Below are 112,736 nucleotides of genomic sequence, written 5' to 3'. Positions count from 1 at the left end.
GATGCTCGCGAAGACGCCCGGCACGCGGTCGTGCATGCCGCGGCGCGACAGCTCCGCGCCGCTGTGCGCCAGCGACGAGATCGGCGCCAGCGAGTTGTTCAGCTCATGGCTGATCACGCGGATCACCCGCTTCCAGCTCGCCACCTCCTGCCGCGACAGCTCCTTCGTCATGCGGCGCAGCAGCCGCAGCCGATGCGGCTGCCCCTGCAGCCGGAAGTCGCGCATCGACAGGTGATAACGCTCCTCCTGCCCGTCCTGCATGACGCTGAAGAGCCCGTCCTGCGCTCCGGCGAAGGCCAGGCGCAGGTCCTCCGGCGCGTCCGCGAGCAGGTCCTCCAGCCCGCGACCGGCCAGGCTGCGGCCCTGGTCCATCAACTGCCGCGCGGCGATGTTGGCGTAGGCGATGCGCTCGTTGGCATCGGTCAGCAGCAGCGCCACCGGCGTGTTCTGCACCACCGTGTCCAGCAGCAGTTCGCGTTGCGCGAGGTGGCGGCGCTGTTCGCGCAGCGCCAGTCCCAACTCGCTGTGCAGGCGCGTGAGCGTCGACAGCTCGGCCAGTCCGCCGGGCGGCTCGGCGGCGATGCCGCTGCCGAATTCGCCGTCGCGGTAGCTGAGCACCGTGCTCTCCAGCGCGCGCAGCAGCCGCGTGAGCGGCATCAGCAGCAGGCTCGCCAGCCCCCACACGATGGGCAGCATCAGCAGGAAGGTCAGCCCGACGGCGGCGGCGCTCCAGGTGCCGGGCGCCTCGTGACCCATCGATTGCAGCAGCTGCGGTAGCGGCCACAGCGTCAGGGTGAGATGGATCAGGACCGCCGCGACGGCCGCGGCGATGAGGCAGAGCGCCAGCCGCATGTGCAGCGAGCGGTGCCAGCCCGCCCGCCGGGACGCCGTGCGCTGCGACGCCTCGTTCATCCGACGTCCAGCCCGTAGCGCTCCATGCGGCGGTACAGCGCCTGGCGCGACAACCCCAGCGACTGCGCCGCCCGGCTGATCACGCCCGAGGCCGAAGCCAGCGCGGCGATCACGGCCTCGCGGCTGGGCTCGTCGAGGTTGCGCGCGGCCAGCGATCCGCCCGGCGGCGGAGCGGCCGGCAGCGCCAGGTCCTGCTCGCCGATCACGCGGCCCGGCGCCAGCAGCGCGGCGCGCTCGATGGCGTTCTTCAGTTCGCGGACGTTGCCCGGCCAGGGATGCGCCATCAGCGCCTCGCGAGCGCCGTCGCTCAGCGTGGCGCGACCGGCCAGGAAATGCTCCGCCAGCGGCAGGATGTCGGGCACGCGCTCAGCCAGTCCCGGCAGCGCGACCTCGATCACGTTGAGCCGGTAATAGAGGTCTTCCCGGAAGGTGCCGGCCCGCACCATCGCACGCAGGTCCGCGTTGGTCGCGGAGATCACGCGCACCGTCGTCTGCCGTGACCGGCTGGAGCCCAGGCGCTCGAAGCGCCCCGTCTCCAGCACGCGCAGCAGCTTCACCTGGCCGGCCAGCGGCAGGTTGCCGATCTCGTCGAGGAAGAGCGTGCCGCCGTCGGCGGTCTCGAAGCGGCCCTCCCGCGCGCGCGCCGCGCCGGTGAAGGCGCCGCTCTCGGCGCCGAAGAGTTCGGCCTCGATCAGCTCGCCCGGCAGTGCGCCGCAGTTGATCGCGACGAAAGGACCGCCGGCCACCGCCGAGTTGGCGTGCACGATGGCCGCGACGCGTTCCTTGCCGCTGCCGTTCGGGCCGGTGACCAGCACCGGCGCCGCCGAACGCGCCACCTGGCACGCGAGTTCCAGGCAACGCAGCAGCGCCGGCGATTCGACGACCAGGCCGTCGAGCTGGTATTGGCGGCGCAGGTCCTCGAAGCGCTGGCGCAGCTCCTGCCGGGTCTCGCGCAGCGCGCGGCCGTTCTCGGCCAGCTCCAGCAGGTTCTCGACCGTGGCCAGCAGCTTGGTATCGTCCCAGGGCTTGGCGAGGTAGTCCGCCGCGCCGGCCTTCACCAGCGCCACGGCCTGCTCCAGCTGCGTCCAGGCGGTCAGCAGGATGATGGGCAGGTCGGGGTGGCGCGCGCGCAGCTGCTGGAAGAGTTCGCGGCCTTCTTCGCCGGAGGTGGTGTCGGCGCTGAAGTTCATGTCCTGGATCACCAGGTCGACGCGGCGCTGCGACAGCAGCGCCAGGCCCTCGGCGGGCGAGGCCGCGTACAGCGCGTCGATGTCGTGCAGCGAGAGCAGCAGCGTCAGCGCCTCGCCGACACCGGCGTGGTCATCGATGATCAGGACGGTTCTCATTGGAGGCGCAGCATAGCAATCGGAAGGGGCGCCAGAGGCGCCCCGGGTACGTTCCATCGTGCCGGCGTCAACCGCCCCGCAGGGCGGCGACCGGCGGCAGCGCCGCGGCCCGGCGCGCCGGCGCGAAGACTGCGATCTGTCCGAGCGCCCACAGCATCAGCGCCCCCAGCGGCAGGTAGACCAGGGGCAGGCGCGGCAGCTCGTAGCTGCGCATCAGCAGCAGGCTGATGCCGTAGGCGCCGATCATGCCCAGCACGATGCCGGCGGTGGACAGCAGCAGGTTCTCGGTCTGGAAGTAGCGCAGGATCTGGCCGCGCGTGGCGCCCAGCGCGCGCCGCGTGCCGATCATCCGCGTGCGCTGCTGCACCCAGAAGCTGGCCAGACCGACGATGCCGAAGGCCGTGACCACCAGCAGCCCGACGCAGACGCCGGCCAGCAGCTGGATCATGGAGCGGTCCTGGCGGTAGTAGTTGCCGCGCAGCTTGAGGATGCTGTCCTGGTCCCGGATCACGCGGCGCAGGCCGGGGCTGTTGGCCAGCAGCTTCTCGCCGGCCGCCTTCAGCACGGTGTCGGGATTGGCGCCCGGGGCGACGCGGATCATGAAGCTGCCGCCGCGGAAGCTCGGCTGCACCGGGAACATCATCGTGTGCAGCGCGTTCTCGTCCTGCGAACCCGGGTTGGGCGAGGGCAGGTCCTGCACCACGCCGACGACCCGCTGCGGCTCCGTGCCGTAGACGTAGATCGCCTTGCCCACCGCGGACTCGCCGGGCCAGAGCCGCTCCGCCATCTTCTTGTTGATGATCACGGCGGGCACGCGCGGGTCGGGGTTGGCGTCCAGCGTGGAGCCCGGGACGAATTCGTTCGCTTCGAAGTCGCGCCCCTCGACCAGCCGCAGGCCCATGGTCTGGATGAAGCCCGGCCCGACGGTGTAATGCCCGCCGGTGACGCGGCTGGACTGGTTGGTGTCCGCGGTCAGCCGCACGCCGGAGTTGTTGGAGCTGCGGCCGTAGGGGTACTGGTTGGTCAGCGTCGCCGAGACCAGGCCCGGCACCTGCCGCAGCGCGGCCAGGTCGGCCTGGGTCTGCGGCTCTGGGTTCTCGACGCGCGCCATGCTGGACAGCGAGAGCGTGACCAGCGCCGACTCGGCGATGCCGGTCTCCGCGGTGACGCGCTCGACGCGCTGGAAGATCAGGAACAGCGCGTTGCAGACGATCGCGCAGGTCAGCGCGATCTGCAGCACGATGAGGCCGGCGGCGGTCTTGTGACGCTTGAGCGTCGACAGGATGGGCAGGATGTCCATGGCGAATCTCCTCAGGGCCTCATTGGGTCTTCAACTGGATGGCGGGCGTGATCTGGCATGCGCGCCAGGCGGGCAGCAGCCCGGCCAGCAGGCTGGCCGCGAGCGACACGCCCAGCGTGGTCGCCAGCATCTGCCAGTCCAGCTGCGCGAGCTGCGCGTAGTCCGACGGGTTCTGCCGCACCACCCACAGACCGACCCAGGTCAGCGCCAGGCCGAGCAGACCGCCCACGAGGCCGAGCGTGCCGGCCTCGACGAGGAACTGCAGGAAGATCTGGCGGCGCGGCGCGCCGAGCGCGCGACGCACGCCGATCTCGCCGCTGCGGCGCAGGCACTTGGCCAGCAGCAGGCCGACGGTGTTGGTCAGGCACACGGCCAGGAAGCCGAAGGCCAGCAGCACCTGCAGCTTGATGTCGCTGGGCACGACCTTGCGGATGGCCAGCCATTCGTTGACGGCGCTCAGCTTGGGGTTGGACGGCCGCTCGAAGCGGCCGGCCTCGCGCTGCTGGTCGGAATACTGCGTCAGGTAGGTCTTGTAGTCGGCGAGCTGCTGCGGCGTGTCGAGTTGCACCCAGTACTGCAACCACGCGCACGGCGCGTTGAGGGAGCGCGGATCGACGCCGTCGGTGCGGCCCCAGCAACTCATCTGGCCGGCGCCGCCGAAGCGCAGCGACAGCGAGGTCGACAGCGGGATGTAGACGTCCGCGGCCTTGGCATAGGAGCCCAGGGTCAGGTCGTAATAGTGCGGCGCGGGACGGAAGGGCTTGAGCACGCCGACCACGGTGAAGTCCTTGTCGCGCAGGCGCACGGTCTTGCCGCGGCTGTCCTGGCCGCCGAAGAGCTTGTCGTTGAGGTCGGCGGAGATGACCGCGACGCGCGCTTCTGACGTGTCGTCCGCGGCGGTCCAGCCGTTGCCGTAGCGGAACGGGGCCTCGAACATCGCGAAGAAGTCGGCCGTCGTCCAGCGCCCCCCGGTGAAGAACGGCGGCTGCGCGGCGTCGCCGGAGCCGGCGGGATCGACCGCGATGAACGAGCCGGTCATGATGACCTGGTGCACCCCGCGCTTGGCGCGCAACAGCTGCTCGGCGTCGAAGCGGGTGAGCTGCAGCTCGGGCTCGTCGCCCGGTTTCCAGTCGCGCCGGGACTCGGCGTCGAGCTGCACGTTGAAGAGCCGGCTGCTCTTGTGCGGGATCGGATCGCCGGACATGACGTGGAACACCGTCAGCGTCGTCATGCAGGCGGCCACGCCCATCGCGATCGACAGCAGCATCAGCGCCGTCAGGCCGCGGTGGCTGCGCATGGCGCGCAGGGCGAGTTCGAGGTAGTAGGTCAGCATGGTGGGTCCTCTCTCAGCTCACGACTTGACGGGCGGAACGGTCTTGACCAATGGCGTGGGCGTTGACGTCGGCATCGATGTCAATGTCGGCTGGGGCGTCGGCACCGCGCCCAGCAGCGTGTTGACGGACGCCAGCTCGGGTTCGCCGAGCGCGCCGGCCGCCTGCTGCAGCAGCAGCTTGGACAGCACGTAGCGGTGGCGCGCCTGTTCCCAGGCGTTGCGGGCGTTGCTCTGCGTCTGGATGGCCAGCAGCAGGTCGGTCATGGTGCGCAGGCCCAGGTCCAGGCCGCTGCGTGTGGAGGCCAGCGCCTTCTCCGCCGCCTGCACCGCGGCGCCGGCCGTGCGCATCTGGCTGAGCGCGGCCAGCACCGCCTGGTACTGCGCCTGGGTCTCGCGCGTCATGGCGCGGCGCGCGCTTTCGAGGTCGTCGCGCAGCTGCTCGCGCTGGTAGATCGCCTGGCGCTTCTGCGATTCGGTCGCGCCGCCGGCGAAGATCGGGATCGTCAGCTTCAGGCCGATCGTCGTCGTGTAGCGCCCCGCGTCCTGCGGCGCTACGGCCGGACCCGACAGCCGCTGGCCGTCGAGGCCGGCGCTCAGCGTCGGCAGGTGGGCGGCGCGCGCGGCGGCGACGCGCTGGTCGCCGGCGTTCACCGCCAATGCGGCCGCCTGCAGCGACGGGTTGTCGCGCAGCGCCTGAGTCACCCAGGCCTCGGGATCGGCCGGCTCGGGCATCAGCATCGCGAGCTCGGGCGCGAGCGGCTGGAGTTCGCCCGGCATGCGGCCGGTGATCTGCGCCAGCGCCTGGCGCGCGTCGAGGAGATCCTCGCGCACCGATGCCGTGTTGCCGCGCGCCAGCTCGTAATACGCGCGGCCCTGTTCCACGTCCAGCGATGCGGACAGCTGCGCGTCGAAGCGCGATTGCGCCTGCGCGACCTGCTGGCCGTACACGTCCTCGATCGCCTGCGCGGTCTGCAGCGCGGCCTGCGCGGTCAGCACGCCGAAATAGGCGCGGGCGACGCGGGCGCACAGGTCGGCCTCGGCGGCGCGCACGCGCGCGTCCTCGGCGGTCACCAGCGTCTTGGCCGCGTCCCAGCTGCGCAGCCGGCTCAGGTCGACGAGCACCTGGTTCAGGCTGTGCGTCAGCTGGTGCTGGCGGCCGTCGTCGCGCAGGTGCGATTCGCTCAACTGCGCGGTCCACTGCGGCAGCAATTGCGCGCGGGCCTGGACGGCGATTTCCTGCTGCTCGCCGCGCACGGCGCGCGCGCCGGCCAGCACGGGATCGGCGGAGCGGGCCTGGGCGTAGATCTCGAGCAGGTCCTCGGCGGCGGCCGGCAGGCAGCAGCCCGCGAAGAGCACGACCGCGGTGATCGCCGGAAGGAAGTGTCGTCTCATGGTCAGGCCGAGGTCGGCGTGGTGGGGGTGAGGGGCTTGGGGGCGCGCAGCAGCTCGGGATCCATGTGGAGTTCGGCGGCGATGTCGACGACCTGGCCGTCGATCACATGCACGTTGCGCTGCGCGCGCGCGGCGAGCTGCGGATCGTGGGTGACCATGACGATGGTGGCGCCGTCGCGGTGCAGCTCCTCGAGCAGGTCCATGACGCTGCGCGCCATGGCGCTGTCGAGGTTGCCGGTCGGTTCGTCGGCGAGCAGCAGGCGCGGCGAGCCGGCCAGCGCGCGGGCGATGGCCACACGCTGCTGCTGGCCGCCGGACAGTTCGGCGGGGTAGTGGCGTTCGCGCGCCGACAGACCCACGCGGGCCAGCGCGTCGCGGGCGCGCTGCTGGCGTTCGGCGGCCTTCATGCCGCGGTAGCGCAGCGGGACCTCGATGTTGTCCAGCACGTTGAGGTCGGGGATCAGGTTGAAGGCCTGGAAGATGAAGCCGATCTTCTCGTTGCGCATGCGCGAGCGCTGCGTGTCGTCCATGCCGCTGACGTCGACGCCGTCGAGCTGGTAGCGGCCGCCGGTGAAGGCTTCCAGCAGGCCGGCGATGGTCAGGAAGGTCGTCTTGCCCGAGCCCGACGGCCCGGTCACCGCGACGAACTCGCCTTCGCGCACGTCCAGGTTGAACTCGCGCAAGGCGTAGGTCTCGATCATTTCGGTGCGGTAGACCTTGGAGAGCGATTGCATCTTCAGCATGAGGTTCCTCGCGAGCATTGAATGGGAAAAACGGTTGAAGGAGGGAGGGCGTGGCGGCGATGACCGAGGGGGGGCTGCCTCATCGGCTCAAGGGCTCAGCGTGACGCGCTCGGCGCCCTCGAAGGCCTGCGTGCCGGAGATGACGATCTGCTCGCCGGGCTTGACGCCTTCGAGGATCTCGACCTTGGACAGGCTCTGCGCGCCCAGGCGGATCGGGCGCTTGACCGCCTGGCCGTCCTGCACGACATAGACGAAGCGGCCGCCGCCGTCCTCGACGAAGCTGCCGCGCGCGACCGTCAGCACCTTGTCGCGCTTGTCCAGCAGCACGCGCACCGACAGGCGCTGGTTCTGGCGCAACTGGTCGGGCGTGGCGCCGTCGAAGCGCAGTCGCGCCGCCACCTCGTTGTTGACGACTTCCGGCGAGACCGTGCTGACCAGGCCCTTCCACTGCCGGCCGTTGCCGGAGATCTCCCCGGGCATGCCGATGGCGAGGTCGCGGGCGAAGCTTTCGGGCACCTGCATCTGCACTTCCAGCGCGGTCAGATCGACGACGGTGAGCAGGCCCACGCCGGCGGCGACGTTGGCGCGTTCGGCCACGAGCAGCTGACCGACCTGGCCGTCCACCGGCGAATGCAGCTCGAGTTCCGCGACCTGGCGTTCCAGGTCCTTGACCAGCAGTTGCTGGCGTTGCAGCGCCTGCTGCTTGGACTGGAGCTCGAACTTCAGGCTGTCGTCCTTGAGACCGAGGCCGGCCTGCGCGTGGGCGGCGGTGATACGGGCCTTCTCCATCGCGTCGCGGGCCTTCTCGACCTGCATGCCGGCGACGGCGCCGGCCTCGAAGGCCTTGGTCTGGCGGTCGAGGTCGTTGCGCGCGGTCTGCAGGTCGATTGCGGCGTTCTCATGCGCGGAGCGCAAGGCGGCGCGCTGCTCGCGGCCGTCGACCTCGGCGCGCAGCGCGTCGGTGCGCAGCGCGTCGGCGTTGCTCTGTTCCTGCGCGAGCTTGGCGCGCAGGTCGGGGCTGTCGATGACGCCGAGCAACTGGTCCTTGGCGACCTTGTCGCCGGCCTTGACCTTGAGCACCAGGTTGCCGCCGTGCAGCGCGTAGACGGTGGGGCTCATCGCGGCGACGACCTTGCCCTCGCCGGCGACGTCGCGCACCAGGGGGCCGATCTCGACCGGGGCGACGGACAGGCGCTGCAGGCTGACCGAGTTGCCGCTGCCCAGCATCCGCTGCACGGCGGGCGCGGCGGCGAACGCAGCGATCAGCAGTCCCGCGCCGGCCAGCGCCAGCCACAGGCGGCGGCGTCCCTGGGGGCGGGCGAGGGGGACGTCCTGTCCGGAGGTGTCGCGAATCATTGGGGTGTCCGAGTGCGGTGTCGTGTGATCGATGCCGCACTGGATCGCAAGCCTCGTGCCACCCGGCGATTGTCCGGATTTCCCTTGGGAATCAACAGGTTGTCCTGCGGTGCCTGCGCCGGGTCAGTGTCCGCGGACAGTCGGCGGACGCTGGATGGACAGTGCCGGACACGCCGGGCGTCCGCACGAACGCGCCAGGCCCGGACAGGGAGGCGGCTGGCCCGTCGATGGTGAACGACGCCGCACGCGCCGCACACCCGAGCGATGGCGGGGCGGCGGGCCCGTCGAGACACTGGTGACTTCCCCAACTGCATGGAACTTCGCCATGTTTTTCCAGATGTCCGCCGCGCCGATCGTCCGGGGCACGCCTTGCATGCCGTCCCATGGTCACGGCTTCAACGGCTTCAACGGCTCCGTCGGCTCCGTCGGCTCCGTCGGCTTCAATGGCTCCGTCTGCTTCAACAGCTCCGTCGGCTTCAATGGCTCCGTCGGCTTCAATGGCTCCGTCGGCTGCACGCCGTGGCCGCCTTCCAGACCGGTGACTGACGACTTCAGTCCCTACGCGGGTCCGGCCTCGCGGCCAGGGCCGCGTTCGGAGATCGCTGGCGAAAGCGGCTTCACCGTGGAACTGTTCCAGAGGGAGGTGACTTCACTGATGGGCCAACTGGAGCAGTTGCTCGTCAAGCTGACCGCCAAGTCGGGCTGCAGCACTCGCGAGGTCGAACCTCCGTCGCTTCCTCCGAAGCTGGTGGTGGAAAGTCCGGACATCTTCAGGCGCGGCACTGATGCCGATGCCGATGCCGACACGAACTCGATCGAGGCGTTCTGCCGACTTCCCGCGAACGTTTCCTCGTGGATTTGCACAGGTCAAGGCGTGATGCCCAACTGAGCCGAGCCCAGGCCCGCAGGCGCGCGTGCGCTGCCGGGCCTGGCGAGGGGCTTACTTGCTGAAGTTGTCCCGCAGCCCGGTGATCTTGTTGAACACCGGCGCTCCCGCGCGGTGGTCGACCCGGTCGGCGACGAAGTAGCCGTGACGTTCGAACTGGACCTTGGTGTCCGGCGCCACGTCCTTCAGCGACGGTTCCAGGTAGCCCTGCGTCACGCGCTTGGAGTCCGGGTTCAGCAGCTCCAGGAAGTTGCGGTCGCCGGCGTCGGGCTGGGCTTCGGTGAACAGGCGCTCGTACAGGCGCAGCTCGGTGGGCACGGCTTCATGCGCGCCGACCCAGGTGATGACGCCCTTGACCTTGACCGCGTCCGCGCCGGGCGTGCCGCTCTTGGTGTCCGGCACGAGCTTGGCCAGCACCGCGGTGATGGTGCCGTCGGCGTCCTTCTCGCAGCCGGTGCACTCGATGACGTAGCCGTACTTCAGCCGCGCCTTGTTGCCGGGGAACAGGCGGTGGTAGCCCTTGGACGGAACTTCCATGAAGTCCTCGCGCTCGATCCACAGCTCGGGGCCGAGGCTGAACGCGCGCGTGCCGAGCTCCGGCACATGCGGGTGGGCGGGCGCGGAGCAGGGCTCGCGGTGCCCGGCCGAGCCGAAGATCTCCGCGTAGTTCTCGAGCTTGAGCTTGACGGGATCCAGCACCGCCATCGCGCGGGCGGCCTGGCCTTCGAGGTCGGCGCGCAGGTAGCCGTCCAGCACCGAGTACTCGATCCAGGCGTTGGTCTTGGACGCGCCGGTGCTCTCGACCATCGCGCGGATGGAGGCCGGCGTGTAGCCGCGCCGGCGCATGCCGACCAGCGTGGGCATGCGCGGATCGTCCCAGCCGTCGACGTGGCCCTCGTCGACCAGCTGGCGCAGCTTGCGCTTGCTGGTGACGACGTAGGTCAGGTTGAGGCGGCCGAACTCGTACTGGTGCGGCAGCGGGCGGGCGAGCAGGCCGCCCTGGGCCAGATGCTCGACCAGCCAGTCGTAGAACGGGCGCTGGTCCTCGAACTCCAGCGTGCAGATGCTGTGCGTGATGCACTCCAGCGCGTCCTCGATCGGATGCGCGTAGGTGTACATCGGGTAGATGCACCACTGGTCGCCGGTGTTGTGGTGCGTCGCGCGGCGGATGCGGTACAGCGCCGGGTCGCGCAGGTTGATGTTGGGCGACGCCATGTCGATCTTGGCGCGCAGCACCATCGAGCCGTCGGGGTGCTGGCCGTCGCGCATCTCGCGCAGGCGGGTCAGGTGCTGCTCGGGCGTGCGGTCGCGGAAGGGGCTGTCCTTGCCCGGCGTGCCGAAGTCGCCGCGGTTCGCGCGCATGTCCTCGGGCGACTGCTCGTCGACATAGGCCAGGTCTTGCGACACCAGGTACTCGGCGCCCCGGTACATCAGATCGAAGTAGTTGCTGGCGTAGTAGAGATGGCCGGTCTCGCGGCCGTCCACCGCCTCCTGATCCGGGGCGGCGTCCCAGCGCCAGCCCAGCCACGCGACCATCTCCTTGATCGCGTCGACGTACTCCTGCTCTTCCTTCTCCGGGTTGGTGTCGTCGAAGCGCAGATGGCAGACGCCGCCGTAATCGCGCGCCAGGCCGAAGTTCAGGCAGATCGCCTTCGCGTGGCCGATGTGCAGGTAGCCGTTGGGCTCGGGCGGGAACCGGGTGCGGATCTTCGCCGGGTCCAGCGGGCCGGCGGCGTGGTGTGCCGCGTCGCCCGGGCTGCCGCCGAAATGACGCGCCGGCTGGAAGCCCTGTTCCAGATCGCGCTCGATGATGGCGCGCAGGAAGTTGCTGGGCTTGACGGCGGCGTCCGTCTTGTCGGGCGCGTGCGCGCCGGCGGTCTTGTCAGGGCTGGACATCGGTGGGTGAAGTCTCGAAGAGAGGTCGAGGATTCTACGTGGGGCCGGGGAGGCTCCTCCCGGCGTGGATGTTCCACGGCGCCCGCCCGCGGCAGCGTCCGGCCAGGCCCGGCTAGCTTGTTTGAAGGAGTGGCCTGTCCGGATGCGCCGGAGCGGCCTCGAACATCGCGGACATGGGAGTCATGGCGGCGAACAGACACCACTTTCAGACTGTGAGGTTTTGAACCGACTACCGAAGCGCATGCCGATGCCAAATCCCGAATCAGCCGTTCCGCCTTCTGCCGTCAAGGCCGCTGAAACCGCCGCCCGGCGGCGTGGCGTGGCCCGACGTCACCCGGGCGATGAGAACGATGTGTCCGATTCCGCCGCGGCGACGGGCGGCGAAACCTGTGCCGAATCGCAGCCGCCTGCGGCCTCTGACGGCAGGACGCCCGATGCGCCAGAGTCACCCCTCGTCGGCGAGACATCCCGCGACGACTGCGAGGCCGGCACTGCAGTGGCGGCCGCTTCCGACGGCTCGACCGAGAAATCCGTGGCCGCCATGGTGGCGTGGCTGGTCGGTGCCACGTTGACGGCTGGCTCGGCGACTTTCCTGGCCGGCGGCGCCGACCGCGGTGGCGCGCTGCCGCCCAAGCCGGATCCGCTGCCGGAGCCGAGGCCCGACCCTCTGCCCAAACCGAAGCCCGATCCCATGCCGGATCCCAAGCCTGAACCGAAGCCGGATCCGCAACCCGATCCGACACCGCCTCACGTGGACCCGAAGCCGGACCCCGCGCCCGACCCGACACCGCCGCACGTGGACCCGAAGCCGGACCCCGTGCCCGATCCGACACCGCCGCACGTGGACCCGAAGCCGGACCCTGTGCCCGATCCGACACCGCCGCACGTGGACCCGAAGCCGGACCCCGTGCCCGATCCGACGCCGCCGCACGTGGACCCGAAACCGGATCCCGTGCCCGATCCGACGCCGCCGCACGTGGACCCGAAGCCGGACCCCGCGCCCGATCCGACGCCGCCGCAAGATATCGTCCCGCCGACGGCACCCACGATCCGTCTTCTGCACGACACGGGCGTGCCGGGCGATCTCGTCACCAACGATGCGCGCGTGCAGGTGTCGGACCTCGAAGCCGGTGCGGTTTGGGAGTCGAGCAGGGACGGTAAAACCTGGACGGCGAGAACGGGGGACACGATCGATGCTTCCGAGTTCGCCGGCGATGGGGACAAGCGCGTGCAGGTCCGTCAGATCGATGCGGCGGGCAACGTGAGTCCCGAAGCGACGTTGAGCTTCCGGCTGGATACCACGATCACGGATCCGACGGCGACCTTGAGGAGCGAGGCCCGCGAGAACTATCCGCTCGCTAACGATGTCGACTTTCATTCGGGAACCGTCGTCAACCGGGCCACCTGGATTCAGTTGGGTCTCGAGGACCGGGCGCACTGGACTTACAGCATCAACGGCGGGCAGGACTATGTCCCGGGCGATGGGGACCGCCTCGACCTCGATGTGCTGAAAGGCGAAGGAGAGCAGGAACTTCGGATCCGGCAGCAGGACGAGGCCGGCAACTGGAGCCGCGACACTGTCCTCGAACTCACGGTGGACAACACCTCGCCCGTCGTGACGGCGACCTTCTCGCCTGAAATTCCAACGCCGCCAGGCGTCCCTGGAAAGTACCAGTCTTACGACTTCCAGGCCGACGAGGAAGCGCAGATCGTGTTCGTTCCGATAGGCGCCGTGCATGGGGAGACGCCGCAGAGCTATCTGGCGGGATGGCATGGCAAGGGCCTCCTGGTCGCTGCGGAACAGACCTCGGGGTCGGGAATCTGGCGCGAACAGCCCGTCAACGCCATGTACACCGTGCTGGCGGTCGACAAGGCGGGCAACGTGTCGTTCGTCCCGATGAGCGGGGGCGATGGCGCTGCGGGAACATCGCCGGCTGCGGTCGCCCTTCGCGCGGATGGGATGTTCGCCGGGAACCGCGTCGTCACGGCGGCACCGGATCCGCTCGACGGTCGCTCGATCGCGCGTTCGTCGAGAATGGCGGACCATTTCTTCGGCAGCGACAGGGCGGACGTCTTCAGCTGGAACGATCATCCCGAGGCCATGCAGCCGCAGATCGACTGGATCCACGGCTACAGCAAGGCGCAAGGCGACGTCATCGATCTGGCTAGCGTTCCAGCGGACGGGCGCTCGATGGGGACACTCGGCGACTACCTGCGCAAGGAGGTGCTGGCTGACGGCACCTTGTCGCTGTGGATCGACTACAACGGCAAGGGCGAGACCTTCCCGGGCAACTTCGACCAGCAGATCCTGGTGACGTCGCAGTCCGGCACCGACCTGCTGCTCCGGCTCGGGCAGAACGGCGCGCCGGTCGTGATCTGATGGCGATCACATCGCCCTGAACAGGTACCCGTACATCCGGCTCACCGCCAGCTTCTCCGGCCGGCGGCGCAGCCGGAGGGTCAGCTTTCCGGTGTCGTCGCGCTGGACGCGCTCGATCGCGTCCACGTGCACGATGTGCCCGCGGTGCACCTGCCAGAAACGGTCGGGATCGAGCTGCGGGAGCAGCTCCCGCAGCGAGATGCGCACCAGGTACTCCTGCTCGGCGGTCATCACGCGGACGTACTTGTCCGCGGCCTCCAGGTAGACGACGTCGTCGACCGGCACCAGCACGATGGCCTCGCCGACGCCGACCTGCAGATGGCGCAGCGCTCCAGCCGTTCCGCCGGCGCCGGACGGCGCCGCGGCGGTCGCCCCGACAGCCGCGCCAGGTGTACCGACACCCAGCAGGCCGCGCAGCTGTTCGATCGCCGATTCCAACGCCGCCGGCGGCTGCTGCCGTTGCGCGAGCGCAGCTTTCAAGCGCGAGACGGTCTGCGCGAGTCGTTCGCGCTGCACGGGCTTGAGGACGTAGTCGACCGCCGCGCGGTCAAAGGCCTGCAGCGCGAACTGGTCGTAGGCGGTCACGAACACCAGCAGCGGGAACGGCGAGTCGCCGCCGGCCCCGTCCTCCCCGTCGGTGTCCCAGTCGTCGGCCAGTTGGGCCGCCGCTTCCAGCCCGGTCATGCCGGGCATGCGGATGTCGAAGAAGCAGACCTCGGGTCGGTGTCGCAGGGCCAGGGACACGGCCTCCTCGCCGTGCGCAGCCATGGCGACCACGTCGAGCTCGGGCCAGAGCGCCTTCAATTCCTGGCGCAGGTGCGCGGCCAGCAGTTCTTCGTCTTCGGCGATCAGGGCGGTGGGCATGGATGACTCCTCCAAGGGGTTCGGATCGATTCAGCGCGTGGCGCAGGACACGGGGCCAGGTGCTGCCGCCGACGCGGCCGACGCGGTCGACGGCAACGGCATGCGGATCCTCGCCCGCGTGCCGCCGCCCGCCGGGCGGGACAGGTCCAGGCGCGACAGCTCCAGCCGCGCCTGCGGGCCGCAGGCGACGGCCAGCCGGTCGCGAACCTGCACCGTGCCGAAGCCGCCCTCCGGCGACCGCGCCGCTTCGGGATCGAAGCCGGCGCCGTCGTCCTCGACGTCGAGCAACAGCTGACCCTCGACCTCCGCCGCCCGCACCCGCAGCGTGCCGCCACCGACGTGCGGCTCCAGGCCGTGCTTGATGGCGTTCTCCACCAAAGGCTGCAGCAGCAGCGGCGGCACGGGCAGCTCGCGCAGGGCCTCGGGCAGGTCGAATTCGAAACGCAGCCGCGATCCCATCCGCACCTGCATCAACGCCAGGTAGTCGGCGATGCGGGCGAACTCGTCCTTCAGCGGATGCCGTTCGGCGCGGGACGCCGACAGCGTCGCGCGGAGGAAGGCGATCAGGTGGTCCAGCATCGCCTGCGCCCGGTCCGCATCCATCCCGATCAGCACCCGCAGGTTGGCCAGCGTGTTGAACAGCATGTGCGGTTCAAGCTGCGATTCGAGCAGCCGCAGCTGCGTCTCGGCGGCCTGGCGGCGCAGCGTCTCGGCGCGGGCTTCGGCGGCGGCGATGCGGTGGCGCGACAGGAAGAACAGCGTCGCGCCGAAGCCGGGGATCAGCGCGATCACCATCACGCTGAGCACGCGGCGCAGCGGGCTGGAGAGCAGGCTTTTCTCCTGCAGGCCGGTCACCATGTTGGCGAGCTCCACGCCCAGGCTGTAGCCGATGACCGTGCCCAGCAGCAGGCACAGCACCATGAGCGGCCAGCCCGGCCAGTCGAAGGGCTCGGCCGGCGCGCGGCCGACGCGCTTGAGCAGCCGCCAGCGGATCCAGCCCAGGCCGTAGCGCAGCAGGTTGATCGATGCGGCGCAGAACAGCGAGATGAAGAAGCAGTAGATCAGCGTCGGGCCGAGCGGCTGGTTGAAGACGATCACCAGGGCGAGGGAGATGGCCACCGTCAGCGTCAGCACGATGAGCACGTGCCGGAGGATCCAGCGCACGGGCGGGGAGAGGGGCAGGGGGCTCATGGGGGAGGAGTGTCGCGCAGGCTCAGGCCGCGACGGCGGCGCAGGCCTGGGGGCGATGGGACAGGATGTTGAGGGCCCGGCCGAGGAAGGCGCCGCTGAACAGGCCGAAGGTGGCGCTGAAGCCGAGCGCGTAGGCGGTGTGATGGGCGTAGTCGGGGTGCAGGGCCAGGCTCATGCCCGAGGCGAACTTCAGGACGAAGATGCCGGCCATCAGCGCCATCGGCACCCAGCTGCCGGGGACGATGAAGCGGCGGGTGTCGGCGTCGTAACGCACGTGGCCGGGCCAGCGCAGGACGCGCAGCGTCAGCACGCCGGCGACGATGCCCAGCAGCCAGGCCGGGCCCGCTAGGCCGTCCAGGCCGAAGCTCTTCTCGACGCCCCAGGCGCCGAACACCAGCCACAGCGCCGGCAGCACGATCAGCCGCTTGGCGCGCATCGCAGTGCTGCGGGTCTGCTTGAGGCCGACGTAGAGGATCACCACCAGGATCGCCCAGACGAAGCCGGGGATGTGGGACAGGATCTGGATCGGGGTGGGGGGCATGGCGGGCTCCGTGAGGCAGTGCGTGGTCGATGGGTTCGACTGTCGCGGCGCCCGCCCTGGCCGGCCATGGGATTGCGATGAGACGCCGGGTTCCGGCGCGAACGGTGGCCGGAGGTCGTGAAGTGCCTAAGCCCGGCGTCAGTAGAAGTACGGCGAGCGCTTCGCCCACTCCGACTTCGGGTACAGGCGGTGCAGGGTCTGGAACATGGCCTTGGACTGGGCGCTGTTGTCCTTGTCCGTGCAGCCGCCCTTGGTCGACTGGATGCCCACGTACAGCAGCCAGGGCAGGTCGGCCGGGCGGTCCGGACGCCGGGCCTCCGCCAGCACCCACTTCGCGAAGGCGCCTGTCGCGCTGCCGGTCGCTCGCAGCGCGACGCGTTCCTGCACCACCAAGTCGACTGCGGGCCAGCCGGGGCCCGCCCCCGGCACCGGGTTGCTCTCGGGTTTGCCCTGCGAGGCCGCCTCCAGCTCGATGCCGCCCTCCGCCGCGTCCAGGCGGCACCACATGCCGGCGACCGCGTCCTGAGGATCCCCCGCCGCCAGATCGGCGACCACGTCGTCGGACCCCGATCCGTAGCTCAAGGCCGCCGACAAGCGGGGGTGCGTCACCGACGCCCGCCACAGCGCGCCTCGCCGACCCGCGTCGGTCGTCGCCCGGAGGTAGGGACCGGTCAGCGCCTCGCCCTCCGCGCGCGGCAGCAGCGCGGCCAGCGTCGAGGCGGCGCCGCGCGCCAGTTCCGCGCGTCCCAGCAGTTCCGCCCGCCACCACAGTCCGAAGGCCAGTTGGGCCCGCACCGAAGGCGCCACCACCGGCGATGCGGCCGCGTCCTGCCATTCCGCCAGGGTGAAGCGCCGGATGACGACCTGGGCGCCGTCGAAGTCCAGCGCCCGCCGCGTCGGCGCCGGGAAGTCATACGGATAAGGCGCGTCGGCTCGGTTGAAGCGCGACCAGGTGCCGTATTCGCGACTCAGCCAGGGCAGCGCGTCGGCCGGCGTGGCGGCCAGCTTCAAGGCCTCGGCGGCGATCAGGTTGCGTGCGCTGGGCGTCGGTCCGCCCGGGGCCGCCGTCAACGCGGCCAGTTGGGCTCGCGCCCGGTCGAATTCGCCCGCTTCCCGCAGCAGGCGCACCTGTTCCAGGCGCACCGTCATCCAGCCCGGATGGGTCGCCGGCACGCGATCCGCAGCCGCCTGCATCGCGCCCCAGGTCGTGCGCGCCTTGACCAGCTTCGCACCGTCCGCGCAGGCCATCGCCGGGATCAGCCACAACACGCTGTCCGGCCGGGCCTTCCAGCGCGCCGCCTGGGGAGGCTCGGCGGTCGCCTGGGCGGCGGGCGATTCGCATCCCCGGTACGCATAGATCCAGTCGAGCACCGGCAGCGCCTCCACCTGGGCGAACCGAGCGCGCTGCACGCCGTCCGGACCGGCGTCCAGCCAGTGATCGGCGATGCGCGCCCAGTCCGCCAGCGACTGCGGGGCCGGCGGCTTGTCCAGTTGCGCCAGTTCCCGGGTGAGCTGGGTGAAGCGTCGCTCCGGATCGGTCTGCGCGCGGACCAGGTTCAGCAGGTTCTCCGCCGCCTGCCGCTGGACGGTCCAGTCCGCATGCGCGGCGATCTTCGCGGCCATCGGCTGCAGCCGGTCGAGCAAGGTCGTTGGCAGGCGCTGCGGGTTGCCCTCGCCCGTGCCGGGTGTTGCCAGACTGACCTGGCGCACCAGCGTGCGCATCCGCGCCAGCGACGCCCAGGCCTGCCAGGGGTGGTGTTCGTCGGCGGCGATCGCGGCGAAACCGGCCTCGGCGGTCGCCCAGTCCCCCGCGTAGAACGCGGCTGCCGCGCGCTGGTACTGCCGCGCCTGACGCCAGGCCAGCGCCTCCGCCAGCGGCAGCTCGGTCAATGCCGGCGGCGCGGCGGGCGGTGTCTTGGGCGGTGGAAAGGCCTTGGCCGCGAGGCCCGGCGCGCACTGCGCGAACACCCGGTCCTGGCCGTCGATCCATTCGCGCAGACGCGTCGGGGTCGCATCCGGGCGCTGCCTCAGCGTCGCGAGCGTCTCGACCGCGAAGGCATAGGCGCCGTCGGGACAGTTCAGGAACTCGACGTAGGAACGCTCCGCCGTCTCCTTCATCGTGCCCGGGCGCCAACGCGGCGGCTCGGCGACCAGCTCCTTGCGCGCGGCCAGCCAGGCGGCCACGGGCGGATGGCGTTCGGGATCCCAGGACGACTCGCCCGCGCCCGCGTCGCAGCAGGCCTTGTCCAGCCATTCGCCGGCGATGGGGACCAGCGGGCGGCGCGCATCGGCGCTCGCGATCGCGCGCCAGGCCGTGTAGAGCATCGGCCTCGAATAGGTGGGCAGCACCACGCCCAACTGACCTTGCACGTAGCGGTCGAGCCGGATCTCGGTGCGGCTCGTCGTCAGGAAGTCGTTGGTGTCGTCGAAGCCGCTGGCCCGGGCGGAGCCCGTGGTCATCGCGGCCAGCAGCAGCACGATCGTCGTCGCGCGGATCCCGGTAGGCATCGTCATTTTTCCTGTATCCGTGTCAGGGCGGGCCAGTCCCAGATGTCCGCCTCGAACGCCGCGGGCCACTCGGTGGCGCGGCCGCGCTCGAGGTTGAACCAGTACCGTTTCGGCCAGCGTCGCTGCCACGCGGCGGGCGGCGTGTCCTGCGGCGCGAATCCAGCCGCTTCGTGGCGGCAGCGCGGGTGCAGGGTCGCGGCACCGGCGGCGAGTTCGCGCCGCCAGCGCGCCGTGTCCCGGCCCAGCCGGAAAAACATCGGCACGACCTCGTCCGCGACGATGGGATCCATCCACGCGCGGCTGCGGCATTGCCAGGCGAGCAGCGTGACCGACAGCCGCGTCGACGCCGGCAGCGCCGCCCGCAGCCGCTTCACCAACGCGTGGTAGCTGTCGCGTTGCGAGGGCACGGCCTCGAAATCCAGTTGCACCCAGCCGCTGGTCGAGCGTCGCGCGGCGGCGACCACGCGCTGTTCGATCGCGATCTGCTGGCGCTCGTCGAGCGCGCGGCCCGGCGAGGCGTCGGCGCCGCGTCCGTCGTAGAGCTCGCCGGCGGGCACCTGCCGGCGCGGCTGCGGCAGCGGATCCACATGGACGACCGGCGTCACCGGGCGATTCCCCGGCAGGGGCAGGCCTTGCCGCCGCGGGCGCTCCTCGATGCCGCGCGGCGTCAGGCGCATCTGCGTCACGGTCACCGCCCAGGCGGTGGCGCTGGCCGGCGGGGCGTGGTGGTCCCAGACCCAGGCGATGTCCGTCGGACCGGGGTCAGGCTTTGCGGCCTCGGCGACCGGGACGGCGGGCGGCGGCTTCCCCGGTTCGGCGGCCCAGACGGCGCCCGCCGCCGCCAGCTCAGCGGCGGCGCTTAGTACCGCCGCCCAGCAGGCTGCCCAGCACGCCACGGACGATCTCCCGACCCACCGACGATCCGATGCTGCGCAGCGCCGACTTGGCCGCCGTCTCCGCCAGCCCCTCGTGACGCCCGCCGCGCGGGCCGGTGCTGCCGAACAGCACATCCTTCAGCCCGCCGAGCAGGCCGCCGCCGTCGTCCTGCGCGGGCGCGGGGGCGGGCGCGCCGCCGCGACCCGTGGTCGGCGCGCGGCGGAAGGCCTGGTCCGCCTCGTCGGCGATCGAGCCGGAGCCGGCGCCGCCGCGCGGCGATCCGGCCTGCGAGGGCTGCGGTGCCGCGTCGGCCGTCGTGGACGCGCGACCGGTCAGCTTCTCGTACGCCGACTCGCGGTCGATGTGTTTCTCATAGACCCCGGCGACCAGCGACCCGGCGATCAGCGCCTTGCGCTGCTCCGGCGTGATCGGTCCGATCTGGCTGCCCGGCGGGAGGACGAACACGCGCTCCGTGATCGCCGGCCGGCCCTTCTCGTCGAGCAGGCTGATCAGCGCTTCGCCGACGCCCAGTTCGGTGATCGCCATCGCGATGTCCAGGCCGGGCTTCGGACGCATCGTGTCCGCCGCGGCCTTGACCGCCTTCTGGTCGCGCGGCGTGAACGCCCGCAGCGCGTGCTGCACCCGGTTGCCGAGCTGCCCCAGCACCGTGTCCGGGATGTCCAGCGGGTTCTGCGTCACGAAGTAGACGCCCACGCCCTTGGAGCGGACCAGCCGCACCACCAGCTCGATGCGTTCCACCAGCGCCGCCGGCGCGTCCTTGAACAGCAGGTGGGCCTCGTCGAAGAAGAACACCAGCTTGGGTTTGTCCAGGTCGCCGACCTCGGGCAGCGCCTCGAACAGTTCCGACAGCATCCACAGCAGGAAGGTCGCGTACAGCCGCGGCGCGGCCATCAGCTTGTCGGCCGCCAGGATGTTGATGACACCCAGGCCATCCGACGTCTGCATGAAGTCATGGATGTCGAGCATCGGCTCGCCGAAGAACTTGTCGCCGCCTTGTGCCTCGATCTGCAGCAGCCCGCGCTGGATCGCGCCGACGCTGGCCGCCGAGACGTTGCCGTACTGCGTCGTGAACTCGCTGGCGTTGTCGCCCACGTGCTGCAGCATCGCGCGCAGGTCTTTCAGGTCCAGCAGCGCCAGGCCGTGGTCGTCGGCGATCTTGAAGACCATCTGGAGCACGCCGCCCTGGGTCTCGTTGAGCCCCAGCATCCGCGACAGCAGCAGCGGCCCCATGTCGGAGACCGTCGCGCGCACCGGATGGCCCTGCTCGCCGAACACATCCCAGAGCGTCGTCGGGCAGGCGATGGCGACCGGCGGCTCAAAGCCGCGTTCCTTCAGCACCGCCAGCAGCTTGGCCGACGGCGCGCCGGCCTGGGAGATGCCGGTCAGGTCGCCCTTGACGTCCGCCATGAACACCGGGACGCCCATCTGGCTGAACGATTCGGCCAGTTTCTGCAGACTGATGGTCTTGCCCGTGCCGGTCGCGCCGGTGATCAGGCCGTGGCGGTTGGCCAGCGCGGGCAACAGCTGGCACTCGATGTCGCCGTGGCGGGCCAGCAGGATCGGGTCGGCCATGCGGAAGTCTCCAGAGGCAAAAAAGCTAAAATCGCAGTCTAACGAAGCAACCACCGCGCCGCCCCGGAGAATTTCTTCCGGGTCGCGTCACAGGAGAACGAGGACATGGCAGGGCATTCCAAATGGGCGAACATCCAGCACCGCAAGGGTCGCCAGGACGAGAAGCGCGGCAAGGTCTGGACCCGTCTGACGCGTGAAATCATCGTCGCGGCCCGGGCCGGCGGTGCCGACATCAACATGAACCCCCGCCTGCGCCTGGCCATCGAGAAGGCCAAGGGCGCCAACATGCCGGCCGACAACATCAAGCGCAACGTCGACAAGGCCACCGGCAACCTCGACGGCGTGACCTACGAGGAAATCCGCTACGAGGGCTACGGCATCGGCGGCGCCGCCATCATCGTGGACTGCATGACCGACAACCGCGTCCGCACCGTCGCCGAAGTCCGCCACGCGTTCAGCAAGTACGGCGGCAACCTGGGCACCGAAGGCTCGGTGGCCTTCCAGTTCAAGCACTGCGGCCAGCTGGTGTTCGCGCCGGGCACCTCGGAGGACAAGGTCATGGAAGTCGCGCTGGAAGCTGGCGCCGAGGACGTCCTGACCGACGACGATGGCGCCATCGAGGTGCTGACCTCGCCCGCCGACTACGAAGCCGTCAAGAACGCGCTCGAAGCGGCCGGCCTGAAGCCCGAAATCGCCGAAGTGACGATGCGCGCCGAGAACACCATCGAGCTGGCCGGCGAAGATGCCGCCCGCATGCAGAAGCTGCTGGATGTGATCGAAGACCTGGACGACGTCCAGGACGTCTACAACAACGCGAGCCTGTCCGAATGAAGGTCCTGGTCCTTGGCAATGGTGGCCGTGAACACGCGCTGGCCTGGCGGCTGGCGCAGGGCGAGCGCGTCACGCAGGTCTTCGTGGCGCCCGGCAACGGCGGCACCGCGCGCGACCCGCTGCTGAAGAACGTCCCCCTCACCGACGTGAAGGCCCTGGCCGACTTCGCGATCGAGCAGAAGATCGCGCTGACGGTCGTCGGTCCGGAAGCCTTCCTGGCCGCCGGCGTGGTCGACGAGTTCCGCGCCCGCGGCCTGCGCATCTTCGGCCCCACCAAGGCCGCCGCCCAGCTGGAGAGTTCCAAGGCCTTCGCCAAGGAGTTCATGAAGCGCCACGGCATCCCGACCGCCGCCTACGAGACCTTCAGCGACGCGACCCAGGCGCACGCCTACGTCGACGCACAGGGCGCGCCCATCGTCATCAAGGCCGACGGCCTGGCGGCGGGCAAGGGCGTGGTCGTCGCGATGACGCTGGCCGAGGCGCACGAGGCGATCGATTGGATCCTCGCCGACAACAAGCTGGGCGTGGTCCACAACGAAGGCGGCGCCCGCGTCGTCATCGAGCAGTTCCTCGAAGGCGAGGAAGCCAGCTTCATCGTGCTGTGCGACGGCAAGAACGTCCTGCCGCTGGCCACCAGTCAGGACCACAAGCGCCTGCTCGACGGCGACCAGGGCCCCAACACCGGCGGCATGGGGGCCTACTCGCCCGCGCCGGTGGTGACGCCCAACGTCCACGCCAAGGCGATGCACGAGATCATCATGCCGACGGTCCAGGGCATGGCCCGCGACGGCGCCCCGTTCACCGGCTTCCTGTACGCCGGCCTGATGATCGACGCGCACGGCCAGCCCCGCACCGTCGAGTTCAACACCCGCATGGGCGACCCCGAGACGCAGCCGATCATGATGCGTCTGAAGAGCGACCTGTTCGAGGTGCTGATGCACGCGACCGACGGCACGCTCGACCAGGTCGAGCTGCAGTGGGACCGCCGCGCCGCGCTGGGCGTCGTGATGGCCGCGGGCGGTTATCCGCTGTCGCCGCGCAAGGGCGACGTGATCTCCGGCCTGCCCGTGGATGGCGAGGAGGCCATGGTCTTCCACGCCGGCACCACGTTGCAGGCCGACGGCCAGCTCGTGACCAGCGGCGGCCGTGTGCTGTGCGTGACCGCGCTGGGCGAGGCCGTGCGCCACGCGCAGCAGCTGGCCTACCAGACCGCGCAATCGATCCAGTTCGACGGCAAGCAGTACCGTCAGGACATCGGATACCGCGCGATCAAGCGCTGATCCGCGCCCACCCGAGCGCCGACCCGACCTCCGACCCGGACCCCGACCTGCCGTGGCTCCTTCCGCCCCTCGCCGCTGGACCGGCGCGCTGACGCCGATGCCCGGCGGCAGCGCGCTTGCGCGTGCGGTGCTGGGCGCCTTCGGCTGGCGCATCGACAACGGCGGCCTGCCGGGGAAGCAGGGCGTCGTGATGGTCTATCCGCACACGTCGAACTGGGATTTCCCGATCGGCGTGCTGACGAAATGGAGCCTGGGCTTCCAGCTGAAGTTCTGGGCCAAGGACAGCCTGTTCAAGCCGGCCATCGTCGGCCGCTGGATGCGGTCCATCGGCGGCGTGGCGGTGAACCGCCGCTCGGCCAACGGCATGGTCGCCGACACGGTCCAGCGGATGCGCGAGGCCAAGGCCCGCGACGAGTCCTTCTGGCTCATCGTCGCGCCCGAAGGCACGCGCGGCTACGTCGACCACTGGAAGTCCGGCGCGTACCACGTCGCCGTCCAGGCTGGCGTGCCGGTCGGACTGGCCTCGTTCGACTTCGCCACGAAGCGGGTCCTGTTCACCGACTTCGTCGAGGTCAGCGGCGATCCGGCGCAGGACTTCGCGCTGTTCGCCGCAGTGCTCCGCGGCCGCCAGGGCAAGCATCCCGAGAACGCCGGACTGATCCGGCTGAAATCCGATTCCCCCAGGGAATCCCACCACGATTCTTCCCCGGAATCCCGAAAAGAACTCGCCAAGGACGGAGATCCCCGATGAACACGCAGTTGGTGCGCGATTACCTGCTCGGCCTGCAGCAGCGGATCGTCACGACGCTCGAGCGTCTGGACGGTCAGGCATTCATCACCGACGCCTGGCAGCGCGAGCCCGGCGGTCGCCTCGAAGGCGACGGCCTGGTGCGCCTGATCGAGAACGGCGCCGTGTTCGAACGGGGCGGCGTCAACTTCTCGCACGTGCGGGGCCGGGTGTTGCCGCCGTCGGCGACGGCGCATCGACCGGAGCTGGCCGGCGCGCCGTTCGAGGCGATGGGCGTGTCGCTGGTCATGCACCCGCACAACCCGTTCGTGCCCACCGTCCACATGAACGTGCGCATGTTCGCGGCGCTGCCGGCCGACCGGGAGCCGGTCGTGTGGTTCGGCGGCGGCATGGACCTGACGCCGTACTACGGCTTCGAGCGCGACGCGCAGCACTTCCACCGCACCTGCCGCGCGGCGCTGGAGCCGCACGGCGAGGCGCTCTATCCGCGCTTCAAGCAGTGGTGCGACGAGTACTTCCACCTCAAGCACCGCAACGAGCCGCGCGGCGTCGGCGGCATCTTCTTCGACGATTTCGCCGAGGGCGGCGTCGAGAACGCGTTCGGCATGGTCCAATCCGTCGGCGACGCGTTCCTGCCCGCCTACGAACCGATCGTCGATCGCCGGCACGGTCTGGCCTACGGCGAACGCGAACGCGATTTCCAGGAATACCGGCGCGGACGGTACGTCGAGTTCAACCTGGTCTTCGACCGCGGCACGCTGTTCGGGCTGCAGTCGGGCGGACGCACCGAGTCCATCCTGATGTCGATGCCGCCGGTTGCGCGCTGGCGCTACGACTGGCAGCCGGAAGAAGGCTCGCCCGAAGCGAAGCTCTACAGCGACTTCCTCCGCCCCCGCGACTGGGCGGACGAGGTGCCGACGCACCTGTGGTTCTGACGGCATGCGCGTGAGCGGGAAGGATCACCCGTGAGCGACGGCGCGTCAGGGCGCCCGAAGGGGTCGGGTCGTGTCCGTCAGGTCGGGTGGTTCGGCGGATCCTTCGATCCGGTGCATCGCGCCCATCTGGCGCTGGCGCACGCGGCACTCGACCAGCTGGCGCTGGACGAGGTGCGATGGATCGTTGCCGGTCAGCCGTGGCAGAAGGCGGGCCGGCGGATGGCGACCGCCGCGGACCGTGCCGAGATGGTGCGGCTGACGATCGCGGGGAAGGGCGGAGATCCCCGCTTCGTCCTCGACGATCGCGAGATGAAACGCGCCGGACCGAGCTACACGCTCGACTCGGTGCGCGAGTATCAGCAGGAGCGTCCCGACGACGCGCTCTGGCTGATCCTCGGGCAGGACCAGTTGGCCGGCTTCACGAGCTGGAACGGCTGGGAGGAACTGGTCGCGCGTTCGGGGCTGGCTGTCGCGGCCCGCGCGCAGGACAAGGTACAGGCGCCGGCGGCGCTGCTGGAACGGCCCCATCGGCTGGTCCGGTTGACGATGCCGGCGCTGGAATGGTCATCCACCGAGGCCCGCCGACTGGCGGCCGAGGGCGCTGACGTAGGGCCCGTGGTGGGCGAAGAGGTGGCGGGTTATATTTCCCGGCACCGTCTCTACAGTGAGAACTGAATGGACATCAAGAAACTGGAACGTGCCATCGTCGATGGTCTCGAGGACGTGAAGGGCCAGGACATCCTGGTCTTCGACACCGAGCGCCTGTCGCCCCTGTTCGAGCGCGTGATCATCGCCTCGGGCACGAGCAACCGGCAGACCAAGGCGCTGGCTTCCAGCGTGCGCGAGACGGTCAAGAAGCGCGGCATGCAGGTCATGCGCACCGAGGGCGAGGACAACGGCGAATGGATCATCGTCGACTGCGGCGCCGCCGTGGTCCACCTGATGCAGCCGGCGATCCGCCAGTACTACCACCTGGAAGAGATCTGGGGCGGCAAGCCGGTCAAGCTCAAGCTGGGCAGCGGCGGCACCAAGCTGGTGAAGGCCTCGGAGCCGATGGACGACGAGGACGACGCGCCGAAGGCGAAGAAGTCCTCCGCCAGGAAGTCCGACAAAGCCGACAAGGCCAGCAAGGCTGAGAAGGCTGACAAGCCCGCGAAGAAGGCGGCCAAGGTCAAGTCCGTCGACGGCGAGGCCATCGGTGCCGCGTCGAAGAAGGCGCCGACGCGCGCGACGGGCACGAAGTCCGCTGCCGCCAAGTCGGCGACGAAGGCCGCCCCGGCGAAGACCGCCGCGACGAAGACGGCCGCGACCAGGTCCGCCAGACCGGCCGCCAAGAAGACGAGCATCAAGACCACGGCCGCCGCCGCCGCCGCGAAGCCTGCCGCCAAGACCACCCGCAAGCCTGCCGCCCAGGCGCCGGTCGAGACGGTGAAGGTCGGCAGCAAGAAGCCGGCGATCAAGAAGGCGTCTCCGAAGGTCGCCGCCGCGAAGCCGGCCACCGGCGCCAGAAAGCCGGCCGCCAAGCCGGCGGCCAAGTCGGTCGCCAAGCCGGCCGCCAAGAAGACCACGGTGAAGATCGGCACGAAGTCCAAGCCCAAGGTCTGACCCCGTGCGTCTGGTGCTGTGCGCGGTCGGGCAGAAGATGCCGGCCTGGGCCGATGAGGCCTATGAGGATTTCGCCAAGCGCTTCCCGCCCGAGATGCGGCTGGAACTCAAGGCGGTGAAGGCGGAACCGCGCACCACCGGCAAGTCGACCGAGCAGCTGATGGCGGCCGAGGCCCTGCGCCTTGACGCCGCCTGTCCCAAGGGCGCCCGGCGCGTCGTGCTCGACGAGCGCGGTGAACGCGTCACCTCGAAACAGCTCGCGCAGCGGCTCGAGTTCTGGCGCGGCGACGGGCGCGACGTCGCCATCTTCATCGGCGGCCCGGACGGCCTCGACGACAGCATCAAGTCGAGTGCCGACGAGAAGCTGCGCCTGTCCGACCTGACCCTGCCGCACGCCTTCGTCCGCGTGCTGCTGTCGGAAGGCCTCTACCGGGCCTGGTCGGTCATGGAAGGTCATCCGTACCACCGCGAATGACCACCGCGAATGACCGCCGCGAATGAGCTGACGATGTCCGCAGATGTCCTGTACCTCGCCTCGCAGAGTCCGCGTCGGCGACAGTTGCTGGCGCAGATCGGCGTTCGTCACGAACTGCTGCTGCCCGGCGCCGACGAGGACGCCGAGGCCCTGGAAGCCGTGATCGAGGGCGAGTCGCCCGACGATTACGTGCGCCGGGTCACCATCGCCAAACTGGATGCTGCGCTGCAGCGTCGCGCGCGCCGCGGCCTGCCGCCCGCGCCGGTGCTGTGTTCCGACACGACGGTGGCGCTGGGCGACCGCATCCTCGGCAAGCCCGACGACGGCGCCCAGGCGGCGGCGATGCTGGCCGACCTGTCCGGCCGCGAGCACCGCGTGCTGACGGCCGTGGCCATCGGCATGCCGGACGGACGGCGGCTGAGCGCGGTCAACGTGTCGCTGGTGCGTTTCGCCGAGATCGGCGACGAGCGCCTGCGCGCCTATGTGGCTTCGGGCGAACCCATGGGCAAGGCCGGCGCTTACGCGATACAAAGTCAGGCGGCCGCCTGGATCGAACACATCGCCGGCAGTTATTCGGGCATCATGGGCCTGCCGTTGTTTGAAACGGCGGAGCTGTTGCGGGAGGCCGGTTTCCCCGTCTGAACACGGACGGGGCGCACGGAGCGGCAGCGGACCCTGGACCGACAAAGCTTTCCGGAAGGCGACTCGAGCGTTGCCGCCAGCCCCGAGGCTGACGAGAACGCTGGAGTACAAGAACATGGAAGACATCCTGATCAACTGGACCCCGCAGGAGACGCGGGTGGCTGTGGTCGAGAACGGGTCCGTGCAGGAACTGCACATCGAACGGACGCTGGAGCGGGGCCTCGTCGGCAACGTCTACCTCGGCAAGGTCGCGCGGGTGCTGCCGGGCATGCAGTCCGCGTTCATCGACATCGGGCTGGAGCGGGCGGCCTTCCTGCACGTCGCCGATTTGCACCTGAACGGCGTCAATCCGCGCGGTCACCACGGCCCGCACGGGGAGGCCGCGCAGGCCGTGCCGATCGAGCGCCAGGTCTACGAGGGCCAGGCCTTGACCGTGCAGGTCATCAAGGACCCGATCGGCACCAAGGGCGCGAGACTGTCGACGCAGATCTCGATCGCCGGCCGCCTGCTGGTGCACCTGCCGCAGGACAACCACATCGGCATCTCGCAGAAGATCGGTTCGCCCGAGGCGCGCGACGCGCTGCGCTCGCGCATGCAAACGCTGGTGTCCACCGGCGTGCAGGACGGCAACACCGGCGGCTTCATCCTGCGGACCAATGCGGAGGAGGCGAGCGACGAGGAACTCGGCGCCGACATCAGCTACCTGCGCAAGACCTGGAACTCGATCCGCGACAAGTCGCTGACCCTGCCGCCCGGCAGCCTGCTGTTCCAGGACCTGAGCCTGGTCGAACGCGTGCTACGCGACCTGGCCAGCGAGCGGACCAACTCGATCCGCATCGACGCCAAGCTGCAGTACGACGTGGTGCGCGAGTTCGGCGAAACCTACATGCCGGCCGCGACCGCGAAGCTGGAGCTCTACCGGGGCGAGCGTCCGATCTTCGACCTGAACAACATCGACGCCGAGATCGCCCGCGCGCTCGCGCGGCGCGTGGACCTGAAGTCGGGGGGGTACCTGATCATCGACCAGACCGAGGCGATGACGACCATCGACGTGAACACCGGCGGTTTCGTCGGCGCGCGCAACTTCGACGACACCATCTTCAAGACCAACCTCGAGGCGGCCGGCGCCATCGCGCGCCAGCTGCGGCTGCGCAACCTGGGCGGCATCATCATCGTCGACTTCATCGACATGACCCGCGAGGAGCACAAGACTGCCGTCCTGCAGGAGTTCCGCAAGCAGTTGAGCCGCGACCGCACCAAGGTGACGATCGGTGGCTTCACGCAGCTGGGACTGGTCGAACTGACGCGCAAGCGCACCCGCGAGTCACTGGCTCGCATGCTCTGCGAGCCGTGTCCGACCTGCGACGCCCGTGGCCAGGTCAAGACCGCGCGCAGCATCTGCTACGAGATCCTGCGGGAGATCCTGCGCGAGTCGCGGCAGTTCAATCCGAAGGAATTCCGCGTGGTCGCCGCGGCCAATGTCGTCGAGATGCTGCTCGATGAGGAGAACCAGCATCTGGCCGGGCTCTCGGACTTCATCGGCAAGCCGATCTCGCTGACCGCCGAGCCGACCAACCAGACCGAGCACTACGACATCGTGCTGATGTAGGGGCGGGGCGGCTCGCCGAAGGCCGCGGCGCAGGTCGCGTCCAGCGGCCAGGGCACCGTCGTCAGACCTTCCTCGAAGCCGTGGAGGGCGAGGGCGGCCGCCTGATGGGCCGGCATCGCGGGCACATGGTCGTGGATCAGGCCCGCGGTGGCGCTGGCGGCCGCGACCGCGGCATCGCGGATCCCCATCGGCGAATGCGCCAGATAGGCCAGCACCGGCAGGGTGAGGCGCTCGTGCACCTCGATGAAGGCCAGGCGCGACAGCGCCGCGGTCCTGCAGCGCGGATCGACATCGTCGATGTGCAGCGCATGCCCGAGCTGCTGCAAGGTGGCCAGCAGGACCTCCCGCAACCGGGCGCCGTGGATCTCCGCCTCCGCCGACGGAACCTGCATGCCGGGCGCGAGCGCGCCGGTGTCGATGCGGAAACTGCGGAACATGAGCAGGCCGGCCAGCCGGGCCGCGCCGAGGATCTGCGTCTGCGCGTGTGCCAGTCCGCTCCCGGTCACCAGTTGGGCCCGGACCAGGCGGTGGAAATGCGCCGTCGCCGCCACCAGGTGCTTGAAGGCGCTGCCGCTCATCTTGGGGTTCATGGTGGGGCCCATCGTGGAGATCATCCTGGAGCTCATCGTGCAGCTCCCCGGACCTCGCCCGCAGGGAGGCGTTCCCACAGTTCGGTTCCGGTCTGGGCCAGCGCCATCCTCACGCGGGGATCGGACACGACCTGACCCCAGGTCGTGCGCAACTGGTCCGCGAGCTTGCCGGGCAGGTGCGGCGGCGCCAGCAGCGCGTTCCACGCCGGCGCGTCCCGCGAGGTGAGGGCTTCGAAGTCCTCCCAGTCCGGCGCCGCCATCAGGGCCGAGCGGTCGGCAGGCGTGGCGGGCAGCACACGGGCCAGGGTCGCGGCGTCCTCCGCAGCGGGCGCCGTTGGGGTGGTTGCGAATGCCGGCGGCGTCGCCAGGCGCGTCAGCCATCGCCCGAACATGCCCGGCGGGAACACGGTGACGAAGGGAAGCTGTCCGACGCGCGAAATCGGGGTGAAGTCCTCGGCGGACGCTGCCGGCGGCTGGAAGGGATCGTCAGGGAGACGCGCAGGGCGATCCAGCAAGGTGCTGCAGGTCAGCAGCAGGACCTGCCCGTCGGGACGTGCCGTCGCCACCTGCCGCGCGGCAAGGTAACCCTGGCGGTCCGGCAGGTTGCGGACCAGGACCTGTCCGCCGGCGCGCTCGGCCCAGACCTGAGCCATCGTGCGGGCGACGTGATCGGGTCCGCTGCCGGCGCTGAACGGGATCACCAGGGTCAGTGACGGCACGCTGCTGTCCGCCGGCTGCGCGAGCGCGGCCTTGAAAAGTCCGGCGAACAGCAGCCACGCGACGCCGATCAGCCATGGGCGCAGGCGGTCGATGACGGACGACCGGGGGCGTGCGTGGCGGCTGGAGAACATCGGATCGGACATGACTTCCTTTCGGTCGCCGCTGTGGTGGCGCGGAGCGGGCGAAGGGAGTCATTCTGGGAATCGGACTGAGACGGCGCCATGACCGGAACTCGTAGAAGATGCCGTCGACACCGACTGGTTCGAGTCATCGACTGACCTGTCGGGTGGATGGCTGTCGGTCTGGAGCGCCGCTTGCCATGGGCTTGCCCTTTGTAACCTCACTGCATCGCAACCCCTGTCCAGGCCTCGGGCACAATCAGGCCTCCATTCGTTCCGCAAGCCGATGAGCACCAAGACGATTGCCACCCCTTCCGCTCTTCTTCCTTCCGGCATCAGCGCGCTGACGCGCCGCGGATTGCTCGGGGGCCTGGCCGCTGGACTGGCGATGCCCTCGCTGGCGCAGTTCCGGGTCGAGATCGCCGGTGTCGGCGCCACGCGGCTGCCGATCGCGATCAGCGACTTCAACAACGAATCGGCCACCGGCCAGCCCCTCGCGGCGATCATCCGCGCCGACCTGGAGCGCAGCGGCCAGTTCAGCATCGTGCCTGGCCAGGCCGGCATGAGCGAGACCTCCCAACCCCAGTTCGTCGACTGGCGCGCACGCGCCGCGGACGCGTTGGCTGCGGGCTCGGCGACGCGGCTGGCCGATGGCCGCTTCGACGTCCGCTACCGGCTGTGGGACGTGGTCAAGGGTTCGGACCTGGGCAGCGAGAGCCTGCCCGTCGTTGCCGGCGACCTGCGCCTGTCGGCGCACAAGATCGCCGACACGATCTACCAGAAGCTCACCGGCGAGCGCGGCGTCTTCGCCACGCGGCTGGCCTACGTCAACAAGGCCGGTCCGCGCTACTCGCTGATCGTCGCCGACGCCGACGGCCTGGGCGCGCAGTCCGTGCTCAACAGCCCCGAGGCGATCATCTCGCCGGCCTGGTCGCCGGACGGCAACGAGCTCGCCTACGTGAGCTTCGAGTCGCGCAAGGCCGTGGTCTGGATCCAGGACCTGCGCACCGGCAAGCGCCGCAAGGTCGCGGACTTCCGTGGCAGCAACAGCGCGCCCTCGTACTCGCCCAACGGCCAGCAGCTGGTCGTGACGCTGTCGCGCGAAGGCGGCTCGCAGCTCTACCTGATCAACAAGGACGGCTCCGGCGCCAAGCGCCTGACGCAGACCTCGGCGATCGACACCGAGGCGACCTTCTCGCCCGACGGCGCGCAGATCTACTTCGTCAGCGACCGCGGCGGCGCGCCGCAGATCTACCGCACGCCGGCCGGCGGCGGCGGCGCCGAGCGCGTGACCTTCAACGGCAACTACAACATCAGCCCGGCCATCAGCCCCGACGGCCGCACGATGGCCTACATCACCCGCGTCGGCGGCGGCACCTTCAAGCTGTGCGTGATGGACCTCGGCAGCGGCCAGGTCCAGCAGATCACCGACACCAGCGACGACGAGAGCCCCAGCTTCGCGCCCAACGGCAAGCTGATCGTCTACGCGACCCGCACCGGCGGCCGCGACACGCTGGTGACCACGACGCTCGACGGCAAGGTCAAGGCCAGGCTGGACACCCCGGGGTCTTCCGACATCCGGGAACCCGCCTGGGGTCCCTTCGGCAACTGAGCGGGCGCGATGCCGACCCGGTCTCCGTTCGAAAATCTGTTGGCTTTCGCAACGTCGGGCACGAGGATTGCCTACGTTGGCGTCGCACCTCGCCCGTCCCGTGCGAGGCGCGACCGCGACGACTTGGCCGACACGCCGCGCAGGCACCCCTGCCCCACGGATGTGTTAGCCGATGATTCACAATTGCTGTTCCCCCGCGGCTTCACCGGCGGCGCTGTCCACCGCCATGTCCTGACCGTAACTTCCTCGCCCGCTTTGACCTCTAGGAGCGTATGTCCATGAAATTCGAAAAACTGATGCTGGGCCTGGTGGCCGCGGCCGCCCTGTCCGCCTGCAGCTCCACCAAGCTGGATGAACCGGCCCCGGTGGAAAACAAGGCGCCGGTCGCGACGACCCCGAGCGGCCCGGCCGTCGACCCGAACGCCAACGCCCAGCGCAAGGTCGAGACCGTCGACCTGGGCGCCCAACTGGACGCCGCGGTGTCCAACCAGCGCGTCGTGTTCTTCGACTTCGACAGCTTCGTCGTCAAGGACGAGTACCGCAGCCTGATCGAGAACCACGCCAAGCGTCTGAACAACAAGAAGACGCTGCAGCTGAGCCTCGAAGGCCACGCCGACGAGCGCGGCGGTCGCGAATACAACCTGGCCCTGGGCCAGAAGCGTGCCGAAGCCGTCGCCAAGTCGCTGACGCTGCTGGGCGTCACGGCGGGCCAGGTCGAGGCGGTGAGCTTCGGCAAGGAGCGTCCGACCGACACCGGCCACAACGAAGAGGCGTGGGCCAAGAACCGTCGCGTCGAACTGCGCGACAAGTAATCCGGTGACATGAGCATGCTGCGTATGGATCGTTTCCTTCCGTTCGCGCTGACTCCGACGGCCAAGGCCGTGCTGGTCGGCGTGCTGATGGCGTTGAGCGCCGCCGGCCCCGCGCGGGCGGCGCTGTTCGAGGACGACGAGGCCCGCAAGGCCATCCTCGACCTGCGGACCAAGATGACGCAGAACGACGACGCGCAGCGTGCCCGTGTCACGGAACTGCAGAACCAGCTCGAGACCGCGCGACGCGGTCTGCTGGATCTGTCCGGACAGATCGAGGCGCTGAAATCGGACCTGGCCAAGATGCGCGGCCAGAACGAACAGCTCGCGCGCGACCTGTCCGACACCCAGCGCAAGGTGGCCGACCAGTCGGCCACGCTCGACAACCGGCTGCGCCCGCTGGAGCCGCAGAAGGTGTCGCTGGACGGCAAGGAATTCCAGGCCGATCCGGAAGAGAAGCGCCAGTTCGATGCCGCGATGGGTCTCATCCGCCGCGGCGACTTCAACGAGGCGACCTCCGCCTTCACCTCCTTCCTGACGCGTTTCCCGGCGAGCGGTTTCTCCGACTCGGTGCGTTTCTGGCTGGGCAATGCGCAGTACGGCAAGCGCGACTACAAGGGCGCGATCGCGACCTTCAAGGCCTTCGTCGCCGCCAACCCGGACCACCCGCGCGCGGCCGAGAGCCTGCTGGCGATCGCCAACTGCCAGATCGAGCTCAAGGACACCAAGAGCGCCCGCAAGACGCTGGACGACCTGCAGAAGGCCTATCCCGGCAGCGAGGCCGCGAAGGCCGCCAAGGAACGCGCGGCCGGCCTGCGCTGAGCCCATCCGCTGTTCCCACCCGTTGAGGACGCGCTCAGGCGCGCATCGATCTTGAGTCTGGCGACCGGGCACGGCCCCCTCGATCTGGAAGCGGACGCGGAGCGCCGCTTCGGTGGTCTGCGCCGCCTGCATGGCGACCGGGACTACGCGCGGCTGCGTGCGGCGCGTTTCTGCGTCGTGGGGCTGGGCGGCGTGGGCTCCTGGGTCGTCGAGGCGCTGGCGCGCATGGGCGTCGCCCGGCTCGTGCTGGTCGATCTGGACCATGTCGCCGAATCCAACATCAACCGCCAGGTGCAGGCCCTCGGCAGCACGCTGGGCATGGCCAAGGCGGAGGCGCTCAAGCAGCGCATCGCCGATATCCATCCGGGCTGCGAGGTTGTCACCATCGAGGACTTCGTCGACGAACAGAACTGGCCGTCGCTGCTCGGCGACGTGCAGGTCGACGGCATCGTCGACGCCTGCGACCAGGTCCGCGCCAAGGCGCAGATCGCCGCCTGGGCGAGGGCCTTGAAGCTGCCGCAGATCTGCATCGGCGCGGCGGGCGGCAAGCACCGCCCGCAAGCCGTCGAGATCCTGGACCTGTCCGAGACCACGCATGATCCGCTGCTCGCGAGCCTGCGCCAGCGGCTGCGCAAGTTCCACGCAGCACCGCGCGAAGGCGCGATGGGCGTGACCTGCGTGTTCTCACGCGAACCGGTGACGCGGCCTGAAGGCGTGGAGGCCTGCGACATCGATGGCAACCTGAATTGCCACGGCTATGGCTCAAGCGTGGCGGTCACTGCCGGCTTCGGCATGACGGCCGCGGCCGAACTGGTGACACGATATTTGAAGGCGCTTGCACGGTCGCAAAAAACCGTCCTATAATGTGAGGCTCTGCTGAGGGGCAAACACCTCGAAGCGATGTGGAGGAGGTCAGGGCAACCTGGCTTTCACTGCTGGAAGCAGGCTTAGGCGTGCAGGCTTTGGGTCGTTAGCTCAGTCGGTAGAGCAGCGGACTTTTAATCCGTTGGTCGCAGGTTCGAATCCTGCACGACCCACCATTTGCTTCAGATGGAATTTCTCGGGGGCTCTTAGCTCAGTTGGTAGAGCAGCGGACTCTTAATCCGTTGGTCGAAGGTTCGAATCCTTCAGGGCCCACCACCGATCCTTGTCGGATCGTCAGCGTGAAGCGACGCAAGATGTTGCGTGCGATTCACGGACGACGAAACGATGTCAGAGAGGATTCGGTGTGACGAGATCAAAATATCTGACATAATCGCGGCTTCGCCAAATTCGCAAGAATCAAGCGGACCGAAAAGAATTTCGGGCTCTTAGCTCAGTTGGTAGAGCAGCGGACTCTTAATCCGTTGGTCGAAGGTTCGAATCCTTCAGGGCCCACCAAATAAAAGGGGTTGCAACGCAAGTTGCAACCCCTTTTGTCATTCCCGCTAGACTTCGCGCCATTCCCGCGTTTTGCGTCCATTCGGCGACGCGTCATTCGAAAAGCCCCATGTCCCAGATTCAAGAAGCCGCGCTGCTACAGGCCCTGCAGCAGGTGATCGATCCCAACACCGGTCGCGACTTCGTCTCCACGAAGCAACTCCGGCAGTTGAAGGTGCAGGGCGACGCGGTCAGCTTCGAGATCGAGCTGGGCTACCCGGCCGCGAGCCAGATCGACGCGCTGCGCGCGGCGCTCGTCGAGGCGGCGCGCGCGGTGCCGGGCGTGGGCAACGTCAGCGTCGGCGTGACGACCAGGATCACGGCCCACGCCGTGCAACGCGGCGTGCAACTGCTACCCGGCGTGAAGAACATCATCGCGGTGGCGTCCGGCAAGGGTGGCGTCGGCAAGAGCACGACCGCGGCCAACCTCGCGCTGGCGCTCTCGGCCGAAGGGGCGACGGTGGGTCTGCTCGACGCGGACATCTATGGTCCCAGCCTGCCGCTGATGCTGGGCGTCAGCGGGCGTCCGGAGAGCACCGACGGTCAGACGATGGAGCCGCTGGAATCGCATGGCCTGCAGCTGATGTCCATCGGCTTCCTGGTCGAGGACGACCAGGCGATGGTCTGGCGCGGTCCGATGGCCACGCAGGCGCTGGAGCAGTTGCTGCGCCAGACGCGCTGGCGCGATCTGGACTACCTGGTGATCGACATGCCGCCGGGGACTGGCGACATCCAGCTGACCTTGTCCCAGCGCGTGCCGGTGAGCGGCTCCATCATCGTGACGACGCCGCAGGACATTGCGCTGATCGATGCGAAGAAGGGCCTGAAGATGTTCGAGAAGGTCGGCGTGCCCATCCTGGGCATTGTCGAGAACATGGCCATCCACATCTGCAGCAACTGCGGTCACGCCGAGCACATCTTCGGCAGCGGCGGTGGGCAGCGCATGGCGGACCAGTACAGCCAGGAGCTGCTCGGCTCGCTGCCGCTGGCCCTGTCGATCCGCGAGCAGGCGGACAGTGGCAAGCCCACGGTCGTCGCCGAGCCCGACGGCGTGCATGCGCAGGCTTACAAGCAGATCGCGCGCAAGGTGGCGGTGAAGCTGGCGGGGCAGGCGAAGGATTACTCCTCGAAATTTCCGACGATCACCATCTCGAAAAACACCTGACCCCTGCCTCCCCGCCTCCGCCATTCTCGACGCAGTGCTGCACTGCAACGTGAGCCGCGCAGGCCGGTGCCCCTCGGAGCGAATTCCGAGCGGCGAGGAGCAGACTGAGCGGAGAGGGGCTCCGGCCTGCGCGGCGGTGCGCTCGATCCGAGGCAGGAATGCATCCCCGGCGACGCACGCCGTGCGTTGCACCGCACAAGAGCGCGGCCCAGAAAAAGCCACCGTCAAGCGTGGTGCGCGCTGCGGTTCTTCCTCTCCCCAGAGGGTGACTCCTCATTGGACAAAGTGGGAGCTTTGTGCCGAAATGCTCGGACGGGCCGCGTGACGGCCGTGCGTTTCACCCAGGTCGGGCCTTGCATGTCGGGGCACCGAACCCAGGAGGCACAAGATGGACATGAACCGGAGGCATTTCTTCCGGGTGAGCGGGGCGGCCGTGATGGGCTCCAGCCTCGTGGCGTTGGGATTTTCTCCGACAGCCGCACTGGCCGAGACACGCCAGTTCAAGCTTGCCCGGGCGACCGAGACCCGCAACACCTGCCCCTATTGCTCGGTGGGTTGCGGGATCATCATGTACTCGCTCGGGGACAAGGCGAAGAACGTCACCTCCGAGATCGTCCACATCGAGGGCGACCCTGATCATCCGGTCAACCGCGGCACCTTGTGCCCGAAGGGGGCGGGCCTGCTGGACTTCGTCCACAGCCCCAACCGGCTGAAGTATCCGGAGATCCGCGAGGCTGGTGCCAAGGAGTGGAAGCGTGTCAGCTGGGGCGAAGCGATGGACCGCTTCGTGAAGCTGCTCAAGGCCGACCGCGACGCCAATTTCATCGCCAGGAATGCGGACGGCAAGCCTGTCAACCGCTGGCTGTCGACCGGGATGATCTGCGCGTCCGCGTCCTCGAACGAATCGGGCTACATCACTCACAAGGCGATGCGCTCGATGGGGCTGCTCGCGTTCGACAACCAGGCTCGCGTCTGACACGGACCGACGGTGGCCAGTCTGGCCCCGACGTTCGGACGCGGCGCGATGACCAACCACTGGGTGGACATCAAGAACGCCGACCTCGTGCTGATCATGGGCGGCAATGCCGCCGAGGCGCATCCCTGCGGCTTCAAGTGGGTGATCGAGGCCAAGCACCACAACAAGGCCCGGCTGATCGTCGTCGACCCGCGCTTCACGCGCTCGGCCGCGATGAGCGACTACTACGCGCCCATCCGCGCGGGGTCCGACATCGCCTTCCTGGGCGGGGTGATCAACTATCTGCTGAGCAACAACAAGATCCAGACCGAGTACGTCCGGCATTACACGAACGCGCCCTTCCTCATCAATGAGGGCTACAAGTTCGAGGACGGCCTGTTCTCCGGCTACGACGAGGCCAAGCGCGCCTACAGCAACGCGTCGTGGGCCTACGAGATGGACGACAAGGGCTTCGCCAAGGTCGACATGACGATGCAGCATCCGCGCTGCGTGCTCAACGTCATGAAGACGCATTACTCGCGCTACACGCCCGAGAAGGTCAGCGAGATCACGGGCACGCCCAAGGACAAGTTCGTCGAGATCTGCCGCCAGATCGCCGAGACCTCGGTGCCCGGCAAGGTGATGACGATCATGTACGCGCTGGGTTGGACGCAGCACAGCCAGGGCTCGCAGATCATCCGCACCGGCGCGCTGGTGCAGCTGCTGCTCGGCAACATCGGCCAGCCCGGCGGCGGCATGAACGCGCTGCGCGGCCACAGCAATATCCAGGGCCTCACCGACCTGGGCCTGCTGTCGACCTCGCTGACCGGCTACATGGCGCTGCCCAGGGACTCGGAGCAGGACCTCGAGACCTACTACAAGACCAAGGCCCTCAAGCCGCTGCGCCCCAACCAGATGAGCTTCTGGCAGAACTACCCGAAGTTCTTCGTCAGCCAGCAGAAGGCGTGGTGGGGCAAGGCCGCGACCAAGGAGAACGACTGGGCCTACCACTACCTGCCGAAGTGGGACAAGGGCTACGACGTGCTGCAGGCCTTCGAGCTGATGCACCAGGGCAAGGTCAACGGCTACATCTGCCAGGGCTTCAATCCCGTGGGGTCCTTCCCCAACAAGAAGAAGGTGGTCGAGAGCCTGTCCAAGCTGAAGTTCCTCGCCGTCATCGATCCGCTCAACACCGAGACCGCCGAGTTCTGGAAGAACTACGGCGAGCACAACGATGTGAAGACGGAAGAGATCCAGACGGTGGTGTTCCGCTTCCCGAGCACCTGCTTCGCGGAAGAGGACGGCTCGCTGACCAACTCCGGCCGCTGGCTGCAGTGGCACTGGAAGGGCGCCGAGCCTCCGGGCGAAGCCAAGGGCGACGCGGAGATCATCGCGGAGATCTTCCTGAGACTGCGCACGCTCTACCAGAAGGACGGCGGCGCGTTCCCCGACCCCATCGTCAACCTGAGCTGGCCGTACAAGATCCCGCACAGTCCCTCGGCCGAGGAGCTGGCGATGGAGTTCAACGGCAAGGCGCTGGCCGACGTGACCGACCCGAAGGACGCGACCAAGGTGCTGGCGAAGGCCGGCGAGCAGTTGTCGGGCTTCGGTCTGCTGCGCGACGACGGCAGCACGTCCAGCGGCTGCTGGATCTATGCCGGCGCGTGGACGCAGGCCGGCAACCAGATGGCGCGGCGCGACAACAGCGACCCGTGGGGCATCGGCCAGACGCTGGGCTGGGCCTGGGCCTGGCCGGCGAACCGGCGCGTGCTCTACAACGCCGCGTCCTGCGATCCGAGCGGCAAGCCGTGGAATCCGAAGCGGCGGCTGATCAGCTACACCGACAAGTGGGGCGGCTCCGACGTGCCGGACATCCGCGCCGACGCCAACCCCAACGACGAGGACGCGGTGCGGCCCTTCATCATGACCGCCGAAGGCGTGGCGCGCCTGTTCGCGCCCAGCGGCATGGTGGACGGTCCGTTGCCGGAGCATTACGAGCCCTTCGAGTCGCCGCTGACGGTCAACCCGATGCATCCGAACAATCCCAAGGCGATGAACAACCCGGCTGGCCGGGTGTTCAAGGCCGACCGGGAGGCCTTCGGCAAGCCGGACAAGTTCCCGTACGTGGCGACGAGCTACCGGCTCACCGAGCACTTCCACTACTGGACCAAGAACGTGCGCACCAGCGCCATCATCCAGCCACAGCAGTTCGTGGAGATCGGCGAGGAACTCGCGAAGGAGAAGGGGATCGCCAACGGCGATCAGGTGAAGGTCAGCTCCAACCGCGGCTTCATCAAGGCGGTCTGCGTGGTGACCAAACGCGTGGCGTCGCTGGATGTCGGCGGCAAGCGGGTCCACACCGTCGGATTGCCCAACCACTGGGGCTTCGTCGGCGTGGCCAAGCCCGGGTACCTGGTGAACACGCTCACCCCGTTCGTGGGTGACGCGAATACCCAGACGCCCGAGTTCAAGAGCTTCACCGTCAACATCGAAAAAGCCTGAGGAGGAGCGTCATGTCTTCATTGCAATCCCTCGACATCGCCAAGCGCTCCGCCACGACGTTGCCCAGCCCCGACGCGCGGCGCACGACGACGGAGGTCGCCAAGCTCATCGACGTCTCCTCGTGCATCGGCTGCAAGGCCTGCCAGGTCGCCTGCATGCAGTGGAACGACCTGCGCGACGACGTCGGCGACACCCACGGCACCTACGACAACCCGCGCGACCTGACCCCGCAGTCGTGGACGGTGATGCGTTTCTCCGAAGTGGAGGTCGTCGAGAACAAGCTCGAATGGCTGATCCGCAAGGACGGCTGCATGCACTGCGACGATCCCGGCTGCCTGAAGGCCTGTCCGGCGCCCGGCGCGATCGTGAAGTACCAGAACGGCATCGTGGACTTCATCTCGGAGCACTGCGTGGGCTGCGGCAACTGCGTGACGGGCTGTCCCTTCGACGTGCCGCGCATCAGCAAGGCCGACAACAAGGCCTACAAGTGCAGCCTGTGCTCGGACCGCGTGGGCGTCGGCCTGGAACCCGCCTGCGTGAAGGCCTGTCCGACCGGGGCGATCCGCTTCGGCTCGAAGGAGGACATGCATGAGTTCGCGTCCGAGCGCATCGTCGACCTGAAGGAGCGCGGCTATGCCAACGCCGGCGTCTACGACCCGCTGGGCGTCGGCGGCACGCACGTGATGTACGTGCTGCAGCATGCGGACCAGCCGACGCTCTATCACGGGCTCCCCAAGGATCCGCAGATCAGTCCCTTCGTGTCCCTGTGGAAGGGCGCGGCCAAGCCGCTGGCGGTGGCGGCGATGGTCGGCGCGGCGGTGGCCGGCTTCTTCCACTACATGAAGGTCGGTCCGCAGAAGACGGCGCACGACGAGCCGGATCCCGAGGAGGAACTGGCCTACGAGCGCGCGAAGCGGGGCGAAGGTCCTGATGGTCCGGATGCGCATGCGGGCGAGGCGCCGCGTCGCTCGTCGTACACCCCGCCCAGCGGCGGCCTCTGATCCACCGGGAGTCCCCCATGTTGCTGCAACGCTATCGCGACAGCCAGCGGCTCAACCACTGGCTCATCGTGCTGCTGTTCCTGTGCGCCGGGCTGTCGGGCCTGGCCTTCTTCCACCCGAGCCTCTACTTCCTCAGTCATCTCTTCGGCGGCGGGCCGTGGACGCGCGTGCTGCATCCCTACATGGGCCTGGGCATGGTGATCGCGTTCGCGTTCCTCGCGGCGCGGATGTGGCGGGACAACCTCTGGATCAGCGCCGACTCGCAATGGATGCGCCAGAGTCCCACCATGATCACCGGCGCCGGAAAAGAAGGCGTCCAGCCGGCGGCCAAGTACAACGCCGGGCAGAAGATCGTCTTCTGGGTCATGGTGGTGACGCTCGCCATCCTGCTCGTCACCGGCTTCATGTTCTGGCACGCCTGGTTCCCCGAAGGCAACATCCTGATGCGACGCATCGCGGTGCTGCTGCATTCGGCGTCCGCGGCGATCCTGATCCTGACGATCATCATCCATGTCTACGCCGCCATCTGGGTCAAGGGCTCGTTCCGGGCGATGACCCGTGGTACGGTCACCGACACCTGGGCCGCACACCATCATCCGCTGTGGCACAAGGAAGTGAAGGAGCGGCCTCGCGCATGACGTCTTCCAGCCCCATCCGGGTCATGACCCCGGAAGAGATCGCAGTCAACGCCGGCGCGCGCGCCGCGCCGGTGAAGGTGCCGGAGCCCGGCCTCTTCGCCGGGCGCGCCATGCGCCTGCGGCAGTTGGCCGAGGGGCATGCGATGCGCGACTACCTGCTGTTCATGGCCGAGCTGTCGCAGGCGCAGCATGAGCGCTTCAAGCGACCGGACGCGGTGGCGCTGCCGGCTGAGGTGCTGGTCAACAGCGCGATGGTGGGCGGGCTGCCGCCGCTCGATGTGGCGACCTTCCCGCGCGATGCGGCGTGGCGCGACGAGCTCGGCGCGCTGCTGGGCGCGATGGGCAGGTCAGCGATTCCCGATCCGGCCAGGGCGCTGGTGAAACAGCTCGGCGAAGCGGACGACGATTGGCTGGAGCACCAGGCGGATGCGTTGCTCGCCGGCGGCGCGCCGGGCCTCGAACCCGCGGCGGCGCCGCTGATCGCCGCGGCGCTCCAGGTGCATTGGGCGCGGCTCGTCGTGCGTCTGCAGCAGCGCTACGACGACAGCGACCAGGGCGAGCACGTCGCGCCCTTCGGCATGATCGACGACCCCACCGTCTGCCCGTGCTGCGGCTCGCGGCCGGTGGCCTCGATCACGCGCATCGCGGCGGAGCAGTCGGGGCAGCGCTTCCTGGCCTGCGCGCTGTGCGGCGCGCAGTGGCATTACGTGCGCATCAAGTGCACGCACTGCCAGGGCACCAAAGGCATCACCTTCCAGAGCCTGATCGACGCCGACGGGAAGACCTCCGAGGCCGTGGCCGCCGAGTGCTGCGAGACCTGCGGGCATTACCTGAAGCAGGTCCACATGGAAAAGGACCTGCAGGTCGAGCCGCTGGCCGACGATCTGGCGAGCTTGACGCTGGACCTGCTGGTCGGTGAACAGGGGCTGGTGCGGCAGGGGTTCAATCCGCTGCTGATCCTCGGCGAGCCCGACGCGCCGCCACCGGATCCCGGAGGACACTGAGCATGAGGCCCGAGGCATCCATGGTTCATGGTCCGACGGCAGGCTCCCCGGTCAGCAGTCAGGATCCGGTCGCGGCCCCCAAGGACCTGCCGTCCGTCGATCGCCTGCTGCGCGATCCGGCGGTGACGCACCTGATGGCGCGGCATGGGCACGCGTTCGTCGCGGCCGAAGCGCGCAGGCTGCTCGAAGCGTCGCGCGGACGCGCGTTGGGCGGCACGCTGACGATGGCGGAACTCCATCACCTGCCGGCCGAGCTCGACCGCCTCTGCGGCCAGCGCCTCGCGCCGCGCATGCGCCGCGTGATCAACCTGACCGGCACGGTGCTGCACACCAACCTGGGCCGCGCGCTGCTTGCCGACGAGGCGCTGCGCCATGTGCTGACCTGCATGAGCTCGCCGAACAACCTGGAGTTCGACCTCGCGCGCGGCGAGCGCGGCGACCGCGACAGCCTCGTCGAATCGCTGCTGTGCGACATCACCGGCGCCGAGGCGGCGACCGTGGTCAACAACAACGCCGCCGCGGTGCTGCTGGGCATCGCCGCGCTGGCCGGGGGGAAAGAGGCCGTGGTGTCGCGCGGCGAGCTGGTCGAGATCGGCGGCGCCTTCCGCATGCCCGACGTGATGGCGGCGGCGGGCGCGCGGCTGGTGGAAGTCGGCACGACCAACCGCACGCACGCGCGGGACTACGAGGCCGCCATCGGCCCGCACACCGGGCTGCTGATGAAGGTCCACACCAGCAACTACGCGATCCAGGGATTCACCGCTTCCGTGAGCGAGGCCGAACTCGCCCTGATCGCGAAGGGCGCGGGCGTGCCGCTGATGACGGACCTCGGCAGCGGATCGCTGGTCGATCTGGCGCAATGGGGCCTGCCCGCCGAACCGCTCCCGCAGGCGATGCTGGCCGACGGCTGCGATGTCGTGACCTTCAGCGGCGACAAGCTGCTGGGCGGGCCGCAGGCGGGGCTGATCGTGGGTCGCAGGGACCTGGTGCAGAAGATCCGCAAGTTCCCGATGAAGCGGGCGCTGCGGCTGTCCAAGCTGCCGCTGGCGGCGTTGGAGGCGACGCTGCGGCTCTATCTGCAGCCGGACCGGCTGACGCAGGACCTGCCGACGCTGCGCCTGCTGACGCGACCGGTCGACCGGATCCAGGCGCAGGCGGAGCGGCTGCTGGCGCGCGTGGAAGACGCCGTCGCGCCGCGCTTCGGCGCGCGGGTCAGCGCGATGCGCGGGCAGATCGGCTCGGGATCGCTGCCGGTGGAGACGCTCGCGTCGGCGGGATGGGTGCTGACGCCGCGTTTGCCGGGCAAGCGCGGCATCGGGCGGGCGCTCGATGAATTGCTCACGGCGCTGCGCGCGCTGCCGTTGCCGGTCATCGCGCGCGTGCAGGCCGACGAACTCTGGATGGACCTGCGCTGCCTCGACGAGGCGCACGAGGAGGCCGACTTCGTGGAGCAGCTCCCGCGGCTGAAGGAGCAGCTCGCGTGATCGTCGGAACCGCCGGCCACATCGACCACGGCAAGACGACGCTGGTGAAGGCGCTGACCGGCGTCGACACCGATCGGCTGCCCGAGGAAAAGCGGCGCGGCATCAGCATCGCGCTCGGGTATGCGTTCATGGACGGGGGCGAAGTCGGGCGCATCGGCTTCGTCGACGTGCCGGGGCATGAGCGCCTCGTGCACACGATGCTGTCCGGCGCGACCGGGATCGATCACGCGCTGCTGCTGGTGGCCGCCGACGACGGCGTGATGCCGCAGACGCGTGAGCATCTGGCGCTGCTGACGCTGCTGGGGATCGCGCGCGGGACGATCGCGTTGACCAAGTGCGACCGCGTCGAGCCGGCGTTGCGCGTGCAGCGGCGCGAGGAGATCCGCGCGCTGGTGGCCGGCACGCCGCTGGCGGAGGCTGAGGTGTTCGAGGTCGCCGCGACGACGGGCGAGGGCGTGCGCGCGTTGCGCGAGCATCTGATCGCCGCGGCGAAGGCGCTGCCGCCGCGCGAGATCGCGGGACGCGGCTTCCGGCTCGCGGTGGATCGCGTGTTCAGCCTCGCCGGCGTCGGCACGGTGTGCACCGGCACCGCCCATGCCGGGGCGGTGGCGATCGGCGACGAGCTTCTGCTGCTGCCGCCTGCGCCGGGTCAGTCGCCACGGCGCGGCCGCGTCCGCAGCCTGCATGCGCAGAGCGAGCCCGCGGAACGCGCCGGCGCCGGGCAACGCGTGGCCATCGGCCTCGCCGGTCTGGAGAAGGACGACGTCGAGCGCGGTCAATGGCTGGCCGCGCCGGAGATCGCACAGTGGACGGAGCGCCTCGACGTGCGTCTGCGCTTGTCGCCCGAGGAAAGCAGGGCGCTGCGCAGCGGCCTGCCCGTGCATGTGCATGTCGGGGCGGCAGCCGTCACCGGATCAGTGGCGGTGCTCGGGCGCTTCGGTACTGCGCAGGCCGCTGGCCCTCACCCGCGCTTTCTCCCGCAGGCGGGAGAGGGCGTAAGCCCCGTCGCGGCGGCTGAGATGTCCGACGTGCATGAGGTGGCCGACCTGCATGAGTTGCACGAGGTGTATGAGGCAGTCGAGGCCCTGCAGCCGGGCGAGGAGGGGGTGGTGCAGCTCGTGCTGCATCGAGCGATCGGTGCGTGGGCCGGCGATCGCGTGGTGCTGCGCGACGCTGCCGCGACGCGCGCGCTGGCCGGCGGCGTTGTGCTCGATCCACAGGCACCGGCGCGGTATCGACGCACGGCGCAGCGGCTGGCGGAACTCGCCGCGCTGACCGCCGACTCGCCGGCGACGCGGCTCGCGGGCCTGCTCGCGCAGGCGCCAATGGGCGTCGACCTCGCGCGCTTCGCGGCGGGGCAGGGCGTCCCACTCGACGCGCGCGCGACGCTCCTCGCGTCTGCCGGTTCCTGCACCGTCGTGCCCGGCACCGACGGGCCGTCCTGGGCGCTCGGCGCCTCGCAGACGGCGCTGTGGGAGAGCCTCGCGCTCGCGCGGCTGGCGCGCTATCACGAGGACCAGCCCGAGGAACTCGGACCGGACCTCGCACGCTGGCGGCGGCTCGCCGCGCCGCGCATGGCCGAGCCGCTGTGGCAGGCGCTCGTGCGCCGGATGGCGTCCGACGGCCAGGTGGCGATCAGCGGCGCGGCGGCGCACCTGCCCGCCCACGGCGTGCAGCTGTCGGCGCTGGATGAGCGCCTCGCGCAGAAGGTGATGCCGCGACTGCTGTCGGCCGGCTTCGAAGGCGCCTGGGCGCGCGACCTGGCCAAGGACGCGCACGAACCCGAGGCGCTGGTGCGCACGACGCTGGCGCGGCTGTCGCAGCGGGGCGAGCTGTTCCAGGTCGTGAAGGACCTCTACTACGCGCCGGCGGCCGTCCATGAGTTGGCCCGCATCGCGCGGGCGTCGGCCGTCGCCGGCGACGTGACGGCCGCGGTGTTCCGCGACCGCAGCGGCCTCGGCCGCAAGCGCGCGATCCAGGTGCTGGAATTCTTCGACAAGCTCGGCGTGCTGCGGCGCGTCGGCGACGCGCACCGGCTTCGGACCGACAGCCGGCTGTTCATCGACGATCATGAGGGCGGCGGCGCGAGCCGCGGCCATGCCGCCGAAACCGCATGACCGCATGACCGCATGACCGCGCATCGATTAACGTTCACCGATCAATGTTCAATGATCAATGGAGAGACAACGATCCTGGTGGATCGGCCGGACTTCAAATCCGGTGGACGGCGCCACGCGCCGTCGGGTGGGTTCGACTCCCATGTCTCTCCGCCAATTTCCCAGCGTTCCTTCCTCACCTCTCACCGGAGCCTCTGATGTCCAGCCTCTTCCGACCAGTCAGCCGTGTGCTGCAGGGAATCGTCGCCGCGTGCCTGATCGCCGCGGGCCTCGCGGGCCCCGCGCTGGCGCAGGCGCAGCAGGTGCTGCGCGTGACCGCCATCCCCGACGAATCGCCGACCGAGCTCTCTCGCAAGTTCGCCCCGCTGGGCAAGTACCTGGAGAAGGAACTCGGCGTGAAGGTCGAGTGGATGCCCGTCACCGACTACGCCGCCGCCGTCGAGGCGGTCGTCAACAAGAAGATCGATCTGGCGTGGTTCGGCGGCTTCACCTTTGTGCAGGCCAACGTGCGTTCCGGCGGCAAGATCGTCCCGCTGGTGCAGCGCGAGGAGGACGAGAAGTTCCGCTCCGTCTTCATCACCGAGGCGAAGTCCGGCATCTCGAAGCTCGAGGACCTGAAGGGCAAGACGCTCAGCTTCGGTTCGGCCTCGTCGACCTCGGGCCACCTGATGCCGCGCTCGTTCCTGCTGGCCGCGAAGATCAACCCCGACGCCGACCTCAAGCGCATCTCCTTCTCCGGCGCCCACGACGCCACCGTCGCCGCCGTGTCCTCGGGCAAGGTGGACGCGGGCGCGCTCAACATCTCCGTCTGGGAGAAGCTGGTCGCCGAGAAGAAGGTCGACACTTCGGCCGTCAAGGTCTTCTTCACGACCCCGCCGTACTACGACTACAACTGGAGCGTCCACGCCGACATGCCGGCCGCGACGAAAGAGAAGCTCAAGGCCGCGTTCCTGAAGCTCAACGCGTCGACGCCGGAAGGCAAGGAGATCCTGGACCTGCAACGCGCGACACGGTTCGTGCCGACGCAGCCGGAGAACTATGCCGGCATCAAGGCGGCGGCGGAGAATGCAGGTCTGCTGAAGTGAGTTGAACGGAGGCTGCCATGCCCGACGCCTGGCGACATGTGGGACGATTGCCGCGGACGCTGCTCGCCGCGGCGCTGATCAGCTTCACGCTGATCGCGACGGGCCTGCTCAAACCGGCGCGCGCGCAGACGCCGACGGTGCTGCGCGTCTCGGTCCTCCCGGTCGGCTCGCCGGTCGAGCTCAGCCGCCGCTACGCGCCGCTGGGCCGATACCTGGAGAACGCGCTCGACCGGAGGATCGAATGGACGCGGAGCGCCGATGACGAGGCCAGCGTCGAGGCCCTCGTGAACGGGACGATCGATCTGGCCATGCTGGGCGGTTTCACTTTCGTGCAGGCCCAGATGCGCTCGGGCGGGAAGATCATCCCGCTGGTCCAGCGCGACAAGGACGCCAACTACCGCTCCATGTTCATCACGCCGGTCGATTCCGGCATCCGGCGGCTCGAGGATCTGAAGGGCCGGTCGTTCAGCTTCGGCCCCCGGTCCTCGACCTCCGGCCACCTGATGCCGCGCGCGACGCCGGAGGAACAGGAGATCCTCGCACTGCAGGAAGCGTCCAAGTTCGTACCGACGCGCGTCGAGAACTATCAGCGGATCCGGGCCGTCGCCGAAAGCGCCGGGCTGCTCAAGTGACGGCAGGGGACGTTCGCCGGACGCGTCGCGCATGGGGGCGCGCATGGGGGCGAGCATGGGGTCGCGTCGTTGCCGCCCTGTGCGCCGTCTCGCTGCTCATGGTGACGGCGGGCGGCGCGGCGCTGGCGCAGACCCGGGAGGTGTTGCGCGTGACCACCATTCCCGCCGGCTCCCCCGCCGAGCTCGCCCGCCGCTTCGCGCCGCTCGGCAAGTACCTGGAGCGCGAACTCGACATGAAGGTCGAGTGGGTGCCGACCGTCGACTACGAGGCCGTCGTCGACGGCCTGGTCCACAGGAAGATCGATCTCGCGCTGCTCGGCGGCTTCACCTTCGTGCTGGCCAATGCGCGCACGGGCGGGAAGATCGTCCCGCTGGTCCAGCGTGAGGGGGACGCCAGCTACCGGTCCATCTTCATCACGCAGCCGAACAGCGGCATCCGGCGACTGGAACAGCTGCGAGGCCGCAGCTTCCTCTTCGGTCCCGTCTCGTCGACCTCCGGGCACCTGATGCCGCGCGCGACGCTCCTGGCCGCGAAGATCGATCCCGAGAGGGACATGCGGCAGGTGAACTACTCCGGCGGACATGACGCCACCGCCGCGGCGGTGGTGTCGGGCAAGGTCGACGCCGGGGTGCTGCATCTCTATGCATGGGAAAAACTGGTGGAGGAAAAGAAGATCGATGCCGCAACGGTCCGAGTGTTCTTCACGACGCAGCCGTTCTACGACACCAACTGGAGCGTGCACGCCGCCTTGCCGGCCGAGACCCGGGACGCGATCCGGGTCGCCTTCCTGAAGCTCGACGCGGCCAGGCCGGAGGACAGGCAGATCCTCGATCTGCAGCGCGCGACGAAGTTCATCCCGACACGGGTGGAAAACTATCAGCGCATCAAGGCCGCAGCCGAGAATGCCGACCTGTTGAAATGAACTGAGACCATCGCGATGCGTCTGCTGGAACTGGAGGGCCTCCATCTGATGGCCGGTATGCGCACGCTGGTCGCGCCGCTGTCGCTGCGCATCGAGCCCGGCGAGCAGGTCGCGCTGATCGGCGCGTCGGGTGCCGGCAAGACCTCGCTGCTGCACGCGATGGCGCTGGCGCTCGCCCCGGTCGCCGGCACGCTGCGGCTGGCGGGCGAGGACGCCTGGGATCTCTCCTCGCGCGACCGTCACCGGCTGCGCCGCGCGTTGATGCTGGCGCCTCAACATCCGCCGCTGCCGCCGCGCCAGCGCGTGGTCACCGCGGTGCTGGCGGGTCAACTGCCGGGCGCCTCGATGTCGCAGACCCTGCGCATGCTGTTCAGCCCGAACGAGGCGCAGGCGCGGCTCGCGTTCGAGGCGCTGGACCGGCTGGAACTCGGCGATCGGCTCTGGTCCCGGGTCGATCAGTTGTCCGGTGGAGAACGTCAGCGTGTCGCGATCGCGCGGCTGCTGGTGTCGAAGGCGCGGCTCTGGCTCGCCGACGAGCCGCTGTCGGCGCTGGATCCGCAGCGCGCGCAGCGCGTGCTGGAGGTCCTGCGGGACGGCGCCCGCGCGCGGGACCGAACGCTCGTGTGCAGCCTGCACCAGGTCGAGCTGGCGTGCCGGCTGTTCCCGCGCGTGATCGCGCTGCGCGAAGGCCGCCTCGTCTACGACGGCCCGCCGCGGGGGCTGGGCGCCCGCGAGCTCGATGAGATCTATGCGGACCTGCTGAACGAGCCGCCGCCGGCGACGGCGGACGAGTTGTCGCACGCTGCCGTGCCTCAGGCGATGTGTCGATGAGCGCGAGCCCGTCTGCCGGCGCTGGTGCCTCCGCCCTCGCTGCCGCAGCGATCGCGGCGCCCTGGCGACGCGATCCCGCCGCTTCGCGACGGCGGGCCCTGGCCGTCGCGCTGCTGGTGCTGCTGTGGCCGCTGCTGGTCTGGTGCGAGTTCCGGCCCTGGGAACTGTTCGACGAGCGCAGCCTGCGGGCGACGCTGCGCTTCGGCGCGCAGTTCCTGACGCCTCGCGTCGACGTCGAGTTCCTGACGATGCTGGCCGCCGACACCTGGCGCACCGTGGCGATGGCGACGGTGGGCCTGGCGCTTTCGTGGTTGATCGCCGTGCCGCTGGCGCTGCTGGCGACGGCACGGCTGTCGGTGTCGGCGGTGGCGGGCCGCATGGGGCCGGTGCCGGCGGCGTTGCGCGGCACGGTGCGCCTGGTGCTGATCGTGCTGCGCGTCGTGCCGGAACTGGTCTGGGCGTTGATGCTCGTGCGGGTGCTCGGCCTCGGACCCGGCGCGGGCGTGCTGGCGATCGCCCTGTCGTATGGCGGCATGCTCGGCAAGGTCTACGCCGAGATCCTCGAGAGCGCTGACGGCGCGCCCACGCAGGCGCTGCTGAGAGGCGGCGCCGGCCGCCTGCAGGCCTTGCTCTTCGGCGCGCTGCCCGGCTGCGCCGACGAGCTCGTGAGCTACACCGTCTACCGCTGGGAATGCGCGATCCGGTCCTCGGTGGTGCTCGGGTTCGTCGGGGCCGGTGGACTCGGCCAGCAACTGGACAACGCGACCAAGATGTTCGCCGGCTCCGAGGTCGCGACCATCCTGCTGGTGTTCATGGCGCTCGTGGCGATCGCGGACCGGATCAGCGCCTGGCTGCGTCCCGCGCGCGAGGCGGGGCAGGGCGCGGAGTCCAGGCGGCCCGCGGGCCGGCCGCCGGCGCGATGGGGCGTGCGCGCACTCCTGGTCGGCTTGCTCGCGCTAGTGGTCGCGAGCTTCGCGACGCTGCCCCTGCGCTGGGGCGAGCTGCTCGGTGCCGGAGCGCTCGCGCAGATGGGACGCTTCATCGCGGAGTTCTTCCCGCCGCAACTGTCGCCGGCGTTTCTTGCGCGCGTGGGACAGGGCGCGCTGGAAACCCTGGCGATGTCGGCGCTGGGCAGCGGCCTGGCGGCGGTCGCCGGTCTCGCGATCGCGCTGCTGGCCAGCCGGCCGCCGGGGCTGCTCCGGGCGGGCTCGCGCCTCTTGCTCAACGCGCTGCGCAGCGTGCCGGAACTGGTCTGGGCCGCGATCCTGCTGGTCGCGGCCGGCCTGGGGCCGATGCCGGGCACGCTGGCGCTGGCGCTGCACACCACGGGCGTGCTGGGCCGCCTGATGGCCGAGGCGCTGGAGAACGCGCCGCCGCAGACCGCCCAGGCCTTGCGCTGGGCGGGCGCGTCGCGCTGGCAGGTGTTCGCGTTCGCGACGCTGCCGCAGGCGGCGCCGCAACTGCTCAGCTACACGCTGTACCGGTGGGAGAACAACATCCGCGCTGCCACGGTGCTGGGCGTCGTGGGGGCCGGCGGACTCGGCCAGATGCTCAGCCTGCACCTCAGCCTGTTCCAGATGGGCGAGACTTGCACCGTGCTGCTGGCGATGCTGGCGCTGGTGATGCTGGTCGACGCCTGTTCCTACGCGGCGCGCCGGCAGTTGAATCGATGAAGAGAACCGCCATGAACGACGACGCCCTGACGCTGTTGCTCGCACGCGCTTCGGTCGGGCCGAAGTACCTGATCGAACCGGGCCCCGACGATGCGCATCTGCGCCTGATGGTCGATGCCGCACTGCACGCGCCGGACCATGCGGGGCTGGTGCCGTTCCGTTTCAAGGTCGTGCGCGGCGAGGCGAAGCGCTCGATGGCCGCGCTCTTCGCGGAGGCCGCGCGCCGCGCGGGCAAGGATGCCGACGGACTGGCGATGGACGAGGAACGCGCCTTGCGGCCGCCGGTGACGGTGGCCGTCGTGGCGCGGCTGGACATGGGGCATCCCCAGGTGCCGGCGCACGAGCAGTGGGCCTGCGTGGGCGGGGCGCTGACGAACTTCCTCAACGCCGCGCAGGCGCTGGGTTTCGGCGGCAAGATGCTCAGCGGCGCGAAGGCGCGCGACCCGGGCCTGATCGCCGCCTTCTGCGAGCCGGGAGAAACGCTGCTCGGCTGGATCGCGATGGGCACGCCGGCGCCGTCGGACAAGCCGCCTAAGCAGCGCGGCGCGAAGGCGGGCGCCGATCGCGCGCTGCAGTTCTGGGGCGGGTGAAATTCCTGCCGCGTCAGCCGTAGATGTAGCTCTGGAGCTGGGCGATCGTGAGCTCATCGTCCGCGATGATGTTGTCCATCAGGTCTCTGATCGACAGCATGCCCACGACGGTGGCGCCCTCGACCACCGGGAGGTGGCGGATCTTGCGCTGGCTCATGAGGCTCATGCACTCGCGGCACTCGGTGTCGGGCTTCACGACGAACACGTTGGGCGTCATGACCTCCTTGACCTGGGTGTTGCGCGAATCTCTGCCCTGCAGCGCGATCTTGCGGGTGTAGTCGCGCTCCGAGAAGATGCCGAGCAGCCGCTCGCCCTCCATCACCAGCAGCGCGCCGACGTCGTGCTGCGCGAGCAGATGCAGCGCATCGAACACCGTCGCTTCCGGCGTGATGCGCCAGACGCTGGAGCAGCGGTTCTTCAAGAGCTCGGACACCGGTTTCATGGGGCCTCCTGGCGAAATCCTGATGAGATCCTGGCGAATCGGTGATCGATCCGGCGGTCCAAGATAAGCGCCTTGGCGGCGCACCGCAAGCCCCCGCAAGACCCGACCCCCAAAAGGGTGAGACCCGCGACGTGCCCGATTCAGGCGGGATGGGTCAGGTCGCGCAGATGGGTGGGGCCGGCGCGGCGTTCGATCTCGGCGAGCAGGTCGCGGCCCCAGCCCATCGCGAAGAGTGCTTCCCCGACGACGAACATCGGCCCGACGAGCAGGCCGATCAGGTCGTCGACGAAGGCGGGCTTGCGGCCCTCGTAATAGTGACCGATGAACTGGATGATCCAGCCGACCAGGAAGCTGCCCAGGCCCCACGCGAGCCAGCCGCCGACCGATCCCGCGGCCAGCGGATGCGCCAGCCCCATCAGCACCGCGTTGACGAGCGCGGTGGACAGACCCAGCACGAAGTTGCCGCGCGTGAGATACCAGATCGTGGCGGCGCCCCAGACCACCCAGGCGGCGGACACGGTCCAGTCGGCGACGTGGAATTGCGCCCGCGCCAGCAGCACGCCGATCGCGAAGACGATCAGCGGAATGCCGACGAAATGCGTGGCGATGTTGCGGCGGTCGCGGTGGTAGGCGGCGTACTGCGCCATCAGGTCGTTGGCTTGACGTGCCATGGCAGTCTCCGTGCGAGGTGTCGTCGTGATGTCGCAATGCTAGTGCGACCAGCTTGTTTGTGCAGTTCAGAATGCAAGTCTGACCACTCTTGGTTTACCCCTATGCAAGTGTTGACGCGGGCAAGCGAGATGCCTCCGGTGCCGTGGCGCCGGGGCGCGCGGGGTTCGGCCGGCGCGGCGATCGTCGTGGCGGCGCTGTCGGTCGTGGGATGCGGCAGTGCACCAATCGCGCCGCCGCCGGTGTCGGCGACGGCCCCGGGCGCTGAAGCGCCGCCGTCGTCCTGTCCCTCGTGGCTCGCGGCGCAGCAGCGCGGCGAGGGCCGGCTCTACCGCGTCGACGCCGCGGCCTCGCAGGTCCGGATCCATGTCTTCCGCGCCGGCCGGCTCGCCAAGGTCGGCCACAACCATGTGCTGGGGGTCGATCGGCTCGACGGGCAGGTCTTCCTGCCGGCCGACGGCATCGCCGGCGCCGGGGTCGAACTCGAGTTCCGGCTCGACGACGTCGGCATTGACAAGCCTGAATGGCGCGCCGGCCTCGGTCCCGAATTCGCCAGCATGCCCACGGCCTCCGACGTCGCCGGCACACGGACCAACATGCTCCGCGCCATCGACGGCGAACGCTTCCCGACGATCTCGATGCGCAGCTCGGCGGTGGCGGGCGCCTTCCCGGTCCTGGCGGTGAAGCTGGCGGTGCGGTGGCACGGGCAGGTCCGCGAGATCGACGTCCCTGTTCGCGTCGACCGGCCTTCGGGGGAGGCGCCGCTGCGGGCGCAGGGCGCGCTGGTCCTTCGTCAGAGCGAGTTCGGGATCACCCCGTTCTCCGTCTTCGGCGGGCTGCTCGCCATCCAGGACGAGCTGACGGTGGAGGTCGACGTGGCGGCCCGGCCGGCGACGGCCTGCCCCTAGTCCCGCAGATCGAGGCTCATCAGGTCCTTGGCGTAGTAGCGGCCGTCGGACAGGCGGATGGCGCGGGGCAGGTGACCGTAGCGCGTGAAGCCGGCCTGGCGGTAGACCGCGATCGCGGCCTGGTTGCCGGCGGTGACGCTCAAGGTGACCGATTCCAGGCGCGGCTCGCGGCGCAGCAGCGCCAGGGCCTGCTGCAGCAGGCGCTTGCCGATGCCGCGCCCGCGGAAGTCGTCGTCCACCATCATCCCGATCAGGTGGGCGATGTGCATGACCTTCTTGCGGTTCTCGTGCTCGCAGGTCAACGCGCCGACGAGGCGCCCGCCCTGCCACGCGCCGATCGTGAACAGCGACTTGCCGCCCGCCTGCGGGTGCAGCCGCACGCGGTAGCTCGCCGCCTCGCGCGCGCGCTCGGTCTCCGCGTCGGAGGTGAAGGCCTGCTCGTGCCGACTCAACATCGCGTCGCGCAGGGCCTTGTAGGCGGGCAGATCGCCCTCGCCCAGCAGGCGCAACGTGACCGGCACACCGCTGTGGTCGGCGCTATCGGAGTCGTTCAAGTCGTTCAAGTCGTTCAAGCTCGCTCCTGTCGTTGATGTTGGCGAAGGCGTGCGCATCCCCTGGACGATCGAACGCGACCCTCGCCAGCGGCAGGCTGGACAACCAGCCTTCGACGCGCCGTTCGCCCGCGTGCAACGCGGCGGCCAGCGATGCCCGATGGCGGCCATGGATCAGACTCGCGAGGGGCTGACTGCGCAAGGGCTCGCCCGGTGCCTCGCGGCCCAGCGCCATGGCGGCCGTCTGTCCCGGGGCGAGGCCCCCTGCCAGAGAGACGAGGAGGTCCTCGGGCAACCACGGGCTGTCGCCGCTGACGACGAGCAGCCACGCGTCGTCCTCCTCGGAGGCGTCCAGCACCGCCAGTCCGGCAAGGATCCCCGCGAGCGGCCCAGGAAAGTCCGGGAGCGTGTCCTCGAGGACCGGGTGGCCCAGGCGACGGTACTCGTCGAGGTGGCGGTTGGCGCTGACGAGCACGCGACCGGCGGTCTGCGGCGCGATGCGCCCGAGCACGTGCTCGACGAGGGGCCGTCCCTGGAAGGGCTGGAGCGGCTTGTCGACGCCGCCCATGCGCGTGGCGCGACCGCCACAGAGGAGCAGCGCGGTGGCGCGCATCAGCCGCCGATGTAGTGCATCTCGACGCGGCGCGCCGGGCCGGCGTCCGCGTCGGCCGGGAGGCTGGCACGCAGCTCGGAGTAGCGGTCGTTGCGGCGTGTCCAGAGCGCGCCGAGCGCGGCGGCGATCTCGTCGTCGTTGCGCGCGTCGTGGACGGCGTCGCCGCGCAGCAGGGCGCGCAGGTCGTGGCCGTCGCCGGCGAAGAGGCAGGTGTAGAGCCGCCCCTCGGTCGACAGCCGCGCGCGGTTGCAATCGCCGCAGAAGGCCTGCGTGACGCTGGAGATCAGGCCGATCTCGCCGCTGCCGTCGGCGTAGCCCCAGCGGGTGGCGGTTTCGCCTTCCGACGAGGGGGCGAGCGGGACCAGATCGGCGTGCTCGCGCAGCCGGGCCAGGACCTCGGCGGACGGCAGCACTTCGTCCATGCGCCAGCCGTTGCTCATGCCGACGTCCATGTACTCGATGAAGCGCAGCACCACGCCGGTGCCGCGGAAGTGGCGCGCCATCGGGACGATCTGGTCGTCGTTGGTGCCGCGCTTGACGACCATGTTGACCTTGATCGGCGCCAGGCCCACGGCCTGCGCGGTCTCGATGCCGTGCAGCACGTCGGCGACGGGGAAGTCCACGTCGTTCATGCGGCGGAAGATGGCGTCGTCGAGCGCGTCCAGGCTGACCGTGACGCGCTGGAGTCCGGCGTCCTTGAGCGCCTGCGCCTTGCGGGCGAGCAGCGAGCCGTTGGTGGTGAGCGTGAGATCGAGCGGCAGACCCTCGGGCGTGCGCAACGCGGCCAGTTGGGCGATGAGCGCCTCGAGGTGGCGGCGCAGCAGCGGTTCGCCGCCCGTCAGCCGCAGTTTCTGGACGCCGAGCTGGGCGAAGACGCGGGCCAGCCGGGTGATCTCCTCGAAGGAGAGCAGGTCGCGATGAGGGAGGAAGGCGTAGTCCTTGTCGAACACGTCCTTGGGCATGCAGTAGCTGCAGCGGAAGTTGCAGCGGTCGGTGACGGAGATGCGCAGGTCGCGCAGCGGCCGGCCGCGCGCATCCAGCCACGGGCCGCTGCGGGGCGGCGGCAGCGGATGCGGCACGGGAGGCGTCCGCCCGATCTGGCGAAGATCGAGCAGCGGAATCACACCATCGGTCATGGACCGGATTGTGCCGCCGCCGGCCCGCCCGCGCCCGCGCAGGCCCAATGAGGTCCGGCAGGCTGTCCGGATCACCCGCGTCGAGATTCCTCGGGCTGCGGAGGCTTGCGCCTGCACGGGCTCGTCCCGGACGGATTCCACCGGTCTGCTGGGGGTGTCGAAGCGGACGGTATTCGCCCTCGTCACCCTGTAGGACCTGTCACTTGCGTGACGAGGCCGGCAGCGGTCGAATCGCGGCATGAGCCTGACCCCCACGACCGTGGTCCATGCGGACCTGGCCAGCTTCGTCTCCTTCGGCGAAGCCCTCACCGACATGATCCGCGTCGACCAGGGCCACTGGCGCAGCCGCAGCGGCGGCTCGCCCTGGAACGTCGCCATCGCGATGTCCCGCCTGGGCCAGCTCAGCGCCTTCGCCGGCGGCATCAGCAAAGACCTGTTCGGCCAGGCGATCTGGCAGGCCAGCGCCGATGCCAGCCTGGACCTGCGCTTCATCCAGCAGTTCGCCAAGTCGCCGCTGGTGGCCTACGTCCATCAGCTCGATCCGCCGGCATACGCCTTCGTCGGCGACGACAGCGCCGACCTGCACTTCCGCCCCCATGCCTTGCCCGCCGGCTGGCGCCGCGCGCTGCGCTGGGCGCACTTCGGCTCGATCAGCCTGACCCGCGAACCGCTCGCGGCCCGCCTGATCGCGCTGGCCGAATCCCTCAAGGACGAGGGCGTGCGCATCAGCTACGACCCGAACTACCGCATGTCCATGGACTCGCGCTACGACCGCACGCTGGAACGCATGTGCCGGCTGGCGGACGTCATCAAGGTGTCGGACGAGGACCTCCGCGGCCTGTTCCGCAGCCGCGACCACCACCTGGGCCTGGCGCAGATCTCGGCCTGGAACCCGCGCGCGATCGTGATGCTGACGCTCGGCGAGCGCGGCGCGCAGCTGTTCCATCCGAAGGCGGACCTGAGCGCCGCGCCGCCGCCGCTCGACCATGTCGTCGACACCCTCGGTGCCGGCGACGTCGCCATGGCCGGGCTGCTCTACAGCCTCATGAACGGCGGCACGCAGGATCCTGAAGACCATCTGCGCTGGGCCGTGGCCGCCGGCGCGGCGGCCTGTGCCGGCGCGGGCGTGGACGGGCTCTCGGCCGGGCTGGTCACCTCGCTCATCGACCAGGTGCAGGTCAGGCGCGCCGAGATGGCGTAGCGCAGCATTTGGCGGCCCGCGCCTTCCCAGGGATTCCAACGGGGGGCCTGGCGGGCGAGGTCGCGGGTCGGCGCTGCGTGTCGATCAGCCTTCGCCGTCGCGCCTGGTCGCGACCAGGGTCTTGGGCCCGCCGACCTGCAGGCGAGGGCGGTCCGCCTCTTCCTCGGCCAACGGCTCGACCTCGACCAGGCTCGCATGACAGCGCCGTGCCAGGTCTTGATAGGTCTCGGTGCCGACGCGCTTCCAGCGGATCTCGTCTTCGGTCAGCGGACGCATCACCTTCGCGGGCAGCCCCGCGATGAGCGACTTCTCCGGCAGCTTCAGCCCCGCCCGCACGAACGCGCAGGCGGCGACGATGCTGAACGCGCCGACCTCCGCCTCGTCCATCACCACCGCGTTCATGCCGACCAGCGCGTCGTGCCGCACCACGCAGCCGTGCAGCACCGCGCCATGACCGATGTGGCCGTTGCTCTCGACGACGGTGTCCGAGTCCGGGAAGCCATGGATCACGCAGGTGTCCTGCACATTGGCGCCGGCCATCAGCCGGATGCGTCCGAAATCCCCCCGCAAGGAGGCGCAAGGCCCCACATAACAGTCCGGACCGACGATCACGTCCCCGATCAGCACCGCCGTCGGGTGGACGTAGGCGCTCGGATGGACGACCGGCGAGAGGCCGTCGATGGCGTAACAGGGCATGGGACAGTTCCTTTTTAGGTGGTAACCCTAGGTTCCCGACCTTGTCTTGCGATGCGATGGCTCGTAGTATCTACCGACCGGTCGGTAAATAGAAGTCGACCCAAAAAAGCTGAAAAAGCTGAATCCATCGACGGCCGAGGAGACAAGCCGAATGAGCACCGCCAACACGACCCCATCCACCGCTGCCGAAGACAGTCCGCTGCTGATCAGCACCGAGGGCGCCGTCCGCGTCCTCACGCTGAACCGGCCGCAGGCGCTGAACGCGTTCACGACCGGCCTGCTCGGCCAGTTGCGAGTCGCGCTCGACGAGGCGGCGCACGACGAGACCGTGCGGGCGGTGCTCATCACCGGTGCCGGCCGCGCGTTCTGCGCGGGCCAGGACCTGTCGGATCCCCACATCAAGCCGGAGTTCGACGAGCACGCCGGCGAGGTCGATGCCCACAAGAAGCCCAAGGCCAAGGACATCGGCAACCTGCTCGACCACTACTACATCCCGCTCGCGCTGCGCCTGCGCAGCATGCCGGTGCCGACCGTCTGCGCGGTCAACGGCGTGGCCGCGGGGGCCGGCGCGAACTTCGCGCTCGGCTGCGACCTCGTGCTGGCGGGTCAGTCGGCGTCTTTCATCCAGGCCTTCTCCAAGATCGGGCTGGTGCCCGACTGCGGCGGCACCTGGCTGCTGACGCGCCTCGTGGGCCGCGCCCGCGCGATGCAGCTGGCGCTGCTCGGCGACAAGCTGCCCGCCGCCGACGCGCAGGCCTGGGGCCTGATCGCACGCTGCGTCGCCGATGCCGAGCTGCAGAGCGAGGCGATGGCCACCGCGCAGAAGCTGGCGAAGATGCCGACCAAGGCGCTGGTGCAGACGCGCGAGGCGCTCGATGCCTCGATGGACCTGGAGTTCGAGGACGCCCTCAAGCTCGAGGCCCGGCTGCAGAGCCAGCTCGGCTACGCGCACGACTACCTCGAAGGCGCCGCCGCCTTCCTGACCAAGCGTCAGCCGACCTTCAAGGACCGCTGATGAGCGCGCCCCTGGATCCCGGTGTCGACGCGCAGCGCGTGGCCGAAGCGGTCCGCGACACCATGTTCGCGAATGACCGCGCCTCGAAGGGCCTGGGCATGCGCATCGACGCCATCGGCCCCGGCACCGCGACGCTGTCGATGGCGGTGCGCGAGGACATGCTCAACGGCTTCGACATCTGCCACGGCGGCTTCGTGACGACGCTGGCCGATTCCTGTTTCGCCTTCGCCTGCAACTCGCACAACGAGGTGACGGTGGCTTCGGGCTTCGCGATCGACATCGTCGCGCCGTCCCGGCTGGGCGACGTGCTGACGGCGAGCGCCAGCGAGACCTCGCTGGCCGGCCGCACCGGCGTCTACGACATCCGCATCACCAATCAACGCGACGAATTGATCGCGGTCTTCCGGGGCCGGTCCTACCGCATCAAGGGCAAGCCCGTGGTGCCGGAACTGGCCGCCGCGCGCTGAGCGGCGCCCCCCGGAACGACGAGACAGGTCAGGAGACAGCCCCCATGACGGTGAAGACCTTCCAGCCCGAGCACCTCGAACCCATCGAGCGCGCCAGCCAGGATGAGCTGCGCGCGCTGCAGCTGCAGCGCCTGAAGTGGTCGCTGAAGCATGCCTACGAGAATGTGCCGCACTACAAGGCCGCGTTCGATGCGAAGGGCGTCCATCCGGACGACCTGAAGGACCTGTCCGACCTGCGCCTGTTCCCGTTCACGACGAAGAAGGACCTGCGCGACAACTACCCGTTCGGCCTCTTCGCGGTGCCGCGCGAGCAGGTGGTGCGGGTCCACGCGTCGTCCGGCACGACGGGCAAGCCGACCGTGGTCGGCTACACCCAGCAGGACATCGACACCTGGGCCGACCTGGTCGCGCGCTCGCTGCGCGCCGCCGGCACGCGCAAGGGCGACATCGTCCACATCGCCTACGGCTACGGCCTGTTCACCGGTGGCCTGGGCGCGCATTACGGCGCCGAGCGGCTGGGCTGCACCGTCATCCCGATGTCGGGCGGCCAGACCGAGAAGCAGGTCCAGCTGATCCAGGACTTCAAGCCCGACGTCATCATGGTGACGCCGAGCTACATGCAGGTGATCGTCGAGGAATTCGTGCGGCAGGGCCTGGACCCGCGCGCGTCCTCGCTGAAGACCGGCGTCTTCGGCGCCGAACCCTGGACCGAGGCGATGCGCCGCGAGATCGAGCTCAAGGCCGGCATCGACGCGGTCGACATCTACGGCCTGTCCGAAGTGATGGGGCCGGGTGTCGCCAGCGAATGCATCGAGACCAAGGACGGTCCGGTGATCTGGGAGGACCACTTCTATCCCGAGATCATCGACCCCGAGACCGGCGAGGTCCTGCCCGAAGGCTCGGAAGGGGAACTGGTGTTCACCTCGCTGAGCAAGGAGGCGCTGCCGGTGATCCGCTATCGCACGCGCGACCTGACGCGCCTGCTGCCGCCGACCGCGCGCAGCATGCGGCGCATGGGCAAGATCGTCGGCCGCAGCGACGACATGCTGATCATCCGCGGCGTCAACCTGTTCCCGACGCAGATCGAGGAACTGGTGCTCGCCGAGCCCGGCCTGTCGGGCCAGTACCAGATCGTCGTCAGCCGCGACGGTCACCTCGACGAGGTCGAGGTGCGCTGCGAGCTGTCGGCCGCGGGCGGCGGCGACGCGTCGGCGATGTCGAAGTCGCTGCAGCACCGCATCAAGACGCTGATCGGCGTGTCGACCCGGGTGACGGTCGGCGCGCCGGATTCAATCGAAAGAACGCTGGTCGGAAAAGCCCGCCGCGTTGTCGACCAGAGACCGAAGAACTCGTAACCCGTCGGACGGCGTCCGACGGCCACGCGGCGGTGTCCCACAAGGACGCCGCTTCGAAGCAGGAAGCAAGGAGCATCCATGTACACGCAAGCCATGAGCGTCGGTCCGCAGGACCAGGCGACCAAGCTGCAGACTGCTGAAGAGCAGCAGCGCAACGAGGCCTTCGAGGCCCGCATCGACGCGGGCGACTTCATCGAGGCCAAGGACTGGATGCCGGAGCATTACCGCAAGACGCTGGTGCGCCAGATCAGCCAGCACGCGCATTCGGAGATCGTCGGCATGCTGCCCGAGGGCAACTGGATCACGCGCGCCCCGACGCTCAAGCGCAAGGCGATCCTGCTGGCCAAGGTGCAGGACGAGGGCGGGCACGGGCTCTACCTGTATTCCGCCGCCGAGACGCTGGGCACCAGCCGCGACCAGATGCTGGACGCGCTGCACACGGGCAAGGCCAAGTACAGCTCGATCTTCAACTACCCGACGCTGACCTGGGCCGACATCGGCGTGGTCGGCTGGCTGGTGGACGGCGCGGCGATCATGAACCAGGTGCCGCTGTGCCGCTGCTCGTACGGCCCGTACGCCCGCGCGATGATCCGCATCTGCCGCGAGGAATCCTTCCATCAGCGCCAGGGCTACGAGAGCCTGCTGGTGATGATGCGCGAGGGCACGGACGCGCAGAAGGCGATGGTCCAGGACGCGGTGAACCGCTGGTGGTGGCCGTCGCTGATGATGTTCGGACCGGCGGACAAGGATTCGCCGAACTCCGAGCAGTCGATGCGCTGGGGCATCAAGCGCCTGACCAACGATGAGCTGCGTCAGAAGTTCGTCGACGCGACCGTGCCGCAGGCGGAGCTGCTCGGCATCACGCTGCCCGACCCCGACCTGAAGTGGAACGCCGAACGCGACCACCACGACTTCGGCGCGATCGACTGGGCCGAGTTCTGGCGCGTCGTCGGCGGCAACGGCCCCTGCAACACCGAACGCCTGGGGACCCGCGTCAAGGCCTGGGACGACGGCGCCTGGGTCCGCGAGGCCGCGCTGGCCCACGCGAAGAAGCGCGCCACCGAAGCCAAGGCGGCCTGATCCCGACGACCAGCGATCGCGATCGCCGTCTCCGCCACGAACTGTCCAGAGCACCCGAACCATGAGCATCAACCAAACGACCGGCGCCAACGAATGGCCCCTGTGGGAAATCTTCGTCCGCAACAAGGCGGGCCTGGACCACAAGCATTGCGGCAGCCTGCACGCGCCCGACGCGAAGATGGCCCTGCAGATGGCCCGCGACGTCTACACCCGCCGCCAGGAAGGCGTGAGCATCTGGGTCGTGCCCTCGTCGGCGATCGTCGCGTCGGACCCGGGCGAGAAGTCGATGTACTTCGATCCGATGGAGGACAAGGTGTACCGCCACCCGACCTTCTATGACCTGCCCGCGTCCCTGGACCACATGTGAGGACCGGACGATGACCGCTTCCGTCCAACCCGGCCAGCGCGCGGAGGTCCAGTACCTGCTGCGCCTCGGCGACGCGTGCCTGGTGCTCTCGCACCGCATCTCCGAATGGATCGGCCATGCGCCCATCCTGGAGGAGGAACTTGCGCTGGGCAACATCGCGCTGGACCTGCTGGGCCAGTCGCGCGCGCTGCTGACGCGCGCCGGCCAGCTCAACGAGCAGCCGCTCGATGAAGACCAGCTCGCCTACCTGCGCGAGGAGCGCCACTACCTCAACCCCGTGATGATGGAGCTGCCGCGCGGCGACTTCGCCTTCACGCAGGCCCGCAACCTGATCGCGGCCTGCTGGCTGATGCCGCTGTGGACGCGGCTGCAGGCCTCGAGCGACGCCGAGGTCGCCGCCATCGCCGCCAAGGCGGTGAAGGAAGTCCGCTATCACCAGCAGCACGCGGCCGAGTGGGTGGTGCGCCTGGGCGACGGCACCGAGGAATCGGCGCAGCGGATGAAGGCCGCGCTCGCGCAGTTGTGGCCCTACGTCAACGAGCTGTTCGCGTCGGACGAGATCGACGCCGCTGCCGAGACCAGCGGCCTGGGCCCGGCCTGGTCGTCGCTCAGGCCCGACTGGGAAGCGGCGATGGACGAGGTCCTCGCCGAAGCGCAGCTGGCGCGGCCGAAGGACACGCCGCACGTCTACACCGGCGTGCGCGGCGTCCACAGCGAGCACATGGGCCACATGCTGGCGACGATGCAATCGCTGCAGCGCAGCTATCCCGGCGGGGTGTGGTGAACGGCATCGAGATGAACACGCCGACACCGTCGCCTCTCGATTGGCTGTCGTCCTTGACGCCGGTCGGAACGCGTGCGTCGTCGTCCGACCTCGGTGCCACCGACCTCGGCTGCGGACGCCTGTCCGCCGCGTGGGAGGTGCTGTCGCAGGTGCTCGATCCCGAGGTGCCGGCGGTGTCGCTGGTGGAGCTCGGCATCGTGCGCGACCTGGTCGAGACCGCCGATGGCGTCGAGGTCGTGCTGACGCCGACCTACTCGGGCTGCCCGGCCACCGAAGCGATCGAGCAGAGCGTCCGCGACGCGCTGTCGCGTTTCGGCACGGTGACCGTGACCATGCGCCGCGCGCCGGCCTGGACCACCGACTGGATCACCGACGAAGGCCGCGAGAAGCTGCGCCGCTACGGCATCGCGCCGCCCGGGCCCGTCGACGCGGGGCAGGGCGTGCCCATCCGCATCGTCCGCCGCCGCGAGGCCATCGCCTGCCCGCGCTGCGGCAGCACGCACACCGAGCAGCTGTCGGCCTTCGGCTCGACCGCGTGCAAGTCGCTGTACCGCTGCGTCGCCTGCCGCGAGCCCTTTGAACATTTCAAGCCGATCTGAGCCATCGCCATGAGCCTGCACTTCCACCCGCTGCGCCTGCGCGCCAAGCACCAGGACACCGACGACGCCGTCGTGCTGTGCTTCGACGTGCCCGAGGCGCTGCGCGAGACCTTCCGCTTCACGCAAGGCCAGTACCTGACGCTGCGCGGCGAGGTCGACGGCCAGGACCTGCGCCGGTCCTACTCCATCTGCGCCGGCGTCGACGACGGCGAGCTGCGCGTCGGCGTGCGCCAGGTCGACGGCGGGGCCTTCTCCACCTGGGTCCACCGGCACCTGAAGGCCGGCGACGAGGTCCAGGTCTTCCCGCCGCAGGGGCGCTTCCACGTGCCGCTGGAGCCCGCGACGGGCCGGCACTTCGTCGGCATCGCCGCCGGATCGGGCATCACGCCCATTCTGTCGATCATGAAGAGCGTGCTCGCCCGCGAGCCGATGAGCCGCTTCACGCTGATCTACGGCAACCGCCGGCCGGCGACCACGATGTTCAAGGAAGAGCTCGAGGACCTGAAGAACCGCTACATGACGCGGCTGACGCTGCATCACGTGTTCTCGCGCGAGCAGGTCGATTCGCCGCTGATGGCGGGACGGCTGGACCAGGCCAAGCTGAGCGACTTCCTGGGCGGCCCCGTGCCGGCGGCCGGCATCGACCAGGTCTTCGTCTGCGGCCCGTTCGAGATGAACGAGCAGGCGGAAGCCGCGCTGCGCGCGGCCGGCGTCCCCGAGGAACGCATCCACATCGAGCGCTTCGGCACGCCGGAGATGCAGACGGGCCGTCCGGCGCCGCACGAGGTCCACGAGGAGGACGCGGAGGCCGCCAAGGTCGTCGTGATCCGCGACGGCGTCTCGCGGGAGATCGAGTTCCGCAAGAGCGATCCCAGCCTGCTCGACGCCGCGGCGCGGGCCGGCATGGACGTCCCGTTCTCCTGCAAGTCCGGCGTGTGTTCCACCTGCCGTTGCAAGTTGATCGAGGGCGAGGTCCGGATGGATAAGAATTTCGCCCTTGAGAAACACGAAGTGGCGGCCGGATTCATCCTCAGCTGTCAGGCGCATGCCCTGACCCCCCGCGTCGTGATCTCGTTCGACGAACGCTGATTCACAAGGAAAAGACATTTCATGGCCCGAGGTCGAGCTCCCGGATTCGATGCCACCCGCGAGGAGATCCTCGCGCAGGCTGCCCGACTTTTCGCCAACCAGGGTTACCCCGCGACCTCGATGAACCAGGTCGCCGAGGCCTGCGCGGTCAGCAAGCCCACGCTGTACCACTACGTCCGCGACAAGCATGAGCTGCTCGCGCAGATCTGCCAGAACCACCTGCAGCACCTGGTCGACCTGGTCGACGAGGTCAGCGCGCGGCAGCTGCCGCCGCCGGAGCATCTGCGCGGCCTGATCCACCGGTTCGTGCAGGCCTATGGCGAGGCGCAGAACGAGCACCGCGTGCTGACCGAGGATCTGAAGTTCCTCGACGAGGAACACCGCGAGCGCATGGTGGCGGTCGAGCGCCAGGTCGTGGGCCGTTTCGCCGACGCGGTGGCCGCGGTGAGGCCGGAGCTGCGCGGCGCGCATCTGCACAAGCCGCTGACCATGCTGCTGTTCGGCATGATCAACTGGACCTTCACCTGGCTGCGGCCCGACGGCGCGCTGACCTACGAGGCGGTCGCGCCCATGGTGGCGGACCTGTTCTTCGGCGGACTCGGCGCGGTGCGGACCGAACTCACCGATCCTTCGGCGCACCACGAGCGCAACGAACTCGACCCGGCGGCGCCGCAAGTCTCATGAAGGCTTGGCGGAGGACCATCGCTCCCGACCTGCATTCCGTGCAGTCATCGCAGTAGCAGTACCTCATTGACCTTGCGTTCCTGAAAAACATATTCCGAAGGAGACGACATGAAACGCATCGAGAAGACCCTGTTGGCCATGGCCATGACGGGTGCCGCGCTGATGGGCGCGGGCGGCAGCGCGTGGGCGGACATCAACGTGGGCGTGACCGTGTCGGCCACGGGCCCGGCCGCGTCGCTGGGCATCCCGGAGAAGAACACCTTCTCGCTGATGCCCAAGACCATCGCCGGACAGAAGGTCAACTACATCATCCTGGACGACGCGTCCGACACGACCACGGCGGTCGCCAACACCCGCAAGCTGATCACCGAGCACAAGGTCGACGTGGTCGTCGGTTCGACCGTCACGCCGAACTCGCTGGCGATGATCGACGCGGTGTCGGAGGCGCAGGTGCCGATGATCTCGATGGCGGCCTCGGCGCGCATCGTCGAGCCGATGGACGCCAAGAAGAAGTGGGTCTTCAAGACGCCGCAGAACGACATCATGATGGCGCTGGCCATCGCCGGCCACATGCAGGCGCAGGGCGTGAAGACGGTGGCCTACATCGGCTTCGCCGACGCGTACGGCGAAGGCTGGTACGGGGAGTTCAACAAGGTCGCGGCCAGCAAGGGACTGAGCATCGTCGCCAACGAGCGCTACAACCGCACCGACACCTCGGTGACCGGCCAGGTGCTGAAGATCATGGCGGCCAAACCCGACGCGGTGCTGGTCGGCGGCAGCGGCACGCCGGCGGCGCTGCCGCAGAAGACGCTCAAGGAGCGCGGCTACCAGGGCAAGTACTACCAGACCCACGGCGTGGCCAACAACGACTTCCTGCGCGTGGGCGGCAAGGACGTCGAAGGCACCTTCCTGCCGTCGGGCCCGGTGCTGGTCGTGGACCAGCTGCCCGCGGACCATCCGGCCAAGAAGAGCGCCAAGACCTACGTGACGGCCTATGAGGGCGCGTACGGCAAGGGCAGCGTGTCGACCTTCGGCGGCCACGCGTGGGACGCGGGCCTGCTGCTGCAGGCGGCGATCCCCGAAGCCGTCAAGAAGGCCCAGCCGGGCACGCCGCAGTTCCGCGCGGCGCTGCGCGACGCGCTCGAAGGCGTGAAGGAACTACCGGCCGCGCACGGTGTGTTCACGATGTCGCCCAATGACCATCTGGGTCTCGACCAGCGCGCCCGCGTCATGGTGAAGATCGAGAACGGAACCTGGAAGTACCAGCCCTGATCCGTTGACCTGAGGGCGGGACGCACAACGTCCCGCCCTCGTTCATTTCAGAAGTTAGAACCGAAGTTCAAACAGAAGTTCAAGAGAGACAGTCATGAGCGCCACCCCCGTCCTCCAGAGCCTGATCGCCGGTCGCTGGATCGGTTCGACCGCCGCGCGCGGCCTGCACAGCGCCGTCAACGGACGGCTGGTGACGCAGACCCATGCCGAGGAGATCGACTTCGGCGAGAGCCTGCACTACGCGCGCACGAAGACGCTGCCCGCGCTGCTGGCGCTCGACTTCCAGCAGCGCGCCGCGATCCTGAAGGCGCTCGCCACCTACCTGCAGGAACACAAGGAATCGCTCTACGCGATCTCCGCGCACACCGGTGCGACGCGGCCCGATTCGTGGATCGACATCGAAGGCGGCTTCGGCACGCTCTTCGCGTACGCGTCGATGGGCCGCCGCGAGCTGCCGTCGAGCAACATCGTCCATGAAGGCCCGGCACAGGCGCTGGGCAAGCTCGGCCAGTTCATGGGCACGCACGTGCTGGTGCCCAAGCGCGGCGTCGCCGTGCACATCAACGCGTTCAACTTCCCGATGTGGGGGATGCTGGAGAAGTTCGCGCCGAGTTTCCTCGCCGGCATGCCCTGCATCGTCAAGCCGGCGACCGCGACCAGCTATGTCGCCGAGGCCTGCGTGCGCCTGATCGAGCAGTCCGGCCTGCTGCCGGCCGGCGCGTTGCAGCTGGTCATCGGCAGTTCCGGCGATCTGCTGGACCGCCTGGAGGAGACGGACGTCGTCACCTTCACCGGCTCGGCGGACACGGCGGCGCAGCTGCGCGTCAATCCGAACCTGATCCGCCGCTCGGTGCCGTTCAACGCGGAAGCGGACAGCCTCAACTGCGCGATCCTGGCGCCGGACGTGGTGCCGGGCGATCCCGAATTCGATCTCTTCGTCAAGGAAGTGATGCGGGAAATGAGCGCCAAGGCCGGCCAGAAGTGCACGGCCATCCGCCGCGCGATCGTGCCGACGGCGCAGATCGACGCGGTGGCCGCGGCGCTGCGCGAGCGGCTCGCGAAGATCAAGATCGGCGACCCGTCCGTCGAGGGCGTGCGCATGGGCGCGCTGGCGTCCAAGGCGCAACAGGCCGACGTGGCCGAGCGCCTGGCGCAACTCGCGCAGGGCAACGAGATCGTCTACGGCGAGCGCGACGGCTTCGCGCCGGTGGGCGAGGGCGTCGGCGACGGCGCCTTCTTCGCGCCAACGCTGCTGCTGTGCCGCGACGCGATGACCAACGAGGCGGTCCACAACGTCGAGGCCTTCGGGCCGGTGTCGACGCTGATGAGCTACGGCGACTTCGACGAGGCGCTGACGCTCGCCGCCAAGGGGCGTGGCAGCCTGGTGGGCTCGGTGGTCACGAAGACGCCGGCGCTGGCCGCGCAGGCCGTCTATCACGCGGCCGCCTTCCACGGCCGGCTGCTGGTGCTGGACCGCGACGCGGCCGGCGAATCGACCGGCCACGGCTCGCCGTTGCCGATGCTCAAGCACGGCGGGCCGGGTCGGGCCGGCGGCGGCGAGGAACTCGGCGGCATCCGCGCCGTCAAGCACTACCTGCAGCGCTGCGCGGTGCAGGCCTCGCCGACGATGCTCACCGCCATCACCGGCGAGTACGTGCGCGGCGGCCAGGTCACCGAGGACGCGATCCACCCCTTCCGCAAGTACTTCGAAGAGATCCAGGTCGGCGACTCGCTGCTGACGCATCGCCGCACGGTGTCCGAGGCGGACATCGTCAACTTCGGCGGTATCAGCGGCGACTTCTTCTACATGCACTTCGACGAGGTCGCGGCCAAGGACACGCAATTCGGCCAGCGCATCGCGCACGGCTACTTCGTGCTGTCGGCGGCGGCGGGGCTGTTCGTGTCGCCGGCGCCGGGGCCGGTCCTTGCCAATTACGGGCTGGACACGCTGCGCTTCGTGAACCCCGTGGCCATCGGCGACACCATCCAGGCGCGGCTCACCTGCAAGCGCCGCATCGACCGCGGCAATCGCCCCGACCAGCCGCCGCAAGGCGTCGTCGCCTGGGACGTGCAAGTCACCAACCAGCGCGGCGAGCTCGTCGCGAGCTACGACATCCTGACGCTGGTGGCGAAGAAGGGCTGAGCGCGCAAGGGGCCACGACCGTGGCCCCGCGTGAGCCGCTCGTCGCGCGCGTGGCGCGTCGGAGCGGGAACGACATCAGGGCCTCAGAGCGTCGGCGAGGCCGGCTCCGACAGGCGCCAGAAGCCGAACTGCTTGGCGTCCGACAGCACGAGCCGACCTTGCGGGTCGATGGCCATGCCGATGAAGCCCGGATTGAATTCGTGATCGGGCATGCCCGAGACGATCTGCCGGCGGATCGGCCCGAAGACGAGGGCGGCTCGACGCTCCGTCGACGTGATGCGCTCGAGCCAGGTCGAGGCGTAGCGTTGGCCGTAGCCGTTGCTGGCGAGGGCCCAGATCGCGCCGTCCGGTCCGATGACGGCGGCGCCGCCGGCGTAGCCGGATCCGAGTTGAGGATTGCCCGGCCACTCGGAGCGCGACATCGTGCCGCCGTCGACGACCTTGAAGAGGGCTTCGCCGCTCAAGGCGTAGACCTGGTCGTCGGGGCCGACCAGCAGGCGGTACAGCGGCCAGTTAGCGACGGTGTGCCGCGCCAGCGTCGTGACCGTGCCGGTGGGCGAGACGCGGATGATGCGACCGCCGTTGGTGATGGCGTAGACATTGCCTTTGCTGTCCGTCGCCAGCGAGAAGGGGTTGCGGAGCGCGGCCGCCGTACCGTCGCCGTCGGCATCCTCGACCTGACCGGTGGCCGGCGGCACGCCGACTTGCGGCAGGAATGGCGGCGTGCCGGCGATGGTGCGGATGTCACCGGTGTCGGGCTCGTATCGGCGCAGCGTCTGCTGGTCCGAGAAGTAGACGATGCCGGCGCGGTCGACGGTGACGTCGGCGTCCATCCAGCCGGACAGTCTGGCCACGATCGGGGTGCCGTCGACGGGCCGCTCCTCGCCCGTGCGTCCGGCGACGCAGGTCACATCCCCAATCGGAGGACGGACGCGGCACAGCCGGGCCCTGTCGATGAAGTAGACATCGCCGTTCGGATGGACGGCGAATTTCCTGACCGGTGCGAAAGCAGTCAGGTCCTGGAGCGCTGCCGGGAAGCTGCCGCTGGACTTCGGCGACAGGCCGAAGGTGATCAGGGCGCCGACCTCGTGCCGGCTGACGGTATGTTCGTCCGCGCGGGCGGTGTACACGCGCCCGGCGGTGTCCACCGCCACGGCGTCCACGCCGGCGGCGAAGACGGCCGCCTGCGTCGTTCCGTCGGGCCGCACGCGCTTCACGTCGGTCGCCGTGGCGAAGTAGACGTCGCCCTCGGGCGCGGTGGCGATCCCGGAGCCGCAGCGAACGCCATCGTCGGGCGCGCCTGCGCCGGAGACGGTCTCCACCCTGCCGTCCCGGGTCAGGCGGCGCAGACGCCGGTGACCGGCCTCGCCGCGACCTGGAGGGACGCGGGGGCGACTGGCTGATGAATGGTGTGGCCGCAATGATAGTGGGGCGCTCATGGCCCGCAGGCACCCGATCGGGGGAGGCTGCGAGCCGTGCGCCGACGTTCAGCGTCGGTTGATCTCGTGGATGAGGTCGATCAACGCGCGCAGCGTCGACGGGATGTGCCGATGGCCGGAGTAGTACAGGCACAGCGCCGGCAGCGGCGCCGCCCAGCCGTCCAGCACGCGGCGCAGGCGTCCGCTCGCGAGGTCTTCAGCGACGTACCACTCGGCGATCTGTGCGAGTCCCAGTCCCGCGCGCGCCGCTTCCAGCATCAGCAACGGCGAATCCAGCACCATCGGACCGGGCACGTCGAGCGTGTTGCTCACGGCGGCCGCGCCCTTGACCGCACCCTTGGCTGCTGCCGGCTTGCCGCGCGTGGCCCGCGCGAACTCCCACGGCGACGGCAGCCCGCTCGGCATCCGAGCCCGGATGCACGCGTGGCGGGCGAGGTCGGCGGGCGTCGGCGGCGTGCCGTGGCGCTCGAGGTAATCGGGCGAGCCGACGACCGCCATCCGCAGCGGCAGGCCGATCGGCACGCGGATCATGTCCCGCGGCACCTGCGGCGCGAGCCGCAGTCCGGCGTCGAAGCCTTCGGCGACGATGTCGACCAGCCGGCCTTCGGTGACGACGTCGAGCGTGACGCCCGGATGCCGACGCAGGAACTCCGCCAGGATCGGCCGGAACACCATCTGCGCCGCGCCTAACGAGCTGTTCAGGCGCAAGGTGCCGGTGGGCACTCCCGCATGATCGTCGGCCGACGCGACGGCCTCCTGGATCTGCGCCACCGCGGGACCGACCCGGTCGATGAAGCGCCGCCCCGCCTCCGTGAGCGACACGCTGCGCGTCGTGCGGTGGAAGAGTCGCACCCCCATGCGCGCCTCCAGCCCCGCGACAGCGTTGCTGACGGCGGAAGTCGACATCTCCAGTTCCACCGCCGCCGGCCGGAAGCCCTGCCGGCGCGCGACGGCGAGCACCACCTCGAATTCGGTCAGGCTGTCCTTCTGCATGCCTGCATTGTTCTTTGAATCGGGATGACTCGTCCATCATTGGACGGCTTATCGACATGGATGTCGCTGCCTACATTCCTCTCATCGAGCCACGGCGTGTCGCTGAGGTTCATGCCGAAAGGACAAGCCATGCGGAACTTCGATCAGAACTACATCGACGGCGCCTTCGTTGCCGTGACCGGCGACGAGGTCGTCGACATCGTCGATCCCGCGACCGAGGCCGTGGTCGGTCAGGCCCGGCTCGCGCATCGCGACGATGCCCGTCGGGCCGTCGAAGCCGCGATGCGCGCCCAGCCGGCCTTCGGGCGGACTTCCGTCGCGGGGCGCGTCGCGATGCTTGATCGTCTGCAGGCCGCGATGCTGGCGCATGCCGGGGACCTCCTGGAAGCGACGATCACCGAGTACGGCGGTCCGGTCGCCCGGGCGCAGTGGGTCGCCAATGACGCGTCGCAGTGCTTCGGCGACGCGGCGCGGTCGTTGCCGAGCTACGCCTTCGAACGGCGCGTTGGCGCATCGACCGTGGTGATGGCGCCGGTCGGCGTGTCCGGGCTCTTCGCGCCCTGGAACAGCACCGCCGGCACGATGGCCAGCAAGCTCGCGGCCGCCGTCGCCGCCGGCTGCGCGACGGTGATCAAGCCCAGCGAACTGAGTCCGTGGCAGGCGCATGTCGTCGCTCGCGCGATCCACGCGGCGGATCTGCCGCCGGGTGTCGTCAACATCGTGACCGGCCGCGGTGTTGATGTCGGCGCCGAGATCGGCACGCATCCGGGCGTTGCCAAGCTGTCGTTCACCGGCTCGACGCCGACCGGCAAGCTGATCGCGCGCGGCGCCGTCGACTCGATGAAGCGCGTGAGCCTGGCCTTGACGGGCAAGTCGGCCTCGCTGCTGCTCGACGACGCGGACCTCGAGGCGGTGCTCCCCCTCGCGCTGGCGGCGGCCTTCATGAACAGCGGGCAGGCCTGCGTGGCCGGCACCCGCCTGCTGGTGCCGCGTGCCCGGATGCCTGAGGTCGTGGAGCGGATCCGTTCCGCCGTCGCCGCGATGCGCGTCGGCGATCCGCGCGATCCGGCGACGACGATCGGTCCGATGGTCAGTCGCGCGCAGTACGAGCGCATCCAGCACTTCATCCGACGCGGCCTCGACCAGGGCGCGACGCTGATCGCTGGCGGAGAAGGGCGGCCGGATGGACGCGATCGCGGCTGGTTCGTGCGGCCGACGGTCTTCGCCGACGTCCGCAACGACATGGACATCGCGCGCGAGGAGATCTTCGGCCCCGTGCTGTCAGTGCTTCCGGTGGATTCGGAGGACGAGGCGATCACGGTGGCCAACGACTCGCCGTATGGGCTGCAGGCCTACGTGTTCTCCGCCGATGCGGATCGCGCGCGACGCGTGGCCGCGCGATTGCAGGCGGGCACGGTGCTGATCAACCGTGTCGCGCCGGACCTGCTGGCGCCGTTCGGCGGCGTCAAGCAGTCGGGCGTGGGCCGGGAGTTCGGCGTGATGGGCATGGAGGCCTTCCTGGAACCGAAGACGATCACCACCGCCTGAGGCGATCCGCGTGGCGGACGGCCTTCGCGGGATCGGCAAAGCCGAATCCCGGGCAAGGAAGTTCGACCTTGAGCCGCGTGCGCGAGCCGCCCACACTGAGGCCCCCGTTGACCCCACATCGAACTGCCTTGGACTTTCTCACTACTCCCGTCATCGCCGGTCTGCTGTTCACCGGCACCCTGGCCCTCGTCGCACTGATGGCCTGGAAAGGCGGCAGCGAGCGCCGCGACGTCACTTTCCTCGCGTCGGCCGCCGGCCTCGGCGGCGTCTGCACGGCCATCGCCGTGGTGGTCTGAATCCGGCGCGCACAGCGCACGCCGCAAGCCCGGGATTTACGCTCCGTTGCGAAGTCGACGTCCCTGACGCCTGCACGTGATTCGGCGCCGCGCCAGAATGCTGCGAACGATTCAGTGAGAGGAAGGGAAGGGCATGCGCGTCTTGCTCGTCGAGGATTCCGAGTTTGTTCGCGAGCAGTTCCTGCGATTGTTCGAGGGACTCGATTTCGTGGAAGTGGTGGGTTATGCCGACAGCGAGGAAGACGCCGTCCAGGCGATTGCCGTGCTCAAGCCGGACGTGGTGCTGCTCGACCTGAACCTGCAGGTCGGTTCCGGCATGCACGTGCTGCGCCGCGCCCGGGCGGGCGGCTATGTCGGCAAGCTGTGGGTGCTCAGCAGCCGCGATCCCGACTTCTACCGCACGCTGTGCGAGAAGCACGGCGCGGACGGTTTCTACGACAAGGCCCATGAGCAGCTGAAGCTGCTCGACGACCTGCGCGTGCTCGGGGGTGAGAAGCCCTTGTTCTGACACGCCCGGGGAGCGCCTGGGTGGGCCCAGGAGCCGCTCCGGAACCTCTCAGCCGCATCCGGCCATGGCCATCACCCCGTCCACGTGCAGCAACGCGACGGACAGCGGATCTGACGCCAGCGATGCCGCCATGACCAGCAGGCCCAGGCCGACGCGGAGCGCCCGCGCCCGCCGGCGCTGCGGGCGGCAGGCCAGGATGAGGAAAGGCGCGCCGACGCCGAGCATGAACAGCGCGGTCAACGCGCCGTGCAGGATCGCGTCCGTCATCACCGTTCAGCCCAGGGCCAGAGCATCGTGCAGCGGCCCGGCGGCCGGCTCGTGATCGGGCAGGCCGGCCATCGCCAGGTCCAGGTCCTCCATCAGGTCGGAGACGTTCTCCAGGCCGACCGACAGCCGCAGCAGGTCCTCGCCGATGCCGGCCTGCCCGCGTTCCTCCGCCGACAGCTTGCCGTGCGTGGTGGACGCGGGATGGGTGATCATGCTGCGCGTGTCGCCGATGCTGGTGGCGATGGAAACCAGCCGCAGCCTGTCCACCACCGACCAGGCACCCAGGCGGCCGCCCGGGACCCGGAAACCCACCACGCCGCCGTAGCCGGACTGCTGGGACACCGCGAGCGCGTGCTGCGGGTGCGTCGCCAGGCCGGTGTAGATCACGTCGACCGCTTTCGGGGACGCCTTGAGCCAGCGCGCCAGCTGCAGCGCGTTGGCGGAGGTCGCCGCCATCCGCAGGTGCAGGGTCTCCAGGCTCTTGAGCAGCAGCCAGGCGTCCATCGCGCCCAGCGCGGCCCCGGTGACACGCAGCACGCCGCGCAGGTCGGCCATCAGGCGCTCGGCGCCGACGGCGACACCCGCCACCACCCGGCCATGGCCGTCCATGTACTTCCCGGCGGAATGGATGACGACGTCCGCGCCCAGGTCCAGCGGGCGCTGCTGGTAGGGCGTCAGCAGCGAGTTGTCCACGGCCAGCAGCGCGCCGCGCGCGTGGGCGAGTCGCGCGACGGCCTCGATGTCGCCGACGTGCTGCAGCGGGTTGGACGGTGTTTCCATGAAGGCGAACGCGGTGCGATCGTCGATGGCGGCGTGCCACTGCGCCAGGTCGGTCAGGTCGACGACGCGCACCTCGACGCCCAGCTTGCCGAAATGGTGCCGGAAGGCCGTCAGCGTCGTGCCGAAGACATCGCGGGAACAGACGATGTTCCTGCCGAGGGTGATCCAGGCCTGCGCCATGGCCACGATCGCCGCCATGCCGGAGGCGAAGGCGACGGCCGCCTCGGCGCGCTCCATCGCCGCGATGCGTCGCTCGAACGCCTGCACGGTCGGATTGGAGAAGCGCGAGTAGACATGGCCCGAGGCCGCGCCGCTGAACTTGCGCGCCGCGTCCGCCGCCGACTTGAAGACATAGGCGGAGGTCATCGCGACCGGCTCGCAGTGGGCGTCGCTCAGGTCGTGGAACTGGGCGGTGCGGATGGCCGCGGTGTAGGGGTGGTAGTCCATGGAAAGCTTCCGTTCGAAGGCGGACCCGTCAGGCGGTCGGATGGGCCTGCAGCGCCGGGCGCGGGGCCGCCTCGCCGCGCGGATCGCGCAGGAACAGCCAGCTCGTCAGGCCGCCGAGCGCGGTCAGCGCCGCCAGACCGACGATGTAGGGCTGATAACTGCCCCACAGGTCGTGGCTGAGCGCGCCCAGCTGCACCGAGGCGAAGCCGCCGAGCTGATGCGCCAGGAAAAGGTAGCCGAACGCCCGGCCCTTGATCGCCGCGCCGTAACGCGCCAGGCAGAACATCGAGGTCAGCACCACCGTGCCCAGGTAGGTCGCGCCGAACAGGACGGCGAAGCCCAGGGTGCGCAGGTCTTCCGAGGCCCCGAGCAGCAGCAGTACGGCGCAGGATCGCAGCAGGTAGAACGCGCCCAGCAGCGCGCGCTGGGGCAGCCGGATCGCCAGCCAGCCGGTGAGCAGGCCGCTGATCAGTTCCAGCACGCCGAGCAAGCTCAGGCTGACGCCCATGAGACCGCGCGGCGTCGAGTGGTCCTGCCAGAACGCGACCAGATGGACGTCGATGAAGGCCATGGTGGCGCCGCAGCCCATGAAGCCGATCGCCAGCGCGTAGAAGCCGCTGTCGCGCCGCAGCACGGACCAGGCGCGGGGTGGCGGCGCATGCGACGCGTCTGTCCCTTCGGCCTTCGCGCCTGCCGGCGGGAGCGGGACCTGGGCGTCGTCCAGTCCTGCCGCCCTGGCCTTCGCCGCGGCGAACCACGCCAGACCGGCCAGCGGCACCGCCAGGAAGGCGCCGGTCAGCAGGAAGGTCATCTCCCACGACGCCTTGGGCGCGAGCCACAGCCAGAAGGGCGACAGCACGATGAAGCTGATCGAGGTGCCGTTGGTGACCACCGCGAAGGCCAGGCCGGATTTCTTCTGCTCGAAGAGTCGGTCGACCAGCACGCCCATCGGCACGTAGGTCATGGCCGCCAGGCCGAAGGCGGCGAGCAGTCCGTAGCCGAGCACGAAGACCGGCAGCGACCCGTCGAACAGGCTGGTGCCCGCGAGCGCGGCGCCGGCGGTCAGGCAGCCGATGACCACGGTGCGCAGCGGGCCGTGGCGGTCGCTCAAGGCGCCCACCAGCGGCGACACCAGTCCGGTGACCAGCATGAACACCGAGCCCGACCAGGCGAAGTCGGCACGTCCGCGTCCGAAATGGGTCGCCAGATCGGCGAAGTAGACCTGGTAGACGCTCTTGACGCTGGTGGAGAAGAACATCACCAGGAAACCCACCGCCACCAGGCCGTGGACGAGGCGGCGCGACGAGGCGCCCGAAGTCACGCCCGACGTCATGCCGCCACCCCGGGGGCGCTGCGACGTGCGGCGGGGCGGCAGTACGCGAGGTACATGCCGTCGTACATGGCGTAGAACAGCCGGCAGGTGTGGTCGACCGCGTGCAGCGCCTCCTGCTGCAGGCGGTCCGTGTCGCACAGTTCGGTCACCAGGTTCAGTCCCTGTTCGACGTGGCCCACGTCCTCGGCCTGGTGGACCGAGAAGAACAGCAGGTCCTCCTCCTTCAGGCCGTAGACCTTGCCCAGCAGTTCGTGGCGCGCCTCGCCCGCCTTGACCTCCAGGTTCTGTCCCTCGCTGGCGATCATCACGGCGGCGGCGCCGATGTGATAACTGCCGCGGCCGCGCACCGCGTGCAGCCGGTAGTCGATCAGGTCCTGCGTGGCGGGCAGCGGCCGGGCCGCGTCGCGCTCCTCATCGCTGATCCCGAGCGCGCGGATGAAGTTCTGCATCAGCACCACATGGTTGTCGGTCTTCGACAGCCGGCCCGTCTCTTCCTCGTAGACGTTGATCAGCAGACCGCGCTTGAACGTCGGCAAGGGGCAGTGGAAGAACAGGTGCTCGACGTAGTCGAGGAAGTGCTTCGTCAGCTGATAACCCTGCAGCGCGACCTGGCGCAGCAGGACCAGGTCCTTGGCCTGCGGGTCCATCAGCCGGTCGAAGATGGGATGCGCCATCGTCAGATGGCTGTTCAGCAGCGAGCGCAATTGCGCCTTGAAGGCGGCCTTGGATTGCGGCATGGGAAGGTCCTCTCGGAGTCAATGAGCGATGGGGGCGTCGACGCGCCGACGCAGCGATCTCACCGCCTGCGCCATGAAATGACCGCGGTGGACCGCGCCGCCGACGCGGGCGTAGTCCTCCAGCACGCCGTAGGTCTCGAAGCCGAAGAGTTCCCACAGGCGATGGGCGCGGGTGTGCTCGCGCACGTCGAGCACCAGCTGCTCGACGGCCAGCCGTTCGGCGAGCCGCACGATCTCCCGGAAGGCGAGCTGCACCAGGTGCAGACCGCGGAAGTCGGGGTGCACGACGCCTTTGGCCAGCTCGGCCCGATGGCGGCAGTTCGCCATCCCGTTGAGGTGCAGCAGCACCATGAAGGCCGGGCGGCCGTCGACGCGGCCCAGCAGCAGGTGGGTGCGGCCGGAGGCGATGCCGTCGCGCAGGCCAGCAATAAACTGGACTTGCTGATGGGGGGTCAGGACATGCTCGTATCCCAGCGTGCCGCCGTCGGCGACGGTGCTGTTCAGAAGAATGATCACATCCGCGGCCACGCGATCATCGATCTGATCGGGCCAGTGGTGGCTGGCGGCGCCTGCATGCGGTGACCTCATGGTCCTCCTCCCCGGTCATCTGTTGTTCAGCTCAGATTAACCAGGGCCTCGGGTGCTGCACAGCAACAAACGCGCTCAGAAGGACAAGAAATCGGACATCATCGGGGAGTGGAAATCCCGAGGAACCGCTCCCGTGCCGCTGCCGGCGAGGAAGCACCTGCGATGACGCGCCTGCGATGACGCGCCCGCGGTGACACGCCTGCGGTGACACGCCTGCGATGAAGCCATGCGATGACGCCACCCCGATGAAGACCGTGCGATGAAGAACGTGTATTTCCTGATGGTCCCCTCGACCCACCTGCTGGACCTGGCGGGTCCGCTGCAGGTCATCCATTCCGTCGGCGAGGTGGGGGCCGGATCGGTCGACCTGAGCTGCATCGGACCGGAGGTGTCGGTCGGCGCCTTCCAGCCTTTGACGTTGACCGATATCCGCCCGCTGCCGCGCACGTTGCCGCCGGAGGCGGTGCTGTTCGTCATCGGAGCCAAGCTGACGCCGGCGCTGGTGCGCTCGTCGGCATGGCGGAAGTCGGTCGACTGGCTGGCCCGGCTGGGCCGCGAGCGGCCCGACGGGCTGCGGATCTGCGGCGTCTGCTCCGGTACCTTTCTGCTGGCCGAGGCGGGACTGCTCGACGGCCGCCTGTGCACCACGCATCACCGCTTCATCGCGCGGCTGCGCGCGGCCAGCCCCACGGCGACGGTGCTGGAGAACCGCGTGTTCGTCGAGGACGGCGACCTGTTGACCTCCGCCGGGGTGACCTCCGGCATCGACCTGGCGCTGCACCTGGTGTCGCAGGCCTTCGGCGAGGACGTGGCGATCCAGGTCGCGCGGGAGAACGTGGTGAACTTCCGCCGCTTCGGCGCCGATCCCGAGCTGTCCGCCGCGACGCGCCATCGCGCCCACGGCAACCAGCGCATCCACGCGATCCAGGATGCGATCGCCGCGCGCCTGCACGCCGGCGTCACGATCGGGGAACTGGCCGCCCAGGCCGGCCTGAGCGAGCGCCACCTGGCCCGGTTGTTCCTCGCCGAGACGGGGGTGAGCATCAAGCAGTACCAGATCGCGCTGCGCATGGACCTGGCGCGGCGGTTGATGACCAGTTCGCGGCTGTCGCTCGAGAACATCGCCGCCTCCTGCGGCTACAGCAGCGTGCAGGCCTTCCGCGCCAACTGGAACAAGCACGAGCGCCTGCCACCGTCGCTGCTGCGACGGGACGATCTCGCGTCGCGTCGCGAAGACGGGGGCGGCGTCTCGGGGGCCTCCGCGCGGACGAAACCGGCTGTTCCCGTTCGGTCCTTAGAATCCCGGCTTCCCAAGCGATGACGCCCCGATGACCGGGCGATGACGATGACAGCAGCTGTTCGGACCGACGCCGCGCTGGCGCCGGTGGTGATCGTGGGTGCCGGCCTGGCCGGATTGACCGTGGCGCTTCACCTCGCCGACCGCGTACCGGTGATCGTGCTGGCCAAGCGCGAGCTCAACGAGGCCGCCACCGCCTGGGCGCAGGGCGGGATCGTCGGCGTGCTCGGTTCGGACGACAGCATCGAGAGCCACGTCCGCGACACGCAGGAAGCCGGTGCCGGCCTCGTCGACGAGGGCACGGCCCGCTACATCGCCGAACGCAGCGCCGACGCGGTCGGCTGGCTGGTGGCGCAGGGCGTGCCGTTCACGCTCGACGAGCAGGGGCCGCTCGGGCTGCACCTGACCCGCGAGGGCGGGCATGCGGTGCGCCGCATCGCCCACGCCGCCGACGCGACCGGCAAGGCGATCCACGACGCGTTGCTGGCGAAGGCGCAGGCCCATCCCAACATCCAGCTGCGTCAGCGCTGGATGGCGCTGGACCTGATCACCTCGCGCCACGTGCAGCGCGAGGAACCGTCTCGCTGCTACGGCATCTACGCGCTGGACATGGACGCGCAGCGCGTCGACGCGATCGCGGCGCGCGCCGTGGTGATGGCCACCGGCGGCGCCGGCAAGGTCTACCGCTACACGACCAATCCGGACACCTCCACCGGCGACGGCATCGCCATGGCCTGGCGCGCGGGCTGCCGCATCGCCAACATGGAGTTCATCCAGTTCCATCCGACCTGCCTCTACCACCCGCAGGAACGCAGCTTCCTGATCACGGAGGCGCTGCGCGGGGAGGGCGGTCATCTGAAGCTGCCGGACGGCACGCGTTTCATGGCGGCGCACGACGAGCGGCTCGAACTCGCGCCGCGCGACGTGGTCGCCCGTGCGATCGACTTCGAGATGAAGAAACACGGCCTCGACCACGTGTGGCTGGACGCCACGCACCTCGGCGAAGCGTTCCTGAAGGAACACTTCCCGACGGTCCACGCGCGTTGCCTCGCGCTGGGCATCGACATCGCACGACAGCCGATCCCGGTCGTGCCGGCGGTGCACTTCACCTGCGGCGGCGTGGTGTCGGACCTGCAGGGCCGCGCCGATCTGCCGGGGCTGTACGCCGTCGGCGAGACCGCCCACACCGGGCTGCACGGCGCCAACCGGCTGGCGAGCAATTCGCTGCTGGAATGCGTGGTGCTGGGGCGCGGCTGCGCCTCCGACATCCTGTCTCAGGACGTGCTCCCGCCCGCGCCGCTGCCAGCCTGGGACGAAAGCCAGGTCGAGGACGCGGACGAGCAGGTCGTCATCGCCCACAACTGGGACGAGCTGCGCTCGCTGATGTGGAACTACGTCGGCATCGTGCGGACGACCAAGCGACTGGAACGCGCGCTGCATCGCATCGACCTGCTGCGCGCGGAGATCGACGACTACTACGCCAATTTCCGCGTCAGCCGCGACTTGCTGGAATTGCGCAACCTGGTCGATTGCGCGGAACTGATCGTGAGATCAGCGCTGCTGCGGCATGAAAGCCGCGGGCTGCACTACAGCCGCGACTATCCGCGCACGCTGCCGGCAAGCCTGCCGACCGTGCTGGTGCGCAACGGGAATACGCGCTGACTGCCAAGAAGCCTGCCACCCTCAAGCGCGGGCTCTCCACGGGGCATGGGGCCTCGCGTCCGCGAACCCCAAGCCCCATTCCGGCCCCAGTGAGGCCAGTGGACTGCGCTTTCTTCGGTTAACGCTGCTTGGTGCGAAGGACGCTGCGCGCCTGCACGAAGTTGTAGGCGTAGCTGACGGCTTCCTTGATCGCAGCGTCGACGTCCAGACGCTCCTGCTCGGTCAGGTAGAACGAGTAGTCGACGGCATGGCGGATGTAGCGCGGCGGGAGGCGGTTCAGCGCCACGCAGGCCACGTCGGCCAGCAGCTCGGCCTCGCGGTGAATCTCGGGGAACTGCGGCGCGGTCTCCATCACCGCGGCAAACACTTCGCGTTCGTGATGGTTGTAGAGCGAGGTGAAGTCCATGTGCACGTCCTGCCGTGGGCAACTGATGGCCACAGCATAGGCCGACGCTCACGCAATTGAAAAGCCCCGCGGACACTCGTTCGCGCGGGGCCTCCTTCCGGCTCCCTCTCCCGCACCGCGGGAGAGGGCGGGAGGTGAGGGCCAGCGGCCGTCGAAGGACGGTCAGGCCGCCCCGATGCCCCGCACCATGGCGCCAGCTTCCGCCGCCTTCTTCGCCTTCAGCTTCGCGGTGAAGTCCAGCATGCGGTCGATGCACGACTTCGCTTCGACCCGGATCGCCTCGTCGACGAGGATCTCGCCGGTGCCGCGTTCCAGGCAGTCGACCAGCCCCTGCAGGCCGTTCATCGCCATCCACGGGCAGTGCGCGCAGCTCTTGCAGGTCGCGCTGTTGCCCGCCGTCGGCGCCTCGATCAGCACCTTGCCGGGCGCCATCTGACGCATCGCATGCAGGATGCCGTTGTCCGTGGCGACGACATACTCACGTGCCGTGCCCTCGACCACGGCCTTGATCAGCGCGGAGGTCGATCCCACAACGTCCGCCTGCGCGACCACCGAGGCCGGCGACTCCGGGTGCACGAGGATCATCGCGTCCGGATGCTGCTCGCGCAGCAGCTCGAGCTCCAGGCCCTTGAACTCGTCGTGGACGATGCAGGCACCGTTCCACATCAGCATGTCGGCGCCGGTCTGCTCCTGGATGTAGCGGCCCAGGTGGCGGTCGGGCGCCCACAGGATCTTCTCGCCGCGGGCCTTGAGCTCGCTGACGATCTCCAGCGCGCAGGAGCTGGTGACCATCCAGTCCGCCCGCGCCTTCACCGCGGCGCTCGTGTTGGCGTAGACGACGACGGTGCGGTCCGGATGCGCGTCGCAGAACGCGGCGAAGTCGTCGGCCGGACAGCCCAGGTCCAGCGAGCAGGTCGCGTCCAGGTCGGGCATCAGCACGCGTTTTTCGGGGCTGAGGATCTTGGCGCTTTCGCCCATGAACTTCACGCCGGCGACGACCAGCGTCTGCGCCGCGTGATCGCGGCCGAAGCGCGCCATCTCCAGCGAGTCCGACACGATGCCGCCGCTTTCCTGCGCGAGGTCCTGCAGGTCGCCGTCGACGTAGTAATGGGCGACGAGCACCGCCCCCTTGGCCTTGAGGAGTTCGGCGGCACGCGCCTTGAGTTGCGAGCGCTGGCTGGGCGTCAACGGTGCCGGCACCTTGGCCCACGCATGGGCGGTGCAGGTGGCGCCGTCCGCATCCTGGCGGGCGAAGTCGTAGAGAACCTGTTCCATAGGGTCGGAATTCTAGGTCTGGCCGAAAAACCGGCTCGGCGGCATGCCGACCGTCCGCGTGACCATCGCGGTGAAGGCGCTCGCGCTGGCATAGCCGAGCTCGGCGGCGATGACCTGCATCGGCTTGCGATGCGCGGCCAGGCGGAGCGCCTCGGCCAGCAGCGCCTGCTGGCGCCATTGCGCGTAGCTGCTGCCCAGTTCCTGGCGGAACAGGCGCGACACGGTGCGCGCGCTCGCGCCGACCTCGGCCGCCCAGTCGTCCAGGCTGGCATGGCGCATCGGCTCGGCCAGCACGGCCTCGCAGAGGCGGCGCAGGCGCTTGTCGGTGGGCAGCGCGACGCCGAGCTGCAGGCTGGGCGCGCGGCGGATCTCGTCGAGGATGAGCTTGCCGATCCAGCCTTCGCGGTCGGCCACGGCCACGGGCTCGGCGACGGGTATCGCCATCGTCTCTGCGGGCTCGACCTCGTCCCGTGCGAGCTGCACCGCCAGTTCCCGCAGCAGCGGAGAGACCTCGAGGACGCGGTTCTCCGCCCAGATCTCGCCCTCGTCGGGCGGATCCCGCAGGTAGAGCGTGCGCAGTTCGCAGCGCTCGACGGCGGTCACGGCGTGGACGACGCCGGCAGGGATCCACACGCCGCGCGAGGGCGGCACCAGGAAGGTCGCCCGGTCGGTGCTGACTCGGACCACGCCGGTCACGGAGAAGACGAACTGACCCCAGGTGTGGAGATGGGCCTGGATGTCCATGAAGCCGTCCAGGCTGCGCGACTTGGCGCGCACCGGCCGGGCGGCGCTGGGCGCGTAGCGGCGCGGATCGAGCGGCGGCAGGCTGGCGCGCCGCGTGAGCGTCGGCGTCGGATGCGGTGTCGGAGGGGGCTTGGCGGGCGGGCTCGGCGTGGGGGTCGGCCTAGGCGTCGAAGGGCTCATGGCGGAAACTCGACAGAACTTGTCTGCCTATCGTAATTCCGACGTGAAGGCCCTGTCACCATCCCGTCCATGAACACCGCCACCACCACCGCCGACGCGGCCGGCCTGTCGACGAGCCCCGGACAGAGCGCCGCCCAGAGCAGGACACGAGACATCCAGACCATCAGCCTGATCGGTCTGGCGCACGGCACCTCGCATTTCTTCCACATGCTGCTGCCGCCGCTGTTCCCGGTGTTCATGCGGGAGTTCGGGCTGAGCTATTCGGAGCTCGGCCTGCTGGTGACGATCTTCTTCGTGATCTCGGGGGTGGGTCAGGCGCTGTCGGGCTTCCTGGTCGACAAGACGGGCGCGCGGCCGGTGCTGTTCGCGGCGCTCAGCTGCTTCGTGCTGGCCTCGTTGGCGGCGGGCACGGCGCAGGGCTTCGCCGGGCTGGCACTGGCCGCCGCGCTGGCGGGACTGGGCAACTCGCCCTTCCATCCGGTGGACTTCACCATCCTGAACAAGCGCGTGTCGCAGCAGCGGCTGGGCCATGCTTTCTCGGTGCACGGCATCACCGGCAACCTGGGCTGGGCCGCGGCGCCGGTGCTGCTGATCTGGATGCACCAGGCGACCGGCAATTGGCGCCTGGGCTACGTGGCGACGGCGGTCTGGGCGCTGTTCGTGATCGCGCTGCTGGTCTTCAAGCGCGACGCGATCGACGACACGCAGGGATCCTGGGGCCATGAAAAGGCCGGCGCGGCCAAGGCGCCGGTCGACGAGCATCCGATGGCATTCCTGAAGCTGCCCTCGGTGTGGCTGTGCTTTTCGTTCTTCTTCTTCACGACCTCGGCGCTGAGCGCGATCCAGAGCTTCGCGTCGCCGGCGCTGTCGGCGATGTACGGCGTGAGCCTGGCGAGCACCGCCTTCGTCGTGACCGGCTACATGCTGGCGGGCGCGGCGGGGATGATCGTGGGCGGCTTCCTGGTGGCGAAGTCACAGAACCTGGAGCGCAACATCGCCGGCGCGATGTTCGTCGCCGCGGCGCTGCTGGCGCTGACGGGCACCGGCTGGCTGCCGGCGACGGTGGCGCTGGTCGCCGCCGCGACGGCGGGCTTCGGCACCGGCCTGGCCGGACCGTCGCGCGACATGCTGATCAAGCGCGCCGCGCCGCCCGGAGCGACCGGCCGCGTGTACGGCACGGTGTACTCGGGACTGGATACCGGCTTCGCGGTGGCGGCGCCGATCTTCGGCGCGCTGATGGACCGTCATTGGAACAACGCCGTCTTCTTCGGCGCGTCCTTCGCGCTGCTGCTGGGCATCGGAGCGGCGAGCCTGGTGCGGCAGGGGAAGCGCTGACACCCTTCAGGGGGAAGTCATTCGAGGTGCCGGATGACTGGAATCTGTGGTCGTCCGCGGTCTACGCGGTCTGGCACGGCGTCGCGGGCGTCATGCCCGCGCTGTTCTCAGTCCCGACGGTACGCCTGATCGCTATCCTGCGGACCGCGTCACCGAAGACTGAACCACTGCCGGACAGCGTCCATTCGGCAGCCGCCAGCAAGTTCGCCGCGGCGCTCGAGCGTGTGCTCGAACCAAGGAAGTAGCCCGGGCAACACTTGACCCCCAGCCGCTCCTGCAGCGCAAGTCGCATCCGCGCCGCAACAGGGGACATCCGGCCCGCTTGCAATGGCGGGGCCGCTCGCTACAGTCGTCCGTCATGGATCACCACCGCACCGTGAGCCGCCCCGCCGGGCACGTCCTCGTCGAGGCCCTGATCGAGCAGGGCATCAGCGAGGTCTTCGGAGTGCCGGGGGAAAGCTACCTTGCCGTCCTCGACGGCTTCCATGAACACCGCGAGCGCATCCGCTTCATCGGCTGCCGACAGGAAGGCGGCGCCGCCTTCATGGCCGATGCCCAGGGCAAGCTGACCGGCCGCCCCGGCGTGTGCTTCGTCACCCGCGGCCCCGGCGCCACCAACGCCAGCATCGGCCTGCACACCGCCTTCCAGGACTCGACGCCGATGATCCTGTTCATCGGGCAGGTGGCGTCCGACCAGCGCGATCGCGAAGCCTTCCAGGAAGTCGATTACCGCCAGATGTTCGGCCCCGGCACGCTGGGCATGGCCAAGTGGGTCGGCGAGGTGCACGACCCGCATCGCCTGCCCGAATACGTCGCGCGCGCCTTCCACACCGCGATGCAGGGGCGGCCCGGCCCGGTGGTGCTGGTGCTGCCGGAGGACATGCTGACGCAACCCACCGACGCGCCGGTGCTGCCGCGCGCCAGGCCTGCGGTCGCGTGGCCGGCGCCGGCGGACCTCGTGGAGTTGCAGGCGCGGCTCGAAGGCGCGCAGCGGCCCTTCGTCATCGCCGGCGGCGGCGGCTGGACCGCCGAGGCCTGCGCCGCGCTGCAGGACTTCGCCCATGCCTGGCAGGTGCCGGTCGGCTGCGCCTTCCGTTTCCAGGATCTCTACGACAACCGCGACCCGCTGTACGCCGGCGACGTCGGCATCGGCATCAATCCCGCGCTCGCGAAGCGCATCGGCGAAGCGGACCTCATCATCGCGATCGGTCCGCGCCTGGGCGAGATGACCACCGGCGGCTACACGCTGCTGAAGGCGCCCCGGCCCGCGCAGCAGCTGGTGCATATCCACGCCGGGTCCGAGGAACTGGGTCGCGTCTATGCCGCGGACCAGATGATCCAGGCCAGCATGAGCGGCGCCGCGCTGGCGCTTCAGCAGTTGCGCCCGCCGGCGGACCAGGAGGAACTGCCCTGGCGGCAGTGGGCGCACGACGCGCATGCCGACTACCAGCGCAACCAGCAGGCGCTGCCGGTCGGTCCCATGGATCTGGCCGAGGTCATGCACCTGCTGGACCGCCTGCTGCCCGCCGAGACCATCTTCACCAACGGCGCCGGCAACTACAGCGGCTGGCTGCACCGCTTCCATCGCTACACCGCGCTGCATCAGGGCGGTCGGACCCAGCTCGCGCCCACCAGCGGGGCGATGGGTTATGGCTTTCCGGCGGCCGTCGCGGCGGCGCTGCTGCAGCGCGAGCGCTGGGTCGTCAACATCGCCGGCGACGGCGATTTCCTGATGACCGGTCAGGAGATGTCCACCGCGATGGCGCACGGCGCGCGCCGGCTGATCTGCCTGGTCGTCGACAACGGCAGCTACGGCACCATCCGCATGCACCAGGAGCGCGAATACCCCGGCCGGGTCAGCGGCAGCGACCTGCACAACCCGGATTTCGCCGCGCTGGCGCGGGCCTACGGCTGGCTGGCCTTCACCGCGGCCCGCACCGAGGAGGTCGAGCCCGCGCTGCGTCAGGCGCTCTCATCGCAGGTGCCGACGCTGATCCACCTAAAGCTCCCGGTGGAGATCTCCACATCGCGCGCGACGCTCAGCAGCATCCGTGAAGCGGCGCTCAAGCGCCGCGCCGGCTGACGGAGAATCGAGGCATGTCTGAACCCATCCCTTTCGCCCTGCGCGGCGAATACATCGAACTCGACAAGCTGCTCAAGGCCACCTCGCTGGCGAGCAGCGGCGGCGAGGCCCGGCACTTCATTTCCGAGGGCCAGGTGCGCGTCGACGGCCAGGTCGATCTGCGCAAGACGGCCAAGATCCGCGCCGGCCAGGTGGTGGAGTTCAATGGCGAACGCATCGAGATCCTGAACGATCCGGAGGAATGAGCCGATGACCAGCCCCAGCGCCTCGACCCGCGCCGCGATCCGTTTCTCGACCTGCGACCTCTGCGATTCGCTGAAGGCCGACACCAGCGGCGACACGCGCTGGCTGCCGGGCAGCCGGTATAGAAGCTACGGCGGCCATGCGCGCTTCGCCGGCCCGGTGGCGACGGTGCGATGCCTGGACGACAACTCGCAGGTCAAGGCGGCCGTCGAGAGCTTCGGCGGCGGGCGGGTGCTCGTTGTCGACGGCGGCGGCTCGCTGCGGCGCTCGCTGGTCGGCGGCAACCTGGCCGTCAGCGCGGCAAAGAACGGCTGGGCCGGCGTGCTGGTCCATGGCGCGGTGCGGGATCTGGAGGAACTGCGAGCGGCCGCCGTCGGGATCTTCGCGCTGGGCCATGTGCCGATGCCGACCGAGCGCCGGGACCAGGGCCTCGCGGACCTGCCCGTCCAGATCGACGGCGTCTGGATACGCCCGGGCGACTGGCTCTACGCCGACGAGGACGGCCTCGTCGTCACGCCCAAGGCTGTGCACGCGGCCGGTTGAGGGCGTCGTCGGGACGGGAGCCCCGGCGTCCGGTTCACCCCGGACGGGACTGGCGCAGAGGCAAGGGCGGCCGTCGGTGGAAGAGGTGTTCGACGGAATGCCAGAGTCGCTGCATCCGGCCTGGGCGGGACATGGCCCGGCGCCCCCAGGCATCGTGCGCCTGACTCGCATCGTCGGCGTCGACGGCCTCCCCCTTGTCGTGTTGCGGCCGGGGGGCCGGGGAGACCGGACGGGAGTCGCAAGCGACGGTCGCCGCCCCGTGGACGCGTCGGTGAGGGCAGCTCGGCCGCGTGCCCTGCGCCGCCTGCGCCGCCTGCGCGACCAAGGCGTCGATGGCGAGTTCCGGCAAATGGCATGCAACCCGCTTGACGTATTCCGCCCCCACACAACGCGACAGGCTGGCCGGGTCGCTGATGACCGTCGCCAGGCGCTGGCCGAGCAGGGGGCGGATCGGGCTCGCGCCTTGAGGCGACCAGAAGAACACCCCCTCCAGTTCAGGCAATCCTGTCAGCACCTTGTGAATGGCCGCGACCGAACAGTGCGCCGGGAGAGCCACGAAGCGGGCGTCACGGCAGTCGCTCAGCTCGACGAGCAGGAGCTCGTCCAGGGCCTCCGGGGCGAAGCCTCGCAGATCGGCCCGTTGGTCCTTGGATGCCCGCAACGCTTGGGCAAGGGCCTGGGCCTCGGGACTGGGCGCATCGAACCGGGAGGACGGCGCGGAAGGCGCCGCATCGACGGTGATCGTCGCGATCTGCGATGACGGGATCGGGAACGGAGACATGGACATTCCTGGGGGGAGAAGGCGCGTCAGTCGCCGCCGACGCCGGAGCGTTCATCCGGTGCTTGCCCCGGCCCGTGCCGCGATCCAGCCCGCCAGCGCCCCGGCCGCCATCGGCCGCCCGAACAGCCAGCCCTGCGCCGCGTCGCAGCCCATCGCCACGAGGATGTCGCGCTGCCCTTCGGTTTCCACGCCTTCGGCGACCACGGCCAGGCCGAGCGAACGCCCGATGCCGATCACCGCGCTCGACAACGCGCGATCGTCGGCATCCTGTTCCAGGTCGCGCACGAAGCTCTTGTCGAGCTTGAGCTCGGTCACCGGCAGGCGCTTCAGGTAGCTCAGGCTGGAGTACCCGGTGCCGAAGTCGTCCACCGACACCCCCACGCCCATCTCGTGCAACTGCTGCAGTTGCTCGCGCGGGCGGCTGGTGTCGTCCAGCATCAGGCGTTCGGTGACTTCGAGCGTCAGGTCGCTCGCCGCGAGCTGGTGCCTGGCGAGCAGCGCCCGCGTGTGCGCGGCGACGTCGTCCTGATGGAAACGCTGCGGCGACACGTTGACCGAGATCCCCGGCACCGCGATCCCGTCGGCCCGCCAGCCCGCCAGCTGCGCACAGGCCTGCGTCAGCACCCAGGCGTCCAGCGCATTGATCAGGCCGCTTTCCTCGGCGACCGGGATGAACCGGTCCGGCCGCACCCAGCCGCGTTCGGCGTCGTGCCAGCGCAGCAGCGCCTCCACGCCCACCAGCGCGCGGTCCGCCAGCCTCACTTTGGGCTGGAAGTGCAGTTGCAGCAGCTGGTTCGACAGCGCGTGGCGCAAGGCTGCTTCGATCTCGAGCCGCTCGTCCAGCGCCTGGTTCATGGCGTGCAGGAAGAATCGGGCGCAGTCGCGGCCGGCGCGCTTGGCCTCGTACATCGCGATGTCGGCGTTCTTCAGCAGCTGGTCGAGATCGGCCCCGTCCCGCGGATGCGCGCAGACGCCGATGCTGGCCGTCATCTGCACCCGGGCGTGGCTGCCGTCCAGCGGGAGCGGCGCCTCGAGCGCGGTGCGCAGTTTGCCGGCGACATGCATCGCGTCCTCCGCGGAGCAGCCCGGCAGCAGCACGACGAACTCGTCGCCGCCCAGGCGCGCGAGCGTGTCGCCGTCGCGCAGCGAGCCGAGCAGGCGTGCGGAAATGTGCTTCAGCACCTGGTCGCCGACCGCGTGTCCGAGCGAGTCGTTGACGGTCTTGAAACGGTCGATGTCGAGCAGCAGCAATGCCGTCGGCGCCTCGGTGCGCGCGGCCTGCATCAGCGTCTGCCGGGCGCGGTCGGCCAGCAGCGTGCGGTTGGGCAGGCCGGTGACGCCGTCGAAGTAGGCCAGGCGTTCGATCTCGCGCTGGTGGCGGTCGTGCATGAAGGCGATCTGGCACAGCTGCGTGCAGGCCTGCACCATGCGGCGGTGGAAGGGCGCGGCGGCGCGCGGTTCGCGGTAGTAGAGCGCGAAGGTCGCGACGACCCCGTCGCCGCCGAGCAGGATGGGCGTCGACCAGCAAGCCTGCAGGCCGTGGGACAGCGCCAGTTCGCGGAAATCGGCCCACAGCGGATCGGAGGCGATGTCGGTCACCTCGACCGGCTGGCGGCGCCAGGCGGCGGTGCCGCAGGAACCGGCCTTCGGGCCGATCTGGAAGCCCTCCAGCGCGCCGCTGAACGAGGCCGGCAGGCTGGGCGCGGCCAGCGGATGCACGCGGCCGTCCTTGTCCACCGTCAGCACGGAGCAGATCACCTCCGGCGCGAGCGCCTCGACGGCGCGGCACAGCAGGTCCATGACCGCCGCCAGCGGGCGACCGAGCGCGACGGCTTCCAGCACGTCGCGCTGCAGGTGGTCGATGTCGGCCTGCTCGTCCGATCTGGTCGCGTGCTGTTCTCGCATCGCTGCTCCCTGTACGCCGTAAGCATCGCAGGGAAGGGGCGCCGCTTCAAGAGCGTTCCAGCGAGTTCAAGCGCGCGACGCAAGCTCGCCACGGCCATGCCGCGTCGGCGCACCTGCCCGGCGGTTCCTGGTGCATGGCGGGAACGCACGACCGTCGCCCAGCCAGCGCGGGTCCGGCGATGGCCGGAGTGGGTCATTGGCGCCGAGGACGAGGCTTCACAGAATGGCTCGCCATGAGCGTCGTTGTCCTTCTGACCCAGGCCGGGGTGGTCGCCGGTTCCGTTCTCGCCACGCTGCCTGTGGGCGAACAGTTGCGTCAAGGCGTCGCGGAGGTCTCGCGCAGCGGGAACCGCATGACGATCCTGCAGCGGAGCGCCAGCGCCAAGTACGACTGGACGGCGTTCAGCGTCGGCGCCGGCCACCACGTCGAGATCCAGCAGCCGTCGCCGGAGGCCTTCATCGTCCATCGCGTCGTCGGAGACTCCCTGCCCAGCCGCATCGACGGCACGCTGAACGCCAACGGCCGTGTCTACCTGCTGAATCCGAACGGGATCCTGATCGGCAGGACGGCGCGGATCGACGCGGCCGGACTGGTGGCGGCCGCGATGATGACGGACGAGATGACATCACCTGCTCCACCGGTGAACCTGGCCCGTGATCAGTACGGGCGGGTCACCAACGAGGGCGTGATCCGGATTCGTCAGGGCGGCGTGCTGACCCTGGCGGGGGCTGGCGAGGTGGCGCAGGGGGGCGTGGTCTGGGCCCGCCGGGGGACCGTCGGGATCGGCCAGGGCACGCACGCCACCTTGGACGAGCAAGGGAGATTGGAGTCCGTGAACGACTACGGCTTGGTCAAGATCCAGGACGCGGTTCGCGCGTCGGGTGTGACCGAGGTGCCCGGCGGACGGGTCGAGATCAAGACCGGCGCATCCACTCCGGTCGTCCTGGGTCCGCTGTGGACCGCCGCGCTGTCGATCGATCGGCCGCTGTCGCTGAGATTCAGCATTGAGGACAAGCGCTACGACGGGACGAATGCCGCCAGGGCCGAATCGGAAAGCGCGACCGGCATCGACCTGAGCGGCAGCAACGTGAAGCTGCTCACACGGTATCGGTTCGACACCCCGGCAGCGGGGCGCGGCAAGCCGGTGACCGCGGAGGCGGAACTGACGGGATTCAGAAGGAAGGGTGGCGGCAGGGCGTCATTGAGAATAGAGACGCCCGCCGGCCGGCCGGGTCGGGGCACGATCTTGTCACCCGAGTGATCCGACGCGCGCCCTCGCTGTTGGAGGCCGTGGTCGGGGTGCACCTGCGGCATGTCAGCGCAGGATGTCGAGGAGTCGGTCCAGGCCGCCGTCGTTGATCGCGACCATCGCCTGCTCACGCACCTTGGGTTTGGCGTGATACGCGACGGAGAGCCCGGCGGCGCCCATCATCGGCAGGTCGTTGGCGCCGTCGCCGACGGCGATGCATTGCGCCGGCGTCGCGCCGATGCGCCCGGCGCAGTCCAGCATCATGCGGCGCTTCTCCTCGCCGTCGCAGATGTCGCCCCAGTCCTGCATCACGAGGCCGCCGGTCAGGCGGCCGTCGACGATCTCCAACGCGTTGCTGCGAACGAAGTCCATGCCGAGTTCGGCGGCGACGAAGCGCGTGAAGTAGGTGAAGCCGCCGGAGACCAGCACCAGTTTCAGGCCCGCGGCCTTGAGCGCCGCGCAGAGCTCGCGCGCGCCGGGATTGAAGGTGAGCCGATCCCGCAGCACCTGCGCCAGCGCGTCCTCGCCGACGCCCTGGAGCAGCGCGAGGCGGCGGCGCAGGCTGTCCTTGAAGTCGGTGATCTCGCCGCGCATGGCGGCCTCGGTGATCGCGGCGACCTCGGCCTTGCGGCCCGCGGCGGCGGCGATCTCGTCGATGCACTCGATGGCGATCAGCGTCGAGTCCATGTCGAACGCGGCGAGCTTGAAGTCGCGCAGCGCCAGCGGCGGCGTGAAGCCTTGCAGGACGAGCGGGGAGAGCGGAGCCGGGGAGGTCGACGAGGAGGTCATGCGGGCGCGGTCTTGAATGGGACAGCCCCGCCGAAGATCACTTGGAGCAGTCGGCGGGGACGGGCGGGAGCTTAGCGCACTGGCCGGGACGTGCATCATTGCGCCAGCGAACGCACGTACGAGGCCGGATCGGGATGCGCCATCCAGACAGCCGGCGAGCGGTGGTCCTGTGCCGGCCAGAAGCGGCGACCCGCCGCGTAGCCGGCCATCGGCTCGGCCACACCGGGATGGCGACGCGCCCGCGTTCGCTCCGGCAGCAGCCAGTTCTCCAACTTCAGCCGTTCCACGCGTGACATCGACCGATCATTGCTCACGAGCGTGGCGCCGAGCGCAATCGCATGCGCGACGATGAAGGTGTCGAGCTCTGACAAGGGCAGCCCTGCGCGCAGCAGTGCGGCCCGCTCGATCGCGTAGATCTCGGCGATCTCGAGGTCCCGATCGATGTATTCGACACGCATGCGCCGCTTGAGTTCAAGGAATCGAGCCTCCTTGCGGATCGACATGCTCTTGCGGAAACCCGCGCGGGCCTCCGCGTCGACGACCACGCTGATGGCGAGGTCGCCGTCGAGCTGCTGCAAGCGTTGTTCGCAGAGTTCACGACGCAAGGTCCCCTCGGGCTCGACCAGGGCGCTCACGATGTTGGAGTCGAACATGAACAGCGGCTTAGTCGGCTGCATGGCGGGCCTCCCAATCCTGGAATCGCGCGCGCCGGATCTGTTCGGCGGCCATGTTGTCGCCCCAGTCGTCCACGCCCAGCACCCGGAAGCGGACGGGCTTGCCGTAGTTCTCCGGGAGATAGGGGCAATCGTTGCAATCGCCTTGCGCATGGCAGGCCACGCGCCGATGACGCCGCATCTCGATCAGGGTGAGCGAGAAGTCGTCGAGGTCCGGCTCGACCTCGTCCTGCGGCAGGTGCGGGCAGGCCAGGCAACGGGGCATGTTCTCCAGGCCGCGGTGTCGGGCCTCCCGCTCCGCCACCATCATCTCGTAGAACCCGTCGTCTTCGTCCTCGCTCATTTCCCTGACTTTTGCGGGCAGGGGCGCATTCCTCAAGTCGACGATCACATGGGGCATCGAATCACTCCAGAAACTTCGATGCGATGAAGTCTAGGAAGATGTTGCCTCTCGCGCACTGGCCTGAATTCGTGGACTGCGTGACGCCTTCCAGCAGTTCAAGTCAGTGGTGGCCGCTCACTGCTGCGTCACCGGCGCGCCGAGCAGCCGCAGCACCTCGCGCACGGCCTGCGCGCGGTCCTTCGGATCGGTGAGCGCCTTGTCGATGCGCAGCTTCTCGTTGCCGACCAGCTTGATGTTGCGGTTCTTCTGCACCAGCTCGATCACCCGCATCGGATCGATCGGCGGGTTGGGCCGGAAGTTGATGTTGATGACGCTGGGCGCGGCGTCGATCTTCATCACGCCGTAGGGCTTGGCCAGCACGCGCAGGCGGTGCGTGTCGAACAGCGTCTGGCCTTGCGCGGGCAGCTTGCCGAAGCGGTCGGTGACCTCCTCGAGCATCGCGTCGATCTGCTCGGCGCGGTCCGCCGTCGCCAGCCGCTTGTACAGCGACAGCCGCTGGTGCACGTCGCCGCAGTAGGCGTCCGGCAGCAGCGCGGGGGCATGCAGGTTGATCTCGGTGGTCGCGGCCAGCGGGCTGAGCAGATCGGGCTCGCGACCCGCCTTCAGCGAACGCACGGCCTCGGACAACATCTCGTTGTAGAGCTGGAAACCGATCTCCATCATGTTGCCGCTCTGGTGCTCGCCGAGCATCTCGCCGGCGCCGCGGATCTCCAGGTCGTGCATCGCGAGGTAGAAGCCCGAGCCGAGTTCCTCCATCGCCTGGATCGCTTCCAGCCGCTGCGCGGCCTGCTTGGTCAGGCCCTCGACGTCCGGGACCATCAGGTAGGCATAGGCCTGGTGGTGGGAGCGACCCACCCGCCCGCGCAGCTGGTGCAACTGCGCCAGGCCGAACTTGTCGGCGCGGCTGATGACGATGGTGTTGGCGCTGGGCACGTCGATGCCGGTCTCGATGATGGTCGAGCACAGCAGCACGTTGTGCTTGCCGCCGACGAACTCGCGCATCACGCGCTCCAGCTCGCGCTCGGGCATCTGGCCGTGGGCGACGACGATGCGCGCCTCGGGCAGCAGTTCCTCGAGCTTCATGCGGCGGTTCTCGATCGTCTCGACCTCGTTGTGCAGGAAGTAGACCTGGCCGCCGCGCTTGAGCTCGCGCAGCACCGCCTCGCGGATGGTGCCGCTGCTCTCGCTGCGCACGAAGGTCTTGATGGCCAGGCGGCGTTGCGGCGCGGTGGCGATGACGCTCAGGTCGCGCAGGCCCTCCAGCGCCATGCCCAGCGTGCGCGGGATCGGCGTGGCGGTCAGGGTCAGCACGTCGACCTCGGCGCGCATCGCCTTCATGGCCTCCTTGTGGCGCACGCCGAAACGGTGTTCCTCGTCGATGATGAGCAGGCCCAGGCGCATGAACTTGACATCGGCCGACAGCAGCTTGTGCGTGCCGATCACGATGTCGATCGAGCCGTCGGCCAGGCCTTCCATCGCCGCCTTGATCTCCTTGGCGGAGCGGAAGCGGCTCATCTCGGCGACCTTGACCGGCCACTTGCCGAAGCGGTCGGCGATGTTCTGGTAGTGCTGCTCGGCCAGCAGCGTGGTCGGCGCCAGCAGCGCGACCTGCTTGCCGCCCATCACCGCGACGAAGGCGGCGCGCAGCGCCACCTCGGTCTTGCCGAAGCCGACGTCGCCGCAGACCAGCCGGTCCATCGGCTTGGGGCTGATCATGTCCTGGATCACGGCGTGGATCGCGGCGCGCTGGTCGGGCGTCTCCTCGAAACCGAAGCTCGCGGCGAAGGCCTCGTAGTCGTGCGGCGAGTAGCGGAATGCATGGCCCTCGCGCGCGGCGCGGCGGGCGTAGAGGTTGAGCAGTTCGGCGGCGGTGTCGCGGACCTGCTCGGCCGCCTTGCGCCGGGCCTTGTCCCACTGGCCGGAGCCGAGCTTGTGCAGCGGCGCTTCCTCCGCGCTGACGCCGGTGTAGCGGCTGATCAGGTGAAGTTGCGCGACCGGCACGTAGAGCGTGGCCTTGTCGGCGTACTCCAGATGCAGGAACTCGCTCGGACCGTCGCCCAGGTCGATGTTGACCAGCCCCAGGTAGCGGCCGATGCCGTGGCTGGTGTGCACGACCGGATCGCCGACCTTCAACTCGGACAGGTCCTTGATCAGCGCATTGACGTCGCTGACCTGCTCCTGCTTGCGGCGGCGCCGGGTGGTGGGCGTGGTCGCGAAGAGTTCGGTCTCGGTGAACAGCTGGATCTGGCGACCTTCCTCCGGCTCGTTCCAGAAGAAGCCCGCGGCCAGCGGCGCGGCGGTGATCGCGAAGCGCTCGTGCTTGTTCGCCTCGAACTCGGCGAGGTCCTTCACCGACGGCGGATCGATCCGGTTGTCGCGCAGCAGTTCGAGCAGGCTCTCGCGACGGCCTTCGCTCTCGGCCAGCAGCAGCACGCGGAACGTCGTCTCCTTCAGGTGCGCGGCCAGCCGCGCGAGCGGCTCCTGCGCGCCGCGGTCGACGCTGACGTCGGGCAGCGGACGCGCGTAGTCGACGGCGTCGCGACCGCGCACGGCCAGCACCGCGTGTCGGTGCGTCGCGGTGAAGAACTCCTCGGGCCGCAGGAAGATCTCCTCGGGCGCCAGGATCGGCCGGTCGGGGTCGTGCTGCAGGAAGCGGTGGCGCTCGCGGGTGTCGGTCCAGTAGCGCTGCAGCGCCTCGTCGACGTCGCCGTGCAGCACCAGGCCCGCCTCGGCGCTCACGTAGTCGAACACGGTGGCGACCTCGTCGAAGAACAGCGGCAGGTAGTACTCGATGCCGCCGGTGGCCAGACCCGTGTCGATGTCCTTGTAGATGCGCGACCTGGTCGGATCGCCGTCCATCTTCTCGCGCCAGCGGGCGCGGAAGGCCTTGCGCGACGCCTCGTCCATCGGGAACTCGCGACCGGGCAGCAGGCGTACCTCCGGCACCGGGTACAGCGAGCGCTGCGAATCGGGATCGAAGACGCGGATCGAATCCACCTCGTCGCCGAACAGGTCGACGCGGTAGGGCACCAGCGAGCCCATCGGGAAGAGGTCGATCAGGCCGCCGCGCACGGCGTACTCGCCGGGCGAGACGACCTGGCTGACGTGCTGGTAACCGCCCAGCGTGAGCTGGCGCTTCAGGCCCGCCTCGTCCAGGCGCTGCTTCTGGCGGAAGTTGAAGGTCGTTGCGGCGAGGAAGGACGGCGGCGCCAGTCGTGTCAGCGCGGTGGTCGCCGGCAGCAGCACGACGTCGAGATCGCGCTCCGCCACCGGTTTGCCGTTGGCCTGCAACAGGCGCCACAGCGTGGCCAGGCGTTCGGAGATCAGGTCCTGGTGTGGGCTGAAGTTGTCATACGGCAGCGTCTCCCAGTCGGGGAACACGGCCACGCGCAACTCGGGCGCGAAGAACTTGAGCTCGTCCTCCAGGCGCTGCGTGTCGCCGGGCTCGGCGGTGACGACCAGCGTCAGGCGGCCGGCCGCCTGCTGCTGCCGCGCGAAGCGGGCGAGCAGCAGCGCGTCGGCGGAGCCGGCGGGACGGGGCAGGGTGAAGCGTTTGCCGGGAGAGATCGTGGACAGCTGCATGGCGCACAAATGAGGACAGCCCCGGGAGGGGCTTGCCGGGAATTGTAGGGAGGACGCGCGGACAGCGCGTGGCAGGAGCGATCCGGGCCTGGGAGCAGTCGGCGTACCCGGCGCGGAGTTCCTGATGCATTCCGGGATGGTTGCGGCGCGATGAGGCGGGCGCGTCGGCGCGCATGGTGAGCCTGAACGATTGGTGAAGCGCTCGCGGCTTCGAAGAATGTCGGTTTTCATTCGGGCTCACCTCTCTCATGCGCAGACCCTTCATCGACAGCATGCAGCGGACCGGACGGCCGCCGCGGCACAGATCCACCCGACCCGTCGTGCGTCGGTATGTGCTGGCGGCAGCGGCGGGGCTGGCCGGCATGGCCGCCCTGCCGCCGGCGGGAGCCCAGGTGCCGGCGCCCGCGGCCCTGCCGCAGGGACATGCCTTCCGGGCCGGCGACGTGCGGGTCGACACGCCCGACCCCGGCCGCATGGTGATCACGCAGACGACGGAACGGGCGGCGATCGCCTGGCAGGGGTTCGACATCGGGGCCTCGGCGTCCGTGACCTTCGTGCAGCCCGGTGGGACGTCCGTCGTGGTGAACCGGGTGATCGGCGCCGAGCGGAGCCAGATCCTGGGGAAGCTGTCCGCCAACGGGCAGGTCTTCCTCCTCAATGAAAACGGCGTGATCTTCGGCCCGGACTCGCTGGTGGTCGCCGGCGCGCTGGGCGTCAGCACACGAAGGCAGGCGGGCGACGGTTGGACGGGGTTGGACGTCCAGGCACTCCGGGAGCCGGGCGGCGGCGCGGCCATCGATCTCCAGGGTCATGTCCGGTTGCATCGGGGCGGGATCGCGCTGCTGCAAGGAGGCACCGTCCATCTGCGCGGTCTTCAGGCGCCAGGCGGGCGTCTGTGGGTGCGCGGTGGCGATGTCAGCGTCGGCATGTCGGGTGACGAGGTCAGGCTGGGGGCGCCGGTCGCCATCGAGGCCACGTCGACCGCGACGGACCCCAGGTTCGCGGGGGTGATGGGCGTGGTCGACATCGACGCCGCGGGGAAGCTTGAGGTGGCCGCGCCCTTGATCGTCGGCGGCGAGGTGGGCCGGGGCGGACAGGTGCGTCTGGTCGGCCAGACGGTGAATGTCGGCAACGTCCATGCGGCGAGTACCGCGAACGATGGGGGGACGATCGAGATCGTCGGTCGTGACGGCGTGACGCTCTCAGGGGGGCTCGATGCGCGAGGTGCGCGCGACGGTGGCCGGATCACGGTGCGGGCGGCGGGCGGGATCGTCGGCGACGGGGGCCATGTCTCGGTCCAAGGAGGGCGACGCGGCGGAGAGTTCACCGTGGACGCTTCGTCGATCACGTGGCGTCATGGGGGCGTCGATGCGACAGGGCGTCTGCAGGGTGGCAGCGTTCGCTTGCACGCGACGGGCGCCCTTCCTGCGGCGGCCCTGCAACTGGCGGGGCGTCAGGAATTCAATGCCAACGCGATCCAGGCGGGCCACGGCGGAAGCGTGAGCCTGAGCTCGGAAACGGGCATGGTGGCGCAGAAGGGCGTGCGGCTGTCCGTCGAGGGCGCAGGCGAGACCGGCCGGTCCGGCACCATCGAGGTGCTGGCTCGTTCGGGAGATCGACCGAGACCGACCGTCGTGTTCGGTTCGACGCCGGGCGGGGCGCTGCATCTCGGCGCCCGCGCCTGGGAGATCGGGGACGGCGATCCGCCGCCGAGCGGCGACCCGCCTGCGAACCTGGATCCGAGCGTGGGCCGCCTGGCGGCCCGCGAGCTGTCCGTGTGGCTGGATCGGGGGCGCGCGGTGCAGTTGACCGCGGCCGATGAGCTCGTGGTGAAGCGTCCTGTCGTCACCACGAACGACGCTTCGGGAATGCTCTCGCTGACGGGCGGGCGCGTCTCGCTGGCGGCCGACATCCAGCGGGTCGCCGGCGATGTGGTGCTTCGGACGGATCGGAGGTCGACGCACGCGCAGCCGTCGTCGATCCGGATGCAGCCGGGGACGGCGATCCGCACACCGGCGTCCACGGTGTCGTTCCTTCTGCCCGGCGACCCGCCGACCAAGGCGGCCGGACCCGCCGCGCCGGTCCTGACCCTGGACGTCGTGCAAGCGGACCACCTCGTCGTCGACGCGTCGGGCGCCGGGCTCGATCTGGTGGGGGCCGACAAGCGCTACGACGGCGGCACGCAGGTCGCGGTCGAGCGCGTCGCACTGTCCGGCGTCGAGTTCCTTCCGACCAGCAACCTGAGGCCGGGAGTGGAGGCCGCGTTCGTCGACAAGCAGGCCGGCCCGGCGAAGACGGTGCATTTCCGCGCCTGGCTGACGGGTTACGACGGCGAGGAGCGGGCCGGTTTGCGACCGCCCGGGCGGGAATCACGCCAAGGCGGCGGCATTCCCGACGCGGGGAGCGAATCCATCTGGGAGACGGTTGCCGCGATCCACCCGGTGCCGCTGTCCGTCGCCGGTGTGGTGCAGCCGAAAACGGCGGACGGCACCCTCGATGCGCAGGTGACGCTCTCGCTGGGCGCCGACCCGTTGCCCGGCGACGCGGTGACGGTCGTGCACGGCGCGGCCGAATTCGATGACGCCGGGCCGGGCGAGGGCAGGACGGTCACGGTCCGGGATGTCCGCTTGAGCGGGCGGGACGGCGGCAACTATGTCGTGCCGTCGACCTTGACGCTGAACGGGCTGCGCATCGACCCGGCGCCGGAGGGGACGGTTCGACCGGGCGTCGTCGAGCAACCGGACCCGGAGAGGACGCCCGACCCGAACGGTCAGCCCGACCCGAACGGTCAGCCTGACACGAACGGTCAGCCTGACACGAACGGGAAGCACGGGCTCATCGAGATGCCCGGGTCCATCGAGACGTCCACGTCCATCGAGACGTCCACGTCCATCGGGAAGCCCGGATCCGGCCCGAAGCCGGTGTTCGTCGTCGATCCCGGGGGGGCCGGGACGTCCGGCGGTTCGACGCGAGCCGTCGGGGTGTCCATCGGCGGCTGCGGCGCGGTGTCGGGCTGCGTGCATGCGCTGGGGCAGTTCCGTCCGCCCGGACGTCCCTGCGAGGAGCGTCCGCTGGCGGATCTGCTCAAGCCGCCGGCCTCACCGCTGAAGGTCGATCAGGGCGTGTGTCGTCTCAAGGAGACGTCTTCGGAAGAAGGCAAGCCCTGACCCTTCCCGGAAACGGGCGTCCCGCGCAAGCCGCGATGCCGCTCATCACTCATCACCCTTCTCCGCCCTCGCTGCATTCATGAACTTGCTGCCTCTCCCTGGAGCCTCTCCATGTCATCGACCCGGGCGCGCGCCTTTTCCGGCGCCCTGTCCGGGGACGCCCCGGCGGCCTGGCATCGTCCGCGGGCTGGCAGGACTGGCGTTCTGCGCCGCCGGCCTCTGGAGCCTCCCGGTCGACGCCGCCGAAACATCGTGTCCCGAGTCCTCGCGGACGGGCTCGACCTCGTCGTGCACCGGATCGGCGGGATGGCGACTGCACATCGAGGGGCTCAGCGTGCTGGATGCCGAGGACGTGCGGCGGTACTGGCAATCCTGGCTCGATTTCCGCTCGGACGAGTCGTCGATCCAGGCGGTGGCGGACGCCTTGCAGCGCCAGGTGCGGGCGGCCGGGCGGCCGTTCGCGCGGGTGCATGTGCCGGCGCCGGATCGCGAGGGCCGGGTGGTCCGGCTGGTGGTGGTCGAAGGCCGGTATGGCGAGGTGACGCTGCGCGGCGGCGCGGCGCGCGGGGCGGCGCCCTGGCTGGGGGCGCTGATACCGGGGCGTCCGATCGGCGATGAGCTCGAACGGCAGGTCGACGCCGTGTCGCGTCTGCCCGGCGTGTCGATCACGGCGGGCCTCGGTCCGGGCGACGAGGTGGGCGAGGGGGACGTCGAGCTGGTCGTGGACCAGACCCGCCGCTGGGGCCTGGACCTGCGGGTCGACAACCACGGCAACCGGTATTCGGGCCGCGAGCGCGGCAGTGTGGCCGCGCATGTGAACGGCCTGCTCGTTTTCGGGGATCGCCTGACCGCCAGCGGCGGGGGCAACAGCGGCAAGGGGTGGGACGGCGCGGCCGCCTACCAGGTGCCGCTGGGCCACGGCGGCGCACGGGTCGCGCTCACCGCGAGCCGGAACCACTATCGACTGGGCGGGGAATTCAAGCCGCTCGAGGCGCAGGGCCGGGTGGACGCCATGGGTGTGATGACCACGGTGCCGCTGACGACGCGTGGAACGGGGCGCCTGACCTGGCAGTTCGGCGTGGAGGGGCGGGACATGCGCAACGCGCAGAAGGCGGTGGCGATCGAGGATCGTCGGCGGGCCTTCGCGGTGACGACGGGTCTGCAGGGGGTGAGCTACCCGTCGCCGGGCACGGCGGGCTGGGGCGGGATGTGGATGGAGATGGGCGAGGTGCGGCTCCGGGACGCCACCGCGGCGGCCATGGACGCGGCGTCGGCCCGGGTGGCGGGCCAGTATCTGGTGCTGTCCGCGGACGCGGCGCTGCTCCGGCAGTGGACCCGTTGGGGACTGCTGCTGCGCGGGAGCGGGCAGTTCTCGGACAGGAACCTGGATCCGTCGCGCAAGTTCTCGCTGGGCGGCGCGCGCAGCGTGCGGGCCTGGCCGCTGGGCGAGGCCTCCGGCGATCACGGCGTGCTGGCGCAGGCGGAGCTGCGCTACCGCTGGAAGGCGCTGGAGCCGTTCGGTTTCGTCGATGCGGGGCGCGTGACGTTCAGCCACACGCCGTGGGACACGAGCGCCCGCGCGAAAGCCTTGCCGCAGGGCCGGATGCTGGCGGGCGCGGGCGTCGGTCTGCGCTGGCAGCACGGACCGTGGAGCGCGGAAGGCACGGCGGGATGGCGCATCGGGACGTCGCTGCAGCGGACCTCGGTATCGGATCCGAAGGCCCGGGCGCCGCAGTTGTGGGTGAACGTGGGGTATGCGCTGTGAGACCGGTGACCGCGCCCCGACCGCAGCGCTGACGTCGGTGCTCAGCCCGCCGGCGTGATGGCGATCGTCCGGCGCGCTTCGCGCATCGACAGCGGATGCGTCTCCAAGCTCCGCGCCCGCAATTGCCCGCAGCCGCCGTCCACATCCTGCCCGGCCGAGTCGCGCAGCTTCGTCAGCACGCCGCGCCCCTGCAGCCGGCGGGCGATGTCGCGCGCCTTGTCCCACGCCGGCCGTTCATACGGCAGCTCGGGCACGCTGTTGTAGGGGATCATGTTGAGCACGCCGTAGCGGCCCTTCAGCAGCTCGACGATGCCGTCGAGCTCATCCTCGCCGTCGTTGACGCCTTCGATCAGCGTCCACTGATACTGGATCGGATAGCCGGTCTCGCGGGCGTAGCGCTCTCCGGCCTCGACGAGTTCTCGGGGTGTCAGCCGTGGCGCGCGCGGCAGCAACTCGCGGCGGAGGTCCGGTTTCGTGGTGTGCAGCGACAGCGCCAGCGCCGGCTTCACCGGCCCTGCCGCCAGCCGTTCAAACGCGCGCAGGTCGCCGACCGTCGAGAACACCAGGTGCTTGTGGCCGATGTTGCCCTCGAGGCCCAGCAGTTCGATCGCTTCCATCACCGCCTCCAGGTTGTGTGAGGGCTCGCCCATGCCCATGAACACGACCTTCTTCACCACCCGCTCGCGCCGCGCCAGCGCGACCTGCGCGACGATCTCGGCGCTGGTGACCTGCCGCAGCAGCCCGTCCTTGCCAGTCATGCAGAAGCGGCAACCCACCGCGCAGCCGACCTGGCTCGACACGCACAGGCCGTCGCGCGGCAGCAGCACGCTCTCGACGGTCTGGCCGTCCCGCAGACCCACCAGCAGCCGCGCCGAACCGTCCTCGCCCGGATGCCGCTCGATCAGCGTGGCCAGGCCGTGCAGCTCGTCCATCAGCGCCGGCAGCGCCTCGCGCACCGCCTGCGGCAGGTAGTGCTCCAGCTGGCGCCGGCCTTGCGTCAGCGGCCGGGCCTGCACCCAGTGGCGCAGCACGCGCCCCGCATGCGCCTCGTTGGCGCCGAGCGCGGTCAGGCGGCGGTGGATGTCGGCGATGGCGAACACGGCAGGCGGAACAGGGGAGGCTGAAGGCCGGAGTTTCGCCGATCCCTACAATCGCTCCATGAGTTCCTTTCCCATCGGCCTGACCCCGCGCTGCTTCGCGCTGGTGCCGGCCGCGGGCGTCGGCAGCCGTTCCGGCGCCGACCGCCCCAAGCAGTACGTCCCGCTCGCCGGCCGCGCCATGATCGCGCACACCCTGGCGGCGCTCGGTGCCGTCCCGCGCATCGAGGCCACGCTGGTCGTGCTGTCGCCCGACGACGACCAGTTCGAATCCGCCGTGCCCGGCTTCGAAGGCGAACGCGGCTGGATCGCGCGCACCGGCGGCGCGACGCGCGCCGACACCGTCGCCGCCGGCCTGCAGGACCTGCGCGAGCGCGGCGCGCAGCCGCATGACTGGGTGCTGGTGCACGACGCCGCCCGTTGCCTGCTGCGCGCCGAATGGGTCGAGGCCCTGATCGCGGCCTGCGACGACGACGAGGTCGGCGGCCTGCTCGCGCTGCCCGTGGCCGACACGCTCAAGGACGCGGCGCTCGCGAGCCCCGGCACCGACCCCGGCGCGTCGACGTCCCTGCGCGTCGCCGCCACCGTCGACCGCCGTGGCAAGTGGGCCGCGCAGACGCCGCAGATGTTCCGCCTGGGCCTGCTGATGCCGGCGCTGGCCGGCCCGCTGGACGGCATCACCGACGAGGCCAGCGCGATCGAGGCCCTCGGCCACGCGCCCCGGCTGGTGGAAGCCTCCATGGAAAATTTCAAGGTCACCTATCCCGCCGACTTCGCGTTGGCCGAACGCCTGCTGAGGAGCCGCGCATGACTGTCGAATCCGATGACGATATCCAGGGCCTGAAGGCCGCCGGCGAGGCCGTCGCCACCGTGCTGCGCCGCATGCTGGACGCGATCCGTCCCGGCATGACCACGCTGGAGCTCGACCAGATGGGGGAGCGCTGGCTGACCGAATTCGGCGCGAAGTCCGCGCCGCGCGTGATGTACAACTTCCCCGGCGCCACCTGCATCTCGATCAACGAGCAGGCCGCGCACGGCATCCCCGGCGACCGCGTGATCCAGAAGGGCGACGTCGTCAACGTCGACGTCTCGGCCGAGTTGAACGGCTATTTCGGCGACACCGGCGGCACGCGCATCGTCCCGCCGACGACGCCGACCAAGACGCAGCTGGTCTTCGCCGCGCAGTACGCGCTGGAACAGGCGATGAAGGAGGTGAAGCCCGGCGCGAAGCTCAACCGCATCGGTCACGCGATCGAACGCGTGGCCAAGGCGCACAAGTTCAAGATCATCGAGAACCTCTGCAGCCACGGCGTCGGCCGCTCGCTGCACGAGGAGCCCAAGAGCATCCCCGGCTACTACGACGCCAACGACACGCGTGTGCTCACCGAAGGCATGGTGATCACCATCGAACCCTTCCTGTCGACCCGCAGCCGCTGGGTCGACGAGGAAGCCGACGGGTGGACCCTCTCCGGCGTCAAGGGCAACCTTTCCGCGCAGTTCGAGCACACGATGATCGTCACCCGCAACGGGCCGCTCGTCGTCACGAACGCGCTGCCGAATTGATTCGAGTTCAAGGCAATCCTGCAATGGTTCTGAATTTCCGCATCGGCGAGGGCTGGGACACCCACCAGCTCGTCACCGGCCGGCCGCTGATCCTGGGCGGCATCACCATCCCGCACACGCACGGCCTGCTGGGCCATTCGGACGCCGACGCGCTCGCGCATGCGATCACCGACGCGCTGCTCGGCGCCGCCGCGCTGGGCGACATCGGCAAGCTGTTTCCCGACACCGCGGCCGAGTTCAAGGGCGCGGATTCGATGGTGCTGCTCGAAGAGGCCTACCGTCGCGTGAAGGACCTGGGGTGGGTGATCGGCAACCTCGACAGCACGATCGTCGCGCAGCAACCCAGGATGGCGCCGCACATCCCGCTGATGCGTCAGCGTCTGGCCGAAGTGCTCGGGGTCGATGCCGGCCAGATCAACGTGAAGGCGAAGACGGCGGAGAAGATGGGGCCGGTCGGAGAACTCAAGGCGATCGAGGCGCGCGCGGTGTGTCTGCTGGTCCGCGCCTCCGACTGACCCGCGCCGGGAGGACGCCCTCTCCCGCTGGCGGGGGAGGACAGGGGTGAGGGCCAGCGGCGGTGGCGATGCCGAGCGTCAAACGCTCGCGCGCTTGAGTCGCAGCTGCGCGACGAAGCCGCTGTCGTCGGCATTGGCGAGCCGCAACTGCGCACCCAGCCGCTGCACCGACTTCTCGACGATCGCCAGGCCCAGGCCCGCGCCGGTCGCCGCCGTGCGCGCGGTGTCGCCGCGGTAGAACGGCGTCGTCAACTTGGCGAGCTTGTCCGGCGGCACGCCCGGTCCGTGGTCGCGCACCGTCAGCAGCACCCAGGCGCTGTCGGCCTCGGCGGTGACTTCCACGCGGGTGGGCTCGTCGCCGTGATGGCCGTAGCGGCGCGCGTTCTCGAACAGGTTCAGCAGGATGCGGCCCAGCTCGGTCGGGTCCGTCCAGATGCGCAGCGCCGCGGACAGGCGCACGCTGATCTGGATCTGCTGCGGATCGCGGAAGCCCTGCGCCTCGCGTTCCACCAGCTCGCGCAGGTTGAGCGCCTGCAGCTGCAGTTCGCTCGGCCGTGCGTAGTCCATGAACTTGTTGATGATCGCGTCGAGCTGGTCGATGTCCTGCGCGATGTAGGTCCGCGCCTGCTCGTCGTTGACGCTCATCTCCGCTTCCAGCCGCAGCCGCGCCAGCGGCGTGCGCAGGTCGTGCGAGATGCCCGCCAGCATCACGCTGCGGTCCTCTTCCATCTTGGCCAGCTCGCGCGCCATCCGGTTGAAGCCCATGTTGACCTCGCGGATCTCGCTGGTCAGCGTGCTCTCGTCCAGGCGCGAGTCGTACTCGCCCTCGCGGATGCGGCTCGCGGCGATGGACAGCTCGCGCAGCGGCTGGTTGATCAGCCGCGCGATGGCCGCCGCGCCCAGCAGCGACGCGCCCAGCGCGATCGCGATCCACCACCAGTTGCTGGACATGTTGGCCTGCAGCGGCGCCGCGTTGGTCTGCAGCCAGAACTGGTCCGGACCGACGTCGAATCTCACCCACAAACCCGGCACGCCGTTCAGGCCGCTGGCCAGCACGGTCTGCGGGCCCAGCCTCGACACCAGCTCCTTGCGCAGACGCTGCGCGAAGGGCGAGTTCTCGTAGGGCAGCCAGCGGTCGGTCGCTTCGGCGACCTCCACCGACACGGCTTCGCTGCGCGCCAGCGACTTGACGACCGCGACGCGGTTGATCGCGTCCGTGCTGGTCAGCGCCACGCGCGACAGGTTCACCAGGCCGGCCAGTTGCTGCGCCGCCTCGAGGGCCTTGGGCTCGGCCTCCAGGGCCTTGAAGGTCTGCTGCCACGCCAGCACGCCGGCGGCCAGCAGCAGCGCCAGCAGCGCGAACGTGCGCCAGAACAGGTTCAGCGCCAGACGCGGGGGTGCCACGGGATCAGGCCGCCTCGTCCGGAACGAACACGTAGCCCACGCCCCACACCGTCTGGATGAAGCGCGGTTGCGCCGGATCCTCTTCCAGCAGCTTGCGCAGGCGCGAGACCTGCACGTCCAGGCTGCGGTCGAAAGGCTCGAACTCGCGGCCACGGGCCAGCATCGCGAGCTTGTCGCGCGACAGCGGCTGGCGCGGGTGGCGCACCAGGGCCTTGAGCATCGAGAACTCGCCGGTGGTCAGCGGCACCGGTTCGCCGTTCTTGGCCAGGCGGCGCAGCGCCAGGTCGAACTCGAACGGACCGAACTGGACCGTCATCGGTTCCTTGGACGGCGCGCCCGGCGCTTCCGGCGGCGGGCGGCGGCGCAGCACCGCGTTGATGCGGGCCAGCAGTTCGCGCGGGTTGAAAGGCTTGGCCAGGTAGTCGTCGGCGCCGACTTCGAGACCGACGATGCGATCCACTTCCTCGACCTTGGCCGTCAGCATGATGATCGGCGTGTTGTCTCCCGCGGCGCGCAGACGGCGGCAGATCGACAGGCCGTCCTCGCCGGGCAGCATCAGGTCCAGGACGATGAGGTCCACGGTCTCGCGCGTCAGCTGCTTGTTGAGCGCCTTGCTGTCCTCGGCGAGCAGGACTTCAAAGCCTTCCTGCGCCAGATAACGGCGCAGGAGGTCCCGGATACGGGCGTCGTCGTCCACGACCAGGACACGGTTGGGGCGGGTTGTGGATTGCATAGCGGCCACTCCGGAATTTGTAACAGCGGGACTGTAAGGGCAGTTTTTCGACCTGCTTGCGGGATGAATCAGTCCTTACCGAATGGTTACATCTTTTGTAACAGGGCTGTCTATGTCCCTCCTTGAGGCCGATGAATGACACAAAAAGGCGGATGGACGGTGCCCGTCGTCGGTCAACCGTGACGCTTTCCTCACACGTTATGCTGGTTCCCACCTGGACTCTCCGTAGGAACCCGAATGATCCGAAGCTCCAAGATGATCGCCCGCACCCTGATCGCCGCCGGCGCGGTCGCGGTCCTGCCCGGGATGGCGCAGGCCCAGGCCGCCCAGGCCGCGCGTACCGACCTGCTGTCGCTGAGCGCCTCCGCCACGACCGAAGTGACCCGCGACCTGCTGCAGCTGCGCTTCTCCACCACCCGCGAGGGCAAGGACGCCGCCGCGGTGCAGAACGAACTGAAGCAGGCGCTCGACGCCGCGCTGACTGAGGCGCGCAAGATCGCCAGGCCGGGGCAGGTCGAGCTGCAGGCCGGCAACCTGTCGGTCTATCCCCGCTACGGCCAACCCAAGGGCAGCTCGAGCGCCGCGCCGCAGATCACCGGCTGGACGGGCAGCGTCGAGCTGCTGGTGCAGGGGCGCGACATCGAGGCGATTTCCAAGTTGAGCGGCCGCATCAGCTCGCTGGCCATCGCCAACGTCAGCTATGGGTTGTCGCGCGAGGCGCGCGAGAAGGCTGAGGGCGAGGTCGTCTCGCAGGCGATCGCCAGCTACAAGAGCAAGGCGGCGATCTACGCAAAGGAGTTCGGTTATTCGAACTACCGCATCGGCGAGGTCAGCGTGAACGCGGACCAGCCGATGGCCATGATGGCGGCGCCGATGGCCCGCATGAAGACCATGGCGTCGTCCGCCGACGAGGCCCTGCCGGTCGAGTCGGGCAAGGCGACCGTCACGGTGAACGTCAACGGCAGCGTGCTGTTGACGAAGTGATGCTCCCTTGAGCATCCAGTGAAGGTCACTGCGCGGTCCAGCCGCCGTCCATGGCCCAGGCCTGGCCGCGCACGTTGACGGCGGCGTCCGAGCACAGGAACACGGTCAGCGCGCCGAGTTCCTCGGGCGTCGTGAACTGCAGCGAAGGCTGCTTCTCGGCCAGCAGCTGACGCTTGGCCTCGGCGGGATCGAGCTTCTCCCGGGCCGAGCGGTCGTCGATCTGCTTCTGCACCAGCGGGGTCAGCACCCAGCCGGGGCAGATCGCATTGACGGTGACGGGGAGGAGGGCGGTCTCCAGCGCCGCCGACTTGGTCAGGCCGACCAGGCCGTGCTTGGCCGCGACATAGGCCGACTTGCCCGCCGACGCCACCAGCCCGTGCGTGGACGCGATGTTCACGACGCGGCCCCAGTTCTTCTTCTTCATGCCCGGCAGCGCCAGCCGCATCGTGTGGAAGGCGGAACTGAGGTTGATCGCGATGATCGCATCCCACTTTTCCGGGGGGAAGTCGTCGACATTCGCCACGTGCTGGATGCCGGCGTTGTTCACCAGGATGTCGCAGCCGCCGAATGCCTGGTCGATGTAGGCCATCATGGCCTCGATCTCGGCGGGTTTGCTCATGTCGGCGCCGTGGTAGCCGACCTGGACCCCGAGCGCCTCGACCGCCGCCTTCGGCCCGGCGTGGTCGCCGAAGCCGTTCAACACGATGTTCGCGCCTTCCTTGGCGAGGGTCAGGGCGATTCCCAATCCGATGCCGCTCGTGGAGCCGGTGACCAGCGCCGTCTTGCCTTTCAACATGCCGCGTCCTCTTCAGGGTTGTTAGGATGGGGACAAAGGATACGAGCGATGTCTGAACCCTTGTTGAAAAAAGTCCAGGCGCTGAGCCCTTGCGGCCTTCACCGGGTCGCGTATTGGGAGTGGGGGCAGTCCGACAACCCTCGGGTGCTGGTGTGCGTGCACGGGCTGTCTCGGCAGGGGCGCGACTTCGACGTCATCGCGCAGCGCCTGAGCGACCGCTACCGTGTCATCTGCCCGGACGTCGTCGGACGCGGGGAGTCGGAATGGCTGGGCGATCCTCGCAACTATCAGCTGCCTCAATACGTCTCCGACATGGTCACCTTGCTGGCGCGCCTGGGCGTGGGGCAGGTGGACTGGCTGGGCACCTCGATGGGCGGCCTGATCGGCCTGGCGCTGGCGGCGATGCCGGCCAGCCCGATCAAGCGCCTGATCCTCAACGACGTGGGACCGACGATCGAGTTCGTCGCGTTGCAGCGCATCGCGAGCTACCTCGGCCGCGCGCCGCAGTTCGAGAACTGCCAGCAGGGCGCCGACTATCTGCGCGGCATCTCGCAGAGCTTCGGACCGCACAGCGACGATCAATGGCTGGCGCTGTCGCGGGCCATGTTCAAACCGGACGGCGACCGCTGCCGGCTGCATTACGACCCCCGCATCGGCCAGGGCCTGGCCGGCCTGACGCCGGAGCTGGCCAAGGCCGGCGAGGCGCAGCTCTGGGCCGCGTACGACGCGGTGCGCTGCCCGACGCTGCTGCTGCGCGGCGGCGAATCGGACCTGCTGACGCGCACCACCGCCGACCTGATGACGCAGCGCGGCCCGCGCGCCGAGCTGCACGAGTTCCCCGGGGTCGGCCATGCGCCGACGCTGGTGCATGAAGAACAGATCCGCGTGGTGGAGCAATTCCTGGCGCGCGGATGAGGTCCCGGCGGCCCTCGCGGCCCCGACGACACGGATGAACGACGAATGAAGACGGAATTGGGGCTGCGGCAGGACCAGGCGGCGCCCATCGTGGCCCTGCTCGACGGGGACCTGCCTCACCGGCTGCCGACGGCGCAGCCGCGCGCCGAAGAGACGATGGATCCGGTGCGACGCGCCCGCGCGTTTGCGGAACCGCTGCTGGCCGATCACCTGCTGGGCACCGGCGAGCCGGCGCTGGCGCACGCGGACGGCGTGGCGGCGATCCTGGCCGGCGTCGGCGCGGCGCCGTCGATGCAGGCGGCCTCCTACCTGGTGTACGCCGGCGACTACCTGAACAAGCCGGAAGAGATCGTCGCCAAGGCCTTCGGCGAGAGCGACGCGAGCCTGGTCGCGCACACGCGCCGGCTGGTGCAGATCCAGCGCGCCGCGCGCGAGGCGCGCGTCGAGGCACAGCGCCGGCAGGAGCAGACCGAGCTCGTGCGCAAGATGCTGCTGGCGTTCTCGCGCGACCTGCGCGTGGTGCTGCTGCGGCTGGCCTCGCGCCTGCAGTCGCTGCGCTGGTTCGCGGCGAGCAAGACGCCGTGCCCGCGTGAGCTGGCGGCGGAATCGCTGCAGGTCTTCGCGCCGCTGGCCAACCGGCTCGGCATCTGGCAGATCAAGTGGGAGATCGAGGACCTCGCCTTCCGCTTCACCGAGCCGGAGCAATACCACCAGCTCGCCAAGGGCCTGCACGAGAAGCGCGTCGAACGCGAGCAGTCGGTGGAGTCGGTGCGGGCCGCGCTGGAGCGCGAGTTGCAGGGCCACGGCATCGAGGCGCAGGTGCAGGGGCGGCCCAAGCACCTTTACAGCATCTGGAAGAAGATGCGCGGCAAAGGCCTGACGCTGGAGCGCGTCTTCGACCTGCGCGCGCTGCGCGTCGTCGTGCCGGAGGTGGCGGACTGCTACGCGGTGCTGGCGCAGCTGCACGAGCATTACCTGCCGGTGGACGGCGAGTTCGACGACTACATCGCCCGTCCCAAGCCCAACGGCTACCAGTCGCTGCACACGGTGGTGATCGCCGCGGACGGCCGTCCGATGGAAGTGCAGATCCGCACCCGCGCGATGCACGAGCACGCGGAGCACGGCGTCGCCGCGCACTGGGCCTACAAGGAGGCGGGCACCAAGGGCTATGCGGGTGTGAGCGCGGCGGGCGAGTTCGAGGAACAGGTCGCGCAGGCGCGCAAGGCGGTGCTGCGGCAACTGCTGGCGTGGGAGCGGGATTACGTCGCCGAGACCGATTCGAATTTCGACGACCGCATCTACGTGTTCACGCCGCAGGCCAACGTGGTCGAGCTGTGCGCGGGCGCCACGGCGGTGGACTTCGCCTACGCGGTGCACACCGACCTGGGCCACCGCTGCCGCGGCGCGAAGGTCGACGGCCAGATGGTGCCGCTGAACACACCGCTGCAGAGCGGCCAGACGGTGGAGATCGTCGCGCTGAAGGAGGGCGGTCCGTCGATGGACTGGCTCAATCCGGAGCTCGGTTATCTGCAGAGCCAGCGCAGCCGGGCCAAGGTCCGCGCCTACTTCAACGCGCAGGTGCAGACGCACACGATCTCGAAGGGGCGCGAGCTCGTCGAGAAGCTGCTGCAGCGCGAGGGCAAGACGGCGATCAAGCTCGACGACCTGGCGGGGCGGCTGGGCTTCAAGAGCGCCGATGCGCTGTTCGAGGTCGTCGGCAAGGACGAGTACTCGCTGCGCAACATCGAGACCTTGCTGCGTCCGCCGGTGCCGGAAGCCGACGAGGAAGAACTGCTCGTCCAGCGGCATACCAAGGGCACGGTCGGGGAAGGGCGCACGCCCAAGGGCGGCGTGCTGGTGGTGGGCGTGGACTCGCTGCTGACGAGCCTGGCGCGCTGCTGCCGGCCGGCGCCGCCGGATGTCATCACCGGCTACGTGACGCGCGGCAAGGGCGTGGCGATCCATCGCTGCGATTGCGCCAACCTGCGCCAGATGGCGCAGTCGGCGCCGGAGCGCGTGATCGCCGTCGCGTGGGGCGAGCCCGCGCCGGACCGCGCGGGCAAGGGCGCGATGTACCCGGTGGACCTGGTCGTCGAGGCCACGGACCGGCCCGGCCTGTTGCGCGACGTGCTGGAGCTGTTCGCGAAGGACAAGCTCAACGTGATCTCGGTGAACCAGCAGAGCGGCAAGGGCAAGCCGCTGCGCAACGACCTGTCGCGGATGAATTTCACCGTCGAGGTGAGCGACGCGCAGCGTCTGCAGCAGACGCTGGTGGCGCTCTCCCAGGTCTCGGGCGTGCGCAGTGCGCGCCGTCGCTGACCTCGTTGCGCGGAGGTCTCAGGGTCTGCCGCTGGCGGCCCTGCCGAGAACGTCGGGCCATCGCGGTGTTTTTTGCTTCGACTTTCTGGACGACCTCAAGAATCCGGCATATACTGCGAGGCTTCTCCAGGCGCGTAGCTCAGTTGGTTAGAGCACCACCTTGACATGGTGGGGGTCGTTGGTTCGAATCCAATCGCGCCTACCAGAATTGGTAGGCAAGTCCTCCGGGACACCTCGATGGATCGCCCGCTTCACACGGCGGGCGATTTGTTTTTCTGACCAGTGGATTGACCGCCACTGGCCGAGTTTTCCAGGCGCGTAGCTCAGTTGGTTAGAGCACCACCTTGACATGGTGGGGGTCGTTGGTTCGAATCCAATCGCGCCTA

101 protein-coding genes and 6 tRNA genes (1 of these 107 running past the window's edge) are annotated in these 112,736 nt (G+C 69.5%); 65 read left to right on the top strand and 42 right to left on the bottom strand.

The window, feature by feature from the left end; translation table 11 throughout:
- The 7 genes from PV762_RS16650 to PV762_RS16620 all read right to left on the bottom strand — a co-directional run.
- On the bottom strand, nt 1-912 hold the 5' portion of the coding sequence (locus PV762_RS16650; RefSeq protein ID WP_421036117.1) for a sensor histidine kinase. Its footprint begins 486 nt before the window's first position; 912 of the gene's 1,398 nt are visible here — the first part of the coding sequence; it begins with the start codon at nt 910-912; its stop codon lies off the left edge, out of view.
- Nucleotides 909-2,258: a sigma-54-dependent transcriptional regulator gene (locus PV762_RS16645; RefSeq protein WP_421036116.1), complete on the bottom strand. Its 1,350-nt coding sequence runs from the start codon at nt 2,256-2,258 to the stop codon at nt 909-911. Before PV762_RS16645 ends, PV762_RS16650 begins: the two co-directional genes overlap by 4 nt.
- 67 nt (nt 2,259-2,325) lie before the next feature.
- Nucleotides 2,326-3,558 (bottom strand): ABC transporter permease, encoded by a 1,233-nt coding sequence (locus PV762_RS16640; RefSeq protein ID WP_421036115.1) that lies wholly within the window; start codon nt 3,556-3,558, stop codon nt 2,326-2,328.
- A gap of 19 nt (nt 3,559-3,577) precedes the next feature.
- The gene (locus PV762_RS16635; protein ID WP_421036114.1) at nt 3,578-4,891 is read right to left on the bottom strand and encodes an ABC transporter permease; all 1,314 of its coding nucleotides are present in this window, start codon (nt 4,889-4,891) and stop codon (nt 3,578-3,580) included.
- An 18-nt stretch (nt 4,892-4,909) separates the two neighbouring features.
- Nucleotides 4,910-6,283 (bottom strand): TolC family outer membrane protein, encoded by a 1,374-nt coding sequence (locus tag PV762_RS16630; protein WP_421036113.1) that lies wholly within the window; start codon nt 6,281-6,283, stop codon nt 4,910-4,912.
- Nucleotides 6,284-6,285: 2 nt separating this feature from the next.
- On the bottom strand, nt 6,286-7,026 hold the full coding sequence (locus tag PV762_RS16625) for an ABC transporter ATP-binding protein (protein ID WP_421036112.1): 741 nt from the start codon (nt 7,024-7,026) through the stop codon (nt 6,286-6,288).
- An 87-nt stretch (nt 7,027-7,113) separates the two neighbouring features.
- A complete protein-coding gene (locus PV762_RS16620) occupies nt 7,114-8,382 on the bottom strand; it encodes an efflux RND transporter periplasmic adaptor subunit (protein WP_421036111.1) in 1,269 nt (422 codons plus the stop codon).
- Nucleotides 8,383-8,536: 154 nt separating this feature from the next.
- On the opposite strand from PV762_RS16620, the gene PV762_RS16615 reads away from it, so the two are divergent.
- A complete protein-coding gene (locus PV762_RS16615; protein WP_421036110.1) occupies nt 8,537-9,271 on the top strand; it encodes a hypothetical protein in 735 nt (244 codons plus the stop codon).
- 51 nt (nt 9,272-9,322) lie between these two features.
- Here PV762_RS16615 and PV762_RS16610 read toward each other — a convergent pair whose 3' ends face one another.
- Nucleotides 9,323-11,164 carry a glutamine--tRNA ligase/YqeY domain fusion protein gene (locus PV762_RS16610; protein ID WP_421036109.1) on the bottom strand — a complete coding sequence of 614 codons (1,842 nt, stop codon included), beginning with the start codon at nt 11,162-11,164 and terminating at the stop codon, nt 9,323-9,325.
- A 247-nt stretch (nt 11,165-11,411) separates the two neighbouring features.
- Between PV762_RS16610 and PV762_RS16605 the strand changes: the two genes are divergently transcribed.
- The gene (locus tag PV762_RS16605; protein WP_421036108.1) at nt 11,412-13,544 is read left to right on the top strand and encodes a hypothetical protein; all 2,133 of its coding nucleotides are present in this window, start codon (nt 11,412-11,414) and stop codon (nt 13,542-13,544) included.
- A gap of 6 nt (nt 13,545-13,550) precedes the next feature.
- On the opposite strand, the gene PV762_RS16600 is transcribed toward PV762_RS16605, so the two are convergent.
- The 6 genes from PV762_RS16600 to PV762_RS16575 all read right to left on the bottom strand — a co-directional run bounded on the left by PV762_RS16600 (nt 13,551) and on the right by PV762_RS16575 (nt 21,117).
- Nucleotides 13,551-14,408: a LytR/AlgR family response regulator transcription factor gene (locus PV762_RS16600; RefSeq protein ID WP_421036107.1), complete on the bottom strand. Its 858-nt coding sequence runs from the start codon at nt 14,406-14,408 to the stop codon at nt 13,551-13,553.
- Nucleotides 14,409-14,438: 30 nt separating this feature from the next.
- Nucleotides 14,439-15,599: a sensor histidine kinase gene (locus tag PV762_RS16595; protein WP_421036106.1), complete on the bottom strand. Its 1,161-nt coding sequence runs from the start codon at nt 15,597-15,599 to the stop codon at nt 14,439-14,441.
- A gap of 22 nt (nt 15,600-15,621) precedes the next feature.
- Complete coding sequence (locus PV762_RS16590; protein WP_421036105.1) at nt 15,622-16,140, bottom strand: DUF6622 family protein; 519 nt, start codon at nt 16,138-16,140, stop codon at nt 15,622-15,624.
- A gap of 138 nt (nt 16,141-16,278) precedes the next feature.
- Nucleotides 16,279-18,654 (bottom strand): hypothetical protein, encoded by a 2,376-nt coding sequence (locus tag PV762_RS16585; protein ID WP_421036104.1) that lies wholly within the window; start codon nt 18,652-18,654, stop codon nt 16,279-16,281.
- On the bottom strand, nt 18,651-19,544 hold the full coding sequence (locus tag PV762_RS16580; protein WP_421036103.1) for a hypothetical protein: 894 nt from the start codon (nt 19,542-19,544) through the stop codon (nt 18,651-18,653). Before PV762_RS16580 ends, PV762_RS16585 begins: the two co-directional genes overlap by 4 nt.
- A complete protein-coding gene (locus tag PV762_RS16575; protein WP_421036102.1) occupies nt 19,495-21,117 on the bottom strand; it encodes a helicase HerA-like domain-containing protein in 1,623 nt (540 codons plus the stop codon). Before PV762_RS16575 ends, PV762_RS16580 begins: the two co-directional genes overlap by 50 nt.
- 105 nt (nt 21,118-21,222) lie before the next feature.
- Here PV762_RS16575 and PV762_RS16570 point away from each other — a divergent pair, with 105 nt between their 5' ends.
- From PV762_RS16570 to rng, 9 genes are all read left to right on the top strand, one after another.
- Nucleotides 21,223-21,948 (top strand): YebC/PmpR family DNA-binding transcriptional regulator, encoded by a 726-nt coding sequence (locus PV762_RS16570; RefSeq protein ID WP_297531163.1) that lies wholly within the window; start codon nt 21,223-21,225, stop codon nt 21,946-21,948.
- Nucleotides 21,945-23,228: a phosphoribosylamine--glycine ligase gene (purD, locus tag PV762_RS16565; protein ID WP_421036101.1), complete on the top strand. Its 1,284-nt coding sequence runs from the start codon at nt 21,945-21,947 to the stop codon at nt 23,226-23,228. Before PV762_RS16570 ends, purD begins: the two co-directional genes overlap by 4 nt.
- A 52-nt stretch (nt 23,229-23,280) precedes the next feature.
- Nucleotides 23,281-23,979 (top strand): 1-acyl-sn-glycerol-3-phosphate acyltransferase, encoded by a 699-nt coding sequence (locus PV762_RS16560; protein WP_421036100.1) that lies wholly within the window; start codon nt 23,281-23,283, stop codon nt 23,977-23,979.
- Nucleotides 23,976-24,911 (top strand): oxygen-dependent coproporphyrinogen oxidase, encoded by a 936-nt coding sequence (gene hemF, locus PV762_RS16555; RefSeq protein ID WP_421036099.1) that lies wholly within the window; start codon nt 23,976-23,978, stop codon nt 24,909-24,911. The genes PV762_RS16560 and hemF overlap by 4 nt, the downstream gene beginning before the upstream one ends.
- Before the next feature lie 30 nt (nt 24,912-24,941).
- Nucleotides 24,942-25,586, top strand: a complete 645-nt coding sequence (gene nadD / locus PV762_RS16550) for a nicotinate (nicotinamide) nucleotide adenylyltransferase (protein WP_421036098.1) — start codon at nt 24,942-24,944, stop codon at nt 25,584-25,586.
- Nucleotides 25,587-26,516 carry a ribosome silencing factor gene (gene rsfS / locus PV762_RS16545; protein ID WP_421036097.1) on the top strand — a complete coding sequence of 310 codons (930 nt, stop codon included), beginning with the start codon at nt 25,587-25,589 and terminating at the stop codon, nt 26,514-26,516.
- A 4-nt stretch (nt 26,517-26,520) separates the two neighbouring features.
- Entirely contained in the window at nt 26,521-26,991 is a 471-nt protein-coding gene (gene rlmH / locus PV762_RS16540; protein WP_421036096.1) for a 23S rRNA (pseudouridine(1915)-N(3))-methyltransferase RlmH, read from the top strand.
- Nucleotides 26,992-27,024: 33 nt separating this feature from the next.
- Nucleotides 27,025-27,633 (top strand): Maf family protein, encoded by a 609-nt coding sequence (locus PV762_RS16535; protein WP_421036095.1) that lies wholly within the window; start codon nt 27,025-27,027, stop codon nt 27,631-27,633.
- A 115-nt stretch (nt 27,634-27,748) separates the two neighbouring features.
- Nucleotides 27,749-29,242 carry a ribonuclease G gene (gene rng / locus PV762_RS16530; protein WP_421036094.1) on the top strand — a complete coding sequence of 498 codons (1,494 nt, stop codon included), beginning with the start codon at nt 27,749-27,751 and terminating at the stop codon, nt 29,240-29,242.
- On the opposite strand, the gene PV762_RS16525 is transcribed toward rng, so the two are convergent.
- Together PV762_RS16525 and PV762_RS16520 are read right to left on the bottom strand one after the other, a co-directional pair.
- A complete protein-coding gene (locus tag PV762_RS16525) occupies nt 29,221-29,868 on the bottom strand; it encodes a hypothetical protein (protein ID WP_421036093.1) in 648 nt (215 codons plus the stop codon). The genes rng and PV762_RS16525 overlap by 22 nt on opposite strands.
- Nucleotides 29,865-30,695 carry a hypothetical protein gene (locus PV762_RS16520; protein ID WP_421036092.1) on the bottom strand — a complete coding sequence of 277 codons (831 nt, stop codon included), beginning with the start codon at nt 30,693-30,695 and terminating at the stop codon, nt 29,865-29,867. The genes PV762_RS16525 and PV762_RS16520 overlap by 4 nt, the downstream gene beginning before the upstream one ends.
- A 262-nt stretch (nt 30,696-30,957) precedes the next feature.
- Between PV762_RS16520 and tolB the strand changes: the two genes are divergently transcribed.
- From tolB to PV762_RS16415, 21 genes are all read left to right on the top strand, one after another.
- A complete protein-coding gene (gene tolB / locus PV762_RS16515; protein ID WP_421036091.1) occupies nt 30,958-32,283 on the top strand; it encodes a Tol-Pal system beta propeller repeat protein TolB in 1,326 nt (441 codons plus the stop codon).
- A gap of 278 nt (nt 32,284-32,561) precedes the next feature.
- Complete coding sequence (gene pal / locus PV762_RS16510) at nt 32,562-33,095, top strand: peptidoglycan-associated lipoprotein Pal (protein ID WP_421036090.1); 534 nt, start codon at nt 32,562-32,564, stop codon at nt 33,093-33,095.
- Nucleotides 33,096-33,119: 24 nt separating this feature from the next.
- Nucleotides 33,120-33,914: a tol-pal system protein YbgF gene (gene ybgF / locus PV762_RS16505; RefSeq protein ID WP_421036089.1), complete on the top strand. Its 795-nt coding sequence runs from the start codon at nt 33,120-33,122 to the stop codon at nt 33,912-33,914.
- Between the two features lie 51 nt (nt 33,915-33,965).
- Nucleotides 33,966-34,778, top strand: coding sequence for a tRNA threonylcarbamoyladenosine dehydratase (locus PV762_RS16500; RefSeq protein WP_421036088.1), 813 nt, complete (start codon nt 33,966-33,968; stop codon nt 34,776-34,778).
- 100 nt (nt 34,779-34,878) lie between these two features.
- Nucleotides 34,879-34,954 (top strand) — tRNA-Lys (locus PV762_RS16495).
- Nucleotides 34,955-34,978: 24 nt separating this feature from the next.
- Nucleotides 34,979-35,054, top strand: a tRNA-Lys gene (locus tag PV762_RS16490).
- 164 nt (nt 35,055-35,218) lie between these two features.
- Nucleotides 35,219-35,294 (top strand) — tRNA-Lys (locus PV762_RS16485).
- Nucleotides 35,295-35,355: 61 nt separating this feature from the next.
- The gene (gene apbC / locus PV762_RS16480) at nt 35,356-36,498 is read left to right on the top strand and encodes an iron-sulfur cluster carrier protein ApbC (protein ID WP_421036148.1); all 1,143 of its coding nucleotides are present in this window, start codon (nt 35,356-35,358) and stop codon (nt 36,496-36,498) included.
- Nucleotides 36,499-36,886: 388 nt separating this feature from the next.
- Nucleotides 36,887-39,955 (top strand): formate dehydrogenase-N subunit alpha, encoded by a 3,069-nt coding sequence (gene fdnG, locus PV762_RS16475; RefSeq protein ID WP_421036087.1) that lies wholly within the window; start codon nt 36,887-36,889, stop codon nt 39,953-39,955.
- An 11-nt stretch (nt 39,956-39,966) separates the two neighbouring features.
- Nucleotides 39,967-40,956 (top strand): formate dehydrogenase subunit beta, encoded by a 990-nt coding sequence (gene fdxH, locus PV762_RS16470; protein ID WP_421036086.1) that lies wholly within the window; start codon nt 39,967-39,969, stop codon nt 40,954-40,956.
- Between the two features lie 17 nt (nt 40,957-40,973).
- Nucleotides 40,974-41,594, top strand: a complete 621-nt coding sequence (locus tag PV762_RS16465; protein ID WP_421036085.1) for a formate dehydrogenase subunit gamma — start codon at nt 40,974-40,976, stop codon at nt 41,592-41,594.
- Nucleotides 41,591-42,598: a formate dehydrogenase accessory protein FdhE gene (gene fdhE / locus PV762_RS16460; protein ID WP_421036084.1), complete on the top strand. Its 1,008-nt coding sequence runs from the start codon at nt 41,591-41,593 to the stop codon at nt 42,596-42,598. Before PV762_RS16465 ends, fdhE begins: the two co-directional genes overlap by 4 nt.
- 20 nt (nt 42,599-42,618) lie before the next feature.
- Nucleotides 42,619-44,082, top strand: a complete 1,464-nt coding sequence (gene selA / locus PV762_RS16455; protein WP_421036083.1) for an L-seryl-tRNA(Sec) selenium transferase — start codon at nt 42,619-42,621, stop codon at nt 44,080-44,082.
- Entirely contained in the window at nt 44,079-46,199 is a 2,121-nt protein-coding gene (gene selB / locus PV762_RS16450) for a selenocysteine-specific translation elongation factor (protein WP_421036082.1), read from the top strand. Before selA ends, selB begins: the two co-directional genes overlap by 4 nt.
- A gap of 60 nt (nt 46,200-46,259) precedes the next feature.
- Nucleotides 46,260-46,355 (top strand) — tRNA-Sec (locus PV762_RS16445).
- 41 nt (nt 46,356-46,396) lie between these two features.
- Nucleotides 46,397-47,284: a putative selenate ABC transporter substrate-binding protein gene (locus PV762_RS16440; protein WP_421036081.1), complete on the top strand. Its 888-nt coding sequence runs from the start codon at nt 46,397-46,399 to the stop codon at nt 47,282-47,284.
- A gap of 17 nt (nt 47,285-47,301) precedes the next feature.
- Nucleotides 47,302-47,916 (top strand): phosphate/phosphite/phosphonate ABC transporter substrate-binding protein, encoded by a 615-nt coding sequence (gene phnD, locus PV762_RS16435; protein ID WP_421036080.1) that lies wholly within the window; start codon nt 47,302-47,304, stop codon nt 47,914-47,916.
- A 149-nt stretch (nt 47,917-48,065) separates the two neighbouring features.
- A complete protein-coding gene (locus PV762_RS16430; protein WP_421036079.1) occupies nt 48,066-48,839 on the top strand; it encodes a putative selenate ABC transporter substrate-binding protein in 774 nt (257 codons plus the stop codon).
- Nucleotides 48,840-48,854: 15 nt separating this feature from the next.
- Entirely contained in the window at nt 48,855-49,670 is an 816-nt protein-coding gene (locus tag PV762_RS16425) for a phosphonate ABC transporter ATP-binding protein (protein WP_421036078.1), read from the top strand.
- Entirely contained in the window at nt 49,667-51,343 is a 1,677-nt protein-coding gene (phnE, locus tag PV762_RS16420; RefSeq protein ID WP_421036077.1) for a phosphonate ABC transporter, permease protein PhnE, read from the top strand. Before PV762_RS16425 ends, phnE begins: the two co-directional genes overlap by 4 nt.
- Nucleotides 51,344-51,354: 11 nt before the next feature.
- A complete protein-coding gene (locus PV762_RS16415) occupies nt 51,355-51,933 on the top strand; it encodes a nitroreductase family protein (protein WP_421036076.1) in 579 nt (192 codons plus the stop codon).
- Nucleotides 51,934-51,946: 13 nt separating this feature from the next.
- Here the strand turns inward: PV762_RS16415 and PV762_RS16410 are convergent, their stop codons facing one another.
- On the bottom strand, nt 51,947-52,375 hold the full coding sequence (locus PV762_RS16410) for a CBS domain-containing protein (protein ID WP_421036075.1): 429 nt from the start codon (nt 52,373-52,375) through the stop codon (nt 51,947-51,949).
- Nucleotides 52,376-52,515: 140 nt separating this feature from the next.
- Entirely contained in the window at nt 52,516-53,046 is a 531-nt protein-coding gene (locus PV762_RS16405; RefSeq protein WP_421036074.1) for a DUF962 domain-containing protein, read from the bottom strand.
- A 129-nt stretch (nt 53,047-53,175) separates the two neighbouring features.
- Between PV762_RS16405 and PV762_RS16400 the strand changes: the two genes are divergently transcribed.
- Nucleotides 53,176-53,952, top strand: coding sequence for a hypothetical protein (locus tag PV762_RS16400; RefSeq protein WP_421036073.1), 777 nt, complete (start codon nt 53,176-53,178; stop codon nt 53,950-53,952).
- On the opposite strand, the gene PV762_RS16395 is transcribed toward PV762_RS16400, so the two are convergent.
- The 3 genes from PV762_RS16395 to moaA are packed head-to-tail and all read right to left on the bottom strand — an operon-like array spanning nt 53,949 to nt 56,252.
- Complete coding sequence (locus PV762_RS16395) at nt 53,949-54,506, bottom strand: GNAT family N-acetyltransferase (protein ID WP_421036072.1); 558 nt, start codon at nt 54,504-54,506, stop codon at nt 53,949-53,951. The two genes, PV762_RS16400 and PV762_RS16395, sit on opposite strands and share 4 nt — an antisense overlap.
- On the bottom strand, nt 54,490-55,116 hold the full coding sequence (mobA, locus tag PV762_RS16390) for a molybdenum cofactor guanylyltransferase MobA (protein ID WP_421036071.1): 627 nt from the start codon (nt 55,114-55,116) through the stop codon (nt 54,490-54,492). The genes PV762_RS16395 and mobA overlap by 17 nt, the downstream gene beginning before the upstream one ends.
- Nucleotides 55,116-56,252 carry a GTP 3',8-cyclase MoaA gene (gene moaA / locus PV762_RS16385; protein WP_421036070.1) on the bottom strand — a complete coding sequence of 379 codons (1,137 nt, stop codon included), beginning with the start codon at nt 56,250-56,252 and terminating at the stop codon, nt 55,116-55,118. The genes mobA and moaA overlap by 1 nt, the downstream gene beginning before the upstream one ends.
- Nucleotides 56,253-56,490: 238 nt before the next feature.
- Between moaA and PV762_RS16380 the strand changes: the two genes are divergently transcribed.
- Nucleotides 56,491-57,453: a carbohydrate kinase family protein gene (locus tag PV762_RS16380; protein ID WP_421036069.1), complete on the top strand. Its 963-nt coding sequence runs from the start codon at nt 56,491-56,493 to the stop codon at nt 57,451-57,453.
- Between the two features lie 84 nt (nt 57,454-57,537).
- Here PV762_RS16380 and PV762_RS16375 read toward each other — a convergent pair whose 3' ends face one another.
- Nucleotides 57,538-58,149 carry a phenylacetic acid degradation protein PaaY gene (locus PV762_RS16375; protein WP_421036068.1) on the bottom strand — a complete coding sequence of 204 codons (612 nt, stop codon included), beginning with the start codon at nt 58,147-58,149 and terminating at the stop codon, nt 57,538-57,540.
- A 151-nt stretch (nt 58,150-58,300) separates the two neighbouring features.
- Here PV762_RS16375 and PV762_RS16370 point away from each other — a divergent pair, with 151 nt between their 5' ends.
- From PV762_RS16370 to paaZ, 11 genes are all read left to right on the top strand, one after another.
- A complete protein-coding gene (locus PV762_RS16370) occupies nt 58,301-59,164 on the top strand; it encodes an enoyl-CoA hydratase-related protein (protein ID WP_421036067.1) in 864 nt (287 codons plus the stop codon).
- Nucleotides 59,164-59,631: a hydroxyphenylacetyl-CoA thioesterase PaaI gene (gene paaI, locus PV762_RS16365; protein WP_421036066.1), complete on the top strand. Its 468-nt coding sequence runs from the start codon at nt 59,164-59,166 to the stop codon at nt 59,629-59,631. Before PV762_RS16370 ends, paaI begins: the two co-directional genes overlap by 1 nt.
- A gap of 44 nt (nt 59,632-59,675) precedes the next feature.
- Nucleotides 59,676-60,986 carry a phenylacetate--CoA ligase PaaK gene (gene paaK, locus PV762_RS16360; RefSeq protein ID WP_421036065.1) on the top strand — a complete coding sequence of 437 codons (1,311 nt, stop codon included), beginning with the start codon at nt 59,676-59,678 and terminating at the stop codon, nt 60,984-60,986.
- Nucleotides 60,987-61,064: 78 nt separating this feature from the next.
- The gene (paaA, locus tag PV762_RS16355) at nt 61,065-62,066 is read left to right on the top strand and encodes a 1,2-phenylacetyl-CoA epoxidase subunit PaaA (protein WP_421036064.1); all 1,002 of its coding nucleotides are present in this window, start codon (nt 61,065-61,067) and stop codon (nt 62,064-62,066) included.
- A 61-nt stretch (nt 62,067-62,127) separates the two neighbouring features.
- The gene (paaB, locus tag PV762_RS16350) at nt 62,128-62,433 is read left to right on the top strand and encodes a 1,2-phenylacetyl-CoA epoxidase subunit PaaB (protein WP_421036063.1); all 306 of its coding nucleotides are present in this window, start codon (nt 62,128-62,130) and stop codon (nt 62,431-62,433) included.
- 10 nt (nt 62,434-62,443) lie between these two features.
- Nucleotides 62,444-63,217 carry a 1,2-phenylacetyl-CoA epoxidase subunit PaaC gene (paaC, locus tag PV762_RS16345; protein ID WP_421036062.1) on the top strand — a complete coding sequence of 258 codons (774 nt, stop codon included), beginning with the start codon at nt 62,444-62,446 and terminating at the stop codon, nt 63,215-63,217.
- On the top strand, nt 63,214-63,816 hold the full coding sequence (paaD, locus tag PV762_RS16340; protein WP_421036061.1) for a 1,2-phenylacetyl-CoA epoxidase subunit PaaD: 603 nt from the start codon (nt 63,214-63,216) through the stop codon (nt 63,814-63,816). Before paaC ends, paaD begins: the two co-directional genes overlap by 4 nt.
- Nucleotides 63,817-63,825: 9 nt before the next feature.
- Complete coding sequence (gene paaE, locus PV762_RS16335) at nt 63,826-64,905, top strand: 1,2-phenylacetyl-CoA epoxidase subunit PaaE (RefSeq protein ID WP_421036060.1); 1,080 nt, start codon at nt 63,826-63,828, stop codon at nt 64,903-64,905.
- A gap of 21 nt (nt 64,906-64,926) precedes the next feature.
- The gene (locus PV762_RS16330; RefSeq protein WP_421036059.1) at nt 64,927-65,589 is read left to right on the top strand and encodes a TetR/AcrR family transcriptional regulator; all 663 of its coding nucleotides are present in this window, start codon (nt 64,927-64,929) and stop codon (nt 65,587-65,589) included.
- Between the two features lie 108 nt (nt 65,590-65,697).
- Complete coding sequence (locus PV762_RS16325) at nt 65,698-66,861, top strand: ABC transporter substrate-binding protein (RefSeq protein WP_421036058.1); 1,164 nt, start codon at nt 65,698-65,700, stop codon at nt 66,859-66,861.
- A gap of 94 nt (nt 66,862-66,955) precedes the next feature.
- Nucleotides 66,956-69,004 (top strand): phenylacetic acid degradation bifunctional protein PaaZ, encoded by a 2,049-nt coding sequence (gene paaZ / locus PV762_RS16320; protein ID WP_421036057.1) that lies wholly within the window; start codon nt 66,956-66,958, stop codon nt 69,002-69,004.
- 83 nt (nt 69,005-69,087) lie between these two features.
- On the opposite strand, the gene PV762_RS16315 is transcribed toward paaZ, so the two are convergent.
- Together PV762_RS16315 and PV762_RS16310 are read right to left on the bottom strand one after the other, a co-directional pair.
- Nucleotides 69,088-70,326 (bottom strand): hypothetical protein, encoded by a 1,239-nt coding sequence (locus PV762_RS16315; protein ID WP_421036056.1) that lies wholly within the window; start codon nt 70,324-70,326, stop codon nt 69,088-69,090.
- 165 nt (nt 70,327-70,491) lie between these two features.
- Nucleotides 70,492-71,436: a LysR family transcriptional regulator gene (locus PV762_RS16310; RefSeq protein WP_421036055.1), complete on the bottom strand. Its 945-nt coding sequence runs from the start codon at nt 71,434-71,436 to the stop codon at nt 70,492-70,494.
- Nucleotides 71,437-71,565: 129 nt separating this feature from the next.
- Between PV762_RS16310 and PV762_RS16305 the strand changes: the two genes are divergently transcribed.
- The 3 genes from PV762_RS16305 (at nt 71,566) to PV762_RS16295 (ending at nt 73,788) form a co-directional block, all read left to right on the top strand.
- The gene (locus tag PV762_RS16305; RefSeq protein ID WP_421036054.1) at nt 71,566-72,984 is read left to right on the top strand and encodes an aldehyde dehydrogenase family protein; all 1,419 of its coding nucleotides are present in this window, start codon (nt 71,566-71,568) and stop codon (nt 72,982-72,984) included.
- Nucleotides 72,985-73,112: 128 nt separating this feature from the next.
- A complete protein-coding gene (locus PV762_RS16300; RefSeq protein ID WP_421036053.1) occupies nt 73,113-73,280 on the top strand; it encodes a hypothetical protein in 168 nt (55 codons plus the stop codon).
- A gap of 133 nt (nt 73,281-73,413) precedes the next feature.
- Entirely contained in the window at nt 73,414-73,788 is a 375-nt protein-coding gene (locus PV762_RS16295) for a response regulator (protein WP_421036052.1), read from the top strand.
- 48 nt (nt 73,789-73,836) lie between these two features.
- Here PV762_RS16295 and PV762_RS16290 read toward each other — a convergent pair whose 3' ends face one another.
- From PV762_RS16290 to PV762_RS16270, 5 genes are read right to left on the bottom strand one after another with little or no spacing between them, the layout of a single operon-like run.
- A complete protein-coding gene (locus PV762_RS16290; protein ID WP_421036051.1) occupies nt 73,837-74,055 on the bottom strand; it encodes a hypothetical protein in 219 nt (72 codons plus the stop codon).
- 6 nt (nt 74,056-74,061) lie between these two features.
- Entirely contained in the window at nt 74,062-75,282 is a 1,221-nt protein-coding gene (locus tag PV762_RS16285) for an aminotransferase class I/II-fold pyridoxal phosphate-dependent enzyme (protein WP_421036050.1), read from the bottom strand.
- A 28-nt stretch (nt 75,283-75,310) separates the two neighbouring features.
- Complete coding sequence (locus tag PV762_RS16280; protein ID WP_421036049.1) at nt 75,311-76,615, bottom strand: MFS transporter; 1,305 nt, start codon at nt 76,613-76,615, stop codon at nt 75,311-75,313.
- A complete protein-coding gene (locus PV762_RS16275) occupies nt 76,612-77,352 on the bottom strand; it encodes a TenA family transcriptional regulator (RefSeq protein WP_421036048.1) in 741 nt (246 codons plus the stop codon). The genes PV762_RS16280 and PV762_RS16275 overlap by 4 nt, the downstream gene beginning before the upstream one ends.
- An 18-nt stretch (nt 77,353-77,370) precedes the next feature.
- Nucleotides 77,371-77,940, bottom strand: a complete 570-nt coding sequence (locus PV762_RS16270) for a GNAT family N-acetyltransferase (RefSeq protein WP_421036047.1) — start codon at nt 77,938-77,940, stop codon at nt 77,371-77,373.
- A gap of 259 nt (nt 77,941-78,199) precedes the next feature.
- On the opposite strand from PV762_RS16270, the gene PV762_RS16265 reads away from it, so the two are divergent.
- Together PV762_RS16265 and nadB are read left to right on the top strand one after the other, a co-directional pair.
- The gene (locus PV762_RS16265; protein ID WP_421036046.1) at nt 78,200-79,261 is read left to right on the top strand and encodes a GlxA family transcriptional regulator; all 1,062 of its coding nucleotides are present in this window, start codon (nt 78,200-78,202) and stop codon (nt 79,259-79,261) included.
- A gap of 24 nt (nt 79,262-79,285) precedes the next feature.
- Nucleotides 79,286-80,899, top strand: a complete 1,614-nt coding sequence (gene nadB, locus PV762_RS16260; RefSeq protein ID WP_421036045.1) for an L-aspartate oxidase — start codon at nt 79,286-79,288, stop codon at nt 80,897-80,899.
- Nucleotides 80,900-81,017: 118 nt separating this feature from the next.
- Here the strand turns inward: nadB and PV762_RS16255 are convergent, their stop codons facing one another.
- From PV762_RS16255 to PV762_RS16245, 3 genes are all read right to left on the bottom strand, one after another.
- Nucleotides 81,018-81,305 (bottom strand): late competence development ComFB family protein, encoded by a 288-nt coding sequence (locus tag PV762_RS16255; protein ID WP_067269232.1) that lies wholly within the window; start codon nt 81,303-81,305, stop codon nt 81,018-81,020.
- A gap of 162 nt (nt 81,306-81,467) precedes the next feature.
- Nucleotides 81,468-82,580: a quinolinate synthase NadA gene (gene nadA / locus PV762_RS16250; protein ID WP_421036044.1), complete on the bottom strand. Its 1,113-nt coding sequence runs from the start codon at nt 82,578-82,580 to the stop codon at nt 81,468-81,470.
- Nucleotides 82,581-82,592: 12 nt separating this feature from the next.
- Nucleotides 82,593-83,504 (bottom strand): AraC family transcriptional regulator, encoded by a 912-nt coding sequence (locus PV762_RS16245; RefSeq protein WP_421036043.1) that lies wholly within the window; start codon nt 83,502-83,504, stop codon nt 82,593-82,595.
- A 69-nt stretch (nt 83,505-83,573) separates the two neighbouring features.
- On the opposite strand from PV762_RS16245, the gene PV762_RS16240 reads away from it, so the two are divergent.
- The 4 genes from PV762_RS16240 to rraA all read left to right on the top strand — a co-directional run bounded on the left by PV762_RS16240 (nt 83,574) and on the right by rraA (nt 87,708).
- Complete coding sequence (locus tag PV762_RS16240) at nt 83,574-84,839, top strand: MFS transporter (RefSeq protein ID WP_421036042.1); 1,266 nt, start codon at nt 83,574-83,576, stop codon at nt 84,837-84,839.
- 358 nt (nt 84,840-85,197) lie between these two features.
- A complete protein-coding gene (locus PV762_RS16235; RefSeq protein ID WP_421036041.1) occupies nt 85,198-86,922 on the top strand; it encodes a thiamine pyrophosphate-binding protein in 1,725 nt (574 codons plus the stop codon).
- A 14-nt stretch (nt 86,923-86,936) separates the two neighbouring features.
- Nucleotides 86,937-87,167, top strand: coding sequence for an RNA-binding S4 domain-containing protein (locus PV762_RS16230; RefSeq protein WP_421036040.1), 231 nt, complete (start codon nt 86,937-86,939; stop codon nt 87,165-87,167).
- Nucleotides 87,168-87,171: 4 nt separating this feature from the next.
- On the top strand, nt 87,172-87,708 hold the full coding sequence (gene rraA, locus PV762_RS16225; protein WP_421036039.1) for a ribonuclease E activity regulator RraA: 537 nt from the start codon (nt 87,172-87,174) through the stop codon (nt 87,706-87,708).
- 34 nt (nt 87,709-87,742) lie between these two features.
- Here rraA and PV762_RS16220 read toward each other — a convergent pair whose 3' ends face one another.
- Nucleotides 87,743-88,489 carry a hypothetical protein gene (locus PV762_RS16220; RefSeq protein ID WP_421036038.1) on the bottom strand — a complete coding sequence of 249 codons (747 nt, stop codon included), beginning with the start codon at nt 88,487-88,489 and terminating at the stop codon, nt 87,743-87,745.
- A gap of 51 nt (nt 88,490-88,540) precedes the next feature.
- Complete coding sequence (locus tag PV762_RS16215; RefSeq protein ID WP_421036037.1) at nt 88,541-90,394, bottom strand: putative bifunctional diguanylate cyclase/phosphodiesterase; 1,854 nt, start codon at nt 90,392-90,394, stop codon at nt 88,541-88,543.
- A 233-nt stretch (nt 90,395-90,627) separates the two neighbouring features.
- On the opposite strand from PV762_RS16215, the gene PV762_RS16210 reads away from it, so the two are divergent.
- Nucleotides 90,628-91,656 (top strand): filamentous hemagglutinin N-terminal domain-containing protein, encoded by a 1,029-nt coding sequence (locus PV762_RS16210; protein WP_421036036.1) that lies wholly within the window; start codon nt 90,628-90,630, stop codon nt 91,654-91,656.
- A gap of 54 nt (nt 91,657-91,710) precedes the next feature.
- Here PV762_RS16210 and serB read toward each other — a convergent pair whose 3' ends face one another.
- The 4 genes from serB to mfd form a co-directional block, all read right to left on the bottom strand.
- Nucleotides 91,711-92,433 carry a phosphoserine phosphatase SerB gene (gene serB / locus PV762_RS16205; protein ID WP_421036035.1) on the bottom strand — a complete coding sequence of 241 codons (723 nt, stop codon included), beginning with the start codon at nt 92,431-92,433 and terminating at the stop codon, nt 91,711-91,713.
- Between the two features lie 95 nt (nt 92,434-92,528).
- Entirely contained in the window at nt 92,529-93,110 is a 582-nt protein-coding gene (locus PV762_RS16200; RefSeq protein WP_421036034.1) for a PIN domain-containing protein, read from the bottom strand.
- Complete coding sequence (locus PV762_RS16195) at nt 93,097-93,450, bottom strand: hypothetical protein (RefSeq protein ID WP_421036033.1); 354 nt, start codon at nt 93,448-93,450, stop codon at nt 93,097-93,099. Before PV762_RS16195 ends, PV762_RS16200 begins: the two co-directional genes overlap by 14 nt.
- 174 nt (nt 93,451-93,624) lie before the next feature.
- A complete protein-coding gene (mfd, locus tag PV762_RS16190) occupies nt 93,625-97,092 on the bottom strand; it encodes a transcription-repair coupling factor (RefSeq protein ID WP_421036032.1) in 3,468 nt (1,155 codons plus the stop codon).
- Between the two features lie 248 nt (nt 97,093-97,340).
- Between mfd and PV762_RS16185 the strand changes: the two genes are divergently transcribed.
- Nucleotides 97,341-100,259, top strand: coding sequence for a filamentous hemagglutinin N-terminal domain-containing protein (locus PV762_RS16185; RefSeq protein ID WP_421036031.1), 2,919 nt, complete (start codon nt 97,341-97,343; stop codon nt 100,257-100,259).
- Between the two features lie 79 nt (nt 100,260-100,338).
- Nucleotides 100,339-102,024 (top strand): ShlB/FhaC/HecB family hemolysin secretion/activation protein, encoded by a 1,686-nt coding sequence (locus PV762_RS16180; protein ID WP_421036030.1) that lies wholly within the window; start codon nt 100,339-100,341, stop codon nt 102,022-102,024.
- Between the two features lie 41 nt (nt 102,025-102,065).
- Here PV762_RS16180 and PV762_RS16175 read toward each other — a convergent pair whose 3' ends face one another.
- Nucleotides 102,066-103,124, bottom strand: coding sequence for an RNA methyltransferase (locus PV762_RS16175; protein ID WP_421036029.1), 1,059 nt, complete (start codon nt 103,122-103,124; stop codon nt 102,066-102,068).
- 58 nt (nt 103,125-103,182) lie between these two features.
- On the opposite strand from PV762_RS16175, the gene ispD reads away from it, so the two are divergent.
- The 3 genes from ispD to ispF are packed head-to-tail and all read left to right on the top strand — an operon-like array spanning nt 103,183 to nt 105,199.
- A complete protein-coding gene (ispD, locus tag PV762_RS16170; protein WP_421036028.1) occupies nt 103,183-103,932 on the top strand; it encodes a 2-C-methyl-D-erythritol 4-phosphate cytidylyltransferase in 750 nt (249 codons plus the stop codon).
- Nucleotides 103,929-104,684, top strand: a complete 756-nt coding sequence (gene map, locus PV762_RS16165) for a type I methionyl aminopeptidase (protein ID WP_421036027.1) — start codon at nt 103,929-103,931, stop codon at nt 104,682-104,684. The genes ispD and map overlap by 4 nt, the downstream gene beginning before the upstream one ends.
- A 23-nt stretch (nt 104,685-104,707) precedes the next feature.
- Nucleotides 104,708-105,199 carry a 2-C-methyl-D-erythritol 2,4-cyclodiphosphate synthase gene (ispF, locus tag PV762_RS16160; protein ID WP_421036026.1) on the top strand — a complete coding sequence of 164 codons (492 nt, stop codon included), beginning with the start codon at nt 104,708-104,710 and terminating at the stop codon, nt 105,197-105,199.
- Between the two features lie 78 nt (nt 105,200-105,277).
- Here the strand turns inward: ispF and PV762_RS16155 are convergent, their stop codons facing one another.
- Nucleotides 105,278-106,603 carry an ATP-binding protein gene (locus tag PV762_RS16155; protein WP_088405158.1) on the bottom strand — a complete coding sequence of 442 codons (1,326 nt, stop codon included), beginning with the start codon at nt 106,601-106,603 and terminating at the stop codon, nt 105,278-105,280.
- Between the two features lie 4 nt (nt 106,604-106,607).
- Complete coding sequence (gene ompR / locus PV762_RS16150) at nt 106,608-107,336, bottom strand: two-component system response regulator OmpR (protein WP_421036025.1); 729 nt, start codon at nt 107,334-107,336, stop codon at nt 106,608-106,610.
- 237 nt (nt 107,337-107,573) lie between these two features.
- Between ompR and PV762_RS16145 the strand changes: the two genes are divergently transcribed.
- Nucleotides 107,574-108,320: an SIMPL domain-containing protein gene (locus tag PV762_RS16145; RefSeq protein WP_421036024.1), complete on the top strand. Its 747-nt coding sequence runs from the start codon at nt 107,574-107,576 to the stop codon at nt 108,318-108,320.
- A gap of 25 nt (nt 108,321-108,345) precedes the next feature.
- Here PV762_RS16145 and PV762_RS16140 read toward each other — a convergent pair whose 3' ends face one another.
- Entirely contained in the window at nt 108,346-109,116 is a 771-nt protein-coding gene (locus PV762_RS16140; protein ID WP_421036023.1) for a 3-hydroxybutyrate dehydrogenase, read from the bottom strand.
- Nucleotides 109,117-109,164: 48 nt separating this feature from the next.
- Here PV762_RS16140 and PV762_RS16135 point away from each other — a divergent pair, with 48 nt between their 5' ends.
- From PV762_RS16135 to PV762_RS16120, 4 genes are all read left to right on the top strand, one after another.
- Complete coding sequence (locus tag PV762_RS16135) at nt 109,165-110,031, top strand: alpha/beta fold hydrolase (RefSeq protein ID WP_421036022.1); 867 nt, start codon at nt 109,165-109,167, stop codon at nt 110,029-110,031.
- Between the two features lie 45 nt (nt 110,032-110,076).
- Nucleotides 110,077-112,350 carry a RelA/SpoT family protein gene (locus PV762_RS16130; protein WP_421036021.1) on the top strand — a complete coding sequence of 758 codons (2,274 nt, stop codon included), beginning with the start codon at nt 110,077-110,079 and terminating at the stop codon, nt 112,348-112,350.
- A 128-nt stretch (nt 112,351-112,478) separates the two neighbouring features.
- A tRNA-Val gene (locus PV762_RS16125) sits at nt 112,479-112,555 on the top strand.
- A gap of 107 nt (nt 112,556-112,662) precedes the next feature.
- Nucleotides 112,663-112,736 (top strand) — tRNA-Val (locus PV762_RS16120).

The sequence above is a fragment of the Mitsuaria sp. CC2 genome, assembly GCF_048957715.1.
Classification (GTDB): domain Bacteria; phylum Pseudomonadota; class Gammaproteobacteria; order Burkholderiales; family Burkholderiaceae_C; genus Roseateles.
Note: the sequence above shows the minus strand (reverse complement) of the source record. Positions and strands in the feature narration are given on the sequence as shown.

Coding starts and splice junctions, on each gene's coding strand:
- ispD (WP_421036028.1), top strand. CDS start 103,183: ATGAGTTCCTTTCCCATCGGCCTGACCCCGCGCTGCTTCGCGCTGGTG.
- PV762_RS16570 (WP_297531163.1), top strand. CDS start 21,223: ATGGCAGGGCATTCCAAATGGGCGAACATCCAGCACCGCAAGGGTCGC.
- paaA (WP_421036064.1), top strand. CDS start 61,065: ATGTACACGCAAGCCATGAGCGTCGGTCCGCAGGACCAGGCGACCAAG.
- ispF (WP_421036026.1), top strand. CDS start 104,708: ATGGTTCTGAATTTCCGCATCGGCGAGGGCTGGGACACCCACCAGCTC.
- PV762_RS16280 (WP_421036049.1), bottom strand. CDS start 76,615: ATGACGTCGGGCGTGACTTCGGGCGCCTCGTCGCGCCGCCTCGTCCAC.
- ompR (WP_421036025.1), bottom strand. CDS start 107,336: ATGCAATCCACAACCCGCCCCAACCGTGTCCTGGTCGTGGACGACGAC.
- PV762_RS16215 (WP_421036037.1), bottom strand. CDS start 90,394: ATGCGAGAACAGCACGCGACCAGATCGGACGAGCAGGCCGACATCGAC.
- PV762_RS16325 (WP_421036058.1), top strand. CDS start 65,698: ATGAAACGCATCGAGAAGACCCTGTTGGCCATGGCCATGACGGGTGCC.
- PV762_RS16145 (WP_421036024.1), top strand. CDS start 107,574: ATGATCCGAAGCTCCAAGATGATCGCCCGCACCCTGATCGCCGCCGGC.
- paaC (WP_421036062.1), top strand. CDS start 62,444: ATGACCGCTTCCGTCCAACCCGGCCAGCGCGCGGAGGTCCAGTACCTG.
- PV762_RS16240 (WP_421036042.1), top strand. CDS start 83,574: ATGAACACCGCCACCACCACCGCCGACGCGGCCGGCCTGTCGACGAGC.
- PV762_RS16290 (WP_421036051.1), bottom strand. CDS start 74,055: ATGACGGACGCGATCCTGCACGGCGCGTTGACCGCGCTGTTCATGCTC.
- PV762_RS16200 (WP_421036034.1), bottom strand. CDS start 93,110: ATGCAGCCGACTAAGCCGCTGTTCATGTTCGACTCCAACATCGTGAGC.
- PV762_RS16595 (WP_421036106.1), bottom strand. CDS start 15,599: ATGAGCCCCCTGCCCCTCTCCCCGCCCGTGCGCTGGATCCTCCGGCAC.
- PV762_RS16270 (WP_421036047.1), bottom strand. CDS start 77,940: ATGAGGTCACCGCATGCAGGCGCCGCCAGCCACCACTGGCCCGATCAG.
- PV762_RS16210 (WP_421036036.1), top strand. CDS start 90,628: ATGAGCGTCGTTGTCCTTCTGACCCAGGCCGGGGTGGTCGCCGGTTCC.
- PV762_RS16465 (WP_421036085.1), top strand. CDS start 40,974: ATGTTGCTGCAACGCTATCGCGACAGCCAGCGGCTCAACCACTGGCTC.
- paaI (WP_421036066.1), top strand. CDS start 59,164: ATGAGCGCGCCCCTGGATCCCGGTGTCGACGCGCAGCGCGTGGCCGAA.
- PV762_RS16625 (WP_421036112.1), bottom strand. CDS start 7,026: ATGCTGAAGATGCAATCGCTCTCCAAGGTCTACCGCACCGAAATGATC.
- mobA (WP_421036071.1), bottom strand. CDS start 55,116: ATGCGCGCCACCGCGCTGCTCCTCTGTGGCGGTCGCGCCACGCGCATG.
- nadA (WP_421036044.1), bottom strand. CDS start 82,580: ATGGAACAGGTTCTCTACGACTTCGCCCGCCAGGATGCGGACGGCGCC.
- moaA (WP_421036070.1), bottom strand. CDS start 56,252: ATGACCGATGGTGTGATTCCGCTGCTCGATCTTCGCCAGATCGGGCGG.
- paaE (WP_421036060.1), top strand. CDS start 63,826: ATGAGCCTGCACTTCCACCCGCTGCGCCTGCGCGCCAAGCACCAGGAC.
- PV762_RS16610 (WP_421036109.1), bottom strand. CDS start 11,164: ATGTCCAGCCCTGACAAGACCGCCGGCGCGCACGCGCCCGACAAGACG.
- PV762_RS16195 (WP_421036033.1), bottom strand. CDS start 93,450: ATGAGCGAGGACGAAGACGACGGGTTCTACGAGATGATGGTGGCGGAG.
- PV762_RS16525 (WP_421036093.1), bottom strand. CDS start 29,868: ATGAGCTCCAGGATGATCTCCACGATGGGCCCCACCATGAACCCCAAG.
- PV762_RS16410 (WP_421036075.1), bottom strand. CDS start 52,375: ATGAAACCGGTGTCCGAGCTCTTGAAGAACCGCTGCTCCAGCGTCTGG.
- PV762_RS16415 (WP_421036076.1), top strand. CDS start 51,355: ATGAACGACGACGCCCTGACGCTGTTGCTCGCACGCGCTTCGGTCGGG.
- PV762_RS16185 (WP_421036031.1), top strand. CDS start 97,341: ATGCGCAGACCCTTCATCGACAGCATGCAGCGGACCGGACGGCCGCCG.
- PV762_RS16265 (WP_421036046.1), top strand. CDS start 78,200: ATGAAGAACGTGTATTTCCTGATGGTCCCCTCGACCCACCTGCTGGAC.
- PV762_RS16585 (WP_421036104.1), bottom strand. CDS start 18,654: ATGACGATGCCTACCGGGATCCGCGCGACGACGATCGTGCTGCTGCTG.
- rng (WP_421036094.1), top strand. CDS start 27,749: ATGGAAGACATCCTGATCAACTGGACCCCGCAGGAGACGCGGGTGGCT.
- PV762_RS16535 (WP_421036095.1), top strand. CDS start 27,025: ATGTCCGCAGATGTCCTGTACCTCGCCTCGCAGAGTCCGCGTCGGCGA.
- PV762_RS16370 (WP_421036067.1), top strand. CDS start 58,301: ATGAGCACCGCCAACACGACCCCATCCACCGCTGCCGAAGACAGTCCG.
- PV762_RS16440 (WP_421036081.1), top strand. CDS start 46,397: ATGTCCAGCCTCTTCCGACCAGTCAGCCGTGTGCTGCAGGGAATCGTC.
- rsfS (WP_421036097.1), top strand. CDS start 25,587: ATGGACATCAAGAAACTGGAACGTGCCATCGTCGATGGTCTCGAGGAC.
- PV762_RS16330 (WP_421036059.1), top strand. CDS start 64,927: ATGGCCCGAGGTCGAGCTCCCGGATTCGATGCCACCCGCGAGGAGATC.
- phnE (WP_421036077.1), top strand. CDS start 49,667: ATGAGCGCGAGCCCGTCTGCCGGCGCTGGTGCCTCCGCCCTCGCTGCC.
- paaB (WP_421036063.1), top strand. CDS start 62,128: ATGAGCATCAACCAAACGACCGGCGCCAACGAATGGCCCCTGTGGGAA.
- PV762_RS16645 (WP_421036116.1), bottom strand. CDS start 2,258: ATGAGAACCGTCCTGATCATCGATGACCACGCCGGTGTCGGCGAGGCG.
- PV762_RS16405 (WP_421036074.1), bottom strand. CDS start 53,046: ATGGCACGTCAAGCCAACGACCTGATGGCGCAGTACGCCGCCTACCAC.
- PV762_RS16620 (WP_421036111.1), bottom strand. CDS start 8,382: ATGATTCGCGACACCTCCGGACAGGACGTCCCCCTCGCCCGCCCCCAG.
- PV762_RS16235 (WP_421036041.1), top strand. CDS start 85,198: ATGGATCACCACCGCACCGTGAGCCGCCCCGCCGGGCACGTCCTCGTC.
- ybgF (WP_421036089.1), top strand. CDS start 33,120: ATGGATCGTTTCCTTCCGTTCGCGCTGACTCCGACGGCCAAGGCCGTG.
- PV762_RS16590 (WP_421036105.1), bottom strand. CDS start 16,140: ATGCCCCCCACCCCGATCCAGATCCTGTCCCACATCCCCGGCTTCGTC.
- PV762_RS16630 (WP_421036113.1), bottom strand. CDS start 6,283: ATGAGACGACACTTCCTTCCGGCGATCACCGCGGTCGTGCTCTTCGCG.
- PV762_RS16305 (WP_421036054.1), top strand. CDS start 71,566: ATGCGGAACTTCGATCAGAACTACATCGACGGCGCCTTCGTTGCCGTG.
- hemF (WP_421036099.1), top strand. CDS start 23,976: ATGAACACGCAGTTGGTGCGCGATTACCTGCTCGGCCTGCAGCAGCGG.
- PV762_RS16230 (WP_421036040.1), top strand. CDS start 86,937: ATGTCTGAACCCATCCCTTTCGCCCTGCGCGGCGAATACATCGAACTC.
- PV762_RS16400 (WP_421036073.1), top strand. CDS start 53,176: ATGCCTCCGGTGCCGTGGCGCCGGGGCGCGCGGGGTTCGGCCGGCGCG.
- map (WP_421036027.1), top strand. CDS start 103,929: ATGACTGTCGAATCCGATGACGATATCCAGGGCCTGAAGGCCGCCGGC.
- PV762_RS16285 (WP_421036050.1), bottom strand. CDS start 75,282: ATGGACTACCACCCCTACACCGCGGCCATCCGCACCGCCCAGTTCCAC.
- rraA (WP_421036039.1), top strand. CDS start 87,172: ATGACCAGCCCCAGCGCCTCGACCCGCGCCGCGATCCGTTTCTCGACC.
- fdxH (WP_421036086.1), top strand. CDS start 39,967: ATGTCTTCATTGCAATCCCTCGACATCGCCAAGCGCTCCGCCACGACG.
- PV762_RS16245 (WP_421036043.1), bottom strand. CDS start 83,504: ATGAGCCCTTCGACGCCTAGGCCGACCCCCACGCCGAGCCCGCCCGCC.
- PV762_RS16635 (WP_421036114.1), bottom strand. CDS start 4,891: ATGCTGACCTACTACCTCGAACTCGCCCTGCGCGCCATGCGCAGCCAC.
- mfd (WP_421036032.1), bottom strand. CDS start 97,092: ATGCAGCTGTCCACGATCTCTCCCGGCAAACGCTTCACCCTGCCCCGT.
- PV762_RS16180 (WP_421036030.1), top strand. CDS start 100,339: ATGAACTTGCTGCCTCTCCCTGGAGCCTCTCCATGTCATCGACCCGGG.
- PV762_RS16615 (WP_421036110.1), top strand. CDS start 8,537: ATGGACAGTGCCGGACACGCCGGGCGTCCGCACGAACGCGCCAGGCCC.
- PV762_RS16140 (WP_421036023.1), bottom strand. CDS start 109,116: ATGTTGAAAGGCAAGACGGCGCTGGTCACCGGCTCCACGAGCGGCATC.
- selA (WP_421036083.1), top strand. CDS start 42,619: ATGGTTCATGGTCCGACGGCAGGCTCCCCGGTCAGCAGTCAGGATCCG.
- PV762_RS16640 (WP_421036115.1), bottom strand. CDS start 3,558: ATGGACATCCTGCCCATCCTGTCGACGCTCAAGCGTCACAAGACCGCC.
- nadB (WP_421036045.1), top strand. CDS start 79,286: ATGACAGCAGCTGTTCGGACCGACGCCGCGCTGGCGCCGGTGGTGATC.
- PV762_RS16135 (WP_421036022.1), top strand. CDS start 109,165: ATGTCTGAACCCTTGTTGAAAAAAGTCCAGGCGCTGAGCCCTTGCGGC.
- PV762_RS16605 (WP_421036108.1), top strand. CDS start 11,412: ATGCCAAATCCCGAATCAGCCGTTCCGCCTTCTGCCGTCAAGGCCGCT.
- PV762_RS16375 (WP_421036068.1), bottom strand. CDS start 58,149: ATGCCCTGTTACGCCATCGACGGCCTCTCGCCGGTCGTCCATCCGAGC.
- PV762_RS16220 (WP_421036038.1), bottom strand. CDS start 88,489: ATGTCTCCGTTCCCGATCCCGTCATCGCAGATCGCGACGATCACCGTC.
- purD (WP_421036101.1), top strand. CDS start 21,945: ATGAAGGTCCTGGTCCTTGGCAATGGTGGCCGTGAACACGCGCTGGCC.
- serB (WP_421036035.1), bottom strand. CDS start 92,433: ATGACCTCCTCGTCGACCTCCCCGGCTCCGCTCTCCCCGCTCGTCCTG.
- PV762_RS16575 (WP_421036102.1), bottom strand. CDS start 21,117: ATGGCCGACCCGATCCTGCTGGCCCGCCACGGCGACATCGAGTGCCAG.
- PV762_RS16295 (WP_421036052.1), top strand. CDS start 73,414: ATGCGCGTCTTGCTCGTCGAGGATTCCGAGTTTGTTCGCGAGCAGTTC.
- PV762_RS16310 (WP_421036055.1), bottom strand. CDS start 71,436: ATGCAGAAGGACAGCCTGACCGAATTCGAGGTGGTGCTCGCCGTCGCG.
- paaK (WP_421036065.1), top strand. CDS start 59,676: ATGACGGTGAAGACCTTCCAGCCCGAGCACCTCGAACCCATCGAGCGC.
- fdhE (WP_421036084.1), top strand. CDS start 41,591: ATGACGTCTTCCAGCCCCATCCGGGTCATGACCCCGGAAGAGATCGCA.
- PV762_RS16255 (WP_067269232.1), bottom strand. CDS start 81,305: ATGGACTTCACCTCGCTCTACAACCATCACGAACGCGAAGTGTTTGCC.
- PV762_RS16520 (WP_421036092.1), bottom strand. CDS start 30,695: ATGTCCGATCCGATGTTCTCCAGCCGCCACGCACGCCCCCGGTCGTCC.
- PV762_RS16275 (WP_421036048.1), bottom strand. CDS start 77,352: ATGCCGCAATCCAAGGCCGCCTTCAAGGCGCAATTGCGCTCGCTGCTG.
- paaZ (WP_421036057.1), top strand. CDS start 66,956: ATGAGCGCCACCCCCGTCCTCCAGAGCCTGATCGCCGGTCGCTGGATC.
- pal (WP_421036090.1), top strand. CDS start 32,562: ATGAAATTCGAAAAACTGATGCTGGGCCTGGTGGCCGCGGCCGCCCTG.
- PV762_RS16600 (WP_421036107.1), bottom strand. CDS start 14,408: ATGCCCACCGCCCTGATCGCCGAAGACGAAGAACTGCTGGCCGCGCAC.
- tolB (WP_421036091.1), top strand. CDS start 30,958: ATGAGCACCAAGACGATTGCCACCCCTTCCGCTCTTCTTCCTTCCGGC.
- PV762_RS16380 (WP_421036069.1), top strand. CDS start 56,491: ATGAGCCTGACCCCCACGACCGTGGTCCATGCGGACCTGGCCAGCTTC.
- phnD (WP_421036080.1), top strand. CDS start 47,302: ATGCCCGACGCCTGGCGACATGTGGGACGATTGCCGCGGACGCTGCTC.
- PV762_RS16130 (WP_421036021.1), top strand. CDS start 110,077: ATGAAGACGGAATTGGGGCTGCGGCAGGACCAGGCGGCGCCCATCGTG.
- PV762_RS16425 (WP_421036078.1), top strand. CDS start 48,855: ATGCGTCTGCTGGAACTGGAGGGCCTCCATCTGATGGCCGGTATGCGC.